The organism is Algoriphagus namhaensis (genome assembly GCF_042649705.1).
Taxonomy (GTDB): Bacteria; Bacteroidota; Bacteroidia; order Cytophagales; family Cyclobacteriaceae; genus Algoriphagus; species Algoriphagus namhaensis.
In genome coordinates, this window is the sequence record NZ_JBHRZS010000007.1 from 1 (window position 1) to 112,490 (window position 112,490).

115 protein-coding genes, 2 tRNA genes and 1 rRNA gene (1 of these 118 running past the window's edge) are annotated in these 112,490 nt (G+C 42.2%); 70 read left to right on the plus strand and 48 right to left on the minus strand.

Features of this window, described 5'->3' with window-relative positions:
- From rrf to ACFOSV_RS08295, 6 genes are all read left to right on the plus strand, one after another.
- Positions 1 to 89, plus strand: a 5S ribosomal RNA gene (gene rrf / locus ACFOSV_RS08270); the annotation flags it as partial.
- Between the two features lie 160 nt (positions 90 to 249).
- Complete coding sequence (locus ACFOSV_RS08275) at positions 250 to 1,488, plus strand: dihydroorotase (protein WP_377905323.1); 1,239 nt, start codon at positions 250 to 252, stop codon at positions 1,486 to 1,488.
- Entirely contained in the window at positions 1,488 to 2,000 is a 513-nt protein-coding gene (locus tag ACFOSV_RS08280; protein WP_377905325.1) for a DUF4199 domain-containing protein, read from the plus strand. Before ACFOSV_RS08275 ends, ACFOSV_RS08280 begins: the two co-directional genes overlap by 1 nt.
- A 7-nt stretch (positions 2,001 to 2,007) precedes the next feature.
- A complete protein-coding gene (locus tag ACFOSV_RS08285; RefSeq protein WP_377905327.1) occupies positions 2,008 to 2,556 on the plus strand; it encodes a DUF4199 domain-containing protein in 549 nt (182 codons plus the stop codon).
- A 1-nt stretch (position 2,557) separates the two neighbouring features.
- Entirely contained in the window at positions 2,558 to 3,514 is a 957-nt protein-coding gene (locus ACFOSV_RS08290) for a glycosyltransferase family 2 protein (RefSeq protein WP_377905329.1), read from the plus strand.
- A gap of 2 nt (positions 3,515 to 3,516) precedes the next feature.
- Positions 3,517 to 4,479: a glycosyltransferase gene (locus ACFOSV_RS08295; RefSeq protein ID WP_377905331.1), complete on the plus strand. Its 963-nt coding sequence runs from the start codon at positions 3,517 to 3,519 to the stop codon at positions 4,477 to 4,479.
- On the opposite strand, the gene ACFOSV_RS08300 is transcribed toward ACFOSV_RS08295, so the two are convergent.
- The gene (locus ACFOSV_RS08300) at positions 4,476 to 5,237 is read right to left on the minus strand and encodes a class I SAM-dependent methyltransferase (protein ID WP_377905333.1); all 762 of its coding nucleotides are present in this window, start codon (positions 5,235 to 5,237) and stop codon (positions 4,476 to 4,478) included. The genes ACFOSV_RS08295 and ACFOSV_RS08300 overlap by 4 nt on opposite strands.
- Before the next feature lie 161 nt (positions 5,238 to 5,398).
- On the opposite strand from ACFOSV_RS08300, the gene ACFOSV_RS08305 reads away from it, so the two are divergent.
- The gene (locus ACFOSV_RS08305) at positions 5,399 to 6,883 is read left to right on the plus strand and encodes a TolC family protein (RefSeq protein WP_377905335.1); all 1,485 of its coding nucleotides are present in this window, start codon (positions 5,399 to 5,401) and stop codon (positions 6,881 to 6,883) included.
- 30 nt (positions 6,884 to 6,913) lie between these two features.
- On the opposite strand, the gene ACFOSV_RS08310 is transcribed toward ACFOSV_RS08305, so the two are convergent.
- From ACFOSV_RS08310 to ACFOSV_RS08350, 9 genes are all read right to left on the minus strand, one after another.
- Positions 6,914 to 7,273, minus strand: a complete 360-nt coding sequence (locus ACFOSV_RS08310; protein WP_377905337.1) for a hypothetical protein — start codon at positions 7,271 to 7,273, stop codon at positions 6,914 to 6,916.
- A gap of 70 nt (positions 7,274 to 7,343) precedes the next feature.
- Positions 7,344 to 7,517, minus strand: coding sequence for an Arc family DNA-binding protein (locus ACFOSV_RS08315; RefSeq protein ID WP_377905339.1), 174 nt, complete (start codon positions 7,515 to 7,517; stop codon positions 7,344 to 7,346).
- Positions 7,507 to 8,007: a hypothetical protein gene (locus ACFOSV_RS08320; protein WP_377905341.1), complete on the minus strand. Its 501-nt coding sequence runs from the start codon at positions 8,005 to 8,007 to the stop codon at positions 7,507 to 7,509. Before ACFOSV_RS08320 ends, ACFOSV_RS08315 begins: the two co-directional genes overlap by 11 nt.
- 2 nt (positions 8,008 to 8,009) lie before the next feature.
- Positions 8,010 to 8,858 carry an SPFH domain-containing protein gene (locus tag ACFOSV_RS08325; protein ID WP_377905343.1) on the minus strand — a complete coding sequence of 283 codons (849 nt, stop codon included), beginning with the start codon at positions 8,856 to 8,858 and terminating at the stop codon, positions 8,010 to 8,012.
- Between the two features lie 118 nt (positions 8,859 to 8,976).
- Positions 8,977 to 9,933 (minus strand): signal recognition particle-docking protein FtsY, encoded by a 957-nt coding sequence (gene ftsY, locus ACFOSV_RS08330; protein WP_377905345.1) that lies wholly within the window; start codon positions 9,931 to 9,933, stop codon positions 8,977 to 8,979.
- An 88-nt stretch (positions 9,934 to 10,021) separates the two neighbouring features.
- On the minus strand, positions 10,022 to 10,174 hold the full coding sequence (locus ACFOSV_RS08335; protein ID WP_377905347.1) for a DUF4295 domain-containing protein: 153 nt from the start codon (positions 10,172 to 10,174) through the stop codon (positions 10,022 to 10,024).
- A 37-nt stretch (positions 10,175 to 10,211) separates the two neighbouring features.
- Positions 10,212 to 10,394 (minus strand): 50S ribosomal protein L33, encoded by a 183-nt coding sequence (gene rpmG, locus ACFOSV_RS08340; RefSeq protein WP_087938519.1) that lies wholly within the window; start codon positions 10,392 to 10,394, stop codon positions 10,212 to 10,214.
- 30 nt (positions 10,395 to 10,424) lie between these two features.
- A complete protein-coding gene (gene rpmB / locus ACFOSV_RS08345; protein WP_377905349.1) occupies positions 10,425 to 10,667 on the minus strand; it encodes a 50S ribosomal protein L28 in 243 nt (80 codons plus the stop codon).
- A gap of 97 nt (positions 10,668 to 10,764) precedes the next feature.
- The gene (locus ACFOSV_RS08350; protein WP_377905351.1) at positions 10,765 to 10,926 is read right to left on the minus strand and encodes a DUF5522 domain-containing protein; all 162 of its coding nucleotides are present in this window, start codon (positions 10,924 to 10,926) and stop codon (positions 10,765 to 10,767) included.
- A 71-nt stretch (positions 10,927 to 10,997) separates the two neighbouring features.
- On the opposite strand from ACFOSV_RS08350, the gene rocD reads away from it, so the two are divergent.
- The 6 genes from rocD (at position 10,998) to ACFOSV_RS08380 (ending at position 17,655) form a co-directional block, all read left to right on the plus strand.
- Complete coding sequence (gene rocD / locus ACFOSV_RS08355) at positions 10,998 to 12,266, plus strand: ornithine--oxo-acid transaminase (RefSeq protein ID WP_377905353.1); 1,269 nt, start codon at positions 10,998 to 11,000, stop codon at positions 12,264 to 12,266.
- Positions 12,267 to 12,316: 50 nt separating this feature from the next.
- Positions 12,317 to 12,967, plus strand: coding sequence for an HAD family hydrolase (locus ACFOSV_RS08360; protein WP_377905355.1), 651 nt, complete (start codon positions 12,317 to 12,319; stop codon positions 12,965 to 12,967).
- A gap of 2 nt (positions 12,968 to 12,969) precedes the next feature.
- A complete protein-coding gene (gene hemB / locus ACFOSV_RS08365) occupies positions 12,970 to 13,941 on the plus strand; it encodes a porphobilinogen synthase (RefSeq protein ID WP_377905357.1) in 972 nt (323 codons plus the stop codon).
- Positions 13,942 to 14,554: 613 nt separating this feature from the next.
- Positions 14,555 to 15,754, plus strand: a complete 1,200-nt coding sequence (locus ACFOSV_RS08370; protein ID WP_377907288.1) for an ammonium transporter — start codon at positions 14,555 to 14,557, stop codon at positions 15,752 to 15,754.
- 99 nt (positions 15,755 to 15,853) lie between these two features.
- Positions 15,854 to 17,023: a porin gene (locus tag ACFOSV_RS08375; RefSeq protein WP_377905359.1), complete on the plus strand. Its 1,170-nt coding sequence runs from the start codon at positions 15,854 to 15,856 to the stop codon at positions 17,021 to 17,023.
- A gap of 272 nt (positions 17,024 to 17,295) precedes the next feature.
- The gene (locus ACFOSV_RS08380; RefSeq protein WP_377905361.1) at positions 17,296 to 17,655 is read left to right on the plus strand and encodes a hypothetical protein; all 360 of its coding nucleotides are present in this window, start codon (positions 17,296 to 17,298) and stop codon (positions 17,653 to 17,655) included.
- Positions 17,656 to 17,688: 33 nt separating this feature from the next.
- Here ACFOSV_RS08380 and ACFOSV_RS08385 read toward each other — a convergent pair whose 3' ends face one another.
- Positions 17,689 to 18,063 carry a co-chaperone GroES gene (locus ACFOSV_RS08385; protein ID WP_377905363.1) on the minus strand — a complete coding sequence of 125 codons (375 nt, stop codon included), beginning with the start codon at positions 18,061 to 18,063 and terminating at the stop codon, positions 17,689 to 17,691.
- Between the two features lie 87 nt (positions 18,064 to 18,150).
- Positions 18,151 to 20,070, minus strand: a complete 1,920-nt coding sequence (gene dnaK, locus ACFOSV_RS08390; protein WP_377905365.1) for a molecular chaperone DnaK — start codon at positions 20,068 to 20,070, stop codon at positions 18,151 to 18,153.
- Between the two features lie 435 nt (positions 20,071 to 20,505).
- Here dnaK and ACFOSV_RS08395 point away from each other — a divergent pair, with 435 nt between their 5' ends.
- The 3 genes from ACFOSV_RS08395 to ACFOSV_RS08405 are packed head-to-tail and all read left to right on the plus strand — an operon-like array spanning position 20,506 to position 22,684.
- Complete coding sequence (locus tag ACFOSV_RS08395) at positions 20,506 to 21,312, plus strand: MOSC domain-containing protein (RefSeq protein WP_377905367.1); 807 nt, start codon at positions 20,506 to 20,508, stop codon at positions 21,310 to 21,312.
- Positions 21,309 to 22,247 (plus strand): hypothetical protein, encoded by a 939-nt coding sequence (locus ACFOSV_RS08400; protein WP_377905369.1) that lies wholly within the window; start codon positions 21,309 to 21,311, stop codon positions 22,245 to 22,247. The genes ACFOSV_RS08395 and ACFOSV_RS08400 overlap by 4 nt, the downstream gene beginning before the upstream one ends.
- Entirely contained in the window at positions 22,226 to 22,684 is a 459-nt protein-coding gene (locus ACFOSV_RS08405; RefSeq protein WP_377905371.1) for a nucleoside-triphosphatase, read from the plus strand. Before ACFOSV_RS08400 ends, ACFOSV_RS08405 begins: the two co-directional genes overlap by 22 nt.
- Before the next feature lie 20 nt (positions 22,685 to 22,704).
- On the opposite strand, the gene hemE is transcribed toward ACFOSV_RS08405, so the two are convergent.
- The 6 genes from hemE to truA form a co-directional block, all read right to left on the minus strand.
- Positions 22,705 to 23,730 (minus strand): uroporphyrinogen decarboxylase, encoded by a 1,026-nt coding sequence (hemE, locus tag ACFOSV_RS08410; RefSeq protein ID WP_377905373.1) that lies wholly within the window; start codon positions 23,728 to 23,730, stop codon positions 22,705 to 22,707.
- 117 nt (positions 23,731 to 23,847) lie between these two features.
- Positions 23,848 to 24,399 carry a collagen-like triple helix repeat-containing protein gene (locus ACFOSV_RS08415; RefSeq protein ID WP_377905375.1) on the minus strand — a complete coding sequence of 184 codons (552 nt, stop codon included), beginning with the start codon at positions 24,397 to 24,399 and terminating at the stop codon, positions 23,848 to 23,850.
- A gap of 99 nt (positions 24,400 to 24,498) precedes the next feature.
- Complete coding sequence (locus ACFOSV_RS08420) at positions 24,499 to 25,020, minus strand: hypothetical protein (protein ID WP_377905377.1); 522 nt, start codon at positions 25,018 to 25,020, stop codon at positions 24,499 to 24,501.
- Between the two features lie 2 nt (positions 25,021 to 25,022).
- Positions 25,023 to 25,610: a hypothetical protein gene (locus tag ACFOSV_RS08425; protein WP_377905379.1), complete on the minus strand. Its 588-nt coding sequence runs from the start codon at positions 25,608 to 25,610 to the stop codon at positions 25,023 to 25,025.
- Between the two features lie 39 nt (positions 25,611 to 25,649).
- Entirely contained in the window at positions 25,650 to 27,422 is a 1,773-nt protein-coding gene (locus ACFOSV_RS08430) for an ABC transporter ATP-binding protein (RefSeq protein ID WP_377905381.1), read from the minus strand.
- Positions 27,423 to 27,428: 6 nt separating this feature from the next.
- A complete protein-coding gene (gene truA, locus ACFOSV_RS08435; RefSeq protein ID WP_377905383.1) occupies positions 27,429 to 28,190 on the minus strand; it encodes a tRNA pseudouridine(38-40) synthase TruA in 762 nt (253 codons plus the stop codon).
- Positions 28,191 to 28,287: 97 nt separating this feature from the next.
- Here truA and ACFOSV_RS08440 point away from each other — a divergent pair, with 97 nt between their 5' ends.
- The gene (locus tag ACFOSV_RS08440; RefSeq protein WP_377905385.1) at positions 28,288 to 28,767 is read left to right on the plus strand and encodes a DUF4293 domain-containing protein; all 480 of its coding nucleotides are present in this window, start codon (positions 28,288 to 28,290) and stop codon (positions 28,765 to 28,767) included.
- A gap of 45 nt (positions 28,768 to 28,812) precedes the next feature.
- Here ACFOSV_RS08440 and ACFOSV_RS08445 read toward each other — a convergent pair whose 3' ends face one another.
- The 3 genes from ACFOSV_RS08445 to ACFOSV_RS08455 are packed head-to-tail and all read right to left on the minus strand — an operon-like array spanning position 28,813 to position 30,781.
- Complete coding sequence (locus tag ACFOSV_RS08445; RefSeq protein ID WP_377905387.1) at positions 28,813 to 29,571, minus strand: hypothetical protein; 759 nt, start codon at positions 29,569 to 29,571, stop codon at positions 28,813 to 28,815.
- Positions 29,568 to 30,257 (minus strand): hypothetical protein, encoded by a 690-nt coding sequence (locus tag ACFOSV_RS08450; RefSeq protein ID WP_377905389.1) that lies wholly within the window; start codon positions 30,255 to 30,257, stop codon positions 29,568 to 29,570. Before ACFOSV_RS08450 ends, ACFOSV_RS08445 begins: the two co-directional genes overlap by 4 nt.
- Positions 30,254 to 30,781, minus strand: coding sequence for an RNA polymerase sigma factor (locus tag ACFOSV_RS08455; RefSeq protein ID WP_377905391.1), 528 nt, complete (start codon positions 30,779 to 30,781; stop codon positions 30,254 to 30,256). Before ACFOSV_RS08455 ends, ACFOSV_RS08450 begins: the two co-directional genes overlap by 4 nt.
- Before the next feature lie 227 nt (positions 30,782 to 31,008).
- Here ACFOSV_RS08455 and ACFOSV_RS08460 point away from each other — a divergent pair, with 227 nt between their 5' ends.
- Positions 31,009 to 32,112, plus strand: coding sequence for a trans-sulfuration enzyme family protein (locus tag ACFOSV_RS08460; protein ID WP_377905393.1), 1,104 nt, complete (start codon positions 31,009 to 31,011; stop codon positions 32,110 to 32,112).
- Between the two features lie 10 nt (positions 32,113 to 32,122).
- Here ACFOSV_RS08460 and ACFOSV_RS08465 read toward each other — a convergent pair whose 3' ends face one another.
- Positions 32,123 to 32,548: a rhodanese-like domain-containing protein gene (locus tag ACFOSV_RS08465; protein ID WP_377905395.1), complete on the minus strand. Its 426-nt coding sequence runs from the start codon at positions 32,546 to 32,548 to the stop codon at positions 32,123 to 32,125.
- A 339-nt stretch (positions 32,549 to 32,887) separates the two neighbouring features.
- On the opposite strand from ACFOSV_RS08465, the gene ACFOSV_RS08470 reads away from it, so the two are divergent.
- The gene (locus ACFOSV_RS08470; protein ID WP_377905397.1) at positions 32,888 to 33,340 is read left to right on the plus strand and encodes a hypothetical protein; all 453 of its coding nucleotides are present in this window, start codon (positions 32,888 to 32,890) and stop codon (positions 33,338 to 33,340) included.
- Positions 33,341 to 33,495: 155 nt separating this feature from the next.
- Here the strand turns inward: ACFOSV_RS08470 and ACFOSV_RS08475 are convergent, their stop codons facing one another.
- A complete protein-coding gene (locus tag ACFOSV_RS08475; protein ID WP_377905399.1) occupies positions 33,496 to 34,236 on the minus strand; it encodes an MBL fold metallo-hydrolase in 741 nt (246 codons plus the stop codon).
- A 157-nt stretch (positions 34,237 to 34,393) separates the two neighbouring features.
- Between ACFOSV_RS08475 and ACFOSV_RS08480 the strand changes: the two genes are divergently transcribed.
- On the plus strand, positions 34,394 to 34,789 hold the full coding sequence (locus ACFOSV_RS08480; RefSeq protein WP_377905401.1) for a hypothetical protein: 396 nt from the start codon (positions 34,394 to 34,396) through the stop codon (positions 34,787 to 34,789).
- Positions 34,786 to 35,622 (plus strand): MBL fold metallo-hydrolase, encoded by an 837-nt coding sequence (locus tag ACFOSV_RS08485; protein WP_377905403.1) that lies wholly within the window; start codon positions 34,786 to 34,788, stop codon positions 35,620 to 35,622. The genes ACFOSV_RS08480 and ACFOSV_RS08485 overlap by 4 nt, the downstream gene beginning before the upstream one ends.
- Before the next feature lie 53 nt (positions 35,623 to 35,675).
- On the opposite strand, the gene ACFOSV_RS08490 is transcribed toward ACFOSV_RS08485, so the two are convergent.
- From ACFOSV_RS08490 to ACFOSV_RS08505, 4 genes are all read right to left on the minus strand, one after another.
- Positions 35,676 to 37,214: a YifB family Mg chelatase-like AAA ATPase gene (locus tag ACFOSV_RS08490; protein ID WP_377905405.1), complete on the minus strand. Its 1,539-nt coding sequence runs from the start codon at positions 37,212 to 37,214 to the stop codon at positions 35,676 to 35,678.
- Between the two features lie 78 nt (positions 37,215 to 37,292).
- Entirely contained in the window at positions 37,293 to 37,643 is a 351-nt protein-coding gene (locus ACFOSV_RS08495; RefSeq protein ID WP_377905407.1) for a hypothetical protein, read from the minus strand.
- 27 nt (positions 37,644 to 37,670) lie between these two features.
- A complete protein-coding gene (locus ACFOSV_RS08500) occupies positions 37,671 to 39,503 on the minus strand; it encodes an ABC transporter ATP-binding protein (RefSeq protein WP_377905409.1) in 1,833 nt (610 codons plus the stop codon).
- A gap of 55 nt (positions 39,504 to 39,558) precedes the next feature.
- Positions 39,559 to 41,250, minus strand: coding sequence for a hypothetical protein (locus ACFOSV_RS08505; protein ID WP_377905411.1), 1,692 nt, complete (start codon positions 41,248 to 41,250; stop codon positions 39,559 to 39,561).
- A gap of 179 nt (positions 41,251 to 41,429) precedes the next feature.
- Between ACFOSV_RS08505 and ACFOSV_RS08510 the strand changes: the two genes are divergently transcribed.
- The 11 genes from ACFOSV_RS08510 (at position 41,430) to ACFOSV_RS08560 (ending at position 50,712) form a co-directional block, all read left to right on the plus strand.
- Complete coding sequence (locus ACFOSV_RS08510) at positions 41,430 to 41,675, plus strand: type B 50S ribosomal protein L31 (RefSeq protein ID WP_377905413.1); 246 nt, start codon at positions 41,430 to 41,432, stop codon at positions 41,673 to 41,675.
- Between the two features lie 68 nt (positions 41,676 to 41,743).
- Entirely contained in the window at positions 41,744 to 42,940 is a 1,197-nt protein-coding gene (locus tag ACFOSV_RS08515; RefSeq protein ID WP_377905415.1) for a GlmU family protein, read from the plus strand.
- A gap of 8 nt (positions 42,941 to 42,948) precedes the next feature.
- Positions 42,949 to 44,085, plus strand: a complete 1,137-nt coding sequence (locus ACFOSV_RS08520; protein ID WP_377905417.1) for a DNA polymerase III subunit — start codon at positions 42,949 to 42,951, stop codon at positions 44,083 to 44,085.
- On the plus strand, positions 44,078 to 44,527 hold the full coding sequence (locus tag ACFOSV_RS08525) for an ATP-dependent zinc protease family protein (protein WP_377905419.1): 450 nt from the start codon (positions 44,078 to 44,080) through the stop codon (positions 44,525 to 44,527). The genes ACFOSV_RS08520 and ACFOSV_RS08525 overlap by 8 nt, the downstream gene beginning before the upstream one ends.
- A 40-nt stretch (positions 44,528 to 44,567) precedes the next feature.
- Positions 44,568 to 45,476 (plus strand): 30S ribosomal protein S6--L-glutamate ligase, encoded by a 909-nt coding sequence (gene rimK, locus ACFOSV_RS08530; RefSeq protein WP_377905421.1) that lies wholly within the window; start codon positions 44,568 to 44,570, stop codon positions 45,474 to 45,476.
- Complete coding sequence (hemC, locus tag ACFOSV_RS08535; RefSeq protein WP_377905423.1) at positions 45,473 to 46,411, plus strand: hydroxymethylbilane synthase; 939 nt, start codon at positions 45,473 to 45,475, stop codon at positions 46,409 to 46,411. The genes rimK and hemC overlap by 4 nt, the downstream gene beginning before the upstream one ends.
- On the plus strand, positions 46,408 to 47,253 hold the full coding sequence (locus ACFOSV_RS08540; RefSeq protein WP_377905425.1) for a peptidylprolyl isomerase: 846 nt from the start codon (positions 46,408 to 46,410) through the stop codon (positions 47,251 to 47,253). The genes hemC and ACFOSV_RS08540 overlap by 4 nt, the downstream gene beginning before the upstream one ends.
- Positions 47,243 to 48,157: an SDR family oxidoreductase gene (locus ACFOSV_RS08545; RefSeq protein WP_377905427.1), complete on the plus strand. Its 915-nt coding sequence runs from the start codon at positions 47,243 to 47,245 to the stop codon at positions 48,155 to 48,157. Before ACFOSV_RS08540 ends, ACFOSV_RS08545 begins: the two co-directional genes overlap by 11 nt.
- 43 nt (positions 48,158 to 48,200) lie before the next feature.
- Positions 48,201 to 49,586, plus strand: a complete 1,386-nt coding sequence (locus ACFOSV_RS08550; RefSeq protein WP_377905429.1) for a sodium-dependent transporter — start codon at positions 48,201 to 48,203, stop codon at positions 49,584 to 49,586.
- Positions 49,587 to 49,686: 100 nt separating this feature from the next.
- Positions 49,687 to 50,058, plus strand: a complete 372-nt coding sequence (locus ACFOSV_RS08555; protein ID WP_377905431.1) for a response regulator — start codon at positions 49,687 to 49,689, stop codon at positions 50,056 to 50,058.
- A gap of 60 nt (positions 50,059 to 50,118) precedes the next feature.
- Entirely contained in the window at positions 50,119 to 50,712 is a 594-nt protein-coding gene (locus ACFOSV_RS08560) for a porin family protein (protein WP_377905432.1), read from the plus strand.
- A 47-nt stretch (positions 50,713 to 50,759) separates the two neighbouring features.
- Here ACFOSV_RS08560 and ACFOSV_RS08565 read toward each other — a convergent pair whose 3' ends face one another.
- The 7 genes from ACFOSV_RS08565 to ACFOSV_RS08595 form a co-directional block, all read right to left on the minus strand.
- Positions 50,760 to 53,267, minus strand: a complete 2,508-nt coding sequence (locus tag ACFOSV_RS08565) for a WD40/YVTN/BNR-like repeat-containing protein (RefSeq protein WP_377905434.1) — start codon at positions 53,265 to 53,267, stop codon at positions 50,760 to 50,762.
- Positions 53,268 to 53,412: 145 nt separating this feature from the next.
- On the minus strand, positions 53,413 to 54,579 hold the full coding sequence (locus tag ACFOSV_RS08570) for a hypothetical protein (protein ID WP_377905436.1): 1,167 nt from the start codon (positions 54,577 to 54,579) through the stop codon (positions 53,413 to 53,415).
- Positions 54,576 to 55,712: a hypothetical protein gene (locus ACFOSV_RS08575; RefSeq protein ID WP_377905438.1), complete on the minus strand. Its 1,137-nt coding sequence runs from the start codon at positions 55,710 to 55,712 to the stop codon at positions 54,576 to 54,578. The genes ACFOSV_RS08570 and ACFOSV_RS08575 overlap by 4 nt, the downstream gene beginning before the upstream one ends.
- The gene (locus ACFOSV_RS08580) at positions 55,709 to 56,902 is read right to left on the minus strand and encodes a hypothetical protein (protein WP_377905440.1); all 1,194 of its coding nucleotides are present in this window, start codon (positions 56,900 to 56,902) and stop codon (positions 55,709 to 55,711) included. Before ACFOSV_RS08580 ends, ACFOSV_RS08575 begins: the two co-directional genes overlap by 4 nt.
- Positions 56,903 to 56,991: 89 nt before the next feature.
- Complete coding sequence (locus ACFOSV_RS08585) at positions 56,992 to 57,699, minus strand: gluconate 2-dehydrogenase subunit 3 family protein (protein WP_377905442.1); 708 nt, start codon at positions 57,697 to 57,699, stop codon at positions 56,992 to 56,994.
- A gap of 3 nt (positions 57,700 to 57,702) precedes the next feature.
- A complete protein-coding gene (locus tag ACFOSV_RS08590; protein ID WP_377905444.1) occupies positions 57,703 to 59,445 on the minus strand; it encodes a GMC family oxidoreductase in 1,743 nt (580 codons plus the stop codon).
- A 122-nt stretch (positions 59,446 to 59,567) separates the two neighbouring features.
- The gene (locus ACFOSV_RS08595; RefSeq protein WP_377905446.1) at positions 59,568 to 60,263 is read right to left on the minus strand and encodes an arylesterase; all 696 of its coding nucleotides are present in this window, start codon (positions 60,261 to 60,263) and stop codon (positions 59,568 to 59,570) included.
- Positions 60,264 to 60,483: 220 nt separating this feature from the next.
- Here ACFOSV_RS08595 and ACFOSV_RS08600 point away from each other — a divergent pair, with 220 nt between their 5' ends.
- Positions 60,484 to 61,161: an ABC transporter ATP-binding protein gene (locus ACFOSV_RS08600; RefSeq protein ID WP_377905448.1), complete on the plus strand. Its 678-nt coding sequence runs from the start codon at positions 60,484 to 60,486 to the stop codon at positions 61,159 to 61,161.
- Positions 61,154 to 63,676 (plus strand): ABC transporter permease, encoded by a 2,523-nt coding sequence (locus tag ACFOSV_RS08605; protein WP_377905450.1) that lies wholly within the window; start codon positions 61,154 to 61,156, stop codon positions 63,674 to 63,676. The genes ACFOSV_RS08600 and ACFOSV_RS08605 overlap by 8 nt, the downstream gene beginning before the upstream one ends.
- A 110-nt stretch (positions 63,677 to 63,786) precedes the next feature.
- Here ACFOSV_RS08605 and ACFOSV_RS08610 read toward each other — a convergent pair.
- The 3 genes from ACFOSV_RS08610 to ACFOSV_RS08620 all read right to left on the minus strand — a co-directional run bounded on the left by ACFOSV_RS08610 (position 63,787) and on the right by ACFOSV_RS08620 (position 65,017).
- Positions 63,787 to 63,868 (minus strand) — tRNA-Leu (locus ACFOSV_RS08610).
- Positions 63,869 to 63,943: 75 nt separating this feature from the next.
- Positions 63,944 to 64,243 (minus strand): putative quinol monooxygenase, encoded by a 300-nt coding sequence (locus ACFOSV_RS08615; protein WP_377905452.1) that lies wholly within the window; start codon positions 64,241 to 64,243, stop codon positions 63,944 to 63,946.
- A 3-nt stretch (positions 64,244 to 64,246) separates the two neighbouring features.
- Positions 64,247 to 65,017, minus strand: coding sequence for an SAM hydrolase/SAM-dependent halogenase family protein (locus tag ACFOSV_RS08620; protein WP_377905454.1), 771 nt, complete (start codon positions 65,015 to 65,017; stop codon positions 64,247 to 64,249).
- Between the two features lie 104 nt (positions 65,018 to 65,121).
- Here ACFOSV_RS08620 and ACFOSV_RS08625 point away from each other — a divergent pair, with 104 nt between their 5' ends.
- From ACFOSV_RS08625 to ACFOSV_RS08680, 12 genes are all read left to right on the plus strand, one after another.
- Entirely contained in the window at positions 65,122 to 66,096 is a 975-nt protein-coding gene (locus ACFOSV_RS08625) for a PhoH family protein (RefSeq protein WP_377905456.1), read from the plus strand.
- Positions 66,077 to 66,517 (plus strand): GNAT family N-acetyltransferase, encoded by a 441-nt coding sequence (locus ACFOSV_RS08630; RefSeq protein ID WP_377905458.1) that lies wholly within the window; start codon positions 66,077 to 66,079, stop codon positions 66,515 to 66,517. Before ACFOSV_RS08625 ends, ACFOSV_RS08630 begins: the two co-directional genes overlap by 20 nt.
- A gap of 10 nt (positions 66,518 to 66,527) precedes the next feature.
- A complete protein-coding gene (locus ACFOSV_RS08635) occupies positions 66,528 to 67,094 on the plus strand; it encodes a DUF3575 domain-containing protein (RefSeq protein ID WP_377905460.1) in 567 nt (188 codons plus the stop codon).
- A gap of 83 nt (positions 67,095 to 67,177) precedes the next feature.
- Positions 67,178 to 69,121, plus strand: a complete 1,944-nt coding sequence (locus ACFOSV_RS08640) for a ComEC/Rec2 family competence protein (RefSeq protein ID WP_377905462.1) — start codon at positions 67,178 to 67,180, stop codon at positions 69,119 to 69,121.
- Between the two features lie 57 nt (positions 69,122 to 69,178).
- Complete coding sequence (locus ACFOSV_RS08645) at positions 69,179 to 69,946, plus strand: enoyl-CoA hydratase/isomerase family protein (RefSeq protein WP_377905464.1); 768 nt, start codon at positions 69,179 to 69,181, stop codon at positions 69,944 to 69,946.
- Positions 69,947 to 71,863, plus strand: a complete 1,917-nt coding sequence (locus ACFOSV_RS08650; RefSeq protein WP_377905466.1) for a RecQ family ATP-dependent DNA helicase — start codon at positions 69,947 to 69,949, stop codon at positions 71,861 to 71,863.
- Positions 71,856 to 72,446 carry a hypothetical protein gene (locus ACFOSV_RS08655; protein ID WP_377905468.1) on the plus strand — a complete coding sequence of 197 codons (591 nt, stop codon included), beginning with the start codon at positions 71,856 to 71,858 and terminating at the stop codon, positions 72,444 to 72,446. The genes ACFOSV_RS08650 and ACFOSV_RS08655 overlap by 8 nt, the downstream gene beginning before the upstream one ends.
- Before the next feature lies 1 nt (position 72,447).
- A complete protein-coding gene (locus tag ACFOSV_RS08660; protein WP_377905470.1) occupies positions 72,448 to 73,002 on the plus strand; it encodes an NUDIX hydrolase in 555 nt (184 codons plus the stop codon).
- A complete protein-coding gene (locus tag ACFOSV_RS08665) occupies positions 73,002 to 73,436 on the plus strand; it encodes an acyl-CoA thioesterase (RefSeq protein WP_377905472.1) in 435 nt (144 codons plus the stop codon). The genes ACFOSV_RS08660 and ACFOSV_RS08665 overlap by 1 nt, the downstream gene beginning before the upstream one ends.
- Positions 73,437 to 73,479: 43 nt before the next feature.
- Positions 73,480 to 74,184 (plus strand): tetratricopeptide repeat protein, encoded by a 705-nt coding sequence (locus tag ACFOSV_RS08670; protein WP_377905474.1) that lies wholly within the window; start codon positions 73,480 to 73,482, stop codon positions 74,182 to 74,184.
- Positions 74,185 to 75,150, plus strand: a complete 966-nt coding sequence (locus ACFOSV_RS08675) for an L-threonylcarbamoyladenylate synthase (protein WP_377905476.1) — start codon at positions 74,185 to 74,187, stop codon at positions 75,148 to 75,150.
- Positions 75,151 to 75,247: 97 nt separating this feature from the next.
- Complete coding sequence (locus ACFOSV_RS08680) at positions 75,248 to 76,447, plus strand: phosphoglycerate kinase (RefSeq protein WP_377905478.1); 1,200 nt, start codon at positions 75,248 to 75,250, stop codon at positions 76,445 to 76,447.
- Between the two features lie 133 nt (positions 76,448 to 76,580).
- Here the strand turns inward: ACFOSV_RS08680 and ACFOSV_RS08685 are convergent, their stop codons facing one another.
- Complete coding sequence (locus ACFOSV_RS08685) at positions 76,581 to 77,459, minus strand: endonuclease/exonuclease/phosphatase family protein (RefSeq protein WP_377905480.1); 879 nt, start codon at positions 77,457 to 77,459, stop codon at positions 76,581 to 76,583.
- A gap of 60 nt (positions 77,460 to 77,519) precedes the next feature.
- Between ACFOSV_RS08685 and ACFOSV_RS08690 the strand changes: the two genes are divergently transcribed.
- Positions 77,520 to 78,410 (plus strand): flavin reductase family protein, encoded by an 891-nt coding sequence (locus tag ACFOSV_RS08690; protein ID WP_377905482.1) that lies wholly within the window; start codon positions 77,520 to 77,522, stop codon positions 78,408 to 78,410.
- Positions 78,411 to 78,441: 31 nt separating this feature from the next.
- Here ACFOSV_RS08690 and sppA read toward each other — a convergent pair whose 3' ends face one another.
- The gene (gene sppA / locus ACFOSV_RS08695) at positions 78,442 to 80,208 is read right to left on the minus strand and encodes a signal peptide peptidase SppA (protein ID WP_377905484.1); all 1,767 of its coding nucleotides are present in this window, start codon (positions 80,206 to 80,208) and stop codon (positions 78,442 to 78,444) included.
- 53 nt (positions 80,209 to 80,261) lie between these two features.
- Between sppA and folK the strand changes: the two genes are divergently transcribed.
- The gene (folK, locus tag ACFOSV_RS08700) at positions 80,262 to 80,777 is read left to right on the plus strand and encodes a 2-amino-4-hydroxy-6-hydroxymethyldihydropteridine diphosphokinase (protein WP_377905486.1); all 516 of its coding nucleotides are present in this window, start codon (positions 80,262 to 80,264) and stop codon (positions 80,775 to 80,777) included.
- Here folK and fabD read toward each other — a convergent pair.
- Positions 80,774 to 81,649, minus strand: coding sequence for an ACP S-malonyltransferase (gene fabD, locus ACFOSV_RS08705; RefSeq protein ID WP_377905488.1), 876 nt, complete (start codon positions 81,647 to 81,649; stop codon positions 80,774 to 80,776). The two genes, folK and fabD, sit on opposite strands and share 4 nt — an antisense overlap.
- Positions 81,650 to 81,705: 56 nt before the next feature.
- Complete coding sequence (locus ACFOSV_RS08710) at positions 81,706 to 82,626, minus strand: LysR family transcriptional regulator (protein ID WP_377905490.1); 921 nt, start codon at positions 82,624 to 82,626, stop codon at positions 81,706 to 81,708.
- An 88-nt stretch (positions 82,627 to 82,714) separates the two neighbouring features.
- Between ACFOSV_RS08710 and ACFOSV_RS08715 the strand changes: the two genes are divergently transcribed.
- Complete coding sequence (locus tag ACFOSV_RS08715) at positions 82,715 to 83,674, plus strand: sodium-dependent bicarbonate transport family permease (protein ID WP_377905492.1); 960 nt, start codon at positions 82,715 to 82,717, stop codon at positions 83,672 to 83,674.
- Here the strand turns inward: ACFOSV_RS08715 and ACFOSV_RS08720 are convergent.
- Positions 83,671 to 84,093: a thiol-disulfide oxidoreductase DCC family protein gene (locus tag ACFOSV_RS08720; RefSeq protein WP_377905494.1), complete on the minus strand. Its 423-nt coding sequence runs from the start codon at positions 84,091 to 84,093 to the stop codon at positions 83,671 to 83,673. The genes ACFOSV_RS08715 and ACFOSV_RS08720 overlap by 4 nt on opposite strands.
- Positions 84,090 to 86,873, minus strand: a complete 2,784-nt coding sequence (locus ACFOSV_RS08725; protein WP_377905496.1) for a T9SS type B sorting domain-containing protein — start codon at positions 86,871 to 86,873, stop codon at positions 84,090 to 84,092. Before ACFOSV_RS08725 ends, ACFOSV_RS08720 begins: the two co-directional genes overlap by 4 nt.
- A 297-nt stretch (positions 86,874 to 87,170) precedes the next feature.
- Between ACFOSV_RS08725 and ACFOSV_RS08730 the strand changes: the two genes are divergently transcribed.
- From ACFOSV_RS08730 to ACFOSV_RS08740, 3 genes are read left to right on the plus strand one after another with little or no spacing between them, the layout of a single operon-like run.
- Positions 87,171 to 87,857: a succinate dehydrogenase cytochrome b subunit gene (locus ACFOSV_RS08730; RefSeq protein ID WP_377905497.1), complete on the plus strand. Its 687-nt coding sequence runs from the start codon at positions 87,171 to 87,173 to the stop codon at positions 87,855 to 87,857.
- Between the two features lie 12 nt (positions 87,858 to 87,869).
- Positions 87,870 to 89,804: a fumarate reductase/succinate dehydrogenase flavoprotein subunit gene (locus tag ACFOSV_RS08735; RefSeq protein WP_377905499.1), complete on the plus strand. Its 1,935-nt coding sequence runs from the start codon at positions 87,870 to 87,872 to the stop codon at positions 89,802 to 89,804.
- A 21-nt stretch (positions 89,805 to 89,825) separates the two neighbouring features.
- Positions 89,826 to 90,575 (plus strand): succinate dehydrogenase/fumarate reductase iron-sulfur subunit, encoded by a 750-nt coding sequence (locus tag ACFOSV_RS08740; RefSeq protein WP_377905501.1) that lies wholly within the window; start codon positions 89,826 to 89,828, stop codon positions 90,573 to 90,575.
- 62 nt (positions 90,576 to 90,637) lie between these two features.
- Here ACFOSV_RS08740 and ACFOSV_RS08745 read toward each other — a convergent pair whose 3' ends face one another.
- The 3 genes from ACFOSV_RS08745 to ACFOSV_RS08755 form a co-directional block, all read right to left on the minus strand.
- On the minus strand, positions 90,638 to 91,738 hold the full coding sequence (locus ACFOSV_RS08745; protein ID WP_377905503.1) for an SO2930 family diheme c-type cytochrome: 1,101 nt from the start codon (positions 91,736 to 91,738) through the stop codon (positions 90,638 to 90,640).
- Between the two features lie 15 nt (positions 91,739 to 91,753).
- Positions 91,754 to 93,046 carry a parallel beta-helix domain-containing protein gene (locus tag ACFOSV_RS08750; protein WP_377905505.1) on the minus strand — a complete coding sequence of 431 codons (1,293 nt, stop codon included), beginning with the start codon at positions 93,044 to 93,046 and terminating at the stop codon, positions 91,754 to 91,756.
- Positions 93,047 to 93,122: 76 nt separating this feature from the next.
- Positions 93,123 to 93,686: a Crp/Fnr family transcriptional regulator gene (locus tag ACFOSV_RS08755; protein WP_377905507.1), complete on the minus strand. Its 564-nt coding sequence runs from the start codon at positions 93,684 to 93,686 to the stop codon at positions 93,123 to 93,125.
- An 84-nt stretch (positions 93,687 to 93,770) separates the two neighbouring features.
- Here ACFOSV_RS08755 and ACFOSV_RS08760 point away from each other — a divergent pair, with 84 nt between their 5' ends.
- Positions 93,771 to 94,322: a porin family protein gene (locus ACFOSV_RS08760; protein WP_377905509.1), complete on the plus strand. Its 552-nt coding sequence runs from the start codon at positions 93,771 to 93,773 to the stop codon at positions 94,320 to 94,322.
- Positions 94,323 to 94,344: 22 nt separating this feature from the next.
- On the opposite strand, the gene ruvC is transcribed toward ACFOSV_RS08760, so the two are convergent.
- The gene (ruvC, locus tag ACFOSV_RS08765; RefSeq protein ID WP_377905511.1) at positions 94,345 to 94,920 is read right to left on the minus strand and encodes a crossover junction endodeoxyribonuclease RuvC; all 576 of its coding nucleotides are present in this window, start codon (positions 94,918 to 94,920) and stop codon (positions 94,345 to 94,347) included.
- Positions 94,921 to 94,941: 21 nt separating this feature from the next.
- On the opposite strand from ruvC, the gene ACFOSV_RS08770 reads away from it, so the two are divergent.
- The 16 genes from ACFOSV_RS08770 (at position 94,942) to ACFOSV_RS08845 (ending at position 109,477) form a co-directional block, all read left to right on the plus strand.
- Complete coding sequence (locus tag ACFOSV_RS08770) at positions 94,942 to 96,063, plus strand: glycosyltransferase (RefSeq protein WP_377905513.1); 1,122 nt, start codon at positions 94,942 to 94,944, stop codon at positions 96,061 to 96,063.
- A gap of 3 nt (positions 96,064 to 96,066) precedes the next feature.
- Positions 96,067 to 96,321 carry a hypothetical protein gene (locus tag ACFOSV_RS08775; protein WP_377905515.1) on the plus strand — a complete coding sequence of 85 codons (255 nt, stop codon included), beginning with the start codon at positions 96,067 to 96,069 and terminating at the stop codon, positions 96,319 to 96,321.
- Between the two features lie 2 nt (positions 96,322 to 96,323).
- Entirely contained in the window at positions 96,324 to 97,532 is a 1,209-nt protein-coding gene (locus tag ACFOSV_RS08780) for a PP2C family protein-serine/threonine phosphatase (protein ID WP_377905517.1), read from the plus strand.
- On the plus strand, positions 97,532 to 98,158 hold the full coding sequence (locus ACFOSV_RS08785) for a polysaccharide deacetylase family protein (protein ID WP_377905519.1): 627 nt from the start codon (positions 97,532 to 97,534) through the stop codon (positions 98,156 to 98,158). Before ACFOSV_RS08780 ends, ACFOSV_RS08785 begins: the two co-directional genes overlap by 1 nt.
- Positions 98,155 to 99,258 (plus strand): glycosyltransferase, encoded by a 1,104-nt coding sequence (locus tag ACFOSV_RS08790; RefSeq protein ID WP_377905521.1) that lies wholly within the window; start codon positions 98,155 to 98,157, stop codon positions 99,256 to 99,258. Before ACFOSV_RS08785 ends, ACFOSV_RS08790 begins: the two co-directional genes overlap by 4 nt.
- Positions 99,255 to 100,037, plus strand: coding sequence for a TatD family hydrolase (locus ACFOSV_RS08795; protein ID WP_377905523.1), 783 nt, complete (start codon positions 99,255 to 99,257; stop codon positions 100,035 to 100,037). Before ACFOSV_RS08790 ends, ACFOSV_RS08795 begins: the two co-directional genes overlap by 4 nt.
- 39 nt (positions 100,038 to 100,076) lie before the next feature.
- Positions 100,077 to 101,144, plus strand: coding sequence for an asparaginase (locus ACFOSV_RS08800; protein ID WP_377905525.1), 1,068 nt, complete (start codon positions 100,077 to 100,079; stop codon positions 101,142 to 101,144).
- Between the two features lie 91 nt (positions 101,145 to 101,235).
- Positions 101,236 to 101,323: transfer RNA gene (locus tag ACFOSV_RS08805), tRNA-Ser, on the plus strand.
- Positions 101,324 to 102,193: 870 nt separating this feature from the next.
- A complete protein-coding gene (locus tag ACFOSV_RS08810; protein ID WP_377905527.1) occupies positions 102,194 to 103,003 on the plus strand; it encodes a MotA/TolQ/ExbB proton channel family protein in 810 nt (269 codons plus the stop codon).
- A 49-nt stretch (positions 103,004 to 103,052) separates the two neighbouring features.
- The gene (locus tag ACFOSV_RS08815; protein ID WP_377905529.1) at positions 103,053 to 103,382 is read left to right on the plus strand and encodes a hypothetical protein; all 330 of its coding nucleotides are present in this window, start codon (positions 103,053 to 103,055) and stop codon (positions 103,380 to 103,382) included.
- A gap of 1 nt (position 103,383) precedes the next feature.
- Positions 103,384 to 104,016: an ExbD/TolR family protein gene (locus tag ACFOSV_RS08820; protein ID WP_377905531.1), complete on the plus strand. Its 633-nt coding sequence runs from the start codon at positions 103,384 to 103,386 to the stop codon at positions 104,014 to 104,016.
- Position 104,017: 1 nt separating this feature from the next.
- Complete coding sequence (locus ACFOSV_RS08825) at positions 104,018 to 104,482, plus strand: ExbD/TolR family protein (RefSeq protein ID WP_377905533.1); 465 nt, start codon at positions 104,018 to 104,020, stop codon at positions 104,480 to 104,482.
- A 61-nt stretch (positions 104,483 to 104,543) separates the two neighbouring features.
- Positions 104,544 to 105,860, plus strand: a complete 1,317-nt coding sequence (locus ACFOSV_RS08830) for an MFS transporter (RefSeq protein ID WP_377905535.1) — start codon at positions 104,544 to 104,546, stop codon at positions 105,858 to 105,860.
- Positions 105,860 to 107,326 (plus strand): NAD(P)H-hydrate dehydratase, encoded by a 1,467-nt coding sequence (locus tag ACFOSV_RS08835; RefSeq protein WP_377905536.1) that lies wholly within the window; start codon positions 105,860 to 105,862, stop codon positions 107,324 to 107,326. Before ACFOSV_RS08830 ends, ACFOSV_RS08835 begins: the two co-directional genes overlap by 1 nt.
- 45 nt (positions 107,327 to 107,371) lie before the next feature.
- Complete coding sequence (locus tag ACFOSV_RS08840; protein WP_377905538.1) at positions 107,372 to 108,559, plus strand: MFS transporter; 1,188 nt, start codon at positions 107,372 to 107,374, stop codon at positions 108,557 to 108,559.
- Positions 108,560 to 108,634: 75 nt separating this feature from the next.
- Positions 108,635 to 109,477 (plus strand): DUF3667 domain-containing protein, encoded by an 843-nt coding sequence (locus ACFOSV_RS08845; RefSeq protein WP_377905540.1) that lies wholly within the window; start codon positions 108,635 to 108,637, stop codon positions 109,475 to 109,477.
- A gap of 31 nt (positions 109,478 to 109,508) precedes the next feature.
- Here ACFOSV_RS08845 and asnS read toward each other — a convergent pair whose 3' ends face one another.
- Entirely contained in the window at positions 109,509 to 110,960 is a 1,452-nt protein-coding gene (asnS, locus tag ACFOSV_RS08850; protein ID WP_377905542.1) for an asparagine--tRNA ligase, read from the minus strand.
- A 175-nt stretch (positions 110,961 to 111,135) separates the two neighbouring features.
- Between asnS and rpoN the strand changes: the two genes are divergently transcribed.
- Positions 111,136 to 112,490: the 5' portion of an RNA polymerase factor sigma-54 gene (rpoN, locus tag ACFOSV_RS08855; protein WP_377905544.1), read on the plus strand. The gene runs 94 nt beyond the window's last position; only the first 1,355 of its 1,449 coding nucleotides appear in the window; the start codon lies at positions 111,136 to 111,138; its stop codon lies beyond the right edge, outside the window.

Genomic DNA, 112,490 nt, shown 5'->3' on the forward strand with positions numbered 1-112,490 from the left:
CCACCTCTTCCCATCCCGAACAGAGAAGTTAAGCCCTGCAGCGCCGATGGTACTGGGGTTACACCTGGGAGAGTAGGTCGCCGCCACATTATTTAAAAGCCAGCTATCTAGCTGGCTTTTTTGCGTTCATAATATTTTTGTTTTCCTAATTATTAGCAAGGAATATCCTAATTATAGGATTGACCATATTTTGATCTGTACTTTCATTTTATTGAATATTATTGCAGTTTTACGACAAAATTTTCCTGCATGTCCACACTGTTCAAAAATCTGAGGCTAATTCAAAATTCAAAAATTCAAGCGCCTAAAGATTATTTGTTTCATAATGAAAATCTCACTGAAGTACCAAGCAATTGGAATGGGGAATATGATTCTGAAGTCGATGCCACGAATTTATTTTTGACCGAAGGCTGGCTCGATCTGAGATGTGGCTCAGGTGATCCCGGGTTGGAATATAAGGAGACTCTTGAAAGCTTGTCAAAAGCTCTTCAACTTAGTGGATTTAGTGGGGGTGTCCTTCTCCCAAATACTCAACCGGTAATTCAATCAAAAAATGATGTGGATTATATCCACAGAAAGGCTCAATCATTTTTGCCTGAAATCCATATTCAGGCTGCTGTCACTCGGGATACCCGGGGAGAAGATCTGACAGAGATTCTCGATATCCATTATCAGTCAGGTGTTTCAATTTTCGGAGATGGCACTGAGACTTTAGCTAATAGTGATCGTTTGATGAAAATCCTTCAATATTTGCAGCGCTTTAATGGGGTTCTGTTCGATCATTCTTATGATCCGTTATTGGCGCTCTTTGGCAAAATGCATGAGGGAGAAATCAGTACCCACCTTGGTATGAAGGGTATTCCAAACCTTGCTGAGGACTTGGCTGTTCATCGGAATCTCGAAATTTTGCGATATACAGGAGGGAGGATGCATTTTCAAACAATTAGTACTGCTAAAAGCGTGCAGCTAATTCGTGAAGCCAAGGCTGAAGGACTCCAAGTTTCCTGTGACATTTCTGTTTATCAATTAATTTTTTCAGATCAAGATTTGAAATCCTTCGATGCTAACTATAAGGTTTTACCACCTTTCAGGGGAGCAAAGGATAGAGAAGCTTTGATTCAAGGCATACAAGATGGGACGATTGATGCGATTGTGTCAAACCATCAACCTCAGGATTATGATTCAAAGTTCATGGAGTTTGATTTGGCTAGTTTTGGCATGGCTGGGTTAATCACTTTTCTTCCAGCTCTTGTTCATTTGGAAAAGGAGCTTTCCTGGCCACTCCTTATTGAAAAAATAACCCGTGGACCTAGAAGGGTGATTTTGGATGAAAAAGATCCAGGTTGGACTATTTTCGACCCACAAGAGGAGTGGGTCTATGACAGATCCGTCAATCTTTCTAAAGCTTCGAATAATCCGTGGTTTGGGGAAAAACTTCAAGGACGAGTAAAATATGTAGTGCAGAAAGGGCAACTAGTTCGCTTGTGATGGGAAAATATTTTCAGTCTGCATATAGGTTTGGCACCTTAGGTGGTGTCCTAAGTGTAGTCTCTTTCTTGGCTCTTGCCTGGTTTTACGGCGATCCTACGAACTTGAATTTGGTGTTTGGTTACATCATCGTGCCCATAGCCATATTTTTGACTATAAAATTCTACAAAGATTATAACAATGATGGCTACCTTTCATTTTCCGAAGGTATGACGGTTGGCTTCGTAGCGTATATGATCCTTGGACTTATCTCTGGTTTAGGTATCTGGCTGATCCTTAGTCTTTCTCCAGATCTTTTTGAATTGATTTTGGATACGAAACTCAAAGTACTGGCTGATAATAAAGAATTGATTTTGGGACAGGTTGGAGAAAAATCCTTTGAAACGACTTTGATGAGCGTCCAAGCAATGACTCCTTTTGATGTGGGCTTGAACGATACGCTGTGGAAAATCATCCCCGGCCTTTTTTTTAGTATTATTATTTCCATTATTTTACGTAGAAACTCTAACTAACTCCATTATGGAAGAACAACAATCTCCCCTGAAAGCGGCCATTCAACCTGGTCTCACCATAGGTCTCGTTTCACTTGCGATTACCTTTATTGTTTATTTTATTGATTCATCCATGCTGATCAGCGGTTGGTTTGGATTGATCGCAATTGTCATTTTCTTTACCCTAATCATTTATTTTGGTCGTCAGTATCGTTCTGAATTGGGTGGATTTATGGACTTTGGGACAGCTTTCCAGTTTAGTTTTATAGCAATTGTTATTTCTGGCCTTGTTGGCTTAGTTGGCCAAATTTTGCTGTATCAAGTAATTGATCCTACGCTAGGCCAAGTTTTAGCTGATCAGTCTGTAGAAAACACCCTAGCTATGATGGAGCGTTTTGGTGCTCCAGCGGATTCAATGGGTGCTGAGCAAATTGAGGAAATGAGACAGGCAACATTAGATGGATTTACTCTAGGTGGCCAATTGAAAGCCTTTGGGATTGCCCTAGTGGTTTATGCCATAATAGCCTTAATTTTGGGAGCAATCCTGAAGAAAAAAGACAAGTCTCTAGAATATTAATATGATTCAAATTTCTGTAGTAATTCCCGTTTTTAATGAAGACGAATCTATTACGGAATTGACCCAATGGATTAGCCGTGTGATGCAAACACACGGCTTTTCTTATGAGGTTATTTTGGTGAATGATGGAAGTACAGATCGCTCCTGGAGCGTCATGGAAGAACTCAGTGCAAACTTCAAGGAGATTAAGGGGCTGAATTTCACCCGAAATTTTGGTAAATCGGCTGCTTTGGATGCTGGATTTGTTAAGGCTACAGGAGAGGTGGTGATTACCATGGATGCGGATCTTCAAGATAGTCCCGAGGAGATTCCAGAGTTATATCGAATGATTACAGAAGAGGGATTCGATGTGGTTTCAGGCTGGAAAAAGGAAAGACATGATCCAATTACCAAGACCATTCCTTCCAGGTTTTTTAATGGGGTCACACGCTGGATTTCAGGTATTCCACTTCACGATTTCAATTGTGGGCTTAAGGCTTACAAAAAAAAGGTGGTCAAAAATATTCATATCTATGGGGAGATGCACCGCTATATCCCCTTATTGGCTAAGTGGAGCGGGTTTTCTAAGATAGGTGAAAAAGTGGTCCAACATCAAGCCCGTAAATATGGTGAGTCTAAGTTTGGGTTGGAGCGCTTCCTCAATGGATTTTTAGATCTAATTTCTGTTTCATTCGTCCATCGATATAAGAAAAAGCCGATGCATTTTTTTGGATTGCTTGGGACACTATCCTTTTTGACTGGGTTTTTCATCACATGTTGGTTGGTAGGAGAAAAGATTTATGGGTTGAGCAAAGGGCTTAAGGTTCGTGAGGTTGTGGATCAGCCCTTGTTTTTCTTGGCACTTGTTGCATTGATTGTGGGAGTTCAACTGTTTTTAACCGGTTTTATTGCGGAGCTGATGACTTCAAATCAATCGAAGGAACCTGAATATAAAGTGGATGAGGAGCTGAACTTTTGAAAATGAAGTTTTCCATCATTATCCCAGTATTCAATAGACCAGATGAAATTCAAGATTTATTAACAAGTCTGCTTAGCCAAACTTATCGAGACTTTGAGGTGATTATAGTGGAAGATGGTTCTGAAGTTACTTGCGAGGCTGTAGTTTCCAGATTTTCTAAAAATTTCTCTATTCGTTATTTTTTTCAGGAAAATTCTGGTCAGGGCTTTGCTAGAAATTTCGGTATGAGCCAGGCGAGTGGCGATTTTTTTGTGATTTTAGATTCAGATGTCGTATTACCACCCATGTATTTGGAGGTCTTGGCTCTGGAAATAAAAAATAGAAGCTTGGATGCCTTTGGAGGGCCAGATCGATCTGGAGAAGATTTTTCACCACTTCAAAAAGCTATGGATTTTGCAATGACTTCTTTTTGGACCACTGGAGGGATTCGTGGCAAGCTAAAAGACCCTTCGAAGTATCAGGCTAGAGGCTTCAATATGGGAGTAAGCAAGCAGGTGTTTGAGCAGACTAAGGGGTTTTTGGATCCTAACCGCGGTGAGGATATAGAATGGAGCTTACGGATTAAAAAATCTGGGTTTAGGCTTGAGCTAGTTGAAGAAGCTTATGTTTTTCACAAGCGAAAAAACACTCTCTTGAACTTTATGAAGCAATCCTTCTCTTTTGGACAAAACCGTGTGAATGTCTCAAGATTTCACCCGGGAGCCATACAACTGATTCACCTTTTGCCATTGTTTTTTTTACTTTTTTTAATTTCTATTGCCTTCGCTTTTTTCTTGTGGCCTCAGCTGTTTTATGCTCAACTCCTAATTTTTGGACTTTGGTCTTTAGGCGTTCTGGTTGGAGCTCTTATTCAATATCGTTCTTTGCTGGTGATGGGCTTGAGTTGGATTTGTGCAGTACTTCAGCTTTCAGGGTATGGTGCCGGATTACTCTATGAACTGAGTGTGAAAGCGATTAAAGGCTAGCCTTTCTTGCACATAAAGATGATCTCCTCTTTCGGCAGAGCATATTTTTCAACCTCTTCAGCAGCTAACTCTTTCACAAAGGAGTTTTCCTCGATCAAAATTCCGGACTTTCTCAATCGTGCTGCATAATCTAATCCATATTTTCGCACGTGATCTCTTTGACCAAAAACGCGCTCTCGTTCTGCAGCATCGGTGATCGAATCATCCTGTAACGTGGTAGGGATGTTGTACACAGGAGATTGCAAGATCCCCCACCCGTCTTGTCTCAGAACTCGATTGAACTCAGCACAGACTTTTAAATCGTCTGTGACATGCTCCAAAACATGATTACAAAAGATTACATCAAAAGAATTATCCGGAAATGGGATGTCGTGCACATCCATTTTCACCTTGGCGAGTGGCGACTCAATATCAGCCGTGACGTATTCTAGATTAGGTAATTTTTCAAATCGATCAATGAAACAATGTTCTGGTGCAATATGTAAAACCTTCAATTTTTTGCTAAAAAAAGTGGTCCTTTGTTTCAGAAAAAGCCACATCAGCCTATGACGTTCTAGTGCAAGACAGCTTGGACAAAGGGCGTTTGCTCGTGCCTTGCGACCATAGGGAAGAAATTTCGAATAACTGTTGCCGCATACTGGACAGCTCACAGCATCACCTTTATTCATTCTTGCAAAAAATGACATGACCAGAGGACTGATGGTCTGCAATAACGGTCTTGGAACGAACCTGATGACGAAACTGATGACTTTTTTCATGCAATTATTTTATGCTGCAAGTTAAAAAGGATCAGGGCTAATCCCTTTATTTTTTAGATTTTAGTCACTAGTAAGGGAATTTAACAATTCACTGTTTGTACAATTGGAATCAATAGTTACTTTAGTTATTCAGTGTGTCCACTAAACCAACTTATAGAAGGATGAAATTTTCATTTTACCCTAAAATCTTTATTTCGGGATTCTTCTCATTGATCCTTTCAGCTTCTCACGGGCAAGAAGTTACCACTTACACCCTTAGCGAGATGGTGAATCGAGCCAAGGAAATTTCTCCTGCCTCCTTGAGTGTCAAAACCAAAAAGGAAAATCGGTATTGGCAATACAGGTTATTTAGATCAAATTATAATCCTCAGCTACGTTTGAATGGTACTTTGCCGAGTTATTCTCAATCATTCAATAGTATCACCCAGCCAGATGGAAGTATTGAGTTTTTGCAAGTCCAGCAAAATTTACTTGATTTGGAGCTGGGGCTTCAGCAGGTAATTGCTCCTACTGGTGGAGTAATCTCCGTGAATTCATCAACCAATCGTTTTGATAACTTTCTCTCAGACGGGACGGATCCACAAACTCAATACTCAGGTGTTCCGGTGAACGTCAGACTTCAGCAGCCAATTTTCGCCTACAATCCTTTCAAGTGGGATAAAAAGATTCAGCCACTCATCTACGAAGAAAGCAAGCGGGAATTTGTTCAAGAAATGGAAATGGTGTCCATGCAAGTGACTTCTTTGTTTTTTGATTATCTCCTAGCTCAAGTCAATCATGATATCGCGACATATAACTTGGCGAATTCTCAGCAGATTTTTGAAATAGAGAAAAAGCGATACGAACTAGGGACCGCTTATGAGGATGCACTTTTACAGGTAGAACTTCAAGTTTTGCAGGCCCAACAAGACTTGGCTCAAGCCAAAATGGATTTAGAGGGAAGTACATTTGGAGTAAATGCATTTATAGGGTTGAGTCAATATGACGAAATCAGACTGATCTCCCCGACAGAAATCCCACAATTTGATGTTGACGTCAATCGTGCGATTGAATTGGCTTTTGAAAATAGGGCAGAAGCCTTAGGATTCGTTCGTCAGGAGTTAGAAGCAGAAGCTTTAATCGCCCAGGCGAAAGGAGAGCGAATTTCTATGCAACTCAATGCGAGTTATGGATATAATAACGCTGCTTTTACCTTTCCTGAGATTTATCAAAATCCCAATACCCAAGCCTTAGTCAATCTTGGCCTATCAGTTCCAATTTTAGATTGGGGAAGAAACAAAGCGCGGGTCTCTCAGGCTCAGGCAAATCAAAGACTAGTGGAGTATACAGTTGAGCAGGAACGGATCAATTTTGAGCAAGAAATATTTACTAAAGTGAAAAACTTTATCATGATGCGGGAGCGCCTAGGTGTCACTCGTGTATCAGACGAAGTAGCTCAAAAAAGATATGATATTGCACTCAAGCGATACCAAACAGGCAATGTGACAATCACGGATTTGAATATCGCACAGGGAGAAAAAGATTCGAATAAGCGGGCGTATTTTTCCTCACTCAAGGACTTCTGGATGGCTTATTATGAGCTCAGGGCCCTTACACTATATGACTTTGAAAATAATATCTTACTGTATACACCAGATGAGGAATAAAAAAAAAGGCGACCCTAGGTCGCCCATAAATTAACCGGCTTCAGCCAGTAGTTCTTCTAACTTCTCGATATCTTTTTCCAGTTTCTCGATAGCCTTGGCTTGTTTACCCAAGTCCTTTGTGATTTTGGCTACATCATTAGGAGTTAGTTTCCCGGAGGCATTTTTCTTTTGAAAATTATCTAAGTCCTTCTGGTATCGATTGTTGATTTTTTCTAATTTCTCTCTGTTTTTTTCGAGTTGAGCCTCAGCTTTTTCTAGCTTTGCAGCGGTTTTGGCTGCTTTTTTCTGCTCCTTGGTCATTTCAGTTGCGACTTCCTGAGCCAAGGTTTCTGCAGGATTGGCCAAGTAAAAAGCTCCAAAAAATAGAGCTATAGCTATTAGTTTTTTCATGACGATGTTAGGTTAACTACCTCAATATCATGATTTTTTCTAAGGGATCAAAAGGCTATGTCAGGAGTAATTAGTCTTTGTCGGTACTTGTCGATTTACCAAGACGTCCAGATTTTTTGAGTGCTTCACGTACGATCCATTCCAATTGTCCATTGGTACTACGGAATTCATCAGCGGCCCATTTTTCCACTTCTTTCATCATTTTTTCGTCTAAGCGTAATGCAAAAGGCTTCTTAGCTGCCATGATTACCCTCCCTCCAATTCTCTATAAATTCTTTGAGCTCTTTGGCCTTCATCGTGCCAATCATTATTTTTTTCTTTTCCCCTACGTCCAGAAGCAAGCCTTCATCTCCCAGAATACTATAGGCTTTGGTTGTTTTATTTCCTTTGAGCCCCCATCCACCATAATCCGTGATTGGACTATAGTTAATTACTTGAATAGATTGAATCTGCTCTGGTGTATATTTTCTCCACGAATTAATGAATGGGAAAAACCGAAAGGATACTCCAGCTTCGTCAATCCGGGTTTCCAGCTTTAGGTTGAAAATAAATAGGAAAATCCCCCCCATGACTACGATCATAACGCTAAGCGCTATTCCCATTTCAGATTTGTCCTCGGCGGTGAAAAAGAAGAACAAAAGCAAAAGGAGGGTGGGTAGCTCCACCAAAAGTAAAAAGTAAGCTACCCATGTTCCTCGATATGTCTGAGATTCATTAAATACTCGATAAGCCATGATTACTGATGCAATGTTCCGACATTTAATACAGGGCTAGCACTCTTATCAGAACAAAGAACGACCATCAAATTTGAAACCATTACCGCCTTTTTTTCATCGTCAAACTCAATGATATCTTTCATCTTCAGATCTTCCAACGCCATTTCCACCATACCCACAGCGCCTTCAACAATTTTTTGTCTGGCGGCTACAATAGCCGTGGCCTGCTGACGCTGAAGCATGGCTGATGCAATTTCTGAGGCGTAAGCCAGGTGGGAAATTCTTGCCTCGATTACTTTAATTCCAGCATGATTTAATCGATCTCTAATCTCTTTTTCTAAGGCGTCATTCACTTCTTCTACTCCCGAGCGAAGCGTTACTTCTTCGTCTTCATCTTCAAAATTGTCATAGGAGAATAATCCTGCCATTTTTCGAACCGCAGCATCAGCCTGGAGGTGGACAAAATTCTCATAGTCATTGACATCAAAAGAGGCTTTAAAAGTATCTTCTACTTGCCAAACCACAATTGTCCCGATCATGACGGGATTACCGATTTTGTCATTGACTTTTACAGGCTTGTTTTCAAAGTTCCTTACCCTCAAAGAGATTTTCTTTTTGGTCATAAAGGGATTTACCCAGAAAAACCCACTTTTCTTTACGGTACCTTTGTAATCACCAAAAAGTAAAAGTACCATCGCCTTATTTGGTTCTACAATAAAGAATCCAAAAATGGAGATTATGAATGCAAGCAATACAGGGATGGCAACCACGAACAGTCCAAGTACAATTGAGGAAACTGCACTGGCAATCAAAAGTAGTACGACCAGGAGAAAGGTATATCCTGATGCTGGTTTTGTTATTTTTTCCATGTCAATATGATGTTATAATGATATCATAATAAATTACGGAAATTTTTTTCAAAGGGTTGCGCATAAGGCAAAAAAAAATCCCGATTTCTCGGGATTATATGTGATCAAATCAGATGGATTATTTCTTTTTGAATAAGGAATCTACAAATTCCTTTCTGTTAAAAAGCTGAAGGTCAGTCATTTTTTCGCCAACACCTATGTATTTGACAGGGATTTTCATTTGGTCTGAAATTCCTATGACAACTCCGCCCTTTGCGGTTCCATCTAGTTTGGTGACGGCAAGTGCTGAAATTTCTGTGACCTTGGAAAATTCCTTTGCTTGAATAAATGCATTCTGGCCAGTCGAACCATCCAAAACAAGTAATATCTCGTGTGGCGCATCTGGGATAAATTTTTGCATCACTCGCTTTATCTTACCAAGCTCATTCATCAGGTTGACCTTTGTGTGCAAGCGGCCAGCAGTATCGATGATGACTACATCTACTTTTTGGTCCACTGCCTGTTTTACGGCATCAAATGCTACCGATGCGGGATCAGTATTCATTCCGTGTGAAACAACTGGGACATCCACTCTTTTGCCCCATAGAATCAACTGATCCACTGCAGCCGCTCGAAAGGTGTCCGCCGCTCCCAAAACCACAGACTTACCAGCATTTTTAAAGAGGCTAGCTAGTTTTCCAATGGTAGTGGTTTTCCCCACTCCATTGACTCCCACCACCATAATGACATATGGCTTTTTATCCGCTGGAAGTTCAAAGTCCAGAAGATCTTGTGTATTATTTTCAGCAAGAAGGTTAATAATTTCCTCTCGCAGGAGCTTATCTAGCTCTTGAGTATTGACGTATTTATCTCGAGCCACTCGATCTTCGATACGGTTGATAATTTTGATGGTGGTATCCACACCTACATCCGATGTGATTAGGATTTCTTCCAGTTCATCAAGAACCTCTTCATCCACGGTGGATTTACCGACAACTGCCTTGCTTAGCTTTGAAAAAATAGTTTCGCTGGACTTCTGAAGGCCCTGATCTAAGCTTTCTTTTTTGTCTTTAGAGAAAAAACCAAAAATTCCCATGTTGAATTGTTTATCGGCCAAAAATAACGAAAAAGTCCCTGCTGACCGAAATCAGAGGGACTTAAATAATTTGAATTGCGACTGCAATTTATTTTTTCAAGGTGTCCTGTACCAGAGTTGAAGGAACCATTTCTTCTCTAAAGGTGTAAGCACCAGTCTTGTCAGACTTAATAGCTCTGATAACTTTTGAATAGGTTACGCCACCTTCTTTCTTCAGGGTTGCTACTACTTTCTTAGCCATATCTTTTTTCTTTTAACAGAGCGAGCTCTGATTGAAATTATTTGATCTCTTTGTGAACAGTCACTTTCTTCAAGATAGGATTGAATTTTTTCAACTCCAATCTCTCAGTGGTGTTCTTTCTGTTTTTGGTCGTGATGTATCGAGACGTACCTGGCATGCCAGAAGCTTTGTGCTCTGTGCACTCCATGATTACCTGTACTCTATTTCCTTTCTTAGCCATCTTCGTATTGATTATAGGGTCGTGACTGAATTATTTGATCACAATCATCCCGGAATCCTGCGCTTTTTTCAAAACTGCTGAAATACCGTTCTTATTGATAGTTTTCAATGCCTTGGTAGACACTTTCAAAGTGATCCATGCGTCCTCTTCGGGTACGTAGAAAGTCTTCTTGTGAAGATTTGGGTAAAATCTACGCTTAGTCTTATTGTTTGCATGGGACACGTTGTTACCTACGCGAGGTCTTTTTCCGGTGATGTCACAAACTTTTGCCATGATATATTATCGTCTAATGAATGCGTTCCTGTAATGAGTTTGCAAATATCGCAACTTTTTATGAATTAACAACTGCTGCTCCAAAAATTTATACCCTTTATTCACTCAGTGGGTAAGGACAATGCTTGCAGCCACTGCCGCAGCAATAACCACGTTTCAGGTGGTACTTTTCTGTAAAGACCATGAGGCCTTGTTCATTGAAGTAATAATCCCCTGCACCTAACTCCACTGGTGTTTTATCCTTCTTCTTCGAATCCATAGATTGACGGGTGCGATTTCTTATATTTGTAACTTAATGTCCTGAGAAATAAATCCAAAATTACGAGAAAGATGCAATCTATTCAGTCCAGTCAAGAAGCAATTGCTTTAGAAAATAAATATGGTGCACATAACTACCATCCACTCCCAGTTGTTTTAGCAAAGGGTGAAGGAGTCTTCCTTTGGGATGTAGAGGGAAAAAGATACTATGATTTTTTATCTGCATATTCTGCAGTCAATCAAGGGCACTGTCATCCCCGAATCAAAAATGCACTGATCGAGCAAGCAGGTACTTTAACTTTGACCTCACGTGCTTTTTATAATGATGTCTTAGGCCCCTTTGAAAAATATCTGACGGAATATTTTGGCTTTGATAAGGTACTTCCAATGAATACCGGGGCTGAAGGAGTAGAGACTGCAATCAAAATAGCCCGAAAGTGGGGGTATGAGAAAAAAGGTATTCCAGAAAATAAGGCCAAAATCATTGTTGCAGAGAATAATTTCCACGGAAGAACAACCACCATTATCTCGTTTTCTAACGATGAAAATGCAAGGAAAAATTTCGGACCTTACACAGCTGGCTTTGCCAAAATCGCCTATGATGATATTTCTGCATTGAAGGAGGCGCTAAAGGACCCTGAAGTAGTAGCTTTCTTAGTGGAGCCAATTCAGGGAGAAGCCGGTGTTTATGTACCTTCGGAGGATTATATCCGAAAGGCCAAAGAAGCTTGTAGCGAAAAGGGTGTTCTCTTCATTGCAGATGAAATCCAAACAGGGATTGCTAGAACAGGATCTCTTTTGGCTGTTTGCGGTAATTGTACTTGCGCAGGGCATTGCGAGCGGCAGGCAAGCTATACCAAACCAGATATGCTTATTCTTGGTAAAGCCATTTCAGGTGGGTTTTATCCTGTTTCAGCTGTTTTAGCCGATGATGATATTATGAACGTGATCAAGCCTGGTCAACATGGATCTACTTTTGGAGGCAATCCGTTGGGTACCCAAGTGGCAATGACAGCTTTAGAGGTGGTGAGAGATGAGCACTTAGCCCAGAATGCCCGAAAGCTAGGAGCAATCTTCAGAGATCGAATGAATGTTTTGGTAGGAAAGTATGATATCATCAAACTGGTGCGAGGCAAAGGTTTGCTGAATGCCGTGGTGATTAATGACTCCGAGGAAAGCAGCACGGCATGGGACATCTGCGTAGCGTTAAAGGATAATGGACTTTTGGCTAAGCCCACTCACGGTAATATTATTCGTTTTGCACCCCCCTTGGTAATGACAGAAGAGCAACTTCACGAATGTTGCGATATAATAGAAAAAACCATCAAGGGTTTTAATTAAGATAAAAGAGCCATTTGGCTCTTTTTCTTTGGAATACTTAATTATTCAGGATGCTCAAAGCAGTTATTTTTGATATGGATGGTGTGATCAGTCATACCAATCCTTTCCACTCAGTGGCTTTCAAGGAGTTTTTCGCCAAGCGCAACATTTATCCCACCGAAGAAGAATTCAAGCTCCACATGTATGGCAAAAACAATGGGTACATACTTAGCCATTTTTTGGGAAGGAAGATAGAAGGCAAGGAATTGAAGAAATTGGAATTCGAGAAAGAAAGTCTATTCCGTGAGATTTATAGAGACCAGGTGGCTGATATTTCTGGATTCATAGGGTTTCTGAGTAAAATCATTCAGGCCAATCTGAAGGTAGGTGTAGCCACCTCTGCTCCTCGAGCTAATATGGATTTGATTTTGGGGCAATTAGGAATACTACAGAAATTCGAATCCTTGTTGGCCGAGGAGGATGTGCAAAAACATAAGCCTGATCCAGAGGTTTATAAGGAGTCGGCCCAGAACCTAGGAGTCGAGCCAAAAGATTGCTTGGTTTTCGAGGACTCCTTTTCAGGAGTCATGGCCGCAAAAAATGCCGGGATGAAAGTGGTCGGCGTATTGTCCACCCATACTATCGAGGAGCTTCCCCCATGTGATCTTTATTTACATAATTATTTAGATTTGGATCTCAAAAGGATTCAAGACCTCTTTTAACCATGCAAATCAGACCCAGAAGAAATCGTAAATCGGAGGCTATTCGTAGCCTTGTGGAGGAGACAAGTCTTTCGGTAAAGGATTTTATTTTCCCAATGTTTCTCATTGATGGGAGACAGCAGAAAGTGGAAGTCGCTTCGATGCCGGGTATCTACAGATACTCTGTGGACTTGATGCTGAAAGAAATTGAGGAATGCATGAAGCTTGGAATTATGGCTTTCGATGTATTTCCGGCTTACCCGGAGTCACTTAAGGATAAAATGGCAACGGAGAGTTACAACCCTGAGACTTTTTATCTCAAAGCACTGCGCGAGATCAAAAAGACTTTCCCTGAACTCTGTCTAATGTCGGATGTGGCTATGGATCCTTATAGCAGTGATGGTCATGATGGGATTGTGAAAGATGGCAAAATCATGAATGATGAAACCTTAGAGGTTTTGGCTAGAATGTCTTTAGCTCAGGCTGATGCTGGGGTGGATATTTTGGGGCCTTCAGATATGATGGACGGGCGTGTGGGTTTTATCCGAGCTGCCTTAGACGATCAAGGCTTTACAGAGACTTCGATCATGTCTTACACTGCCAAATATGCGAGTTCCTTTTATGGCCCTTTCCGAGATGCCTTAGATTCAGCTCCAAAGTTTGGGGATAAAAAAACTTACCAAATGAATCCGGCTAATTCAAAAGAAGCCCTGATCGAAGCCGAATTGGATTTGGCCGAGGGGGCAGACTTTTTGATGGTCAAGCCGGCATTAGCATACTTGGACATCATCAAGTTGTTGAATGACAATTTTGCACTTCCTATAGCTGCCTATAACGTCTCTGGAGAATACAGCATGATCAAAGCTTCGGCAGAGAGGGGCTGGCTTGACGGTGAACGAGCAATGCTAGAGTCTTTACTGAGCATTAAACGTGCTGGAGCCAAGGTGATTCTCACCTATTTTGCTAAAGAATTTGCCTTGATCAAGGGTCGATAATTTAGATGAACGAAATAATTTAGTGAAGGCCGGTGATCGGCCTTTTTTTGTGAATCACACTTAACTCACATGGATTTGGGTGATATTTTTTTATTTTTTTGGGGTAAAAAGAAAAAAAATACTGAATTCGATAAAATTTTTTTTGGCCAGAGTTAAATTTTCGGTATTTCCATTCATTCAAAATTTTTTAATCAGAATTAAATTCTGATAAATCTTTTTATTCCTTATAAACCTCACGTAAATGAATTTTCGGAATCGATTGAGAAAAATATTCAGTAGAATTTTAGATTTTTCAACTTTTCTCAAATCTGGTTTAAAATGAGCCTTATTGATTAGAAAAAAATGTAATTTTTAGCTAAATGGGTTTAAAAATGATAGTAAAACCTATAAAAAATTGCTTTAGTATCAATAAATGATTTGAATTATTGCAGAGAATATAATTAACTTCGGCAGAAGCATTTGCTGTCAGACCTATCAAAAATTCTGAAAACGTTCAAAATTTTAATCAAAACCTATGAAGTATTTCGTACCATTACTGGCTAATGAGCCTGTGACCGAACTAGAATTATCGGTTGGCTTAGCTGAAGGATTGTTCACCACTAATAACGTGTGGATGATGCTGTCTACCGCTCTGGTGTTTATTATGCACCTTGGGTTTGCTGGAGTTGAAACTGGCTTTGGACAAGCCAAAAACACAGTCAACATTTTATTTAAGAATACCATTACTCCAATTTTGGGCTTGCTGTCCTACGCGGTTGTAGGATTTTTTTTAATGTATCCTGGCTTTGAGACTCCAGGATGGTTTGCTTTTGACCTTTCTGGTTGGAAAATGTTTTGGTTCTCTCCTGCGGATGCAGACGTTTCGTCTGGTTATTCGGATGGAGGATATACCTATTGGACAGACTTCCTTTTCCAAGGCATGTTTGCTGCTACGGCTGCGACTATTGTGTCTGGCGCCATTGCGGAGCGGGTGAAATTATCAGCCTATCTGGTTTTCACACTGTTTTTTGTTGGATTGGTATATCCAATCATTGGCAGTTGGAAATGGGGAGGTGGAGCTTTGGATGATATGGGTTTTTATGACTTCGCTGGAAGTACCCTTGTACATTCTGTAGGTGGATGGGGGGCCTTGGCAGGAGTGATCCTTGTAGGCCCGAGAATAGGTAAATATGTCAATGGTAAAACTGTTGATAAGCCTGGAGCGAGTGTTCCACTTGCTGTAATTGGAGTATTCTTATTATGGTTGGGATGGTTTGGATTCAATGGCGGGTCGGTACTTTCTGCAGATCCTGCTCTAGTTTCTTATGTGTTGGTTATTACCTCACTCGGAGCTTGTGCAGGAGGACTTGGTGGATTTTTGGCCGGTAATTTTGTGTTCAAGCGCTTAGACTTGGGTATGATGTTGAATGGTATTCTTGCCGGTCTGGTCGGTGTCACTGCGGGTGCAGATGTTTTTACCCCAGCATCGGCATTATTTATAGGGCTTGTGGCTGGAATGCTTGTGGTTTTCTCTGCAGTTCTCCTAGATCGATTCAAACTCGATGATGTGGTAGGAGCAGTCTCTGTCCATTTAACATGTGGAATCTGGGGTACTTTGGCTGTAGGTATTTTCTCGACCAACCCGGAACACAGTTTCTTAACTCAACTTGCTGGAGTAGCAGTTTGTGGTGCTATGGCTTTTGCTTCCGCCTTTATCATTTTCTACGTACTGAAAATCACTGTTGGTGTCAGGGTTTCAGAAGAGCATGAACGAACAGGTTTGGATTCCCACGAACATGGAATCCGAGGCTATACAATCGTCTATGACGAATAGCCAATAAAAAAGGAATCCCCACCTAGGAAAAAAATGCGACTCTCTTTCCTGGTGAGGACTATTGATCAATTCTCTCATCAATCAACATTTAAAATTAAAATGAAATATCTATTCATAATAATCCTATGCCTATCTTTTTCTCTAATTTCTGATATAAAGGCTCAAGAAACCACCGAAGAAACATCTAAATTAACACTCTCAGGCTCGGTGGATGCTTATTTTCGAACAAATCTTAATGCTACGAATAGCGGAGAAAACTTTACAGCTCCTGCTACATCTTTTGGTAATCTTCCTGGATTTTCTTTAGGTATGGCTAATATAATTGCCACATATGAAGGCCAAAAAGTTGGCGCAGTGGTTGATTTGGTATTTGGTCCAAGGGGCGAAGATGCTGTATTCGGCTCTCCACTTTATGCAGGGGGCATGGCTGGCAGCTCTCAAATTTTAAATCAGCTGTATGTCTATTGGAATGTCAATGATGCGGTAACCTTGAGTATAGGTAATTTTAATACTTTCCTTGGCTATGAAGTGATTTCTCCAACTGGAAACTTCAATTACTCCACGTCCTATATGTTTTCCTATGGTCCATTTTCCCACACAGGAATCAAGGCCGATATCGCTCTTTCTGATAAATTCTCATTTATGGCCTCCTTAATGAATCCTACGGATATGACGGAATTTAACCTAATGGGGACTTATACACTTGGTGCACAACTCGGGTATGCCACCGATGCGGGAAGTACTTTTCTTAACTTCGTGTATGGTGACCAAGACGGCAAACTCCAAAATGACGGGTCTTTAATCCCAGAACAAAGCTCTGCTGGAAAGACTTTACAGGTCGATTTGACCACTGGTTTTAATCTGACCGAGTCACTTTATGTAGGTGTCAACACTACCTACAACACCACTTCTTCAGGAGAAATTTTCTCAGGATCTGATATTCAGGATTATGATGGTGATGGCTCAGGATTTTATGGATTCGCAGGGTATCTCCAGGCAACGACCTCTGAAAAATTTGCGCTGGGACTGAGAGGTGAGTACTTCAGCGTATTCAATGGAGGCCTGGAGGGAGTAGTGGGAATGAATGGAGAGGGTGATGGAAACGTATTTGCATTGACATTATCTGGAAATGCCAAAATCACGAAAAATCTCACCTTGATTCCTGAGTTTAGATTGGACTCAATGAGCGAAAATTTCTTTGTTGATAATGATCTCAATCCGAGTAAAAATCTTTCGTCATTCCTGCTTGCAGCAGTATTTGCCTTTTAATTCCAACAATCAATTCCATATCCATAGCCGGTGCGATTTTGCACCGGCTTTGTCATTTTTATACCTTTTGTAAAAAGATATTCTATTGAGAAAGGGGTATTTTTCCGATTTTTTAGTTTGGAAGGGATTTTGGGGTTTCAGTGATGGTGTGTTGGTATAAATGAAGCTAATGTCAGATTTTTCTATTCTTTATCTGAACTGAAAAAAAATTGAATCGTGGAAACATTTTTCAGTTTTTTGAGATTACTTTAACTGAACCCAAGTATAGCATCATGAAAAAACTGATTGGATTTCTTTTTGCATTTCTCGTCTTTCATTCCGGATTTTCTCAAGATTTTTTTAAAGGGCCAAAGGCGAAAAATGCAGTACTTACCAAGTCTCAAGTCACTGACTTTTCTTTCGTTTTTAACCCTAACCCTGAACACCCGAAAGGTGCTGCTGCTAAAAGCTATAAAGTATGGAATAAGGAGAGTTCGAAACTCCAAATTCGTACACGCAAGGAAATCAATAATCCAAAAGGGTTAAATGCCAAAAATCATAAGGTTTGGGAAAAAGAAGAACCTAAAGTGGACTCCAGGGCGGTCTACGAACTCCCGAAAAGTATGAAGAGACGCAAAAGTTGGTGGCATTAAAAAAACAGCTCGGAAAATTTTCGAGCTATTTTTTTATAAGTCTTGCTCACGTTCTAACATCAAAATCGAGTGTTGAGAAACAATAAAGTATTTTTCTCCTTCGTAAATCACTTCATGTGCTCCCGAAAGTAAGAAGATAGCGAGGTCTCCCTCTTTCGCTTGAAGAGGGACGTATTTTACTTTTTCGTCAGTGTCCATCCAAGGTTCTTGATCATCAGTGGGCATAGGAATGGGATAGCCCGGTCCTGCTTTGATAATGTAGCCTTGTTGTACCTTCTCTTTTTCTTGGACTCCTGGTGGAAGATAAAGACCTGATCCAGTTTTTTCATTAGGCTTTTTTAATCGGATGAGTACCCGATCTCCCACAACGATTAGTTTTTTCAATTTATTATCTGCCGTAAGCTGCATTTGATTTTGAATTTTAGCCTTAAAAGTGTTGCAAAACAACAACGGCATCTGGTATGCAGATGCCGTTGGTCTTATATAGACTTAGAATTACTTCTTGTCTTCGCTTACTTCTTCGTAATCCACGTCGGAAACTCCATCGTTTTCTTCAGCAGCTGAAGCTCCTGGATCAGGATTAGCTCCTGCGCCAGCCTCAGCACCTTGAGTTGCGTTGTAGATTTCTTGAGAAGCAGCTTCCCAAGCTTTATTCAATCCTTCCATACCAGCATCTACGCCAGCAAGGTCTTGTGATTGGTGAGCAGCTTTTAAAGTTTCTAGAGCAGCTGAGATCGCAGTTTTATTATCTTCAGAAAGCTTGTCTCCGTACTCTTTCAATTGCTTCTCTGTGGAGAAGATCAAACTGTCCGCTTGGTTAAGCTTGTCGATTTTCTCTTTTTCCACCTTATCTGCTTCAGCATTTGCTTCGGCTTCAGCTTTCATTCTTTTGATTTCCTCTTCAGTCAATCCAGAAGAAGCCTCAATCTTCACTTTTTGCTCTTTACCAGTTCCCTTATCCTTTGCAGACACGTTCATGATACCATTCGCATCAATGTCGAATGTCACTTCGATTTGAGGTACACCTCGTGGTGCTGGTGGGATATCAGAAAGCTGGAATCGTCCAATGGTTCTGTTGTCCTTAGCCAAAGATCTTTCACCTTGAAGTACGTGGATATCTACTGCAGGCTGGTTGTCAGCAGCTGTAGAGAATACCTCTGACTTCTTGGTTGGGATCGTGGTATTTGCTTCGATCAATTTGGTCATCACACCTCCCATTGTTTCGATACCAAGAGAAAGTGGAGTCACATCCAAAAGAAGTACATCTTTTACTTCTCCAGTCAATACACCACCTTGGATAGCAGCACCAATGGCCACAACTTCATCAGGATTTACACCCTTGGATGGCTTCTTTCCGAAGAATTTCTCAACCTCTTCCTGGATTTTTGGGATTCGAGTAGAACCACCCACCAAGATTACCTCATCAATGTCTGATGGAGAAAGCCCAGCGTCCTTGAGTGCTTTTTTGCAAGGCTCCATTGAGCGTTTTACCAAGTCTTCTGACAATTGCTCGAATTTCGCTCTGCTCAAAGTTCTAACCAAGTGCTTTGGTCCTGACTGAGTAGCGGTGATGTAAGGCAAGTTGATCTCTGTAGAATTAGAGCTTGAAAGCTCAATTTTAGCTTTTTCTGCTGCTTCTTTTAATCTCTGAAGAGCCATCGGATCTTGTCTCAAATCCATATTTTCTTCGGCATTAAACTCGTCAGCTAGCCAGTTGATGATTACTTGATCAAAGTCGTCTCCACCCAGATGAACGTCACCGTTGGTAGATAATACTTCAAAAACACCATCACCTAGTTCAAGAACTGAGATATCGAATGTACCACCACCAAGGTCATACACAGCAATCTTCATGTCTTGATTTTTCTTATCCATACCATAAGCCAAAGCAGCTGCAGTAGGCTCATTGATGATTCGCTTTACTTCAAGACCAGCGATCTGACCAGCTTCCTTTGTAGCTTGTCTTTCGGAGTCATTGAAATATGCTGGTACGGTAATTACGGCCTCTGTAACTTCCTGACCTAGGAAATCCTCGGCTGTGCTCTTCATTTTCTGAAGGATCATTGCTGAAAGTTCCTGTGGAGTGTAAGATCTGTCACCGATTTTCACAGCCACAGTGTCATTTGGACCTTTTTCTACTTTGTAAGAAGCATGCTTTTTCTCTTCAGAAACCTCAGAAAACTTCTTACCCATAAATCTTTTTACAGAAGAAATTGTGTTAGCAGGGTTTGTAATTGCCTGTCTTTTCGCAGGGTCTCCTACTTTTCTCTCTCCATTCCCATTGTCCAAAAAGGCAACAATGGATGGAGTGGTTCTTCTTCCTTCGCTATTTTGAATGACTACAGGTTCATTACCCTCCATTACGGCTACGCAGGAGTTGGTGGTACCCAAGTCTATCCCGATAATTTTTCCCATGATTATATCTGTTTATTTAAGTTTCGATTTTTTTACTACAACTCCCTTTCTTCAACTCATGTGCCATAGACGAATCACAGTTTTTTTGTGTCACAATGTCAGATGAATTGACAATTATCAAGCATTTGTAGTCCCAGATTGTCATTCAAGCCTTCAATTGATCTAAATATTTGTCAGGATTTTCATGTCATTGCAACCTTCTCCCGCAAGAATGCATCCTCTAATTGTGGGCAATTCAAGTTTAAAGCGTCTAAAAACCGAAAGGCTGAAATGGTTAATAATTTTAGTAGTCGGATTTCTTTTGATCCAAATGGAGGTCAATTTCCAACTTTTGCCAAAGTTGATGAACCTAGCTGAGGTTAAATTGACCCAGCTCAATAAACTTTTTGTACTCACTTTGCTGATATAACTTTTTATAAGTTTTACTTTTGATGCATGGCAAGTTTGCTGACGGTCCAAGCATTATACATTTACCCAATCAAGTCACTTGGAGGTATTTCTGTCTCAGAGGCTTTAGCGCAAGAGCGCGGTTTTCAGTTTGATCGACGATGGATGCTGGTGGATAAGGGGGGGCTATTTATGAGTCAGCGAAAACATCCAAAAATGGCTTTATTACAGGTAGCTCTTACAAGTGATGGTTTAGAAGTTTTCCCTAAAAATGATCCCACGGATCGACTCAAGATTCCTTTTGAAGCGGGTACTGGTCAATACGAGGAAGTTCAAATCTGGGATGATGAAGTAAGAGCGGAGCGAGTGGGCAAAATCTATGATTTGTGGTTTTCAAATGCCCTGAACGATCAAGTTACTTTGGTCAAAATGCCGGAATTCCCAAGCCGGCCTGTAGATCCGAGGTACGCTCATGCATCCGAAGAAGTGAGTTTTGCTGATGGAATGCCCTATCTCATCATTGGCAATGAGTCCTTAAACGACTTGAATTCTAAACTTGAAGAGTTGGTACCCATGGATCGATTCCGACCTAATATTGTTTTCGATGGAGGTATGGCCTTTGAAGAGGACACATGGGAGTTTTTGGAAATAGGAGAGGTGAGATTCAAAGGAGTTAAGCCTTGTGCACGATGCATATTGACGACGGTGGATCAGGAGACAGCCATCACAAGCGCAGAACCTTTGAAGACTCTTTCATCTTATCGAAAAGTGGGAAATAAAGTGCTTTTTGGTCAGAATGCTCTGGCGCTGGAGAGTGGAAAAGTGAGGGTAGGAGACTCCATTAGAAAAGGATGATTAGCAAACGATATTATAGGCTGATAGCCTTGTGGGTATTGGCCGAGACCTTCCTTGGTGGATTACTTCATGCATTCCGAATCCCGCTCACCGGAGTTTTTATCGCTTGTTTTTCAGCGCTGTTTATATCTCTGATCTATTCTACGACGCGCAGTTCAAAGAAACTGATCCATGCGACTCTTATTGTTTTGGTATTTAAAATGCTGCTTAGTCCTCATGCTCCCTTGGGTGCTTTTTTATCCGTTGCTTTGCAGGGTTCATTTGGGGCATTCATATTTGCTCTTGTTCCTTCCCAAAAGCTCGGAAGAACGCTCGTGACGGTTTTTGCTTATATGCAGTCCGCCACAATGAAACTACTTAGTCTTACCATCATTTTTGGGATTGGGTTCTGGGATGCTTTGGATGAATTTATGCTCTCCATTGTGGCTTATTTTCCTTTTTTGTCTACGGTTCTCAGTGCAAAAAACCTAGTGCTTAGCTATCTCGGAATCTATTTGATTACAGGGCTTATTGCCGGTTGGATGATCGGAAAAGTTTCCCTCGAGTCAAGGCGTGGCTCCTTGGATATAGAAGGTAATACGCCACAAGGAGAGAAGAAAAAATCATCCAAAATGAGTCTAGAATGGCCGGTCATTCTGCTACTTTTTCTGATTTATTTTCTACCCATTTTTCCAGATTCCTTTCGGGAAATGAGTTTGAGAGCAGCTATTATTCTTACGTTGTGGCAGCTTTTCCTTGGTCCTCTAGTGAAGAAGCTATTGTTTAAATTTTTAGGCTCAAAAAGATCTGGGATGATTAGAGAGATTAACTTGATCGAAGGGATTCTCCCCGAAATGAGGGATAATTTAAAAATTTCTTGGCGTGCGGCTTCTACTCAAAAAGGCCTGCTTCGAATTCCATTTTTTGTGAAAACATGGGTGCAAATCAGTCTTTAGAAATCACCTTACTCACAGGGCCGAAACGAGCCGGGAAGACTACCTGGCTTCATAAGAATAAATCTGCTTCGGCGGGATTTCTGAGTCCCATAGTTTCCGAAAAGCGTCAGTTTCTGCTGCTGCCTAGCTCAGAAACTTTCCCCATGGAAGAGCCGGCAGGTCAGCTTCAGGTCGGGAAATATTCATTTTCAGCCGGGGCCTTTGCACGAGTGGAGGCACATATTCACCAGCATTTCCACGATGAGGAATTGATTATCGATGAGATTGGTCCCTTGGAAATCCGCGGTGAGGGTTTTTCTGACTTGCTTCGCCTCATCCTTGAGCAGTATGGAGGGAAACTTCTGATCGTACTCCGTACCGAAATCGTTCAGGAAGCGATCGAGGCTTTTCAGCTCGATCGCTTTCCACTTACTCGAATTGAATTTAAAGACTTGTAGGAACCTACTGCCCCCGTGAATTATCGAAAGTTTTTCACCGTTTCGATGAAGACTTTCACTTTTTCGGGATCTATGTCAGGATATACTCCATGGCCAAGGTTAGCGATGTGTCGCGTACCCTTGAACTGTTCCATCATCTTTCTTGTGGCAGTTCTAACCTGATCCTCATTTCCATAAAGTGCAGCAGGGTCTAGATTCCCTTGCAGGGTTTTATTCATACCGATCAAGGACCTTGACGTCGAAATTTCCATATTCCAATCCAGCCCTATCGTTTCACAATTCAGATTAGCCATAGCTCCTAGTGCAAAGGAAGCCCCTTTGGCAAAAACCGTTTTTGGGACATCATCAATGGTATCACAGATCTGTCGAATATAGCTAAGTGAAAACTCTTCGTATTGCTCTGGACCTAGGATTCCGGCCCAGCTGTCGAATATTTGAACTAGATCTGCTCCAGCTTCTATTTGTGCTTTCAGATAGTTGATGGTACTATCGGTGATCATCTGGAGTAGTCGGTGGGAGAGCGCTGGCTCCGTGTAAAGCATAGCTCTCGCTTTGGAAAAAGTCTTACTACCGCTGCCTTCGATCATATAAGCAAAAATAGTCCAAGGTGCACCTGCAAACCCAATTAGCGGTACACGACCTGCGAGATTTTTCTTGGTGATTTTGATCGCATCAATGACATAGCTGAGATCATTGACACCATCAGCGATTCGAAGTTTTTTAAGGTCTGATTCTGATTTTACAGTTTCTGGAAACCATGGCCCCCGCTTTTCAACCATCTCATAAGGAAGTCCCATTGCTTCTGGGATCACCAAAATATCGGAAAAAATGATCGCAGCATCCACTTCCAAAATATCTACAGGTTGGATAGTCACTTCTGCGGCTAGCTCAGGAGTCTGTGCCAATTCGATAAACCCTGAAACTGAGGCACGAACTGCTCGGTATTCAGGCAAAATACGCCCAGCTTGTCTCATGAGCCATACTGGGGTTCGCTCTACTTTTTCTCCTTTGGCTGCTCGTAGCAACAAATCATTTTCCAATTGCATGGCACAAAGATAGTAGCCAAATTTTATTTGCTTCGAAAAATCAAAACATAAAAAAACAGGAATTGAAACATGCTCAATTCCTGTGGGGGGGTAGTTAGTTGGTTTAGTAATATGTATTTATTTCGAGGTGATCTTGACGAAGTCCTCTTCTTTGATATTTAGCCAAGTGGTCACTGCTTCATAGTCTGAGAAATCTATTCTTCCTGAAGGGAAGTCGGATGGGACCACTACTATCCTAAAAATTTGCTCGTCCGTCCATTCTGGTCCAAGAAGCGAGAAATCTGTTGTTCCATCTAGAAAAACTGCGAAATCCAAAACCGTAAAATCGAAATTGTACATAAGAATGCCATCCTCTAAAAAGACGGTTTGGGGCAATTGCCTCCAGATAGGCCTATCTTCAAAAACTCCAACAAGCCTGTAAACCAGAACTACATCCCCTTCGAAGAGCTCTTCTGGAAAGTCAAAAACTTCTCCATATTCGTTTTCAGCACTGAAATTAGCCTCCGCTTCATAAGTTGTCCCGACTATATTGACACCATCCTGGCCAGGTGTACCTTGAATCCCTTGAGGACCCTGTGGTCCAATTGGGCCTTCTGGACCTACGGGTCCTTCACATGCTTGGAAGACAACTAAAGCTAGCAAGCTGAAAATTGAGAGTAATCTTTTCATAGAATAAAATTTGGTGATTTTTTTAGAAAACGATAAAAGCTTCAAATAGGTTGGCTAAATAAAATATTGTATTCAATAGTCAATTAAACCTCTGATAGGCTATTTTGATCGGGCAATTGGTGCGATTACTTGCACCTTATCTTCTGAAAGAATCTTATCGATAAATACCCCGGTCAAGGCTATGTTATTGGCTTCAGCATACTCTTTCAGCTTTTGCTGAACCTTCGCAGGACCTGGCATTACCCATCGGTTTGCCTCCAAGGAGGCGATCAAAAACGAATCTTCCGTAAATCTTCTGACTTCCAAAGAGTCCACCTGAATACCTTCCAATCCCACAAAAACACGCATGGTGTCTAGTTTTCCAGCAGGCTCCACTTCGTAAATGGTGTGGAGTTTTTTACCGGGTTGGGTACTCAAGATGGCTTCTATTTTTGCAAATGTTTCTCCTAATCCTTCATCCTGTGGAGTCCCTTCGTAGGTCATGCCAATTAAAGTAGGTGGATTTGTATTTACCACGGATATCTGGATCGGATTTGTACCGCCTAGCCTATCGTAAAGCCAGTAGCCAAGCCCCGCTAGGATTGCTAGAGCAATCGCAATGACAGTCAGTCTTTTTTTCATAATCAGAAAATATAGCGCACTCCGATGCCGCCTTGTCCCTTCAAATGCCCTACACGATCCAATAACTCCAGAAAAATTCCCCCCTCGACAAAAACATTGAGAGGTACATCGTCAAAATAGTATTCTAGGCCTGCAAATACTTCCGGTCCGAAATCAACATTGGTTCGGTCCTCTTGCTTGGGTACGGCTCCGGTATTCACCGTTTGTACAGTGTATAGATAGGTGACTCTATTCGACCGGAATTGTGCGCCAGCTCCTCCATACACCAAAAGATAACCCTGAGTAATACCAAAGGCATCGGTAAAGTCTTCATGATAAGCCATCCGGGCATTGATTGAAAGCCCTTTTTTTGCGGAATTGCTTTGATGAAAAGAGTTGGCTTCAGGCGGATTGTTTTCAAAATCTCGAAGATAATACGAGCTGCTATTCACTCCGGCGCTACCGATCATCGCCTCAAAAGAAACATAGTCACTAATGAAATCCTTATAGGTAACAGAAAAAGGTTCTCCTAATCGGAGACCAATTCCTCTTTCTTGAGCGAAGGATACAAGGGGGAATACTAAAAAAAATATGATACTAATTCTTTTCACAATATGTATTTTTTGAGGGGTACAAAAGCAAGAATCAGGCTAGATTGCCAAACTCTTGAGTTGCATTTGATGGAGCTGGGTGTAATAGCCACCTAAATCGAGTAAATCTTCATGAGTGCCAGATTCTACGATTTCACCCTTGTGCAGCACAATGATTTTGTCTGCTTTTTGAATAGTGGAAAGCCTGTGAGCAATTACAATTGAGGTACGGCCTTTCATCATTTTTTCAATAGACTCTTGGATTAGCTCCTCGGTCTCAGTGTCCACCGAGCTAGTAGCCTCATCCAGAATGATTATTTCAGGATTGTAAACCATTGCTCGAACAAAGGAGACAAGTTGCCTCTGGCCTACTGAAAGCGTTGCGCCTCTTTCCATCACATTGTAATCCAAACCTCCTGGCAGTCGCTCAATGAATTTCTTGGCTCCGACCATTTCAGCAGCCTGCATCACTTGTTCCCGTGTGATAGACGGATTACCCAAGGTGATATTGTAGTAAATTGTATTTGAGAAAAGAAAAACGTCTTGAAGTACTACTCCAATGTGCTTTCTCAATACTTCCAACTCATACTTTCGGATGTCCACCCCGTCCATAAGTATGGATCCTTTATTGATCTCATAAAACCTCGAGAGCAAATTGATAATGGATGATTTTCCAGCTCCTGTTGCGCCAACCAGTGCAACGGTCTCTCCGGGTTTTACCTCGAAGTTGATATTCCGCAGGACGTATTGATCATCCACGTAAGCGAACCAAACATTCTCTAGCTTGATAGAGCCTGAAATCTTTTCTGGATTATGATGTCCATTGTCTGCAATGTGTTCATTACTATCCAGTAGCTTAAAAATTCTTGAAGAACTCACCACACCCATTTGTAGGGTATTAAACCTGTCAGCGATCATCCGGATAGGTCTGAAAAAAAGCTGCAGATACATGATAAAGGAAATCAATACTCCGATCTGAAGCTCCATTCTTAAAACCTCAACGGCTCCATACCACACTACTAATCCGATTCCAATGGCCTGGATGATTTCTGCTACGGGGAAATAGATTGAATAATAGAGTACTGATTTGATGTGAGCGTTCCGGTGCTCTCGATTTATTTCTTGGAATTTTTCATATTCCCGTTGTTCGCGGTTGAAGATCTGAACGATATTCATTCCGGTAATATGCTCTTGCAAAAAGGAGTTTAGATTGGAAACCGCATTTCGCACGTCGTTAAAGGTGACCTTAATTTTCTCCTTAAAGACATATGTGGATATGACCATAAGAGGTAAGGTGCAAAGGCTGACCAAGGTTAACTTCCAATCGATGTAGAACATCACTCCCAAAATCGTGACTAACTGCAGCAAATCGCCGATAATGGCGGCTAAACCTTCACTAAATACATCAGCAAGCGTTTCTATATCTGAAATATTCCGGGTTACGAGTCTGCCAATCGGCGTATTGTCAAAAAACTGGAGCTTTAACTTAAGTAGGTGACGATATAACATCGTCCGAATATCTCGAATGATTACCTGGCCAATCCACCCTGAATAGAAGGTATGCGCCCACTGCACAAATGCCTGCAAAATCATCAGTCCAACCAGCACTAGCATAATCTGATAGAGCCCAGCGGTGTCGCCCACTGCTACGTAGTCATCAATTGCGACTTGGATGAAATAGGGGCGTGTTGGAGCTAGAATAGCGAGAAACACCGTCAAAAAAATCAAAGAATAGAATTGAAACTGATAGGGCTTTACAAAGGAGTAGAGCTTCTTCAGTACTTGGGTGTCGACTATCTCGCCGGTGGATGTTTTTTCTTTTTCTAAACTCAAAGTGTTCTAATCTAGATAGATTTCGTCTGGGTATGTCACATTACTTAAAAAAAGTCCTGAAGCGGGTGCGGCTTTACCGGCTTGGCTTCGACTTTTTGATTCGATGATTTTTGGCATTTCTTCCAGGGATCGTTTCCCTTGGCCAATTTCCAACAATGTCCCGACTATTGCACGAACCATTCCACGAAGGAATCGATTGGCAGTTATATGAAATAACAATTCGCCCTCCTTTTGTTCCCAAAATGCAGAGAATATTTGACAACGGAAATGCTTCACCTCGGTGTGTACTTTGCTAAAGCACTCAAAGTCATCGTATTCCAAAAGATACGCTGCAGCCTGATTCATCAGCTCTACATTTGGAGGAGCGGTGAAGTTGAGCCATGCTTGATTTTCCAAAAATGGATTTTTACGGAAAATAATTCGATACGTATAAGACCGCTTTATAGCATCAAAACGGGCATGCGCATCAGGCTTGACCTGTCGTATCGCGTGAATGGCTATTTCTTTGGGCAAAATACCATTCAAGCCTCGGATGAGTCTTTCTTTTTCAAACTCAACGTGAGTCTCGAAGTGACAAACTTGAAAACTTGCATTTACCCCAGTATCCGTACGCCCACTGCCTTGGATAGTAGTTTTTTCCTTGAGGTAGGTCGTCAATGCCTCCTCAATAAAACCCTGAATGGACACGGCATTTTCCTGAACTTGCCATCCATGAAAGGGCTTCCCCAAGTAGCTTAATTCTAAGAAATACCTTTTGTGTGTGGACATCGGCCACAAAGATACACTTCATCTTCAATTGTGAGTGGCATTCCCTTCACTTGGTATTGATGGAATTAGGTCTTTTCTTTGCAAAAAAAATATCCCTATGCTTCAGCGAATTCAATCTGTATTTCTCTTTCTAGTGGGTGTAGCCATGGTGCTTACACTAATTTTACCTCTTTGGACTTTACCAGTCATTCCAGGAGTGGAGGGATCTTATGAACTGACCGCCTTTACCATGGATCGCTATTCTGTGGATGGTGAAATCACTGAAACTACCGTAAAATGGTACATCGGCGCCATTGCGGCGATAGTAATGACTTTGGCTTTTGTTTCTATTTTTCAGTATAAAAACAGAGGTAAACAGATGATGATCAATATGATCAATTCCCTTTTGATGGTAGGTCTGGTTGCCGCCATTTTTATTACTACCAATGGAATGGTCACTGCGCTTGGAGTACAGGAGTCTGGTAGTTATGGAGTAGGCTTTTGGGCTATTTTGGGAGCGATGGTGATGAATATGCTGGCTAATCGATTTATCCGAAAGGATGAAGCTCTGGTCCGATCAGTCGATAGAATCAGATAAAAAAGAAAAAGGCTGGATTTCTAAAAAAGATCCAGCCTCTTTTTATTACCAGAATCGAACTCCAATAGTAGGATAGAAAGTTTTGAAATTTTCTGTTGCGATGACACCTACTTGAATGGAGATATTTTTACTAAGCTTTCGATTGTAAAAAGCTCGCATTGTAGTGCCAGAGAATAATTGACTGTTTCCTTCATTGAGTAGATACCCGACTCCAATTGTGTTTCTTCGGTCCTTTTGCACATTGCCAAACTCCCAAGCGAACTCGGCATCAACAAACCAGTTGCTATTCACCTTCACATTGCCATCAATTCGTTCCGGGAAAAACACCGTATTGCTGATGGCTCCTCCAATGGAAAATTGGCGCAAATTGAGATGCGTTCGCAATCCCACTGTAGGTGTGAAATCACCGCCCGTAAAGTCTATGCCCACGGGAAAAGTCAGCTCAATACTTTCCAGATAGGGTACATAATTTGCCTCAATGTCGTAAGTCACGTTTTTTAAGCTTGTTCCAGCATAGTTTTCATTTAGTCGATAGGCCAGTGATTTGAATTCAGGGAAGTCGGTTGCTTTTTCTAAAATAGGCCCGATCACCTTCGTCAAAGACTCATCTGAATGTTCCTCATTGTTGTAATAAAGGACAAGAGAGCCCTCATTTGGCAAATCGAAAACCAGGGTATCGGTGATTGGATAATAGGTGTCAGCCCAGATTAGATCATTTCCTTTTAAGGGGTTTTTTAAGTCCTGTGCGAAAGAATTCATTGCTAAGGCGAGGAATAAAATAAAGGTGGTGGTTAGATTTTTCATTTGATAATGAATTTAAGTGGGTTTTTAGTTGGTTTAGTTTTCTCTTGTGCTGTTAGTGCTTTATCGTCGTTCAGCCATTCACCGGATTGCGACCCTAATTTGAGTTTGGTTTTTTCTTTGAGTCCCCATGAGATTGCCACGCGATGGTAGGTTTCTCTTGGATCTGATTCACTTGGGATATACTGATTTCGCGGTTCGAGATGTAGTGGTGTGGGAGTTAGTTTTCGGCTGATCGTTAAATCAGCGTTTGGTACTTGAATGGGTTTCACGGGCTCACGATTCAATGATTTTTTCACCTGCTGTACCGGTTTGGATTCATTCACAAAAGACTGTACCTCTTTCAGCTCGTCTTGGACCCTTGGCTCCTTCTGCTCTATCATCGGGCCTTCAGCCAAAATCTCCCGGGGAATTTGCTCTGAGTCCAAGACTACAGCTCCTTGCCGGATTAGATAGAAAGCCAAAAGAAACAATCCAGTCAGGGAGGCTGCAATCAAGAAAGGTGGCCAGATTAGACCGCGTTTTTTCTTTTCAAGCGTTTGCTCGATTCTGCCCCAAACAAAATCTGAAGGATTATGCTTCGGGAGCTTTTTTAAGTTTTGCTCCAGTTGGGCGTCAAAGTCCTGCTTTTGCATGATTTTCTCCCAAGCATTGTCTTTAGGGCTATATTCTTTCCAGTTCTTTTTCATGCCTGCAAGAGTTTAGTAATTCTTGTTCGAAGCAAACCTTTTGCATAGCTATATTGAGACTTGGAAGTGCTTTCGCTGATTCCAAGAATTTCCCCACATTCTTTATGTGCATAGCCTTCCACGGCTACTAGTACAAAGACGGCTCGTGCTCCATCTGGGAGACTAAGTATGGCTTGCTCGAGTATCTCGGCATCAAACCAAGACTCAAAATCGTCGGATGAATTTTCGGCCTGATCTAAAGTCTCGAAGTTCAATCGCCTTTTATTTCGCTGAATGGCCTTCCTCGCTGTGATCGTTTTCATCCATGAGACCAATGCCTCCGGATGGGATAGTTTTTGAATATTCTGAAAAACCTCGACATACGTATCTTGCAATACATCGTGCGCTTCGTCTTCATCATTCAATACTCGATAGGCCAGTGAGTAAACCATTTTTTTGGTGAGTTCAAACAACTGAAACTGGGCTTGTCGATCGTTAAGAATCACTTGGCTAATCAGTTTTGAGTTGAGTGGAGTTTGTTTCATTTTTCTGGCTATCTATTCAAAAGAGTAGACTCAAGGTGTAAAAGTTGGAAAGGGAATAAAAAAAACCGGAAATAACTCCGGTTTTAACTTTACTTCACAATTCAATCTCGGCCACAATTCTCTCTGGTTGTATTAAAACAATGGAAATTAGCAATTCTATCTCATTTTAATCTGCGAGAAAATAGTGGTATTTTTCCTACACAAGAAAAAAGAAATCAGCAAATAATATGCGATTAGAAACCCTCGCGATTCATGGTGGCAATGTAGTAACCGACTCAGAGAAGCCGGCGATTCAACCCATCACTTTAAGTACCACTTTTGTTCATCAGGAGGATTCTATGATCTATTCCAGAGCGAATAATCCCAATCGTGCCGCGCTGGAAGGCTTACTGGCTAAACTTGAAGGAGGTGAGGATGCGGCGGCTTTTTCTTCGGGCAACGCTGCTGGGGTTTCTGTTTTTCAGGCTTTGGAGCCGGGCTCGCATCTGATCGCCCCGGATGACATGTACCATGGTCTGCGCAATGCCATCACCCAGCTTTTTGCCGGAGTCTTGGAGGTCACTTTTGTGGATATGACCAACCTTGATGAAGTAGAGTCAGCCTTTCGGTCAAACACAAGACTAGTTTGGATAGAAACTCCTTCTAATCCTCTGCTCAAAATTTCTGATATCGCAGAAATTGCCCGTTTGGCACATGATAAAAAAGCAATGGTGGCTTGTGACAATACATTTGCCACACCAGTGTTTCAGAATCCTCTTCGATTGGGGGCTGACCTAGTGATGCACAGCAGTACCAAATATTTTGGAGGACATAGTGATATTTTGGGCGGAGCCCTAATCACCAAAACCAAAAATGCTTTTTGGGAAAAAATCCGTAATGTCCAAAAAGTAGGAGGGGCAGTGCCATCTCCAATGGATTGCTATTATTTGTGCCGGAGTATCAAGACTTTGCCCTATCGAATGAAAGGCCATGCGGACCATGCGGGTCAGTTGGCGACCTATCTTGCTCAGCACCCCGCTGTAGAGGGCGTATATTATCCAGGTCTAATCGCTCATCCCGGACATCATATCGCGGCAAAGCAAATGAGTGGCTTTGGAGGGATTTTATCTTTTTTGGTGAAAGATGGTGCAGAGGCTGCCGATCGAGTAATTTCCAAACTCCACTATTTCACTAATGCCACAAGCCTCGGTGGTGTGGAGAGCTTGATAGAACGTCGTGCAGCTTCTGAGGGTCCAGATACCAAAACCCCACCAAACCTCATTCGGGTATCGGTGGGACTGGAACATTTGGAGGATCTATTGGAGGACCTAGATCAAGCTTTAAAGGATTAGGATCAATCTCTTATTTCACGAGTTCGTATCCTGAAGCGGTCCAGCTGCCTATACCCTTTTCTAGATTGTAGACTTTGGTAAAACCAAGCTCTTCCATAATTTGGGCAGCGCTTTGACTGCGCATTCCTGCTGCACAATAGACCAAAACTGGTTGCTTAGGGTCTAGGGAACTGAGTTTATCCTTGAAATCAGGGCTTTGTAAATCAATGTTTACAGCACCCTCGATATAGCCTTGATCTACTTCTGGGCCAGTTCGCACATCGAGTAAGATGACAGTATTTTGGTCCAGAAGTGCTTTAAATTGCTCCGGATTTACATTTTCGATTACACCCGCTGGAGCGGTGCTTTCGGTCTGAACTTCTGTCTGGTTTGAAGTTTTTGAGTTGCAGGCTACAGCAAAAACGAGGACCAAGGAAAATAGAATCAGCTTTTTCATAGTTTTCAGTTTAAGTCGAAGATATGCTTCAATTTCCCGAAACTTTGTGATTTATGTCTCATAGGGATCAATTTATTTTGAAATCAACTTAAACAATTCCATGATTGTGCTGGGAATGGACTCGTCTTCATCGTAGAAGATGGGCCCATTTGCCAAAAGTGAAATAACATGTTGGCCATCAGGCTAGTAAATTAACTAAGTTTCTTCACAATCTTTCCGATCGGGCAAAATGCCTAATAATGAAGATGGTCATAGCTCAATACTCTTTTTGGTGACTGATAATTGTCATATTTTAAATGGCCATCAAATTGTATCCTTGCATGACTAAAATTTAGAAAAATGCCAAAACGACCCGAAAAATCCAGCATTATTCATGCTTGCATAATTAAGCAGCAATTGGAAATTGAAGATTTTGAGAAAGAAATCTCTGCACTCAAAAAAGAAATCTATTCTCACAATGAGACACCAAGTCAAGGAGATTCAAGTGCTGCTGAGCGGACAGAAGTACTTCAGCGATATGAGAGTGAAGTGGGATTTTTGAAGGAAGAGCTTGAGATTTTACAAGGGATAGACCCAAACTCAGAGATTTCGCAGGTAGCTCCAGGAGCAGTGGTGGTTACCAATCAGCGGACTTTTTTCATCAGCGTTTCGATTGAGCAGGTTGAGGTGAATGGTCAAGACATTTTTGGATTATCCACCAAGGCGCCCATTTTTCAGAGCCTAAGAGGAAAAAAGGTTGGGGATAAGTTTGATTTTAACGGAATTCACTACGAGATTCAAGACGTATATTAAGCCTTGATAAAAAAAAGAGGTCGTCCCATAAATAGTTTTTTTGTCAGCCTGAGCGAAGTAGAAGCCGGTTTCCATCTTTCTGGATAACATGTCGACTTCGTACCACCGTCGGGATCAATATGACAAACCTTACTTTTGAGACAACCTCTTTAATCTTAGTTTTCTGGATACCAATTACGAAGTCGCACCTCGGTTGCTTGTGCCTCAGAGTTCACGAGGCTCTCAAATTTGCTCACATCACTTAAGCCGTCAGTACCACGGTAATGATACGGGTAAACGATAGATGGTTGAAATTCAGCTACCGCATTTGCTGCCTGCTCCACACTCATCGTATAAGGCAGATTCATACACACAAAGGCAACGTCTATATTTTTTAAGGCTCTCATTTCCGGAATATCTTCCGTATCTCCAGAAATGTAAAGTGTGCGGTCTGCCATCTTCAACACATAGCCATTTCCTCGGCCTTTTGGATGACGGCTGTCGTCGGTTTCTGGGAGATTGTACATGGGTATGGCTTGCACAGCAAAAGATTTAAGATTCCTTTCTTCACCGTTTCCTAAAGTGATGATTGTAGAGTACCTATCTTTCGGAAGTTTATCCACTACAGCCTGAGGCGCAATAATGGTTGCATTAGACAGATCTAGGGCATCCAACGTATTCTGATTGTGATGATCTCCATGGATATCCGTGATTAAGACAAAATCTGGTTTTTTTTGTCCTTCGAAAACTTCAGCCCCTCCATAAGGGTCCACATAGATGACACTCCCATTAAACTCCAGCACTAAAGTACCATGTAGAATAGGATGAATCACAATATCTCCTGATGATGTAGGGATTTTATCTTGTGAGAAAACGGTCATAGGAATTAGAAACAAGAGCATTAAAAGGTATTTCATAGCTAATATTTTGTAGTTTAATATGATTAATTGAAAGTTAGTTTTTTCAAATGAGTAAACTTTTCTTTGGCTATAACATTCAAAAACCAAATAGTGATTATGAATTAATTAAATAATTACTAACTTCTCATACTTTTCAATCAAATCCGTGTAAATAATGGCAGTACAGCCCATAGAGTTAATTCTTGCGAGGCAATTTGGGGATTCGATGAGTCTCCCCGTTTTTTTGGTCGATCCAGAAGGGAATTTGTTGTATTACAATGAACCAGCAGAAAACATTCTTGGTGTTAGATTCAGTGAAACTGGAGCAATGAGCCAAGATGAATGGACCACCATGTTTAAGCCCAAAGATGAGCAAGGCAATGTATTGAGCGCTCATGACTTGCCTTTGGTAAAAACTCTAACCGACCACATGCCCGCGCATGGGTCCTTTTTTATCGAAAGTTTCAAGGGTGAGAGTCATCTCATTCATGTGACATCGATACCAGTGGAGGGTAGACCCAAGCGCTTTTTAGGGGCAATGGCATTATTTTGGAACTCAATGCCATTATGAAAGTAAAAGTTTGGGGTTGTAGAGGATCATTGCCTTCCCCAGGGCCTGAAAATATTGTATATGGTGGCAACACATCTTGTGTTCAGATCATCAAAGATGACTTGTGTGTTATTTTGGATGGGGGCTCTGGAATCCAACGATTAGGAAAGATTATTGGACCAGAGGTCAAGGAGATTCATATTCTCCTGACGCATTTGCACATCGATCATACCATGGGTTTGGGTTTTTTTCAGCCACTCTATAATCCAAATGTGAAGGTTCATTTTTGGGGTCCGGCTGGAAGTGTCGAACCACTTTTGTTTCGATTGCGTCGATACTTTTCTCCACCGCTTTTTCCGGTACGTTTAAACGAGCTAGCGAACCATCCCGAAATTCATGAAATTGGTAATTCCGAATTCTCGATTGGAAGCCTGAATTTTAAAAGTGGATACATCTGTCACGCAGGTCCTACTTTGGGTTTTAGAGTGATGGATGAACATGGGACCTTTGTGTACATGCCGGATCATGAACCAGCTTTAGGCTCTGTGGATTTCCCAAATTCACCCGAGTGGACCAGTGGCTTTGACCTCGCTCAGGGTGCAGATCTTCTTTTTCATGACGGAGAATATACTCAAGAAGAGTATAGGACGAAGGTAGGCTGGGGACATAGTTCTATGGAAGATGCGATCAGTTTTGGTCAAATATGCCATGTGAAAAAATTGGCAGTTTTTCATCATGACCCACTCAATTCAGACGCCAAGCTGGAGCAAATTTTTTCAGAAACAATAGAAAAAGTACAACCCAACTATAAAGTCATCCTCTGTAAAGAAGGAGACATTTATAATGTCGGATAAGCCATCCAAATTGGAATCTCTAGATCCGATAGTCACACTTACCCATTAAATTTTCACCCCGCCCATCCTTCGCGATCGAGGCTTCTATATTGAATAGCTTCGGCTAGATGCTCCACCTTGATGTCCTCAGATCCAGAGATGTCTGCGATCGTCCGAGCCACTTTCAATATTCTGTCATAAGCTCGAGCAGAAAGTCCAAGTCGCTCCATGGCAGTTTTTAAAAGTGTCTTGCCAGCATCATTGATTTCGCAGACTTGCTTGACCATGTGAGAGGGCATCATGGCATTGCAGAAGACCTCTGGGTTGTTTTTGAACCGTTCGGCTTGCCGTTTTCTACCTTGTTCTACGCGCTCTCGAATAGCCTTGCTGGATTCCGTTTTACGGGTGGAAGTCATCTCGTCAAACTTCACAGGTGTCACTTCCACATGAAGATCGATCCGATCAAGAAGTGGGCCTGATACTTTGTTTAAATAGCGCTGGACGATTCCTGGGCCACAAACACACTCTTTTTCCGGGTGATTGTAGTAGCCGCATGGACAAGGGTTCATACTTGCGATCAGCATAAAATTCGCCGGATAATCTACGGACACTTTGGCCCGAGAAATCGTGACTTTTCGCTCTTCCAGAGGCTGTCTCATGACTTCTAAAACCGTCCGCTTAAATTCTGGTAGTTCGTCTAGAAATAACACACCGTTGTGAGCCAAAGAGATTTCTCCGGGCTGAGGATTTCCTCCTCCACCTACTAATGCGACATCGCTGATCGTGTGATGAGGAGAGCGAAATGGCCTGCGTGCAAGAAGGGAACTATCTCCTCCTAGCTTTCCAGCCACGGAATGAATTTTTGTCGATTCCAATGCCTCTTGAAGGGTAAGCGCGGGTAAGATAGATGGCAGACGCTTCGCAAGCATGGTTTTTCCTGCCCCCGGAGGACCTATCATGATCACATTATGTCCGCCAGCAGCCGCGATCTCCATGGCACGCTTGATGTTTTCTTGTCCTTGAACATCGGCAAAGTCAAAGGCTGGGTCTTCCTGAGAATGATAGAAAATATCTCGAGTATCGGTCACTAGCGGTTCGATGGCGAGCTCGCCTAAAAGAAACAGAACTGCTTCCTGAATGGTAGTCACCCCAATGATATCTAGATTATTGACTATGGAGGCTTCTTTGGCATTTTCTTGAGGAAGAATAAAGCCTTTGAATCCTTTAGTACGTGCTTCGATCGCAATCGGCAAGACTCCTTTGATGGGTCTGAGTTTTCCGTCTAGTGCGAGTTCTCCCATGATAACATACTGCTCGAGCTCCGGAAAAAAAACCTGCTCAGATGCTTGCAGGATCCCCATGGCAATGGGTAAATCGTAGGCCGACCCTTCTTTACGAATGTCTGCGGGTGCCAAATTGACCACAACCTTTTGCCTTGGCATGCGGTAGTTATAATATTTCAGGGCACTCTCTACCCTTTGCTGACTTTCTTTGACAGCACTATCTGGCAAACCCACCATGAAAAAACTGGTGCCTTGGCCCACATTTACCTCTACTGTGATCAAATTGGCATTCACACCTGAGACGGCACTGCCAAAAGTTTTTGCTACCATAATCAAAAAAAAAGGAAACCTAAGGTCTCCTTGAATATACTAAACTTGAAAATTAATTCTTTATCTCGCTCCGATAAATTATTCTGAAGGGCTTGGATTTGCTGTAGGTTCGGAACCTTCTTTCTTTTGTTCGGGCTTCTTTTGGGGAATATCTGGATGCTCGAGGTCATAGAGTTTGGCCTTCAGTTTATTCATTTCAATTTCCTTTTTTGTTAAGCTGTCTGACAGTCCTTTGATCGTCAAATAGGCTGAAAGCCAGGTGATCAAAAATATAATAAGACCCGTAAGCATGATTTTGACCATCTGATCAGAGCTGATTTCGGCAGTACCGAAAAGCCCACCCAAAGTGTCAAACGCAACGAAAAAGATCGTCATTGCGGCAAAGAAAACCAGTAAAACGATCTGTAGAACTTGAGTGAATTTTTTCATCTATTTGCGATTCAATGTTCGAATATACTAAACCGACTGAATACTAGAAAGCTTCTGATAAAGCCCCTCAGTTTTTATCAAATCAGCGTGGGTTCCTCGCTGGATGATTCGACCTTTTTCGATGACTAGGATTTCGTCTGCATGCTGAATAGTGCTCAGTCTATGAGCAATCACTAGCGTGGTGCGGTTTTGCATGAGTTTGGTTAAGGCCTCTTGTACTAGGAGCTCAGATTCGCTATCCAAGGCAGAGGTGGCCTCGTCCAGAATAAGAATGGCAGGGTTTTTCAACACTGCCCGGGCAATACTCAGTCGCTGTCTCTGCCCACCAGAAAGTTTGGTACCACGCTCGCCAATATTGGTCTGATAGCCATTCTCCATTTCTGATATGAATTGATGGGCATTCGCGATTTTAGCTGCGGCGATCACCTGCTCTTCAGTTACTCCTTTGGATCCAAAAACGATGTTGTTGTAAACTGTGTCATTAAAGAGGATAGACTCTTGGGTGACTATACCCATTTGACTGCGGAGGTCTGCTAGATCCAAGTCCTTTAGATTTTTTCCATCGATCAGCAAATCTCCACTTGTAGGGTCATAAAATCGTGGAACGAGATCTGCCAAGGTGGATTTTCCTCCTCCAGAGGGACCTACCAGTGCGATGGTTTTTCCTTTGAATAAAGTGAAACTGACGTCTCGGATCACTAACTCTTCCCCATATCCAAAGCTAACATTCTTAAATTCGATCTCCTTTTCAAATGAGCTAAACTCCAATGGTGAAACAGCGGATTTGATTTCCGAAGGCGTGTCGATCACTTCAAAAATTCGCTCTGCCGAGGCAATACCTCTCTGAATGCTGCTCACAGCTCTACTGATTTCTTTTGCTGGATTCAAGACCTGAGTGAAGATGATGATGTATGTAATGAAATCACTTGCACTCAAATTAGATTCGCCGGAGAGAACTAGACTTCCCCCGTAGACCAAGATCCCCGCAACCACGCTTACACCTAAAAATTGGGAAATGGGTGAAGCTAGCTCGTTTTTACGAGCCATGTTCACATTGACTTCTGCGTATTGATTGGTCTCTTGGTCAAACTTTTTGCCCATAAACCATTCGGCATTAAAGGCCTTGATCACCCGCATTCCGCCAAGAGTTTCATCTAGAATATTGACTATCCTTCCCAAGGACTGCTGGCTTTCTACGGCCTTTTTCTTCAATCTTCGTGTAATTCCCCCGATAATCGCTCCAGAGATAGGAATGATCATAATAGTAAAGATTGTAAGCTTTACAGACATGAAGAATAACACCGAGAAATAAAGGATAATCGTGACGGGTTCTCGAAAGACCACGCGAAGTGACTGTACAATGGTGTTTTCCACCTCCTGTACATCATTAGTCATTTTGGACATCAGATCACCTTTGCGTTCATTGGAAAAATACCCAATATGTAACAAACTGACTTGGTCAAAAATATCTGTTCGCATGCCTTTGATCACTACTGCTCTCACTTTGGCAAGAACAACTCCAGATAGGTAGGTAAATAAATTAGCCAAAAAGACGGATATGACGATAATGATACAGACATAAAACAATGTTCCCAGTTTGCCATATTCATCAGCAACTTGTAGAAAGTAGTAATTGAAAAGATGCGTGAAATACCCAATAGAGAAGGAAAAATCAGGCTTTTCCTGAAAGGAAGCAATCAGCCCGGCATCAGCCTGATCAAAGATAACATCGAAAAGGGGCTTGAGTAATGTAAAATTAAGTAAGCCAAAAATGATGGCTAGTAGGGCGTAAAGTATGTACACCGGAACAAATCGCCTGTACGGTTTGGCGTAAGATAAAATCCGGAGGTAAGTCTTCATTCTGGGGTAAAATCAATGGATGCGCAAGGTACGCAAAAATTGTTCTTTAGGTTTTTTAGAAATTGTAATCTGGACGTACAAAATTCCAACGTAAAGCCAGCTGGATATAGTTGCTCGATGCAGGCGAGTCTAAATCTTCGGCCGTTCTACGGCGGTAGGTAAAACCGCCGTCGATAAAGAAGTTGTGCTTCAACATGTACGAAGCATTCAGATTTGCCTGCACCAGTTGGTTTTCAATTCCCTGCCCGATTACATTATCAAAAAGACCCGTTGGGCTTCCAACCAATCTGTTTTTCAGCACGTCGCCACCCCAGTTGGTTTCCGCATCAGGATCTGCACCATAAAGTTGGTACATCGCCAGTAATGTCATGTTTAGTCTTGGGAGTGGTTGATATCTGATGACAGATAGGAATTCCCTGAAATTCGCACCTCGAGGATGTGTGAGTGGGTTTCTCCAGTTGCTGTAGGATTGGAAATCTTGCTTTTCTTGGAAAGTATAGGGTCTAGCAGCGTTGAATTCCAGTTGTAAGTCTAGATTAGAAATCTTGAACATGTCAATGTATTTAAACCCAGCTTGGACACCGTATTTATTGCGTTTGGAGTTTTTGCCATCGATCCCAAAAAACTCATTAAATACAAATTCGTCCAACGCAAACTGTCCATAGAGCTGCATCCCAGGATAAAAATTCCATTTGGCATCCGTTCCAAGCATCACCTTATCCGGAGTGCCTAAGGATTGCTCCACCCATCGAAAAAAGATGATTGGATTGAAATAGTTGAAATTAGCCTGGTCGGTCATGACGGATTCAAAAAAGCCAATATTCAATTTTTTACCCACGTCCAGTCCAAGGCGGTGCATGGAAAACCACTTTTGGGGGTATCGTCCATCCGTGGGTCGGCCTCGATCGTAAAAGACGTCAGCTGTCATTTGAGTCCAGAGGTTCGTGAGCTGAAACTTCCAGACTTTGGTGTTTAGCTTCACAAACATGTAAGGAGTAGAGAAATCCGAGAGCAAAAAAGATCGATAGCCTTCTCCTATGAAATTCCGATCGTGTCCGATTTGGGCTTGGATATTTTTGGTGAAATGGAAATTCACATGGCCCTGAGCGGAAAAGTAGCTATATCCGTCGGTTTGGTATTCTTTCCAGAATGCCTCTCCAGGGACAGCTCCATTATATTCGGCAAAGTCCTTGACCCATGAAGGGAAAAAGGCTTCCGATGAAGTGAATTGGGTATAAAAGCTCACTTTCCTGTCGATGGCTCCTCTCACTACCACGCCACGCGTCAAGCGATTGGGATTTTGATCATTGTCTGATTCAAATCCCCCATTGAGATAAAAAACTGGGCTAAGGTGAATATCAAACTCATCCGAGTAATAATGCGCAAAATCTCCAGGGCGTCTATATAAAGTGTTGAAAAGGGGTTTCTTTGACTCGGGAGTTTCTTGAGTGACAAATTCCCAATTGTCTTGGCTCAGGTACTCGATATTATATCGATCTGATCTGGATTTAATCACCGGACTGGTAGAAAGACTATCCAGGTATTTTGCTAAAATATCTCTACGCACAGGCTTGAATCCCGTCATGAAAAAAGGATTGTTGCCGCCCTGCAGAATCTCATACCGCTCAAATCTGTGATAATAATCTCGATCAAAAGGGACGTAGCTTCCTTGAGCCGAAGCTAAAAATGGGGTGAAAAGTAGGAGAACTAGTCCCCAAGCCTTCATAAAGCTGAAGTTGTGTTGCATCGTGGAAAACTAAATAAAGGATACAAGAAAGAAAATACTGTGCCTGATTTAGCTATTTTGCGAGACTTTTTATTCTCAGAAAGTTATCTGAAGAAATAGCGAACAAACATTTGGTCATTTTTAGGAAAAAGAATAACTTTGCACTCTCATTTTACAAAAGGGATTAAACACATAGCCATATGAAAAGCGATATTCACCCAAACTACAGAGACGTAATATTTTACGATACTTCTAGCGAGTTTAAGTTTTTGACTAGATCAACTATCGAGACTTCTGAGACCATGGAGTGGGAAGACGGTAAAGAATACCCAGTGTATAAGATCGAAGTTAGCTCTCAGTCTCACCCGTTCTACACAGGTAAGAAAATGTTGCTCGATACTGCAGGTAGAGTGGAGAAATTCAACAGACGATACGCAAAGAAATAATTCTTTACTATTTGGTCATAAAAGTCTTCTGGAGCATAGATTCCGGAAGACTTTTTTATTTTTACCCCATGGAGGAATTTGTACTGTTTGACGATCCGGCAATTAGAGGATCCTTGCTCCCTTTCACCTTTACTAGACCGGTGGCGGATATACGTGTGGGCATTTTAAAAATTTCGGAGAAATGGGAAAAAGTCCTCGAGAAACAGGCTCGTTTTCATACCCAGAATTATTTGCAGGCCAAATTCCCTGGCACTGATTCTTCCGCTTTATGGATCAATGGGGCCTGGCTTCCAGATGAGCAGTCTACTAAAGCTCTTGCGGCGCTGAGGGGAACTGAAGCGCTTTACTTTGGCAAGACCCTGATGGCCTGCTACATCGGCGAGACTGAGAAGAACTTGTCTGAGGTAAGTAAGAAAATTCCAGTGGAGCTCGGTTTTGAGCCGGTTTTGGTTCAGAAGGTTTGGAATATTTTCCAATTTAATGGATCCCAAATCCGTCAGGATTTTAAGCTTTTGACAAAAGGGAGAAAATCTGCTGAAATTTCTGATCCATTTACTAAGGTCTATGCACCCGAAAATATATTTATCGAAGAGGGAGTGAAAATCCGTGCTGCAATTTTGAATGCTGAAGATGGGCCAATCTATATCGGTGCCAATGCTGAAATTCAGGAAGGTGCTGTGATCCGGGGCCCTTTTTCATTGGGTGAAAGCTCAGTGGTAAATATGGGGGCAAAAATCAGAGGCGATACGACAGTAGGACCACATTCTAAAGTAGGAGGAGAGGTCGGGAACTCAGTGATTTTTGGGTATAGCAACAAAGGCCATGAAGGATACTTAGGGAATTCAGTTTTGGGAGAGTGGTGCAATCTCGGAGCAGATACTAACACAAGTAATTTGAAGAATAATTACGCGCCTGTGAAGGTTTGGGAATATACCAAGGGCGGCTTTGCAAATACAGGATTGCAATTTTGTGGACTGATGATGGGGGATCACTCGAAGTGTGGGATCAATACCATGTTCAATACGGGGACGGTTGTAGGAGTGGGAGCTAATATTTTTGGCCCAGGTTTTCCCAGGAATTTCGTCCCTTCATTCTCTTGGGGTGGGGCTGCTGGATTTACGACTTTCCAGTTTCCGAAATTTGCCCAAACCGCCCAGGCCGTAATGGGTAGACGATCAATTGAGTGGACCGATGTCGAGAAGGAAATGCTAGAGACGGTTTACGATTACACTAAAATTTACAGGATTTGGGAGAAAAACTCCTAATCGATACTATGCGCTTTTCTACGATCCCAGGTCTTGAGGAGACCAAACAGAAGCTTGTCAATTCGGTTAAAAACAACCATTTGGCACATGCTTTACTTTTTCATGGCCCAGAAGGTTCTGCCACACTACCCATGGCACTTGGCCTAGCTAGTTACATGTATTGTGAAAATCCTGAAGAGTTTGATTCTTGTGGAACCTGCGCCTCATGCCAGCGTATGGCCAAACTTATTTTGCCGGATTTAAATTTTGCATTTCCCCAGATCACCCGAACGAAGGAGGAGCTGAAAGATGATAAAATAGATGATTTAGCCGGTTGGAGGAAATTTGCTACGCTGCATCCTTACGGAAATATTCACGACTACATCGTGCATAATTCTATGCAAAAAAAGCAATTGAATATTTCTAAAGATGCCGCAAGACAGATAATTCAGACTCTTTCGCTCAAATCATTTGAAGGAGGATTTAAGACCATGATGATCTGGGGAGTGGAATACATGAATGCGGCTGCTGCAAACGCTCTTTTGAAAATCATCGAAGAACCGCCGGAAAAGACACTTTTTCTTTTAATTACCTCTGACCCAGAGAAGCTTTTGACCACTATCCTTTCGAGGACTCAAAAAGTTTTCGTGAGGGGTTTTACAGATCAGGAGATATCTAAGCACATGCAGCAGACCTTTCAGATGGACCCCGAAAAGGCAAATGAGCTTGCGGTGCTATCGGATGGAAGCATGCGTGAGGCATACAAGTTACGAGACGAAGTCGAGGACAAGCAGGTCTTAACTATCCGTGACTGGTTTAGAAAATGCGCTACTAGAGATTTGAAAGGGGTTTTTGACCTCGTGAATGATTTGTCAAAATCGGATATCGAAACGCAAAAGTCACTTTTACTCACCGGCATGTTCGTGTTACGCGAAATCTTACTCAAAAATCTATCCCTTGAATCCCTTCTCAGGACACAGGATGAGGAGCGAGATTTTATTGATAAAATTAGTGGAGCAGTTCTTTCAGAGGAAGATGTCAGTGTGATTTATGAGAAATTTAATGAGGCATATTATCACCTCGAGCGAAACATCAATGCCAAGATGGTCTTCACGGTTTTATTGATGGATATTCTTAAACTTATTTGGAGGAAAAGAAATGGGTAAAATAATAATTGGACGGCGGGAAAAGATATCCTTTCCGTCCTTTGGGCCCGATCTGATTTGGGCCAAAATCGATACCGGTGCCTATACCAGTACGCTCCATGCTGAAGATGTTCGTGTGGAGATGGAGAATGACAAAGAAGTGCTTAAGTTTGTTCCGTTCAAAAGCTCAGATAAAACCTACACTGGCAAAACCCAAAAAGCTGAGAATTTTAGAAAAAAGATTGTCAAAAATTCGTTTGGGGATGATGAAGAACGATTTTTGATCACCATTCGAGTAATGATAGCTGGAGAGGTATTCGATACCGAGTTTACCCTTTCCAACAGATCCAAGATGAGGAATTCTATTCTTCTAGGGAGGCAAACCATACGAGGAAAATACCTGATCGACGTAGAGCGGGTAAATCTTTCCAAATCATATAGAAAAAATCAAGCAATTCGCTGAGCTTGTACTTATTGAAGTATCAAAAAATTTATCCATCACCATGAGAATTGCAGTATTATCCAGAAACCCTAGTTTGTATTCCACTCGAAGACTAATGGAGGCCATAAACCAGGCTGGACACGAAGGACTGATCGTCGATCATAGCATTTGTGACTTGGTCATCGAGCAAGACGGCCCTTCTATTATTTACAAGGGAAAAACGCTCGAAAATATTGATGCGATTATCCCAAGAATTGGTGCTTCAGTTACCTTTTATGGAACGGCGGTAGTTCGTCAGTTTGAGCTAATGGGCACTTTTTCCGCGGTTAATTCTCAAGCTATTGTAAGGAGCCGAGACAAATTGCGCAGTTTGCAAATTCTCTCAAGCGCTGGATTGGGTATGCCAAAGACGGCATTTACTAATTTTTCCAAAGGAGGAGAAAAACAGATTATAGAGCATGTGGGTGGCGCACCTCTGATTATCAAATTACTTGAAGGTACCCAAGGTCTAGGTGTGGTGCTAGCTGAAACCAAAAAAGCCGGACAGTCAGTGATTGAAGCTTTCAATGGTCTTAAGGCTCGAGTGATTATCCAAGAATTCATCAAAGAGGCGAAGGGTGCAGATATTCGAGCATTTGTGGTGAATGGCAAAGTGGTAGGTGCCATGAAGCGACAGGGAGCCGAAGGTGAATTCCGTTCCAACCTTCACCGTGGAGGGAGAGCCACCTTGATCAAACTTAGCCGGGCTGAAAAGTCAGCCGCACTTGGTGCAGCAAAGGCAATGGGGCTTGAAATTGCAGGGGTGGATATGCTTCAATCTTCTCGTGGCCCCTTGATTTTGGAAGTGAATAGCTCTCCAGGACTAGAAGGGATCGAGAAGGCCACAGGAGTGGATGTAGCCATGGCCATTGTCGAATACATTGAAAGTAATGCAAACAAAGTAAAAAGGACACGGAAAATAGAGCAGTGAGTAGAATTATAAAAATCGGTACACGAGGGAGTAAATTAGCACTGTGGCAAGCTTATCATGTGGAGGATTTGCTGGCAGCCGCTGATATTAAATCTGAAATCGTAATTATCGATACCAAGGGAGATCAAATTCTTGATGTTTCCATTTCAAAAATTGGGAGCAAGGGTGTATTTACACAAGAGCTCGAGGATCAATTGGCTGATGGGAGAATAGATATTGCGGTGCACAGTGCTAAGGACATGCAATCTATTTTGCCTGAAGGTTTTGAAATCATTGCATTTACCCAGCGCGAGCAGGTGAATGATGTGATCCTTTCTCATAAGCAAGGAATAGACCTTTCGGATTCATCCAAACCATTGATTTTGGGTACATCTTCAACACGTCGTGTAGCTACTTTAAAGCATTTTTACCCAAATGTTCAGACGGTGGAAGTTCGAGGAAATTTGCAGACTCGAATTCGTAAAATGGAAGAAGGACTTTGTGATGGTTTGCTTTTGGCTTATGCTGGTGTTCATCGAATGGGCTATGACCAACAGGTACAATCCATGCTTTCTCTAGAGGAATTTACCCCAGCGGTGGGTCAAGGTTCAGTAGCCATCGAGGTGTCCACTGGACTGGATTCGGCCATGAAAAACGCCATTTATTCTGCCTGTAATCATACGTCGACATCTCAGGAATTACGGGCAGAGCGAGCTTATTTGAGAGTTTTAGAGGGTGGGTGTAGTATTCCTGTTTTTGCTTTAGCGAGAGAAAATGAGGGGCATTTGACCTTAACCGGAGGGATTGTAAGTCTAGATGGGAGCGAGCGCATCAGTATAGAGGTACAAGGAAAGGCGGATGAACCAGAAAAATTGGGAGGGCTTTTATCAGAGAAGGTTTTTGCCGCAGGCGGAAAGAGAATTCTAGACGAAATCAAATCGAATCTAGGATCATGAAAAGGTATTTGATTTTTCTTTTCATTCTGTCTGGCATGGCTCTCGGAGGATGTGATTCGGATCAGGATTACCTCATTCGAATTGAGACCAGGCATGGAGAGATGGTGGGTATTTTGTACGACGATACACCCATACATAAGAAGAATTTTATAGAATTGGCACAATCAGGACGATTTGATTCTACCGAATTTCAGCGAGTGATGAAAGGCTTTATGATCCAAGGGGGTGATGTGTTTACCAAAGAAAACCTACCTCCTCAAGAATGGCCAACGCTAGAACAAGAAATCCGCACCAATCACATTCATAAAAGGGGGGCAATGGGCGCTCCTCGACAACCGGATCCAGTGAATCCCCGAAAGGAATCGAATGGCTCGCAATTTTATATTGTGGATGGGAGGGACTACACTGAATTAGAGGTGACCACCGATACGCAGGCGCTCCAAAAGGCTATCTTAAAATATATGGAGCTAGGCAGTCAGGCCCAACTGCGATCAGAATATTCTCGACTTTATGAAGAAGGTAAGTTTGATAGCCTCACTGCTTTGGTGGTGTCAAAAAGAGAAGAAATCGAGTCCTTTCTGAATGTGAATCTCTCGAAAGATTACACAAAAGAACAGATCAAAGATTACACGACTATGGGCGGCTCAGCTCATCTTGATCGAGAGTATACCGTTTTTGGAGAGATTTTGAGTGGATTTGAAGTGATCGATCAAATCGCATCTGAGTCGGTAAATTCAAATAATCGGCCTTTTGATCCAGTTTACATGAAAGTGAGTGTGGAAAAAGTGAGTAAGAAAAAGATCCAACAAGACTATAATTACACCTATCCAGATGGCAACTAAAGAGAAAATATTTATCACTGGAGCAAATGGGCTTTTGGGTCAAAAGCTCGTTGCCCAACTAGTGGAGGAAGGAAAGTTTGAAGTTTTAGCCAGTGGAAGAGGGGAGTGTAGACTTCCTGGAGATGGATTCACCTATGTGTCTTTGGATATCACTGATCGGGAGTCGGTAGAGGAGGTGTTTCAAAAATATCAACCGAATACGGTCATTCACGGAGCAGCAATGACTCAGGTGGATGATTGTGAAAAAGACCGAGAAGCTTGTTATCTGGCTAATGTGACAGCTACAGAAAATTTGATCGGGGCAGCTGAGAGGGTTAAATCGCATTTTATTTTCGTTTCGACGGATTTTATTTTTTCGGGAGAAAAAGGGCCTCTTACCGAAGATGAAGAGCCAAATCCTGTGAATTATTATGGCGAGTCAAAATTGATTGCGGAGCAAAAGCTCATAGCTTCATCCTTAAAATGGGCCATAGCGAGGACTGTTTTGGTTTATGGAATTGCGCATGACATGTCTCGAACGAATATCATTCTTTGGGTGAAGAAGTCCCTAGAGGAGGGAAAGACTATCCAAGTAGTGGATGATCAATTTCGTACGCCTACACTAGCCGAGGATCTGGCGGCTGGCTGTATTTTGATTGCAAATCAGAAAGCTGAGGGAGTATACAATATTTCTGGAGAGGATTTTCTGACTCCACTGGACATGGCCTTGATGACTGCAGATTATTTTGGGCTGGACAAAAGCCTGATCAAAAAAGCGGACTCCAGTACCTTTACACAGCCAGCTAAGCGACCAGCAAAAACTGGCTTTATTATCGAAAAAGCGAAGAATGAGTTAGGCTTTCAGCCCAAAACTTTTCGAGCGGGGATTGCTATATTGGCAAAACAAATTATCTTAGCCCGCTAATAAATTTGAGTTAAATCACCACCTAAATCATAACACATCAATAATGGCAGCAAGTGCAAATACTGAAGGTAGAGGCCAATGGGGCTCGAGTCTAGGATTTATTATGGCAGCCGCAGGTTCGGCTGTGGGTCTTGGAAATATCTGGAGATTCCCCTACTTGGTAGGAGAAAATGGAGGCGGAGCTTTCGTCTTCGTTTACATCATCTGCGTCCTTTTTATCGGGATACCTTTGCTTTTCAATGAAATTGCACTCGGTCGACGATCGGGGAAAAATCCGATTGGAGCAATCCGAGATACCGGAGGAAATAAGTTTTGGCAGTTAGCAGGCGTACTTTGTGTGATGGTCTGCTTTTTTGTTTTTAGCTACTACTCTGTGATCGCAGGCTGGACCGTGGGCTATATTTTTACTGAGATTATCAATATACCAGTGGATTTTGAGGAGTTTGTTCAGACGCCATTGTATGTGATTCCATTGACTTTCTCCTTTATATTATTCACCATCCTCATCGTTTTGGGAGGTGTATCAGGAGGTATTGAGAAGGCAGCGAAGTTTTTGATGCCTATTCTCTTTATCATTATCATCTTTATTGCTGGTCGTTCTGTGACACTCGAAGGAGCTGAAGCTGGTATTCAATACTATCTCAATCCGGATTTCTCTAAAATCAATGGTACAGTAATCCTACAAGCTTTAGGACAAGCGTTTTTCTCCATGTCAGTAGGTTGGGGATTGATGATCACCTTCGGTTCTTACCTTCCGAAAAGCTCTAACATCATCCAGTCATCAGGCTGGATTGCTACCATGGATACTGCGGTAGCACTATTGGGAGGATTGATGGTGTTTCCAGCCTTGTTTGCCCTTTTGCCAGGCAAAGATCCAGCAGCAGGGCCAGCATTGGTTTTTGACGTTCTTCCAAGAGTTTTTGACGTGATGCCAGGTGGTTCGATCATCGGGGCACTTTTCTTCTTGTTGCTAATGGTTGCAGCTTTGACTTCGACTATTTCTATGTTGGAGGTTCCGGTTGCATACTTGATTGACGATAGAAAATGGAATAGAAAGAAGGCTACGTGGATAGTAGGTATTGCGGCGATGTTGATGTCCGTTCCATCAGCTCTTTCCTCGATCGAGGGTAATTTCTTTGCCAATATCGAGTTCACCTTCTTGAGTAATCCGATCCAAGGTTTCTTCGGGGCAATGGACTTTATCTTTGGAACATTCGCAGTGATTGTGATTTGTTTGATGCTGGCACTTTATACCGGCTGGGCATCTAAAATCTCCGATTATGCAGACGAACTAGCCTCAGGGGCACCTATGTTTAAGGGTCCATTTAGAACTGGTTGGATCTTCTTTATTAAGTGGGTTTGTCCAATTGTGATCATCCTTTTGATATTGAACATGGTCGGTATCTTCGGAGCTCCTCAAGCGGCCTAAATAGGAATGAAAGAAAAGAAAAGGGATCAGAAATGATCCCTTTTTTTATGGTATGGTTATTGGATTAGTTCAAATTGGACTGTTTTAAATTCATTAAATTATGAGGGTACTAGTTGTAGAAGATGATTCGGTTCATCGATTTATTCTCAAGACGATTTTTGAGAAATCCTCTGATCAAGTTACTGCTGTCTGCAACGGCAGAGAGGCTATGGAGGTGTTGGATATAGATCAATCTTTTAATGTTATCCTTACTGATATCCAAATGCCTGAAATGAACGGTTTGGAATTACTCAGCAGAATAAAGCAAAACCACTGTACTCAAACCATTCCCGTAATTGGCTTTACAGCCGGAGATGTCAATCACTACCGAGGAATTTCCCAAACTCCCTTCGATGCTCTCGTTGCTAAACCTATGGATTTTTGGGACCTCTATTCCCTCGCAAAAAAATATGTAGACACGCCCTTGAATTAAAGCGTTCTATACTTATTCCGCCTTCATGAGCGTTGAAAAAAGTGAACTAAACTAATTACCATGAAACAGTTTCTTATCCTCACTTTACTTGTTTTATCCATTGGGGTAGCGAGCGCCCAGAATTTTGCCATAGGTCCACGCGCCGGAATCAGTCAAACCAAACTTAGTCTTGAAAAAGGAAACTTTACACCGGGTGATGCCGAGGTAGGCTATCACTTGGGACTTTTTGCTCGATTCGGAGGAGCAGGATTTTACGTACAGCCCGAATTTCTTTATTCTCAAACTAGCGGAACGTTTACTTTTGACGGGCCTACTCCTGGGGGAAACAGCAAGTTTACCGCAGAATTTAATCGGCTAGATATTCCTGTGATGGTTGGCTTCAAATTATTTAAGCTATTTAGGATACAGGCAGGTCCAATAGCGAGTATTGATATCAATTCGGAATTGAAAGACGCAGTGAGCGTGGTAGAGGAAGTGGATTTCAAACAAGCGAGTATTGGCTATCAGGCAGGTATAGGCTTGGATATTGGAAACCTATATTTAGACGCAAAATATGAAGGAGGTCTAGGACCCATCACGGATAATATTGGCGAATTTCAAACAGATCAAAGGATGAACCAATGGGTGTTTTCCGTAGGATTTAAACTCTTCTAATAGACATAAAAAAGCCCGATTGAAATTTCAATCGGGCTTTTTGTTGTTTACTGCATTACTTTTTTATCCGGTTTGGCCAATTCATGTATTGGACCTAATTCCACCACATACACACTTCGGCCGTGGGTACCTACTACTAGGTGGTTTTCTCTTTTTTGGATTACCATATCATAGATAGCGACATTTGGAATGGAGCCTTGGAAAAGATTCCAATTATTTCCTCCATCCATGGTTACATACAATCCGTGATCGGTTCCCAAGTACAAAATGCCAGGATTGACATGGTCTTCAATAATGATATTGGACGATTCATTTGGTAGGTTGCCCTTGATGGATGTCCAGGTATTACCATAGTCGCTGCTTTTATATACCATGGTGGTAAATTCATCATAGCGATATCCATTCAGGGTCACATATACCACGCCTTCTGTATACTGAGAGGGGCTGATACTGCTCACCCAGCGATTTTGTGGAAGCCCCGTGTCTATTCTTTTCCAGGAGGACCCTCCATTTCTAGTCACCCATATATTTCCATCATCTGAGCCTGCATAGAGTGTTCCAAATTCCAATGGAGACTCCTCTACTACGGAAAGTGTAGCGTAAGGAACATTTCCACTTTTCTCGTTTTTCGTGAGGTCATCTGAGATTCGCTTCCAAGTACTTCCTTGGTCCATGCTTTGATAGACATACTGCGAACCCATATACACGATATCCTGATTGTGATAGCTTAATTCTGCAGGAGTTCTCCAATTCCATCTATTTGGGGTAGTCCCAATTTCATGCCCAGGAGTGATCATTTTTCGCTCTCCTGTCTCTTTGTTGATTCTAAAGTAGGCGCCAAATTGAAATCCGGTATAAACGATATTATTATCACGAGTATCCACTGCCACTACCATTCCATCTCCACCCATAAGCGACTGCCAAGGCTTGTCCGGTGTGTCTGTGGACTTTCCAAACCATACTCCGTTGTCCTGCATGCCTCCGTAGATATTGTAGGGTTGTGCATTGTCCACCATGATGGAGTAGAATTGCGAGATTGGCATTTGAGTATTCAAGTGATCCCAACGTGCGCCGCCACCATAGCTTCTATATAGACCGCCGTCATTTCCAAGAAGGATGTGCTTTGAGTCATTCGGATTGATCCACATAGATTGATGATCTGAATGAGGTCGACCTATAGAGTCGGTCCGGTCAAAGTTTTTGCCTCCATCTCTCGATACCATTAAAGGAACTCCAAGAATAAAAACTTCATTCTCATCTTCGGTACTTACCCGGATTTCTCCAAAGTAGTATCCATAAGAATTGTAGACCCTACGGATATCTGACTCACTTACTTTACTCCAGCTTTTACCAGTATCTGTGGATCTATACACTTCAGCTCCAATGACAGGGGCATCAAATAGCGCAGCATTGGCATCGACTTGCTCGCCGTTGTAGTTCTTGATTTGAGTTGTGGTGATCTTACCGGTCTTGAGCTGTCTTTTGACTTCTTTGGCAGAATAAATACTAGCAAATCTATTTCTACGAAGAAATGTCTCTAGCCTTTTGTCATCAAGAGCCAATGCTTCATCTAGGCTCATTCCGTCAAAATCCTCAAATTTCAACGCGTCCTTATCTTCCTGCTGATTTCCGCGTCTTCGGGTTTCGGGTTCCTGATCAGACTTCGCTTGATTATCGAGCAACGCATAGACCACGTCTGGATTACTCATCGCAAAATCAAAACCAATTCTTCCTACAAATTCGTCCTGAGGAAAGCCATCAACAGCTTTTTTCCAAGTATCGCCGCCATCCTCAGATCTCCAAATTGCAGAACCTTTTCCCTGTCCAATGAAGTCATGCGCCTGCCGAAATCGCTCCCAGCTTGCTGCCAAAAGCACATCTGGATTGCTGGGATGAACTTTGATATCGATGATGCCGGTATTGTCATCAATAAAAAGTGTTTTTTTCCAGGTTTTACCTCCGTCAGTGGTTTTGTAAAGACCCCGGTCTTTATTTTGGGAATAAAGTGAGCCCATACTTCCTACCCATACGATGTCTGGATTTGTAGGATGAATCTGAATCTGTCCGATGTGTTGTGAGTGTAAAAGCCCCATCATCTCGAAGGTCTTACCTCCATCCACAGATTTATAAACGCCCGCACCTGCGTAAGTCGATCTACTGGAGTTGTTTTCACCAGTACCCACCCAGAGTATGTTATTGTCAGAAGGAGAAAGCGCCATATCTCCAATACCTAGAGCAGCGTGATTGTCAAAAATAGGCGTGAAAGACTGTCCGTTGTCTTCTGTCTTCCAAACTCCTCCCGAAGCTGCCGCGATATAGTAGGTTTTCCGATCTTGGGCTACTTCTATATCCACGATACGCCCAGACATATTTGTTGGGCCAACGTTTCTGGCTTCAAAATCTTTTAAGGGGGATTGAGCGAATAGGGCTGCATGCTGCTCAATGGAGGACTTCAGGTCCTTTTCCGAAGTAGGATTGATTTTTTGGGCAGTAACTTCACTGAGGCTCATCATGCCGAGTGCTATCGCTGCGATACTAAGTTGAATTTTTTTCATGCTTTAAGGATGAGTGGGTTGGGTAAATACGTCCATTCTCAGGCTATGTCGATCATAGAATGCCTAGGAAGGTTGGAATATACTAAGAAGCGGGTAAATTCATTCAAAATTGCCCTCCAAAGGAAGCTCTGCTCGATAAGTGGTTTTACTTTTCTATCAAGCGGGTTTTGTAAATTACGCTGTAGTCATTTTCGGCTTCTGAAAAATTTAAAGCAAACCATATTTCTTCCTGAGAAACAAATTTGGTTAAAGAACCCAATAGCTTTGGTTTGTGGATGATTGGACTGATAGATTTGCCATCAAATATCACTCGTCCCGCAGTATTGATCTTGTTTGCTTCTTCAAATATTTTGCTGAAATCCCCACTCATTTCACTCAAAATGGGATTGATCTCTTCATCCTTTAGTCCCGATAAATAGTCAATCATATACTGTCCATCACCAATAGGAATGACTGAATTTATTGTACCCACGAATAGATCTCTCATCCTGAAACCAGACTGATCCTCATCCTCAGCTGGCTCGGAAAGGATAAAATTTCCGAAAGGAACATCCATCACACGAGCGGGTGAATCCAATTGAGTATAATGATAGCTGTAAATCGTGGGTTCATTCCTAAAGCTGATAAAAACTGAATCTCCATTCACCGCCACATTTGCATAATATGCCAGGCTTGTATGACTCTCCGTTTCTGAACTAAATCTTGACATCCTCGGAAAAGGAGTTGTGGGGGTATATTCCCCTGTTTCCAAATCCAAAATCTCTAAAACATTTGCCACCTTTTGGTACTCAATACCCATTTTTCCTTCCTCCATGGCCCTTCCAGACATGGTCGTGTAAACTTTATTTTCTCTCAGGCCCAGATTATCACCATTGCTGACGATAAGCATAATATTTGGGCTAAACCCGAGCTCATATTTTTCACCTAATTTGCCGTCAAGATTGTAGCGGTAAATCGCCGTTGACGTAGGCAAGAGATATTCCTCTGGAGAAATGAATTTCGCAAGTCCGGATCGACTTTCGGTATAGTTTTCAGGTCCATCTCCTGCTAGTTTGTATTTGTTGAGGATATTTCCTTCAGGATTAGTGACAAAAATGCTATCCGTATTTTGATCAATGAGCAAGAAGCTCTCACCATCAGGACTTATGTCCATCAGAATCAAATTGCCCAAATAATCGACCACCAGAGAATCGTAAATTTCAAATTCTAGATTTCGATCTGATAGGGGAGTTTGGGGTATCTCTTCAGGTTCTGATGTACAGGCCAGCAGAAAGAATGCTAGGCTCCATACAGGTAATAGTTGGTTTTTCATTTTTGGATCAGTTGGAGTTTGTACAAAGTCAAATAGTCCTGCTCTTCTTCTAGATATTCATCATTTCTTAGAGCGAAAAATGGCTGATCTATGCTAGGAAGGGCAAAAACTTTATCCACTTTTTTCGGGATAAGAATTGGATTGGACCAACCTGACTCTGAATCATAAATCTGAAAATAGTGATCATCTAATTTTATGATCTTCGGGAAATTTTCGGGATTGTCAAATTCGTAGGAAGTAAAAACCTCCTCATTTACACCATTGGAATAATGCACGACCAGGTGGCCTTTATCGGCAAAAACACCCATTATACGTCCACTGATCATGGTACTGAAATCATACCATTCGGTTTCGTCCTTTAATTCTGGTGTTTGAAGGAAATCACTACTCGGAATCTCTAAGCTTTTGATAAATTCCCCTCCTTGGTTCAGCTCATAGATATGTACCATGGGCTCATTGTCAAAATAAAGATACAGGCTATCGCCCGAAAGGCTAAAAGAAGGAGTAGGTCTTTCGTACAAGAGGTCCGAGGCGAATTTCGAACTAGCAGGAGTGCGAATCATTGCCATGCTTTCACCTGTTCGAGGATTTAGTTTTTCGACCAAGGGATTATCCCGAAAATAAAACTGAGTGTAGGGACTAACTTCGTCTCTCCCGGCATAAATCATCAAGATATCGTCCTTCCAAAATTCTAGATCTCTTGAATCCATCCGTCCATCGTATGAGAGCGAAGGAAAGGGAGGTTCAATTTTTTCTTTGATACTCAAGTCGGGATTCAAGTTGTAAAACTGCCCCCGATAGTTCATGATATGTGGTGTTCCTGTGGGGTCGATTTTGACCGTGGTGATAAACTGCATGGGGTTCACCCCATCTGCCGAGTAGCTCTGACTGGCTAAAACATGGCCTGTCTCATCGATTTTATACAAAGTATTACTGGTGTAGTCGAACAAAAGACCTACTCCATTTTGGAAATCTCCCGTAGAGATATCTCCGAGAATATCCACCTGAACAGAATCTAAAATCACTAAATCCCAATCATTAATGGAAAGGGTTTTTGCGTTTTCCTCGGTCGTTTTTCCGCAGGAAAGGAGAAGCAGTGTGAAAGCTCCAATTAGAAGATTTTGTTTATTCATTTCTGTACGAGTTTCACCTGATAGATACGGACGAAATCTTCCTCCACTTCCTCTGAAGCGGGTTTTTCCATCCATAAAAAATTACCTGAGGAAGCAAAAGCAGGTGAAGGTGCTTTTACTGGCATATCTAACCTTCCTAAATAAGCAAGGGTTTCTAGATCAAAAATCAAGGCTCCTTTTGGAATTTCTCTTTCAGCTTCTGCATAGGCAAGCTCGGCCTCTTCTTCAGCTCCCGACATCCATAGTTCTTCAAGCTCTTGCGATTTTTGAGCTTCCATACCTGCATAGTAAGGGAGCACTAGTTTATCCTCGACGATGTGAATATTCCGGATGCTGGCAACACCACCTTCTATGGTAATGCTTCCTTCTTGGAAAGAGGAGAGGTCATTTCCTTCAATGGGTTGGAAATTTGGAATGGTGAGTTGGATGGCGGTATCCAATACAGCCCTGCCATTTTCCATGTCATAAACTCGTAAGACTCCCTCACCACCCATTGCGATGTAAATCTTTTCATCCTTTGCCTCAAAAGCAGGCATGTAATCACTTTCCCAATAGCCCAGTCCGTTTTTGAATAGACTTCCTTCCTCGAATGGGATCATTTCGGCGCTTTCGCCTGACTCAATGTCAATGAGTTCTAGCGTTCGGTACAGGTCATAAAATCTAGGTTCGCCTGGGAAAGTTTCTCGACCTCTTACGGATTTGGAAAGAATGTAGTCCTTACCACCAAGGTTGATTTTTTCCATGGATTTGCCTGCCAAAGCCATAAAAGCCGCGCCTCCTATCGATTCGGGGTGTTTGATTCGGGTGATCATATTCCCTTCCAAGTCATAGAGGAAGATGCCAGCCATACCCATTACGCTAATCTGATTTTGATCAAAAAATCCAGGCAAGTTCATCATAAATCCATAGCTGTCGGGAGTGTCTTCTGTCTTATTGAATTCGCTAACTAGGTTCCCTTCTAGATCTGTGATCAGGATATTGGAACTCGCAAAATCATAAAACACGGCCTTATCTCCAACCATATGGATGTCTGCTAGGATTGGGTTACCGAGATATTCGAAATCCAAGGAATCCACAAACTCCCATTCAAAAGTAAGTTCTTCGGTCTGCTCTACTTTTTCTTCGGATGAGCAGGAAATAATCAAAGAGGCAAGGAGCGAAACAAATAGATAATGAACTGTTTTTTTCATAGCTGTTGGTTTAGTAGGTGAAATATACTAGGCTTCAGCAAAAGAAAAAACCCTTGAAATTGATCTTCAAGGGTTTAATGAAAGTTTTTTTAGGCGATGAGATTTCCATCGTCATCCCATTCGGCTACTTTGCCGCGATCTTCCGGCTTGAGGTATACGCTCAAGTATTTTTCAGGAAGGCTTACTCCGTGTTTGCGCATGACTTCTTCAGGCACTCCATCCCAAGCATTGGGCTTATTGCCCTGATAGTCCATGTATTTCCATCCGGCTTCTGTAGAGAAAAAGGCCGTAGCCGCGAAGTTTCTAACCATATTAAACCACTTGACGCCGCCTTCATATTCTGGTTTGGCTGTATCTGGCCAAGCAACTTCATCTACGATCTGCATGATTTCGTCTTGGGAAAGATCTAAAAACGCTTTACCAAATTTTTCATCGGCTTCGTAGTCTAGCCACATTAGTCCACCTCTCATAGGAGTTTGATTGTATGGCTGATCAATCATCATAAAATCTATAAAATCAATCGCTCCAACTTCTGATGCGGATGGACTTTCCTCGTCTGCTGGCATCACGATGTCAACCATGATTTTCAATTTCTTTTTTTCTTCTTCAGTGAAAAAAGTCTCGGCCATCAGCTTTTGATCCCGAAGCTTTTCTTCTTCTGTTCGTCCGCCGATCGTCCCACTACGGGCAACAGGGGCTGGTGGGATTTTCTGAGCATCTGGTGCACAGTTGGTCAAAAGCAATCCCGTACCGATAGAGCCTGTAAAGAGCAGTTTTAGGTTTTCTCGTCTATTCATGGCTTAGATATTTTTCTTTTTCAACTCGGAAATAATGAAGTCTGATGCTCTCCAGCTCAGAGCCAAAATGGTCCAAGTTGGATTCTTATCCGCTTGAGATACGAACGTGCCGGCATCTACTACAAAGACATTTTTGCAGTCATGAACTTGAGAATTGGAGTTACAGACCGAGGTTCTGGGATCATTTCCCATTCGGCTAGTTCCTACTTCGTGAATAATTCTACCTGGTGCTGCAAGGCCATATTTAGTTTCTGGTCCTGGCTTACTGCCAAGCAAGGTGGCGCCTGCATTCGTCAGGATTTCTTCAAATGTGTCTTGCATGTGCTTGGCCTGAAGGATTTCCTGATCAGTCCAATTATAATTGAATCTCAAGACAGGAATACCATACTTGTCTACCGTATTCGGGTCGATTTCGCAATAGTTATCATATCTAGGAATACTTTCTCCACGTCCAGACATTCCGAGAGTCGATCCATAAAGGGTACGAATATCTTTCTTCAATCCTGTGCCATATCCGCCATTTGGACTTGGTTTACCAAATTCATCAATAATGTATTTCCGCATGGAATCCATTCCCATTCCTGTTCCATAGGATGGCTGACCCATACCTCCCCAATATTCGATGTGATAACCTCGGGCAAAATCAAGTTTCTTGTTGTCTAGCCACCATGGAGTGTACATGTGCATTCCGCCTACTCCATCTTCATTGTATCGCTCCCGATTCATCAGATCTGGGATAATTCCCATGCGATCTGCTCCTGTGGAGTCATGTAGGTATCTACCAAGTGTACCCGAACTGGCTCCGATACCATCAGGAAAAGCCTGAGATTTGGAGTTCATTAGGATTCGTGAAGATTCACAGGCTGAGGCGCCGAGTACAACTACTCGAGATTTTAGCTTGTACTCTTTCATGTCCATTTTGGAAACAAAAGAAACTCCGGTGGCCTTGCCGCTGGCATCCGTAGTGACCTTTCGAACCATAGAATGGGTATAAAGGTCCACTTTCCCCTTTTTCATAGCAGGATGCACCAGACAAGTCCCTGCCGAAAAATCGGCATAAGCCTGACAGGCGCGGTTACATTGATTACAGAAAAAGCAAACTCCTCGCTCATTATTGATTGGACGAGTGAGCATGGAAAGGCGAGAAGGAATCATGGGGATCGCCGCCTTGTCTGCACCTTTTTTGATATATAATTCGTGAAGTCGTGGTTTTGGGGGAGGAAGAAAAAAACCATCTGGTTCGTTGTAGATTCCCTCTTTGGAGCCAAAAACCCCTATCAGTTTATCCACCTTATCATAGTATGGCTTTACGTCCTCGTATCCAATGGGCCAATCATCACCCATTCCATCTATACTGGCTCGCTTGAAATCGTTAGGTCCAAATCTTAAAGAAATTCTGCCCCAGTGGTTGGTTCGGCCGCCCACCATTCTGGATCTAAACCAGTCGAATTGGGTTCCGTTTTTTCGAGTGTAAGGCTCACCTTCTATATCCCAGCCACCGATAGCGGCATCAAAATCTCCAAAAGGTCTGATTCTGGTCCCAGCACCCCTTCTGATGGATTCCCATGGTGGCCTCAATTGAGTTCGATCTTCTTCTTTGGCAGGATCAAAATCCCCACCTGCTTCCACTACTGCTACAGACAATCCTGCCTCTGACAGTACCTTTGAAGCCATTCCTCCCCCTGCACCTGAGCCCACGATAATGACGTCATAGGCTTCTCCAGAATTTTTTATTTGAAAGCTCATTCTTTAAAATTTTTAATAATGATTTTAAGATAGAACAAAAATTTTAATCAAGGAAGGGCAAAAAAATAAATCCAATCAGAAATGACTGGATTTATTATAAATGGTTTGAAATGGGTTTTTGACTAGGCCCCGATCTTCTCCTTTATGTAAGGCCAAATCGTCTCAAAAACAATCTGATGTCCCTCCTCAGTAGGGTGGATTCCGTCGGGCAGATTCAACTCAGGAATACCCCCGACATTTTCTAAAAGAAATGGAATGAGCGTCACACCAGTCTCTTCAGCAACGGAGGGATAAATTTTGGTAAACCCGCTGGCATATTCCTGACCCATATTTGGTGGGATCTGCATTCCAGCAAGTATAATCTTTGTCTCGGGGTATTTGGTTTGGACCTTATCGATTATGTCGAGTAGATTACTCTTGGTTTCAGTGATTTCGATTCCCCGTAGTCCGTCATTTCCTCCAAGTTCTAGAATGAAAATCTCAGGCTGATCCTCTAAAAACCAGTCTAGTCTACTCAATCCTCCTGCCGTGGTCTCTCCAGAAAGGCCTCCATTGATCACCCGGTAATCTAGCCCAAGTGAATCCAGTCTCTTTTGGGTGAGACCTGCAAAGGAGTCATCGGCATCGATGCCGTAGCCTGCAGTGAGACTATTGCCAAAGAATAGAATGGTTTTCTGCTTTTCTTCTTCTTTTGGGGCTTCTTCAGAGACTGTCTCAGTTTCCACTGCAGTCTCCGTCGGAGCTGAGCAAAAGCTTAAAGAAACCACCAGAAAGGAAAACAGGAAGAGGTGTATGCTATTTTTGATGTATTCTTGCATAGGGTCAAAGTTAAACAGGAATATTTCCGAACGTATAAAAGAATTTAATATCTCCTTTGATTTGGTTTACTTGGGATTTGATTAGCGGATTGAGATAATCAAATTCACCAATGTAAAGTTAATTGGTGAGCTCAATTCTTATCCTTAGAAACTGATGTACTTCAACAAAGTTGGGTTCAGGTCGTTTCATTTATCATGTTTTTGCAAATAACACCACATAATGAACATATTATCAATTAAAAATCTCACCAAGACTTATTCCAGCGGAAGTCGGAAACTCACTGTACTCGACGACGTGACTTTTGATATTTCCGAGGGAGAAATCATCTCCATAGTGGGTCCATCTGGTTCTGGAAAGACCACGCTTCTCGGCCTTTGCGCCGGATTGGATTCTGGAAGTACGGGTAGTGTGACTTTGGCGGGTAAAGATCTTCAAAACCTATCGGAAGACCAGCGTGCCGCGATTCGAAATCAAAGTGTTGGATTTATTTTTCAAAATTTCCAATTGCTACCTACTTTGACAGCCTTGGAAAATGTGATGGTTCCTTTGGAATTGAAAAAACGAAAAGACGCTAGAGCCAAGGCCCAAGAGCTTTTGGATAAAGTGGGACTTGGAGATCGGGCGACGCATTACCCTACTCAACTCTCAGGTGGAGAGCAGCAAAGAGTTTCTATTGCAAGGGCTTTTGCCAATGAACCAAAAATTCTTTTTGCCGATGAGCCGACGGGTAATCTGGATACCGAGACCGGAGAGATGATTGAGAAATTGATTTTTGATCTCAACAAAGAAGAAGGAACCACCTTGGTACTCGTTACTCACGACCTAGACTTGGCCGCCAAAACACAACGCATCATCCACATTAAAGGTGGCAAAATACAGGAGGATGCTCATGCCTGATTTTTCATGGATTATTAAAATGGCTTTTCGGGATTTCCGGAAAAACATTTCAAGGCTGCTTCTTTTTGTTTCGTCAATCGTGGTGGGTATTGCTGCGCTGGTGGCGATCAGTAGTTTCGGTGAAAATTTAACTGCAGATATTGATAGCCAGGCCAAAGAATTGCTAGGAGCCGACTTAGTGCTGGAAAACAACCAGCCTCTAGGAGACCAGCCTTTGGATAGCTTGGCTTCCAAACAGGCCGCAGAGGTGAATTTCGCCAGTATGGTGGCATTTCCAGAGACCGGAGCCAGCAGACTGACCCAAGTAAGAGCACTATCTGGAGAATTTCCGTTTTATGGTAGTCTCGAGACTATACCCGTTGAGGGAGATGCTTCTTTTCGGCAAGGAGGAAAAAAAGCCCTGGTAGAAGGTGCTTTGCTTGCGCAATTTGAGGCGCAAGTCGGGGACTATATTAAGGTCGGTGAAGTAGAATTTGAAGTGGTGGGAGAACTTCAGCAGGTACCAGGACAAACAGGGATCACTGCCACCGTGGCTCCCACGGTTTACATTCCGATGGAATACCTCGAAGAAACGGGTTTAGTTCAATATGGTAGTAGAGTAAACTATAGCCAATACTACCTCTTTGATGAGGGAACTGACGTGGAGCTTCTTATAGAGCCTTTCAAAGATCAATGGGAAATTGATCGCGTAGATGCTGATACGGTAGAAGATAAAAAGAGACAAACCGGTAGATCCTTTGCCAATCTTTCCAACTTCCTGAGCTTAGTGGCCTTTATCGCGCTACTTTTGGGATGTGTTGGTGTGGCAAGCGCTGTGAATGTTTTTGTGAAAGAAAAACTTGCTTCAGTCGCTGTGCTTAGATGCCTTGGCGTTTCATCCCGAGATGTTTTGCTGATTTATCTTACAGAGATCAAAATCATGGGGATGGCTGGTGCGATTTTAGGCGCTTTCTTCGGTACCATTCTCCAATATATTCTGCCTTTGGTATTTGAGGACTTCCTGCCCGTGGAGGTGAACTTAGGAGTATCTTGGATCTCGGTGGGTTTTGGTCTGGTGACTGGACTTTTGGTGTCGGTTCTTTTTGCGCTTCTGCCCCTTTTAAAAGTGAGAAACGTATCTCCCATGGCGACCTTAAGGCCAGAAACGGCAGATACAAGCCTACTCAAAGATCCACTCCGCTGGGCAGTGATCGCAGGGATTCTTCTCTTTATTTGGGGATTTAGCTTCTATTTATTGAATTCTTGGCAGTTGGCGCTCGGGTTTACTGGGTTCGTGGTATTTGCTTTTGGAATACTATGGTTGGTTGGCCAGCTGATCATGTGGGCAGTTCGAAGATTTTTGCCGATTTCGCTTCGATATACCTTGAGGCAGTCTCTGGCCAATTTGTATAGACCAAACAACCAAACCATCTCGCTGATTGCTACAATAGGGCTAGGCACGGCAATGATCAGTACGCTCTTTTTTCTCCAAAATTTACTTCTCGACGAGGTTCGATTTGCGGACAAAGACGATCAGCCCAATCTCCTGATGTTTGATATTCAGACAGCTCAGCTTGAAGATGTGAAGCAGCGGGTTTTGGACAAAGGCCTACCCATCATGCAGGAAGTACCTATTGTCACCATGCAAATCAATGAGATCAATGGCGTGGATAAGCAAGAAAATAGTGAGCTTCCTGATGAGGAACGAATGGGTCGTTGGTTGTACAATCGGGAGTTTCGTGTGACCTATCGTGACAGCTTGATTGATACAGAAACCCTAGTAGAAGGTGAGCTTCGCAAATTTGAAAATCCCGGAGACTCGATTTTTGTGTCTTTTTCAAGGGATTTTGCCGAAGGACAAGACATCAAACTGGGTGACGAAATCGAATTCAATGTGCAAGGCCGTCCTTTGAAAACCTACGTTGGAAGCTTTAGAAATGTGGATTTTGGGCAGGTGAGTACCAATTTTATTGTACTGTTTCCTGACGGCGTTTTGGATGCAGCTCCCAAATTTCACGTGCTGATCACCAAAACCCAAACAGATCAAGAGTCTGCAGCGGTACAGGCGGAGATTGTCCGAGTCTTTCCAAATATTTCCATTATCAATTTGGGAACTATCGTGAAGACTTTAGAAGAAATCCTAGACAAGATCAGCTTTGTGATTCAATTTATGGCCTTGTTTTCTATTGCGACAGGTATTTTGGTTTTGATAAGTTCTTTGATCATTAGCAAGTATCAACGAATGCGAGAAAGTATTTTACTCCGTACGCTAGGAGCAAGCTCTGCGACCGTTGGCAAAATCAATACCTTAGAATATTTCTTTTTGGGAAGTCTGGCCTCGCTTTCGGGAATCATTCTTTCATTTGCTGCCACTTGGTTGCTCTGTGAGTTTGTCTTTGAGATACAATTCCGAGGTGCATGGTTGGAGGGACTTGTGCTTTACCTAGGAATAACGGGGATCACCATTTTGCTAGGTTGGCTGAATGGGCGAAAAATTATCAATCAGCCTCCAATGGATATTCTGAGAGGAAATTAATTAAAAGATGAAGGCTGAATTTTGAAGTCTGAAAGACCTGCAGATATGCGGGTCTTTTTTCTTGTACCCCAGAAACAAAAAAAGCTCCTTCTTTTCAGAAAGAGCTTTTGTACCCAGAGCCGGAGTCGAACCGGCACGCCCGAAGGCATTGGTGTTTGAGACCAACGCGTCTACCAATTCCGCCATCTGGGCTTGGTGAGATTAGATCTCGTCCGCTACTGCTGTAACGGGTTGCAAATATGAGTAAAGATTTTTTTTCCTACAACATCAACCTTCCACTTCTTGGATTTTTTTTGAGCTGAAAGCAATGGGCTTCGCAGCAAAGAGAGTTTTGGTATAAGCCCAAACTGATTTAAAAAGCTCAGAGTCACGATATTGATTCAGTGCCGCTTCATCTGTCCAATGGCTGTAAGTGAGGAAAATATTTTTGTCATTTTCATCCTGCCAAAGCTCCAAATGTAGGCAGCCCGGAAAACTTCGAATCGCTTCTTTATTTTTCTCGAAATTTTCTAAAAATGCTCCAACCTTTTCAGTTTGGAAAGTCATTCTTACAGTTCGGATCAGCATGGCTTACGTTTCAAAGTTTATATATACAATACTGTCCATTTTCATTCCGAGCAAACCAGCACCATCTCCATGGTAAATCCCAATCTCTAGCAATCCGAGGCTATTGAAAAAAGCAAAGCAATCTCCGGGTTCTACTTCATCGTACCCATGATTCAACCTATTGAGTTGTTCACGATTGAAATCTATGGTGTACTTGCCCGGATTGAGCTTGTCAAAGTCCGCCTTCCGAATATTGGTGATCAGATTGCCATAAACATCCACATGCACCACATGACCTAAGATTTGGTCCTTGGTCACTTTGGACTGGCGAGATATCATCTTTTTAAATCCTTGAAGTGGTCCGCCAAAATCATGGATCGCTGCTCCACTCGCTACTTTGGCAGCAATGGGCGCCAAAATATCCTTGGCAGGAAAGGTGGTCTCCTTCAAGTGGAGGTCAGCAAACTTGACCATGATTCCCGGCTCGTGATCCGCGAGTAGGCTCAAAATCCCATTATTTGGACCAATAAAAATATGCTCTTCTAATTTTACCCCGATATATCCCTCCGCCATTCCACCGGTGGTATTAATAGCCACCAAATGCACAGTGCCTTTTGGGAAATCCCGAAAAGTGGACCTAAGGATAAAGGCTGCCTGAGCAATATCGAAGGATCGAATCTGATTGGAAATATCGATGATATTCAATTGTGGATTGATCGACAACATGCTGGCTTTCACCGCGGGTAAGTAATAATCATTATCCCCAAAATCTGAGAGGATTGTCACTAATGCCATAGAAAAGGGTAATTTTATTTGTGTACTTTTGTACTAGGGGTTTGAACAAAAATAGAAATTTTATTCTTTAGCCTTCAAGGATATTTTAAATCAACAGAACAAGTTTGGTCGAAAAAGTAATCACCTTAGAAAACGTACCACTTGCCGAATTTTTAGGGACGGCAAATGAGAATATTAAGCAGCTATCTGTGGCCTTTCCTCAGAGCAAAATTGTCTCAAGGGGAAATGAAGTCAGAATTCAAGGAGGAGCACCAGAAATACTTCGTATAAACGAAGTATTCAACCAGTTGCTTAATCATTTTGATCGCTATGGGAAAATAACTCCGGAAATCGTCAAAGATTATATTGATGTGGATGGCACTGCTCAGGAGGAAATCCTCCGAAACCAGGTCATCGTCTTTGGAAACAAGGGTCTTGTAATCAAACCCAAATCCCCAAATCAGCGCAAGCTCGTAGAAGCCATGACCAAGAATGACTTGGTTTTTGCCCTAGGCCCTGCTGGTACCGGAAAAACCTACATTGCGGTGGCTTTGGCAGTGAAAGCTCTGAAAAATCGGGAGGTGAAGCGGATCATTATTACAAGACCGGCAGTGGAAGCAGGTGAAAATCTTGGCTTTCTTCCGGGTGATTTGCAAGAGAAGCTAGATCCATACCTTCGGCCTATCTACGATGCACTTCAAGATATGGTTCCCCCGGAAAAACTCAAGTATTATCAGGAAACCCGAGTAATTGAAATAGCTCCACTTGCATATATGCGAGGACGAACGCTTCACGATGCGTTCGTGATTTTGGATGAAGCACAAAACACCACCAGCGAGCAAATCAAGATGTTTTTGACCCGAATGGGACCTAATTCTAAAGTGATGATCACAGGTGATCAGACTCAGGTGGATTTGCCCGTTAGGCAAAAATCCGGTTTGATCGAAGCCCTTCGAATATTGAAGGGAGTGAAAGGGATCAGCATGATTAATCTGAGTGGAAAAGATGTAATCCGTCACAAGTTGGTAAAAAGCATTATTGAGGCTTACGAAAAAAACCAACTCCCAAAAGATTCATCCAATGGGAATCGAGGTCAATAAAATTACGTCAAAGGAAGATTTTGAGGCTGCTTTTGCCATTCGAAGAGAAGTCTTTGTAGATGAGCAGGGAGTGGACGCGAATATGGAGTACGATCAATTTGAATCGAGTGCTTCTCATTTTCTAGCCAGACTAGATGGAGTGCCGGTGGGTGCTGCCCGATGGAGGGTTACTTCCTCAGGAGTGAAGCTGGAGCGATTTGCCGTTACAAAAGAAAATAGGGGGAAGGGAATAGGGCAGAAATTGGTCAAAGCAGTGTTGGAGGATATCGATTCTGACCCAAAGATGTCCAAAATGAAGAAATACTTACATGCTCAGATCAAGGCAGTCTCTCTTTATACCAATTTTGGCTTCGAAAAGGTTGGCAATATCTTTGAAGAATGTAATATCTTGCATTATCAAATGGAAATGAACAATTCTTAATCTAACAGATATGAAAAAAATTTTTAGTGTCGTAATCCTGATCGTAGCAATGAGCTTCGGGGCAAATGCTCAAGACGTGATCTCCAGTAGTGGGAGTGGAGGACCCGGAGCCGGCTCCAATGAAGTAAAAATAAACTTCCTAAATCTGATTTTATTGGGTTCTGTAGAAGTGGGGTATGAGAAATTTTTGAGTGAGAATCACTCTCTTGATCTTCAGGTTCACTTGAATGATCGATTCGGATTTAATTCACAAAAAGATGGTAAAACCTATAAGACCAACTCGGTTCAGGCATCGATGAATTTCTATTTTGGGGATAATACCAATGGAAGATTTTATCTTTATCCACTTGCTAAATTGAGATTTGGAGACTTCGAAGAAACGATTGATGGCGATGTGGTAACTACGAATATGAACGCTTTCATCTTCGGTGCAGGTGTGGGATATAAGTGGGAAGTCTCCGAAAATTTTGCCTTTGGTCCCTATGCAAGCGTGGTCCGTGGCTTTAGCCAAGAAGTATCTGACCGTTTTGCTACGATTGAAGTCAACGGGGGATTTAGTCTAGGTTATCGCTTTTAAGTCAAGTAATTAAAAATTTTAAAGGAGCCTTTTGGCTCTTTTTTTTTGCTTTTTTTGTATTTTGAGGAGTATGATTTTTTAATATGCAATTCTCCAACTTTCCCTTTCTCAGGTATTTACCTTTTTTTGTTGGCGGTGTTCTGTTATCCGAAGCCCTAGCAGATCGCTCGTGGATCATCTTGCTTCTTTGTTCAGCCTCGGCATGGTTGATCTATCTCGTTTTCCTCTACAAATCCAATCGCAAGTCAACCTTCAAACTCAGTCTCTGGGCCTATCTACTTTTATTTTTAATCGGAGCTGGCCTAGCTCTGCATCAGCAAGAATATCAATCCAAACGTCTTTCAGTGGAATTTCTAAATAATCCAAAGGGATATCTGGGTGAGGTGCAGGAATATGATTTGGAAAAACCCAATTCATGGGAAAATCTGATTCATGTTACTCATGTCTTTCAAGAAGATGATTGGATTCCTACAGACAGAAAGATCTTAATCTATCATACACTTGGCGATTCCCTGATCCCAGGTAATGTGGTTTTGGTTCAGGGTGAATTTGATCCGATTCCACCGACAAATGGACCTAAGCAATTTGACTACAAAGGATGGTTAGGTCGACAAGGAGTCTCGGGTCGTCATTTTGCCCGTCAAGACGTGAAAGTCTTGGCAAAAGGAGGCGAAGACCATCTAGCCTTTTTTGTAAAAAGGGTAAGGCATGATCTAGCATCCGAGATCGAGGAAGTCTTTACTAAACCTGAAACGATAGCCATTGCCAAGGCCTTGCTTTTGGGTGAGAAGAGGTCGCTGGATCCCGAAACTCGCAGCGCTTATGGGCAAGCTGGAGTGATGCATATTTTGGCTGTTTCGGGTCTTCACGTGGGGATTGTATATGCCTTATTTCTCTTTCTCGCTAATTCAGTCAAACTCAAAGGGATGGTAAGAAAATTCTACTTTTTTGGGGTGGTCTTGTTCCTATGGTTTTATGCGGCGCTGACCGGATTTTCTCCTTCCGTAATCCGGGCGAGCTGTATGTTCAGCTTATTGATTTTTGGACAAATCCAAAACCGAAAGCCACCGACTTTTAATATCCTTGCTTTCTCTGCAATGCTGATGATCGCCGTGAATCCAAGCGTAATTTTTGATGTTGGCTTTCAGCTTTCATATTTAGCTGTAGGTGGAATCGTCTTGCTTCAGCCTTTGATTCTGGATTTTTGTTTACCAAAAAATCGAGTATTAGAATATATATGGCAATTGATGACCGTAAGCATTGCCGCTCAGCTGGCGACTTTCCCACTTTCAGTGTACTATTTCCATTATTTTCCAACCTATTTTCTTTTGGGAAATCTGATCGTTTTGCCTTTGGCATTTGTAATTATGCAGATTGGCGTTCCTTGGCTGATCCTGATGAAAATCCCCTTTTTGGGAAAAGCAATGGCTTGGTTTCTCAATTTGCTGATAGACATGCAAAATGGTGTCATCGAGTACTTGACTATGATTCCTGGTGGTAAGCTTGACAGATTGACGATCTCTCCACCTTTGATGCTTTTGATCTGGATTTTATTGCTCCTGTGGGCAGGGTGGAAGGAATTGCCGAAACGAGCCCTTATACGAACAGGACTTTATTCCTCTACCCTCTTACTCAGTTGGTATTTGTTAATGACTGGGCTTGAACCTAAAGAAGAAATCTTGATTTATCCAGATGCTAAAGGTGTGTTGGTGGATCATTACCACTCGGGTGGCTTAAATTCTTTCAACGCAGGATTCGCAGAAGAACAGATTAGCTTTGTGGCTGATCCGTATCGGCTGGCGAAAGGTGTGGGACTTGTCCCAGAGACCATGAAAGCTTTAAAAAATGGGAATGGAGAATTATATTTTCATGATTTGGATCTTTTGATTCTCAACGATTCTTCGCAAAGTCAGATTGTGATTAACCCATCTCATAGAACTGAGGCTTGGGAAAATGGAGAATGGTCACCAAATCTTTCGGACCAAGAGATCACTTTGGGCAGCAGAGCCATCCGGATTCTGCCTTGATCTATTTTGGCGTTCACCGCCGAAAGTATAAATTCAACTCTTGTTAACTCATCACCCATGGTACTTACTGAAATCCTAAATAAAATCGGCTACATCACACTCAATAGACCTGAAAAGCGTAATGCACTCGGACCTGACTTGATTCGAGCCTTGGATGAGGCTTTCCAGCAATTTGAAAGTGATGATCAGGTAAAAGTTATCGTGCTTCGAGCCAATGGCAAAGCATTTTGTGCTGGAGCAGATTTGGCTTATTTGCAAGATCTTCAAGGATTTTCCTATGAAGAAAATCTTGAGGATAGCCTTCGGCTAAAGCAGCTATTTGCAAGGATTTATGCCCTGCCAAAGGTCGTGATTGCCGAGGTTCAGGGACATGCCATTGCTGGAGGTTGCGGTTTGATGAGCGTTTGCGATTTTGCTTTTACCGTTCCTGAGGCACTTTTTGGTTATACGGAAGTTCGAATTGGCTTTATCCCAGCATTGGTATCGGTTTTTTTGCAGGAGCAAATCGGCGGGGCTAAAACCCAGGAGTTACTTCTTTCAGGAGAGTTGGTAAGTGCGGAGAAAGCCAAGGAGCTTGGACTTGTGAATGAGATAGTTTCACCTGAAGAATTGACTGATCGAGTAGCCGAATTTGCTGGCAACTTAATTCAAAATAATTCCTCAAACTCCATGGCCCAAACCAAAACTCTACTGAGGAAATTGGATGAAGAAAATCGAGAGAAAAATCTGCTACTCGCAGCAGAAATGAATGCTAGAGGAAGAGCGCACCACGACTGCGTTCATGGCATTTCTTCTTTTCTCAACAAGCAAAAACCCCAGTGGTAAGTGGGCGCTTCCCCACGACATATTCTCAAACAAGTCTTTGGATTTGACGGTTTTCGCCCGCTTCAGGAAGAGATCATCGCAAGTGTGCTTTCCGGAAATGATACTCTGGCCCTTTTACCCACAGGCGCTGGAAAATCTCTTTGCTACCAAATCCCAGGATTGGCAATGGAGGGGATTTGCTTGGTAGTCAGTCCTTTGATTGCCTTGATGAAGGATCAGGTCGATGGACTTCATGCCAAGGGGATTAAAGCTCATGCAGTCTATTCAGGGATGCATAAGCGAGAGGTAGACCGAACTTTGGATAATTCCATTTATGGAGATTATAAGTTTTTGTTCGTTTCACCTGAGCGGCTGAAAAGCGAACTTTTTATCGAGCGCTTTAAGCAAATGAACGTGGCAATGATTGTCGTTGATGAGGCTCATTGTATCTCCCAGTGGGGCTATGATTTTCGCCCGCAGTATCTCGAGATAGCATCGATTCGGGAGTTTCATCCCAAAGTTCCTGTCTTGGCTTTGACAGCTACGGCTACGCCCAAAGTGGCAGAGGATATCCAAGTCAAGTTGGAAATGAAAAATCAAGCGGTTTTCACTTCGACTTTCGCGCGAGCAAATCTCAGTTTCAGTGTACGCCTGGTAGAAAACATGCTAGAAAAAGGTGTGGAAGTACTTTCTCGGATTCCAGGATCGGCGATTTGGTATGTGCGAAGTAGGCAGATGACACATCAAATCAGTAAATCTCTGGCTCAATTGGGATTTACGGCTGGAGCGTATCATGCCGGAATTCCTGTCAAGGAAAGGGATCTCGTACAAAAAAAGTGGATGGATGGCCTCGTACGCGTGATGGTTTGCACCAATGCCTTTGGCATGGGAATAGACAAGTCGGATGTTCGAATTGTGCTGCATAGTGACTTACCTGAAAACTTAGAAAGCTATTATCAGGAAGCGGGTAGAGCGGGTAGAGATGGAAAGAAATCCTTTGCTGTACTGATGAGCAATGAGCAGGATTTTGAAAAGCTGATGAACCGTGCGGCATTGGTCTATCCGCCGATTGACTTTGTAAAAAGAGTCTACCAGTGCTTGGCAAACCATTTTCAATTGGCAGTGGGGAGTAAGGTGAATGAAAGCTTGGATTTCGATTGGGGAAATTTCGCGAGAATCTACAATTTGGGGGTTTTGGAGGCCTTTTATGGATTAAAGGTATTGGAAGAGGAGGGCTTTATTGCCATGAGTGAAAGCTATTATTCTCCCTCTCGGGTTCATTTTTTGGTAGAGTCTCACGCACTTTACCAAATTCAGATCGCCTATGTCAAACTTGATCCAGTGATTAAAATTCTGCTTCGCACCTATGGCGGAAATCTTTTCGCAGAGTACATCAAAATCAATGAGGCAGCATTGGCAAAGGCACTTTCTATTTCTGAGGAAGAACTGATTAGACGTCTCAATCAACTGGACGAAATGGACTTGCTGGACTATGACAAACGAAAAGACAAACCGCAGATATTTTTTCTCACACCCAGATACGATGCGGGCAGGCTTCCTTTGAATATTAGCCGAATCAACGAAAGAAGGGCTCAGACCCTCGAAAATGCCCAAGTCATCCTGAAGTATGCTCATCAGCAGGAGCTGTGCCGTATGGAGTTTGTGCAACAATACTTTGGAGAGAAGGAAACCCAGCCTTGTGGCTTTTGTGATATTTGCTTGAAGCGAAAGAAAAATGAAAACCCCATTCGTTCGGAAAACAAATTCAAATCCAGGATTTTGAAAACTTTAGAAGAATCAGGGGAGTTAACCAAAGAGGAATTGCTTGCCAAGATTAATTCCCCTAACTCTACCGAAGCCTTTGACATCATCCGAGAGATGATTGATTTGGCCGAGCTCATTGAACTCCCAGGAGGCAAAATTAAAATTAATGGCTAACTACTTTGACGGTCTTCTTAATAAGGTTTTTGGAAACGCATCCAAGCTAGGGGTGAGTCATAAGGAAAACTTTGCCTTGACTTCTGAGCGGATTCAGGAAGTTAACGAATGGCTTGATGAGTCAGAAGGAGAGGATTTGCTGAACCGGTTGTATAATAATTATTACTTCAAAAAGAATCAGATCAATGAGCGTCCTCAGGTGCATCTTTTTTCTACCAAATATGCCAATGGCTTTGCTATCACCTTTGAGGATCCACTGACTCCGGAAAGCTTCAATAATGTCTTTCACGCATTTTCAGCTCGGATTTTGGACATGGGGTATAAGCAAGTGAGTTTGGATCGGAAGATTGAGGAAAAAGTGGGTAAGGTCCTTGAGGTAGAAAAATTTTACTTCAAACCACCTTTGCAAATGCCTGAGGAAGGCCAATTAATTTCTCAGCTTTTTGGAAATGTGGCTTTGGAAAAAGTAATTACAGATAATCAACCCAGCTATCTTAAATTGCTGGCCACGGTGTACTCTGATCGGTTGTATCAGGATGCGTGGCCGTTTGATGATTTTATGGATCGCCTTTTCAAAAAATAAAATGAAGGACAGAGAAAGCTTAAAAGACCAATTAAAGAAATACAGAACTCCCTATGAGGAGGAGTCGCAGTATGTTGAAGATTTTCTGAACCTTCTGGAAGATGAGGATGCTTTTCTCCGTTCTAGATTGGAGGGGCACTTTACGGCTTCGGCTTGGATAGTCAATAAACGGCGAACCCATACCTTGCTCACTTTGCATCGAAAATTGAATCGATGGCTCCAGCTTGGTGGTCATGCCGATGGAGTAGAAAATCTCGCTGAAGTGGCGATGAAAGAGGCTTTTGAAGAGAGCGGTTTGAAGACGTTGGAATTAGTGGACTCCTCTATTTTTGATATTGATAAGCACATTATTCCTGCGCATAATGGAATCCCAGAACATCATCATTACGATGTCCGCTATTTGATTCAAGGTGATATCCAAGAGCCTTTGGTGCTGAGTAATGAAAGTATTTCGCTTGCATGGATTACCTTTGACTCCGTACAAGATATGATCGGCTACAACCCTTCGATTCTTCGAATGCTTGAAAAGACCAGTCGATCGGAAATATTGAATTAATGACCCCAAAACTCACCCCTCCTAATCTAGATTTATTCTCTTTTTCCTGCGATCTCCAAATTCGATTTTCAGATATCGATGGATATATGCATGTGAATAATGGCGTGTATTATAGCTATTTTGAACACGCTCGCGCACTTTACCTGTATCAAACCTGCGGATGGAATGTGATGGAAATCGGTACGGTTGTAGGTAAAACTACCATTGAGTATATCAAACCCATACATCTGGATGATGAACTCTCCTGTATGGTGCGTTGTACTCGATTGGGTAATTCATCCTTTGACTTAGAGCAGCTCATTATGAGTAAAAAGGGAGATGGAACCACCATCTTGTCCAAGTGCAATACCGTGATGGTTTCGGTAGATATGAAAACCATGAAGCCCACTCCGATTCCGGAGGCTTATCGATCAAAGCTTCTGCCACAAGGCTGAAAAAAGGATTGAAGCCCTATCTTTGCCAAAAAATTACTTACTCGTGAAAAAAATCTGGATTTTCATTGCCCTTTTAGGCCTTGTCGCCTGTGGTCCTAGTGAAGAAGAACTCGTGTCCGAAGGCATCTCAAATATGGATAGCCAAAACTGGGATAAAGCGATCACTTACCTAGACCGGGCCCTGGATAAAAACCCTGCCAATGCCAGAGCGCTTAATGCCAAAGGTGTAGCACTTTTTCAATTGGAGAAGTACAAGGAGGCTATTCCAGTATTTACCCTTTCGATTCAGGCTGACTCGATTAGTTATAAACCTTGGTTTAATAGAGCGAATGCGAATCTAGAGTTGGGAAATTTCAAAGAGGCTGTTTCAGATTATAATCTGGCCAATGGACTAGATCCATCACAGACGGATATTTATTACAATAGGGGCTTAGCACTTTTGGGACTAGAGGAATATGAAGATGCTTTGCTGGATTTCGATGCGGCTCTTCAGGTAAATCCAAACCAAGCTTTGGTTCATTTCAATCGAGGAAAGGCACTTTTGGGTAATAATAATCCCGTGGCGGCTATTGAATCTTTGACCCAGTCGGTGAATTTGGATAATAACAATGGCCCTGCGTACTACCTTTTGGGTGTGACACGTATGAGCGCTCTGGGTCAAAAGGAAGAGGGCTGTGTTGACTTGAAGATGGCTTTGAGCCTCGGGTATGAGGAAGCACAATCTTGGCTGAATGATTTCTGTGAATAGATGGCAGTTATTTCTCCGGATATTTTTAGCGCAGCCGAATTTCTAAAGAAAGGCGATCTGGTGGGTATTCCTACCGAGACGGTCTATGGGCTGGCGGGAAATGCGCTGGATGGCTCTGCTGTCGCAAAGATCTTCGAAGTAAAAAATCGACCTTCATTTGATCCTTTGATCATGCATATCTCAGGGATCGACCAAGTTGAAAACTATGCGAGTAATTTTCCTGAAAAGCTAAAAAAACTGGCTGAAGAGTTTTGGCCAGGTCCATTGACCTTGCTTTTGCCAAAGAAGGAGATTGTGCCTGATATTGTCACTTCAGGCTTATCTAGGGTAGCCTTACGGGTTCCTGCTCATCCGCTTACGCATTCACTATTGGGCCTGCTTGATTTTCCTTTGGCGGCTCCCAGTGCCAACCCTTTTGGATACATCAGTCCCACTCGAGCCAGTCATGTATCCGAGCAATTGGGAGAGAAGATCCCTTTGATCCTTGATGGCGGACCCTGTACGGTGGGTTTGGAAAGTACCATAGTCGGGATGGAAGATGGTGAAGTTGTCATTTACCGAATGGGTGGACTGTCTATTGATGCTGTCGAAGAAGTGGTTGGAAAGGTGACAGTTCGTACGCAGAGTAGCTCAAGACCAGATGCGCCTGGTCTTTTACTCAGCCATTATGCTCCTCGAGTTCCTTTTTTGGTTGGTAATCTGTATGAATTGATTGCTGAAGCTTCCAAAAGCAAAAAAGACTTTGCGGTTTTGAGTCTGTCTCGACAATTTGAAGAAATTGATGCTTCTCGTAAATACATTTTGAGCAAGGATGAAAACCTGAATGAGGCGGCTCAAAATCTTTTTGCGGCCATGCGCCAACTGGATTCCTCCGGTGCAGAAGTGATTTTAGCCGAATATATGCCGGAAGTCGGATTGGGTCGCGCGATGAACGATAGGCTGCGCCGTGCCGCAGCAAAAGGTTAAGCACTGGCTAGATTTACTTTTGCTTTCTCCTTATCTTGGGCGAAACTTTATACATTCACTTTTTATTTAACGCTAAATTATCATTTAAGCCAATCCTATGAATCCTAGAATTAAACACGTAGACAATCTTAGTTTTGTTAATAAAAAAGCTTTGATCCGAGTGGATTTCAATGTTCCGCTTGACGATCACTTCAATGTAACCGATGACACCCGAATTCAGGCGGCTGTTCCGACCATTCAGAAGATATTGAAGGATGGAGGATCTGCTATTTTAATGTCACACTTGGGAAGACCAAAAGGAGGGCCTGAAGATAGATTTTCCTTGAAACATATAGTCTTAGATCTAGAAAAAGCCCTTGGAGTACCGGTAAAGTTTTCTCCGGATTGTATTGGTCAGGAGGCTGAATTACTTTCTGCCGGCTTAAAGCCAGGTGAAGTTCTTTTGCTCGAAAATCTTCGGTTTTACAAGGAAGAAACGGCTGGAGATAAGGACTTTGCACAGAAACTTTCTCGTCTTGGTGACATTTATGTAAATGATGCCTTCGGTACAGCCCATAGAGCCCATGCCTCTACGGCAGTGATCGCAGACTTTTTTATAGATAAAGTTTGTGGCTATCTCATGCTCTCTGAGCTGAAAAATGCAGATATGGTTTTGGGTAATCCGAATAAGCCTTACACTGCTATCATGGGTGGAGCGAAAATCGCGGATAAAATTTTGATCATTGAGCGTCTGCTTGATAAGGTCGATAACCTCATCATTGGCGGGGGAATGTCTTATACTTTCGCGAAAGCGCTAGGAGGGACTATTGGAGACTCTTTGCTGGAAGAAGATAAACTGGACTTTGTGCTGGAATTGATGGCTAAGGCCAAAGCCAAAGGAGTAAACCTTGTGCTGCCTGTGGATACGGTGATTTCTAAGGCTTTTGCCAATGATGCGGAGCAAGGAATGGCTAACAAAGGTGAAATTCCTGATGGCTGGATGGGTTTGGATATTGGTCCAAAAACCAGAGAGCTTTTTGCAGGCGTGATCGCGGAATCTAAAACCATCCTTTGGAATGGTCCCATGGGTGTTTTTGAAATGGAGTCTTTTGACAAAGGAACCAAAGCAGTGGCTGAAGCCGTGGTCGCCGCAACTAAAAATGGGGCATTTTCACTGATCGGTGGAGGTGATTCCGCTGCTGCCGTGAATAAATTCGGATTGGGAGATGAAGTTTCATTCGTGTCTACAGGTGGCGGTGCCCTTTTGGAATATATGGAAGGTAAAGTGCTTCCTGGAGTTGCAGCTTTAGAACCGTAAGATAAAGTACTTTAATTTTGAAAGCCTTCGAAAATTCAATTTCGAAGGCTTTTTGCTTTGGGGGAATTATAGGGATAATGTCATAAATATATTTTTCTCAGAGATTTTTCCCTTCGTTCAAATTGACGATACCCTACTTAAGTGAATTCGTAAACTCCACTTCAGCCATTACTGGAAAATGATCGGACGGATATTTTTGGCCATAATGATCATCCAAAATCACATGTCGAGATACTTGCACACCAGAATTGACGAAAATATGATCGATGATTCGATTTGTTTTTACTTTCCATTCGAAGCCCGTAAAGGTACCTCTTGGTCCTTTGGAAGGTCTTTGACTCACTAGTCTCGCATCTTTCCAGTTGGAGTCCTGCAGGATCACCGTATACGCCTCATCTTCAGGAGCAACATTGAAATCCCCCATCCAAACTGCCGGTAATTGTGAAGGGTTGATTTTTTTTATTTGCTGGAGAACCAACTTACTGCTTTCGATGCGTGCTTGCTCGCCTATATGGTCGTAGTGAATGTTGAACACGAAAAATGCCATACCGGAATTGTCCTGAAACTTGGCCCAAGTGCAAACACGATTTAATGCGGCATCCCAGCCTTTACTAGGTGTCTCAGGGGTGGGGGAAAGCCAAAATGTGCCTTCATCGAGCAATTCGTATTCGTCTGCCTCGTACAAAATAGCAGAGAATTCTCCTGCCTTTTTTCCGTCATCTCTTCCTACTCCTACAAAATCATAGCCTAGACCTTCTGAAAGTTGATTCAGCTGATGTTCTAGCGCTTCCTGAACTCCAACGATTTTTAGCTCGTGCTTCTGGATCAAAGCGATGACGTGAGGGAGTCTATCCTTCCAGAGATTACCGACATCGTTTGGGTTATCCCAACGGATATTGAAAGTAGCCAGTTTATGGGACTGGGCATGGATGGGGCTTCCAAAGGACAGAATCAGAAAACTTGCGAATGTAAAGAGCGCAACACGGAGTATTTTTGGAGCAAATTGTGTCATGGATAAGAACCTTTTTCGATAAAAAGTATTTTGATTAAAACTGAATCGTAATTTCAAGATATGAAAACCTTTTATCCCGAATCGCTAAAAACCGCAGAATTTCACGCCCTTCTCCAAGGAAGTGTGGCCCCAAGGCCTATAGCCTTTGCCAGCACTATCGATAAAGAAGGTAAGGTAAACCTGAGTCCATTCAGTTTTTTCAATCTTTTCAGTACCAATCCACCTATTGTGATTTTTTCTCCATCTAGGCGTGTTCGCGATAATACCACGAAGCATACGCTGGAGAATGTTCTGGAAGTACCGGAAGTGGTTATTCATGTGGTGAGTTTTGATTTGGTGGAGCAAATGTCTCTTGCCAGCACCGAATATCCCAAAGGTGTGAATGAGTTTGAAAAAGCGGGATTAACTTCAATTCCATCAGAGAAAGTAAAGCCCCCAAGGGTGAAAGAAGCTCAGATTGCGATGGAATGTAGAGTGAATGAAGTTAAGGCTCTAGGGGATAAAGGAGGAGCTGGGAATCTCGTTATTTGCGAAGTATTGGCCTTGCATGTGAGTGAAACGGTGCTGGATGAGGATGGAACCATAGATCCCAACAAGCTTGATGCCGTTGCTCGATTGGGAGGTAATTGGTACAGCCGTGCAAGTGGAGATGCACTATTTCAAATCCCAAAACCGCTCCGTACCATGGGCATAGGTGTGGATCAGTTGCCTGATACAGTGAGAAACAGCACGGTGCTAACTGGGAATAATTTAGGTCGTTTGGGGAATGTGGAAGAACTGCCCAGTGCTGCAGAAATTCAAGAAATGTCGCATCATCCGGAGGTAGCAGAGATCAAGCGTCGCTTTGTAAATGATCCCGAATCACTGGTCAATCATCTCCACGAGTTAGCGAAAAGCTATTTAGAAAAAGGGGAGTTGGAGATGGCTTGGCGGGTCTTACTTCAGGAATGAGAATAAAAAAACCGGCCTAGGCCGGTTTTTTTTATTTGATAATGATCTCCTGAGGCATTCGAGCTTGAATACCCTGCAGATACTCCAGGTCTTGCGTTTGCTTAAAGTAGGGATAGGCATCACCCAGTTGAGACTTGATGATTCGAGTACTTACATTGTTTTCCAAGTCACTCATCAGCATCTCAAACCATGGCTTCTGAGCTGGGTAATAGATCACGCGATAGTCATCACCGGCATCTACTTTAGCAGCAGCAATAGCGACGGCATCTTCAAGTCCACCGAGCACATCCACTAGTCCGCGCTCTTTGGCTTGTGTTCCAGTCCATACCCGGCCGGAGGCCACTTCCTTCACTTGTTCAGGAGTCATATTTCTTCCTTCTGCCACGCGTGAGATAAAAGTTTCATACCCCTCCTCTATGCTTGCCTGTACAATAGATCGCTCCACTTCTGTTAGGGCTCTTCCAGGATTCATAAAGTCAGATAGCTCACCTGTCTCCACCACATCAGTGGTGATTCCCAGCTTGTCATTGATCAATTCCTCTACTGTGAAAAATAATCCGAAAATACCGATGGATCCGGTGATTGTATTTGGCTGTGCCACGATAGTATCTGCAGGAGCTGCGATGTAATATCCACCAGATGCAGCTACCTCGCCCATGGAAACGATGAGGGGTTTGGCTTTTTTGGCTTCCATCATTTCTCTCCAGATTACTTCTGAGGCAAGCACGGATCCCCCGGGGGAATTCACCCGAAGCACAATAGCTTTGATATCATCGTTTTTTCTCGCCTTTCGGATTTCAGCAGCAAACTTGTCTGAACTGATCATCCCTTCAGCGTTGCCGCTTACGATTTGTCCTTCAGCTAGGATTACAGCGATTCGATTCTTTGCGGATAGATTTTTGGTAGAAACAGTTTTATTGTATTCGGTGACTTTGATGGTTGAGATTTTGGCATCCTCATCGAGTCCCAATTTTTCTCTAAGCTTCGCATCCACCTCGTCTTCATAAGCCAAACTGGTCATCAATCCATAATTTACTGCATCCTTTGGATTGCGGACGAGCATCTCATTATTGATTCGGGTCAGGCTATCCAAAGGAATTCCCCGGCTTTCTGCTATTCCAGCAAGAGCCTGAGAATTGATTTCATTCAGGAAGGAAGTGGTTTGGAGCCTATTTTCAGGGCTCATTTTATCCAGGATAAATGGCTCAACGGCACTTTTGAAATCCCCGACTCTAAAGATTTCTGGTTTGATTCCGACTTTTTCGAAGAAACCTTTCATGAAGATGGTTTCAGAAGCGAAGCCATTGAAATCCATCCCACCCAGTGGATTGATGTATAATTCATCCGCTACAGAAGCGAGATAATAGCCACCTTCAGAGTATGCCTCATCATAGGCAAGGATAAACTTCCCGGACTCTTTGAAGTCTAAAAGTGTATTTCGAAGTTCGAGTAAATTGGCCTGACCGGCAAAAACGAAGCCGACGTTTAGATAGATTCCTTTGATATTTTCATCATCAGCAGCGGCATTGATGGCTTTTTTCAAATTCACCATTCCGGCTGTCATCGGAGTGCTAAATACGCTGCCAAATCCACCCAGACTGAGGTCATCATCATTAGTCCGCTCCACGATCGTCCGACCGTTTAGATTAATGTGCAGAACTGTATTTTCTTTGACGGTCACTTCTTTGTCTCCAGAGGCCACTAGCGCTCCGAGTATGGCAAATGAAATGAGAATAGAAAGAATACTAAATGCAAATAGACCCACAATTACGGCCAGTACATTACCTAGAAATTTCATAGTCTTTGATTAAATGGAAGGCAAATTAACTTAATTTGAACCTCGAATACAAAATGAATTCCACACATCAATTGTTTAAGGAGGCGGTTCTTTTAATAGGAGGAAATAAGGGAGATAGAGAATTCCTAATCAATTCCGCCAAAACGGAGCTTTCCAAAAAGATGACCCTGCTCGCAGAGTCCTCGATTTATGAAAGTGAGGCTTGGGGTCATGTGGCGAAAGGTGACTTTTTGAATCAGGTCTTACTTGTTTCCACAACGCTGTCCGCTCTAGAATTGCTTCAATACAATCAATCTGTAGAGTCCAAGCTCGGTAGAAAGCGAAGCGATCACTGGGGTGACCGGACCATGGACATAGATATTCTGTATTTCGGCGAAGAAATTATTCAAACAGATGAGTTGAAAATTCCGCATCCATTCATTGCCGAGCGTAGATTTACCTTGATGCCTTTGGTTGAACTACTTCCGGATAAATTGCATCCAAATGGGCTTACCCATCTTGAGATGCTTTCTAAATGCGAGGATAAAGGAAGGGTTTGGAAGTATGCTCCCAAACCCGAAAACCTTTAAATACTTGAAGTTGCCGCTTCTGGGCTGATCTTCTTGACCAGACCTTGCAAGACTTTTCCAGGTCCACATTCCACAAATTCTGTTGCTCCATCCGCTACCATATTTTGAACGGATTGAGTCCATTTTACAGGGGCAGTGAGCTGGGCGATGAGGTTGTTTTTTATTTCTTCCACATCAGTGACTGCAGTGGTGCTTACATTCTGATAAACTGGACAGGAAGGTTGGGAAAATGGTGTGGCAAGGATTGCGTCCTGAAGCTTCTGTCGAGCTGGCTCCATCAGGGGAGAATGAAATGCTCCACCCACAGGTAATGGTAAAGCTCTTTTGGCGCCAGCCTCCTTCATTTTTTCACAAGCGATTTCTATTCCTGCATTCGAGCCTGAAATCACCAATTGACCTGGACAATTATAATTTGCTGGCACCACCACTTCCTCAGAGATGGATTCGCAAATTTCTTCTACTTTTTCATCCGCCAGGCCAAGGATAGCGGCCATGGTTGAAGGATTGATTTCGCAGGCTTCTTGCATCGCAAGTGCTCTTTGGGATACCAGTCGTAGACCATCTTCAAAAGTCAAAACTCCATTGGCTACTAAGCCGGAAAACTCTCCCAAAGAATGACCAGCCACCATGTCTGGCTTGAAATTTTCAGAAGTGAGTGCAAGAATTACTGAATGTAAAAAGATAGCTGGTTGGGTAACTTTGGTTTCCTTCAGTTCTTCGGCTGTGCCGTCAAACATGATGTCCGTAATTCGAAACCCAAGCACCTCATTCGCTTTTTCAAAGAGTTCTTTTGCTTTTGGGTTTTGCTCGTACAGGTCTTTTCCCATTCCAGGGAATTGGGCTCCTTGGCCCGGAAAAACAATTGCCTTCATTTGGATTTATCTTTTGAGAGGCCAAATATAGTTTTTTCCCTCCTTTGGAGAAAACGCTACTCTTTTTCGGGGAAGTGCTTTGCAAACAATCTTTCTTTGTTTTCAGCGATCCAGCGGATAAAGGCTAATACAGCCGGAGAGTGTTTCTTTTGCTTTAACCAAACCAAATCCCAATTGCCTAAAATCGGTAATCCAGGGTATTTCAAAACAACAATTCTTCCATCTTCTATTTCCTGATGCATGGAGAAGTTGGATAAAATTGATGCGCCCAACCCCGCCATAATTGCCTGCTTCACCGCTTCGTTGGTTGCAAATTCCATTTTACTTTTTACCGAAATATTTCTGGATTTAAAAAATTTCTCCATCATGACTCGGGTGCCAGATCCTGCTTCTCTTAGCACAAAAGGCACCTTGTCCCAATGACCATTTTTGATTTGACTTTCGTAATAAGCGGCATTTTCAGGCGAGGTGGCGAGTTGCCATTTATTTGTAGCCAAGGTTACTTTTTCCAGATCAAACTCCTCAGGCATCACTGAGACTAGTGCAAGATCGGTGGCGTTTTCCTGAAGGTGCGCCAAAACAGTTCGGCGATTGGATACTTCTAGACTGATTTCCACCTGTGGGTGGAGTTTCATAAAATCAGACATCAAATAGGGGACAATATACTTTCCTGTGGACACCGCAGAAATACGGATTTTACCTGCCAAAAGCCCTTTCATTTCCTGCATTCTTTGCTCGATCTGTTCGAGTTCTGCAAAGATTCGTTCGGCGGTTTCTACTAATTCCTGACCGAATTCGGTAACATAGATTTTCTTCCCCACCACCTCTGTCAAGGGCACGTCAAAAAGCTCCTGAAGATTTTTGAGCTGAATCGAAATGGCCGGCTGAGTCATTCCAATGGATTTTGCTGCTTTGGTGATGCTGTTGTATTCAGCCACCAACTGCAGTGCTCGGAGGTGTTGGATGGATATATTCATAAGGAAATTATATATAAAAATCCTTACGGATAAAGAATTGTTATGTTTAAAATTTTTTTATTCGTGATTATCGAAGAATATTTGCCCCATGGATTTTCAATTACTGATCAATAACCTGGGTAATCCCAGTCTTTTATTCTTCGTGCTTGGAGTATTGGCAGTGAAGTTGAAAAGCGATCTTCAGATTCCAAGTTCAAGTTCAAAATTCATCGCGCTCTATCTGATGCTTTCCATTGGATTTAAAGGCGGGCAAGAGTTGTCACACTCGAGTTTTGACCTGACCATACTTTGGGCCTTACTTTTTGGTGTGTTTCTATCCGCAGCTGTTCCTTTTTATACTTTTTACATCCTAAAGCGAAAGCTTGGGACAGCTGATTCGGCTGCGATTGCGGCGGCTTATGGATCCATATCAGCAGTAACTTTTGTGACGGCGGTTTCCTACCTCGAGCTTCAAGGCGTAACCTTCGGAGGGCATATGGTCGCTGTGATGGCCTTGATGGAGGCACCGGCGATTATTTCAGGCGTGATCCTTTTGGACAAATACAGTGAGAGAAAATCCGAAGGAAGTCTGAAAAGTATTATTGTTCATGCCTTTACCAATGGCAGCGTTCTTTTGATTCTCGGTAGTTTGTTGATCGGCTTGATAGCAGATGAAAAACAAGCGGAGGGGATTAAGCCTTTTGTTACTGATATTTTCAAAGGCTTTCTGGCTGTATTCCTTTTGGATATGGGGATCAGTTCGGGAAGAAAGCTCAAGACTTTTTTCAAGTATGGAAGCTTTGCATTCTTCTTTGCTATTTTGATTCCATTGATCAATGGCTGCGTCGTAGCTTTGGTAAGCGCTTGGATTGCCCCTGAATTTGGAGATCGTTTTATATTTTCAATCCTGGCAGCTAGTGCCTCTTATATCGCCGTACCAGCCGCTATGAAATTGGCCAATCCCGAGGCCGATGAAGGGCTTTATATTCCTATGGCTTTGGCCATTACTTTTCCATTCAACATCACGCTAGGCTTTCCGATTTACTGGATGATCATCCAAAGCACCTAATAGGGGTAGTTTTCGGGTGAAAGAAATTTAGAAGCTTCCTTTGGGCTGGGAAGTCTGCATGTATTTTTTTTTCCAAACCATTTGTATCGGTTTCTGGCAATCCAATCATACACCGAGTCTCTCAATCCTTTCGGGAAATAAATGAGGGGGTAAAATACCGGCCAAAGTCCTGAGAGATCTTTGGCTATGCGTAAGGCTGCGGTACTTTTGTAATACACTTGATCATTTTGGACCAAAACCAAAGAGTCTAGATATTTGGGGTCTACGTCGAATAAGGTCATCAGCTTTTTACCTTCATTTTCCTGCAAAGGACCAACCAAAAACTTGTCCTTGTGGTCTCTTTTGATAATGAAGTCGATGGAAGAATTACAAAGGTTGCAAACTCCATCAAAGAGAATGATGGAGGGTTTTTGTGTCATCGTAAAACTTGGATAGTACCTTTTAAACTTTGCTCCCTTTTAGTCTCATCGAGCACGTCAAATCGAACCGTTCCAGAGTAGAAGTATGTCCCTGCGGGCAAATCATTTCCGTTTTTGTCCTTCCCATCCCAGCGAATATAAATGTCATTTTCAGCAGATTCTAGGCTGTTGTAGGAAAATACTTCCACACCCCAACGGTTGACGATAAAGATTTCAACAGCTGTTACAAATCTTGGACATTGAGAGAATGGGTTGTCGAAAGCCTGGAAAGTGTCATTGACGCTATCACCATTTGGAGTGAATGCATTGGGCAAATTATAGGCAGGACAATTCTCTACACAAACCACATTACTTGGTTCACTTTCATTACCAGATCGATCCACCGCAGTGATGTAATAGCAACCTCTGTAGGTGGGTAGATTATTAATGGTAGCCTCAAACTCAATAGCACTGAATTCGCGGATCATCTCAAATTCACTATTCTCACCTTCATTGGTATAATATAGTCTAAACGCGCTCAGCTCATCGTCGCAGACACCAGATACATCCGGAGTCCAGCTCAGGTCATGCTCGTAGATGTTCACGTTACAAGGTTGCTCTGAAAGATATGCTTCGCAAGTAGGGCCTTCAAAAACCAATACTGGTGGACAAGGCAATCTATCGTCATCCGGCTTCGCACAGATGATTTGCGATTTATTTTCAAGAGGATAATCAAGCCCATCGACATTGTATGCACCCTTGGTGATTACATAATAGCAGTATTCAACTTCTCGCTCCAATGGAATTCCATTAAAGGTACCATCGTCAAGGAAGGTGAAGCCATTTTGCGTCACATTAACATCTGCAATTTTGACGAAATTGTCTTCATCTGCAGCGTTTGCATCCGTGCGATTTCGGTATACTTCATGTTCGAATTGGCTGATCGAATTATTCCATGGCACATCAAAGGTCCAATTCAGCTCGATAGCTTCATTGATAATGGTGGGCTCGAGACGAACGGATGATGCGGAAGAAGAGGTGTCAACTTTGGTGTCTCCATCGTACAAAATGACACGGTAATTATGAACCAGATCTTCAGTGTTGATGCCCGTGTCTGTGAAAACAGTATCCGAAGTTATGATCAATGAGGTTCTTCCTTCCGTTCCGGAAAAACCATCATTTCTCAGAAGTTCATATTGATAAGGACCGGGAAATTGGGTTTGGTCGATATCATAGGGAGGAGTCCACTTGATAAAAATTTCTCCCTGTTCCGTATCAGTATTTTCAATGCTGACATTGGTGATAATCGGCACGTCAACATCAATCGTGATACAAATCTCATCGGAAACTACACTTTCTCCTGCTCTTGGCTCAGGGAAACCTGCTACGAGTCTGTAGCAATAAGTGTTTCCTGGCGCTAAGCCAGTCCCTCCATTGAGATCTTCAAAGGAGAATGTTTCCATGTCAGTGGTGCCGACAAGTTCGTATCCTGCTCGTATTCCAGTTTCGCAACTGTCTGGTTCGTAGGGATCCGAATTGATTCTTCTCCAAATCTGCATTTCGCTTGCCGAATTGGCACAGACGTATGGATCCCAGCTTACTTCTACTTTTCGACCCGTTTGCTGCTCGAGCTGATCAAAGACTGGAGGCGGACCGATGACCTTGATTCTCCAGGTTTTGACATCTACTAGTGCAGGTCCTGAACGTGGCTGATCTGTGATCCGCACTCGTACGTCGTATTCTCTGGCTCGGACGTGATTACAAACCGTCTGCCACTCGAAATTAACTACAGTAGGAGAAGCCTGAAATTCACTTTCTGGAAAATAGGTGGCCGGTGAGGTGGTGATTTCGATAGGTTCGCCGAAGACTTCAATTTTCACCGGGTCTCCATCTGGATCCGAACCTTGGATAATTTCTTCAATCAGTGTACCGGCTTCCACACATAGGTCTGGTGGTAAAATCAATTCAGGTCTTCGATTATTGGAGTTCTCGATAATGATCTGCATATCCCGGACTACATAGCCGATTTGCTCCCATTTCCCATCGAGCTTTCTATATTCCTTTATTCGGAAGGCCACGTTAAACTGCCCCACGGTACCAGGAGCGTCCCAAACGAGATCGCCAAAAATAGGATCCAGCGTCAAGAAAGGTGGAGTACTTCCATCCTCTCGGTTGAAGCTGAATTCTGAAGTTGCAGGACTTCTATAATTATTTACTGGTCTTTGGAAAGCCTGCTTAGGTATGTCCATTTCATAGGCGAGGCTATCTCCATCTGGATCAAAAGCTCCTGGATTATGAATGTATCGTACATTAACCGCTCCATTATCCACCGGTGGAATGGTTAACACAGGCGAATTATTTACACCAATGAAAGGATCAATCGTAATTTGAGTCTCTACATAGAAGGGAGTGTCCACCGAATTATCCATATTCAGAGTCCGATCATTTCTATTGAATTCCTGAAAGCGGATGGTGTAGGTGCCTGGACCTTGGAAAGTATGGGTAATTACAAAAGTGTTTTTTTCGATTTGATTCCCGAGAGGTTCTACGAGTGAGAAATCGCTTTCTGTGTTGAGTTGCTCTTCTCTTCCGTCTCCAAAGTTGATCGTACCTGGGCCAAATACTACACTAGATCTTGTGTCCGTATAACCAACCACAGTAATTCTATAGGTCAGGGCCTGAACTGAGATTCGTTCAGCAATAATTTCACCTGCTCTAATGTGGGTAGCATATGCGTTTGAAATCCCTGCTAGAAAAAGAATTAAAAAAAATCCCCAGGAATATTTCAGAAGAGTACTCATTCTTGATTGATGTTTGGTTTAGAAACGGAATGCCAAATAAATAGTTAAGTAAACAGCGGGTCAAATTTTGTTCAGCACATGACTAATAAGGAAAGTAAGCGCAAAATCCCCATAATGTCAAACAATAAAATTCAACAGAAGGTTGACAAGATGTGAATTAAGCACGAAAGACAAGAAATTATTTAGAACCTTTTAAAATAACAAAGAGACCAAACTTCAAATTGTTTGCTAGTCAATGCCAACGTAAATTTGACTACAAATTATTGAATTTATCGTTCTCATTTAATCTTATAATTTATGAGCTGGGTTACTAAAACCTTGAGTAGTACACTAGGAAGAAAACTAATTATGGCCTTAACTGGTCTGTTTTTGATCCTGTTTTTGACCGGACATGTTTCCGGTAATTTGCTCCTATTTAAAGGAGATGGAGGTGAGGCATTTAATATCTATGCCAAATTCATGACTACCAATCCTGCAGTGAAGTTGCTGTCGTACCTCACTTACATTTCGGTGATTGGCCACGTGATTTACTCGATCTGGCTTTCTCGTCAAAATAAGGCAGCCAGACCTGTAGGTTATGCGCTTTCCAAAGAGGGTGCCAGTAGTTCCGTTGCCTCTCGAAATATGGGGGTTTTAGGAACTATCATCCTTATTTTCTTGGTGGTACATATGCAGTCCTTTTGGTATCAGATGCATTGGGGCGACGTTCCTTTTGTGACTTACGAAGGGGAGCAATTCAAAGATCTGTTCAGCATTGTCACCTTTGCATTTCAAAATGAACTGATGGTTCTTGGGTACGTAGTGGCGATGGGCTTCTTAGGCTTCCATTTGTCGCACGGGTTTGCTAGCGCATTTCAGACCCTAGGATTAAATCACAAAAAATATTCTCCGGCAATAGAGACGTTGGGTAAGTTGTATAGTGTTGTTGTACCTCTACTATTCGCCAGCATGCCGATTTATATCTATTTCACTTATCAGAGCTAATCAATAGTCAATATGATTCTAGATTCAAAAATACCCGCTGGTTCGATTGAGGAAAAGTGGACCAAGCACAAATTCAGTAGCAAGCTGGTGAATCCAGCAAACAAGAGGAAGTACGAGGTTATCGTGGTGGGGACAGGTTTAGCTGGAGCTTCAGCTGCGGCATCTCTTGCTGAACTTGGGTACAATGTGAAGGCTTTTTGTTTTCAAGATAGTCCAAGAAGGGCGCACTCGATTGCGGCTCAAGGTGGAATTAATGCTGCCAAAAACTATCAAAACGACGGAGATTCTGTTTTTAGACTCTTCTACGATACTGTAAAAGGAGGGGATTATCGCGCCAGGGAGGCCAATGTGTACCGACTTGCAGAAGTATCTGTAAATATAATTGACCAGTGTGTGGCCCAAGGTGTTCCTTTTGCTAGAGAGTACGGAGGGCTTTTGGCCAATCGTTCCTTTGGTGGTGCGCAAGTTTCTCGGACTTTCTATGCTCGTGGCCAAACAGGACAGCAATTGCTTCTGGGTGCCTACTCAGCATTGAGTAGACAAGTGGCTAATGGTAAAGTGAAGCTTTATCCACGTACTGAGATGATGGATCTTGTGAAGATCGATGGCGAAGCCAAAGGTATTGTCACTCGAAATCTAATCACCGGAGCTATTGAAACTCATGCAGCCCATGCGGTATTGCTTTGTACTGGTGGATATGGAAACGTGTTCTTCCTTTCTACCAATGCGATGGGATCAAACGTGACGGCAGCATGGAGAGCTCATAAGCGAGGAGCTTTTTTTGCAAATCCATGTTACACACAGATTCACCCGACTTGTATCCCGGTGTCAGGAGATCATCAGTCCAAGTTGACTTTGATGTCTGAGTCTTTGAGAAATGATGGGCGTGTATGGGTACCACGAACTGTGGAGATGGCTGAGAAACTCAGAAAGGGTCAAATCAAAGCCAATGACATCCCAGAGGAGGAAAGAGATTATTACTTGGAGAGAAAGTATCCATCTTTTGGAAACTTGGTACCAAGAGACGTTGCATCCAGAAATGCGAAATACGTTTGTGATGAAGGCAGAGGAGTGAACGAAACTGGTGAGGCTGTATTCTTGGACTTTAGAGACGCCATCAACAGAGATTCTGAAGATACCATCAGAGCTCGATATGGTAACCTTTTCGACATGTATGCCCAAATCACCGGAGAAAATCCTTACAAAACTCCGATGATGATTTATCCGGCGGTTCACTATACCATGGGTGGACTTTGGGTAGATTATAACTTAATGACGACTGTTCCCGGACTTTACGCTCTTGGAGAAGCTAACTTCTCCGACCATGGAGCGAATAGACTCGGAGCCTCAGCTTTGATGCAAGGGCTAGCAGATGGTTACTTCGTAATTCCATATACTTTGGGAGACTATCTTGCGAAAATCGGTCCTGCGCCAGTTGATGAAAATCATCCTGAATTTGCTAAGGTTACCAAAGAAGTGAAGGAGCGAATTCAAAAGCTCTTGAGTATCAATGGTAGCAAGACAGTAGATCATTTCCACAAGAGACTAGGTAAGATCATGTGGAATGAGTGTGGAATGGCTCGTACAGGCGAAGGACTCAGAAAGGCGAAAGCTGAAATTAAAGCTCTAAAGAAAGAGTTTTGGGAGAATGTGAAAGTCGTGGGATCGAACGAAGAATTGAATCAATCTCTTGAAAAAGCTAATCGTGTGGCCGATTTCATTGAACTCGGTGAGCTAATGGTAGATGATGCACTCAATAGAGAAGAGTCTTGTGGAGGTCACTTCCGAGAGGAATATCAAACACCAGAAGGAGAGGCTTTGAGAGACGATGAGAATTTTGCTTACGTAGCAGCTTGGAAATACATGGGAGAGGGTGAAGAAGAAGCGCTTGAGAAAGAGCCTTTGGTATTTGAAAATGTGAAGTTGACCCAGCGCTCGTACAAATAAAAGCTTGAAAAATCACAGATTATGAAATTAACATTAAAAGTTTGGAGACAGAAAAACGCATCCGATAAGGGTGGTTTTGTAAGCTATCCAGTAGACGGTATTTCTAAAGATATGTCCTTCCTAGAAATGATGGACGTGATGAACGAAGAGTTATCTGAAAAGGGTGAAGATCCTGTTCACTTCGATCATGATTGTAGAGAGGGAATCTGCGGTATGTGCTCCTTATATATCAACGGAAAACCACATGGTCCGCAGCAGACTACTACCTGTCAGTTGCACATGCGATCTTTCTCAGATGGAGACACCATCACAATTGAACCTTGGAGAGCTAAGGCCTTCCCTGTAGTCAAAGATTTGGTGGTAGATCGTTCTGCTTTTGATCGAATTATTCAAGCAGGTGGATATGTATCTGTAAATACAGGCGGAGTACCCGATGCCAATGAAATTCCAATCCCGAAAGTGGTGGCAGACGAAGCATTTGATGCTGCGACTTGTATCGGATGTGGTGCATGTGTAGCTGCTTGTAAAAATGCGTCCGCTATGCTCTTCACATCTGCAAAAGTCTCTCAGTTGGCCATGCTGCCACAAGGACAAGTGGAGCGTAAAAATCGAGTTGAGAAAATGATTGCTCAGATGGATGCTGAAGGTTTCGGTGCGTGTACCAATACAGGAGCTTGTTCGGCAGAATGTCCTAAAGGAATCAGTTTGACCAACATTGCTCGAATGAACCGAGAGTACTTCTCAGCGGTGGTGAGTAGCGAAAACGTTTAAACTAGCCTAGTATAAAAAAAGGGGATCGAATTCAATCGATCCCCTTTTTTATGCTTTAATTTTTATTCACTAGGCATGGAGTCAATCCACTTGCGAATCAGTTCTACCCCTTCTTTGTGGATGGAGGTTCTCCCAATTTCTGGCATAGCTATTCCGACCTCTGTACTATTCATCCGATACGTCATAATTGACTCTGAACCTTTCCCAGGATGGACATCAAACATATATGACCCGGCTCCATTACCAGCAGCCACCGGAGTTTTGTTGATTCCGAGTTTCATTGGGTCTTTCTGATCAAATGTCAAAAACAAACCTGAGGTACTTGCAGGGCCTTCTGCACTATGGCAATGAGAGCAATTGATGTCCAAATATGCCATGGCTCTTTGATCCAGCGGGAAAGATTGCGTTTCGTAGTTGATCATTTTTGGATGGGCTTCTGCTCCTTCAAATCCAGAGAGATACTTATTTTCAGTCCAGTATTCAAGCTGGTTCTTCTTCGAAGTGCCGTAGTCCAATTCATTATTTAAGTGCTTCACCTGCACACCAATTGGAGCCAACACTTCATTTTTGTTATGGCAGCTCTTACATTGATTTTTGTTGGGCACGATGTAGTCAATTAATTGCTCCTCACCGGAATAGTCGATAAAACTCACTTCAGTAGTTCCGCCGACGACCTTGAGAACTGCGTCAGTTTGTTCCTCATTCCAGATGTAGGGCCAGGCTTCCCAGCCTTTTGCACCATTGATCATCAAACGAGTTTCGATTATTCGCTTACCTTTTTCAGGATTTCTGAAATCTGAGGGATAGTAGAAGTTCTTGATGATTACCGTTCCTTCCGGGAAATCAATTCGCTGATCATCTTGAATTTCGGCAACTTCTCCATCCGGAAAGTAGACGAATCTACTTTTCCATGCATAATCTGTAAATAGGGAGGAGGCTGGTTGGTACAATATCACATTTTCGACCGCCTCAAGATTTTGAACATCTCCATTAAAAAAGCCGTAGGTCGACAATCTTTTATAAGGGAATTGACCATCTGCTACCTCGTCAGCTAGCGGGGCACTTACTTTTTTTGATTCTACAGGGGTTTGTTCGCAGGCGAAAATCAAAATGCTCGCCAGCAAAATTGTATTGGCTCCCCAAAACCATCTCTGCTTCTTCATTGCTCCTTCAATTAATTACATACTAGCCAAGCTTTCCACCGAGGTTTTTACCTGTACTTGACAATTCTGAAAGGGGGTGTGATCGCTTGATGATTTGATGTTGTCTTCGCCTTCAGAAAGGTCAAAAAGGGTAAAGTGCATGTCGGTCATGTCGCCTTCTGAAATACAAACACGCATTGGATTGCTGGCGATATTGGAGCCTAGCTGCTCATCGAAGATCCCGTCGTAGATAATGTCTTGGGTTTTGGCTTTGCCATGCGCATTATGCACACTGATGAGCTGTCCCAATTCTCTGGTCAAATCAGGAAAAGCCAGCGTACGCTCGTACTCATTGTCATGCAGATAAACATCTGTGGTGTATGGAGACCAGTTTGGTGCCTCGCTCGGATATCCCGTGATTTGATAGCTGGCGATTGATACGCCTGAGGTTTTATTTCTCAGTATTTTGTTATTGTACACTTCGACTTCTTTTGCGGCTAGCAAGACCACGCCTGATCCAGGAGGGATCATAGTAACTGTGTTTCCATTTGGTCCCTCACCAATAGGTGTTGCAAAATTCTCGTGATTGTTTTCGATGATCTCGTTGTTGTAAATTTTGGTTCCTTTCCCATCAGATTTCGGAAGCCCAGGCAGATTAAACACCAAAATTCCAGCAGCGTTATTTCTTGCGACATTATCAAATACTTCGGCGTTATCACAATTCTCGATTTCTATTCCAGCCACATTTCCGAAGGCAAGAGAATTTTTAACCACGATATTTTCCGACTGGCCCACGTAAATTCCTGCATCTCGAGAATGTGAAGCAATCACTCCATCTATCATTACATTTTTGCATTGAACTGGATAGATGGCATAGGTTCCATTTTTGGACTTGTCACCATTTGTCCAAGTCACATTGATGTTTCTGAAGGTAATTCCATCGGTGTGTTGAGCTTTTACTCCATCTCCTGGCGCATCCTCTACAGATAGATCTTCTAGAATGATATTATTACCCACGATTTTGATTCCTTCACCACCTGCTTTCAAATTTCTAAAAGACAGAACAGTTTGCTCCATACCTTGGCCTTTGATGGTGATATTGCTTTTGTTATCAATGATAAGCTGGGTATTGAAAGCATAGAAACCACCTGGGATTTCTATGGTTGCTCCATCCTCGGCCATGATAAATGCCTCAATGATTTGCTCGACTTCCGCCTCTGAGGCTCTTGGAAGGTTCGATGAGTCGAAAGTTTGTTCATTAGAGCTGGAGTTGCAGGAAGCCATAAATTGTAGGCCTGCAAGTGCTGGGATAATCCAAAATTTCTTCATTAGTATGCTTGGGGATATGATCTTCTGCAAAAGTACCGACTGGCCATATCAAAGCCATTGACTAAAATCAAATTAACTAAATTTTAGCTCTCACCCTTGAGAGGGTCTCGATACTCATGTCAAGATAGGAGGCGATTTGTCCCACTGAGGCTTTTTGAATGATTCTAGGTCGGTTTTCGATCAACTCTAGGTATCGATCTTTTGCAGATTTGAATTTAGTAAAGACGAGTTGATCCTCCAAGGCGATATAATACCGCTCTAAAATTAGCCTGTACACATGTTCAATTTCTGGATAGCTAAGAAATAATTTTTGTAAATCCTCGTGAGAAATCTTCAAGCAGGAACATTTCTCAATACATTCAATATTTTCATAAGAACCTTTGCGAGTCACGAATGAATACATCGAAGTTACAAATTCTCCGTCAAGGCTGAACGAAATAGTGATGTCCCTTTTGTCTCGGACATAAAAGCTTCTGGCGGCCCCTTCTTGAATGAAATAAAGATAATTAGCTACTTGTCCTTCTTTTTCTAGGAGGTCGCCACGTTGAAAGGTTGCTGATTCAAACTTACTTTTGAAAGCTTCAATAGCCTCTAGGCTTACATTAGGATATGCGCCTAAGATCTCTTCAAATTTTTTCATTCTCTCACAAAAAATAAAGCCTCAATCACGAAATTTCAAAAACCTTCCACTAGATTTAATCTTCAATTTAAATAATTGCCTCAGATGAAAAAAATTTTCTTTTTGCTTCTATCAGTTCTTTTTATTCAAGGTGCTCAAGCTCAGTTTGGTGTTAGAGCAGGTTATAGTTCCGGTAATTTCGAACAAACGAATTATAGAAATAAGTCTGGTTTTCATATAGGAGCCTATTATCGAGCTGATGCTGATTTTTTTTCAGTGGAGCCTGGAATTCAATTTTCCCAAAAAGGATATGAAACCAATAATGGGCAAACAGGTGCTAAAATAGATGAGTCCTTGAGCTATGTTGATGTTCCTTTGCTTTTTAGATTGAATTTTTTGCCAAGGCTGAATGTTTTTGCTGGTCCGCAGGGCTCTGTATTAATTTCGAGAAAATATTCAGATGGGACTGATACGGTGACTAGTACAGATATAATTCGAGGCTATGATATTGCTGGTGTGGTGGGTTTAGGTGTCAATCTGCCCTTAGGTATTAATGCACAAGTGAGTTATGATTTTGGCTTGACTAGTCTCAATTATTTTGATACAGATGTTAAGTCTAGAGTCTTTAAATTATCGGTAGGCTACGATTTTTATTGATCATTTTAGCGGGCAATGTCCGCTATTTTTTTACCCGTTCAGGGTTTTCCTCAATAAATGATTTCCAGCCCTTGCTTCTTCCTCTGGACTGTACTCGTCCCTCATGGAAGTGATGGCACAGTGCGACGGCCAAGGCATCCGTAGCGTCTAATTGTTTGGGTAATTCTTTGAGATTAAAGAGGGTTTGCAGCATAGCCGCCACTTGCTCTTTGGATGCATTTCCATTTCCAGTGACGGATTGCTTTACTTTTTTGGGAGAATACTCAGTAATTGGGATTTCTCTGGAAAGTGCGGCAGCCATGGCCACCCCCTGAGCACGACCGAGTTTTAGCATGGATTGGACATTTGCGCCATAAAATGGTGCTTCTAATGCCACGGAGTCCGGGACAAACTCCTCAATGATTCCGGATACTCGTTCAAAAATCTTCTTCAATTTCAGCTCATGGGTCTCGTATTTTTTGAGCTGAATTACACCATATTGGATTATTTCATAGGCCTTACCTGTCGTGTGAATGAGCCCATATCCCATAATATTGGTACCTGGATCGATCCCAAGAATAATTTTTTCCTTTGGCGCTTTTTTAGGTTCTTTACTCACCCTCGCAAGATAGCCTAAAAGATGCTAAGTTTTTATTTGATCTGTACGGTCTGCTACATTCTAGCATTGATTTTCTTGGCTAAACCTTGGCCGAAAGAATCGAAGCCAAATCCTGTAAAACTACCTCAGGAGTCAGTTTCGTTAATCATTTCTTGTAGAAACGAATCAGAAAATATTCCAACTCTGCTTCAAGAATTGACCGCACAATTACCCTATTTAAGAGAGGTTATTTTGGTAGATGATGGAAGCGAGGATGATACTTATGCTTTGCTTGCGGCAGGTGGTGCAGGCCATCCCAAAATCGTTGTACTCAAGAATCCTGGCATTGGTAAAAAGCCTGCGATTAGTGCTGCAGTTCTTCAGGCAAAAGGAGAATTAATTATTACCTCGGATGCTGATTGCATCTGGCAGAACGGCTGGATCAAAGAGCTGGTTGCAGAATTTTCAAACCCAAAAATCCAACTGGTCGCAGGGCCTGTTATTCCATTTCGACCCGCATCGAAAAAGCCGTTTTTCGAGTTGATTGATTGGGCAAGCATTCTGTTGGTCACCCAGTTTTCCTTCGCCCAAAAAAAACCGCTGATGTGTAGTGGGGCGAATTTGGCCTATAGAAAATCTGCGTTTGAAAAAGTGGAGGGATATAAGGGGAATCAGGAGTTTCTTTCTGGGGATGATGAGTTTTTACTTAAAAAGGTCTTAAAGAAATTCTCTGCCGAGGCAGTTTCTTATCGCAATAACACCACTAGTTTGGTTCTCACTTTGGCACAGCCGAGTATCAAAGCGCTAGTAAATCAAAGGATTCGCTGGTCTGGAAAATGGCGGCTTCATGAGGAATGGGCTCATTCCATTTCGGCCCTAGGAGCATTTTTTGTCCAGATTTTTTGGATTTCTTCCTTCCTTTTGCTCTTGCAAGGATTGAATGGTGTTTTAGTATTTGTTTTCATTTGGCTTCTGAAAATCGGTATAGAAGCCACCGTCCTCGGGCGAGTTCTTCGTTTTTATAGGGTCAATAGCCACTTGCCCACTTTCGTTTTCACTTCATTTTTTCATCCCGTTTTTGTTATCCGGGTTGCCCTTGGATCCTTGGGAGGAAAGTTTGTATGGAAGGGGAGGAGTATGGTAAGAAATAGTATTTTTGCCTGACTTATGATGACAGATGAAGAATTTGATTTGATCGATGAGCTGTACTTTGTTCAGCCCTTCAGCTACTTAGTGGATTCACTAGGTTGGGAAGAAGTTCAAATTTTGAAACTATTAGAAAGCCTTCATAAAAAAGGCTGGGTGAAATGTTTGAGGGGTCCCGATGAGGAGATTTTTGACGAGCCCGCTATTTTGGAAAGAGGTCAGAGTTACTTTTTTTTGGCGACCAAAGAAGGGTTGATGAAACATAATTTGGGATAATCTTGAACTCGGACAATTTCAAATATCAGCGGAAGGAATTAGAGCTTAAAGCTCTTTTAGAAATCACGCAAGCCATCAATGAAAACCAATCGGAATCGGTTTTATGTGAGATTTTTAAGTTTACCTGCCTCGTCCACCTCAATATCAAAAGCCTTCTTTTGTATGTGGCTAAAGACGGTGATTTCGAGAAAAGGATTCAGCATGGAGTTAAGGCTTCCATCCCAACGATCATTCCTGCATCACAGGTCAAGGATGAGAAATCGAACGGAAAATTAAGATTAGAACTAGCCGAAGGTTTTTCTTTTGAAGAGCTGGAAACGTATCTGCCGGTTTATCACAAAGAGAGAATTCTTGCCATTCTATTGCTGAAGCGGAAAGATACTAGTGAGGAGTTGGATCTTAATTTCACACAGGCGCTTTCCAATATTTTGGTTGTGGCATTGGAGAACAAGCGCTTTGCCAGAAAGCAGCTCGAGCAGGAGGTACTTAATCGAGAAGTGGCTATTGCGAGCAATGTGCAGCAAATGCTTTTTCCTGCTTCCTTGCCCTATACAGAGCATTTGAAGGCAAAGGTGACTTATTTTCCATTCCGACAGGTAGGCGGGGATTATTACGATCTCATTATCAAAAATGATAAAACCTACTTTTGTATTGCTGATGTATCGGGAAAGGGTATTTCTGCTTCGCTCTTGATGTCCAATTTCCAAGCAGCCTTACGTACGCTACTTCGGAGCAATGCCTCAATGGAGACAGTCATTCACCAGTTGAATTCGACCCTTTATGAAAATACAAAAGGGGACAGATTTATAACCTTTTTCCTAGGTTGTTACCGAGCATCTACCGGTACCCTGACTTATGCCAATGCTGGGCATAATCCTCCATTACTTTGTCTTCCTAATACAAAAGATTGTCAAGAGCTCAACGCAGGTACCACGATTTTAGGCGGATTCGAAAAGCTACCCTTTTTGGAAATTGAGACCTTAGAAAATGTAGATGATTTTTACCTTCATATGTATACTGATGGCCTGACCGAGGCGCTCGATGCAGATGACCAAGAGTATGGAGAGGAGCGATTAAAAGCATTTGTCACTCAAAATCGTGAGCTCGACCCAAAAGAATTTCATACGAAATTTATGAAAGAGGTGAAGTCATTTACAGGAAATATTCCTCTTAGAGATGATCTCACGATGCTAAGCTTAAAAATCCAATAATGGTCTGGCATGCCGTTCCTTGGTGGGTACAAAATCTTTTTCCAGAGAGAGTTTGGAAAAATAATGAGACTGAGAATTCAGTTCATCTCACATTTGATGATGGACCGGTACCTGGGGCTACGGACTATGTGTTGAAGGAGCTAGAAGTGAGAAAAATGAAAGCCACTTTTTTCATGGTGGGTGACAACGTCCGAAAATATCCGAACCTCGCGAAGGAGGTATTAGCCAATGGGCACGCTATAGGAAATCACACCTTTCATCATCTGAATGGCTGGAAAACGGCTAAAGATATTTACATGGAAGATATCACTGAATGTGATAGAATTATCCAAGGTATTTTGGGTATCACGCCGCGACTCTTTCGTCCTCCATATGGTTTGATGAGTCCTAATCAGGCCAGATTAGTCTTGAAACAAAAGAAAGTCATCATGTGGGATGTGCTAAGCGGAGATTATGATTCATCTCTTTCTTCTGACCTGATTCTCAAGGAAACGATGAAATTGACCAAACCAGGTTCTGTTATCCTTTTTCATGATCAGGAGAAAACGAAGAAGATGTTACGGGATATTTTGCCTCCGTTTTTGGATCATGTATTGGAAATGAATTGGAGAACTAAATCATTATGATTTGGATGTTAGTGGTACTTTCAGTTTATGCTATACTCCAATTTTTGGTATTGACCTTTTGTATCCAATTTAAATGGAAGAATTGGGGAAGGCAGGGAATAAACGAGTGTACCGCCTCTATTCTTATTCCATGCAGAAATGAATCACGAGATTTACCCTATTTGTTGGCTTCTCTTGAAAAATTGGATTTTCCGTCTGAAAAATTAGATGTCTGGCTGGCGGATGATCAGAGTTCTGATAATACCGCTAAGATTCTTTCTGAATGGTGTAGCAAAGCTGAAAATCGACACTTTATCCAAATCAGTGCAGATGAGGAAGCTAAATATCATATCAACGGGAAGGCGAATGCTCTGGCTATTCTCAGTCGAAAATGTGAAGGAGAGATACTCTTTTTCACCGATGCAGACTGTGAAGTTCCAAGCAAATGGTTACAAGAGGGGGTGCGATCTTTTCCATCAGATGCTGGGATGTTGCTTGGAGTCACCCAAGTGAAGAGTAAAGGGCTATTCGGCAAAATGCAAGAGGTGGAATGGTGGCATACATTGGCAATCGTGAAAGTCACCAGCGATCTTGGAATGGGCCTGACCGGGCTTGGAAACAACATGATGGTGAGGAAGGCAGCATTAATTCAAAGTGGAGGGTTTGAAAGTCTTCCAGACTCCCTCACTGAAGATTTAGCCCTCAGCAGACAGCTTGTAAGTCAGGGTTATAAAGTTGTGCAGCAAGTGAGTCCGGAGATTTTGGCCAAAACCAAGGCCGAAAGAGGGATCAAAAATTTCCTAGAACAACGAAAAAGGTGGATTTCGGGAGTGGTTTCTCTTCCTTGGTATTTCCAGCTTTTGCTGGCCTTAGAACTATCCTTTTATCCAGCAATCATAAGTTTGACTATTTTGAAATTGTCACTTGGGCTTAGTATTTGGGGGTTAAAATTGCTGGTTCAGAGTATATTTATCCAAGTATTTGCCTCCAAAGCAGGTCAAAAAGTGAGATTGTATCAGCTTTACTTATTCGACTTTCATCAAATTGTCACTGCTCCCCTCAGTATCCTTTACTATTTTTGGCCCAGCAAAATCTCCTGGAAATCCAGAACCTATCCATGACCTATATCGATACCCACGCTCATATTTACTCCCGAAAGTTTCAGCATGACATTGAAGATGTGATGAAGAGGATTGAAGAGTCAGGTGTATCTCGGGTCTACATGCCAAATATAGACGTAGAGTCTATTGAGAGCATGCTCGATATGGAAAGAGACTACCCTGGAATTTGTATTCCGATGATGGGGCTTCACCCATGTGATGTAAAAGAAGATTTCAAAGAGCAGCTGAAAATAATGGAAGCCTGGTTCGAAAAAAGAGCCTTTGCCGCCGTGGGAGAGATTGGTTTGGATTTGTATTGGGACAAAACACGTTTAGCAGAGCAAACAGAAGCACTTCGAATCCAAATTAATTGGGCGAAAAGGCTACAATTACCTATCGTTTTGCATTGTAGAGAATCCATGGACGAGACCATTGAGGTGGTATTGGATGAATTGGACTCCGGGCTTTCCGGTATTTTTCACTGCTTCACAGGAAACTTAGAACAAGCCAAAAGAATCATTGATATGGGCTTTTACCTTGGTATAGGAGGTGTAGCTACCTTTAAGAATGGTGGTTTGGATCAGGTTTTGCCCCATTTGTCTTTGGATCATATAGTGTTGGAAACAGACGCACCATATTTGGCCCCAGTACCACATAGAGGAAAAAGAAACTCTCCGGAGTATCTTGATATCATAGCTGAAAAAGTTGGAGATTTCTTTGGGGTATCAAAAGAAATCGTCGCTAAAAAAACGACCGAAAATGCGCTTAAAGTGTTTGCTGCTTACGAAAGTCAACTGTAATTTACAGCGTATTATTGGTACTGAGGATTGAACAGAAGAATGAATTATAAAATCGTAAGGCTCAAAACGGGGCAAGACTCTACACATACTTCCTCGGTCTTAATCATCTATACTGGAGGAACGCTCGGTATGGCATATGACGATACAGGAGCTTTGGTGCCCTTTAACTTTGGGAAGATTCTGGAAAAGATTCCGATCCTCTACACCATGAATATTGCCATAACGGTGATTTCATTCCCCGAGCCTATAGACTCTTCTAATGTCACCACGGTCCAATGGGCAGACATGGCCTATATTATTCAAGAAAACTACGATAGTTATGATGGTTTTGTAGTGCTGCATGGTACGGATACTATGGCCTACTCAGCATCTATGCTGAGCTATATGCTCCATGATCTTAATAAACCGGTGATTTTTACAGGAGCTCAATTGCCTATTTCAGCCATGCGATCTGATGCCCGAGAAAATCTCGTAACCTCCTTAGAAATTGCCACAGCAAAGCTGAACAATCAACCCATAATCCCAGAAGTATGCGTATTTTTTAATCATATGCTGCTGAGAGGCAATCGAGCCAAAAAAGTACAGAGCCTTCACTTTGATGCTTTTGAATCGGAAAACTACCCGCCTTTGGCAGAAGCAGGAATTGTAATCGACTACAATACTGCCTATATCCGACCAGTGGAAATGGGTAAAAAATTACAAACCCGGAATACACTTGATAATCATGTGATGATTTTAAAGCTATTTCCAGGCATTACTGAGGATATTCTGGATGCTTGCTTCTCTATTAAAGGGCTACGTGGCGTGGTGATGGAAACGTATGGATCGGGTAATTCTCCGAGTGACGATTGGTTTATGAACTCTCTCGAAAGGGGATTAAAGAAGGGATTGATCATTCTCAATGTTTCTCAATGTAACGGGGGCCGTGTGATCCAAGGAAGATATGAAACAAGCAAAGAGCTACTCAATCTGGGCGTGATCAGCGGTGCCGACATGACCACTGAAGCGGCAGTGACCAAACTAATGTTCTTATTAGGCCAAGAAAAAGATCCAGAAATCGTTAGAAAAAGGCTGAAAATCCCACTTGCGGGAGAAATGACAGCTTGACATCAGGTTATTTTTCTATAGCACTTGGAAAGGGGAGGATTAATTTTTTTCTTTGCACTCCGATTTGGCAGAAGTCGGAAAAATCAAACATAGAGAGGTGTCCGAGTGGTTGAAGGAGCACGCCTGGAAAGCGTGTATACCCCTAAAGGGTATCGAGGGTTCGAATCCCTTCCTCTCTGCAACAACCGACTTTAGAAATAGAGTCGGTTTTTTTGTTTAATACTCAATAATTAAAAATATGGGATGAGAATCCTCGGGTTCGCAATCGACCAAAGGGAGATTCACGAGGGGCTGTGTGGCATGCATGCGCGTACGAGCAATCCCTTCCTCTCTGCAAAACAAGCCTTTTCGCAAAGCGAAAAGACTTGTTGCTTTTTAGCCGCCAAACTCGCTTGAGTGGCCAATAATCAAAAAGACCAAAACACACAAAGTTAGTAGGCTAATAGGCTTGGTTTTCAACTTTCCCTAAAGCGAAAGGGCATGTTTTACTATACAAGTAGGTCAACTGAAGGGGAAATCTTCTTGATTAAGGGATGCTAAACTCAGGATTATCCTTGCTTTTAGTTTACCTTATTTTGCGAAAAGCCATACCAATTGCTTCGTATTTAAGAAGTTTATACGGTAAACGATAAATGACCAATTCTTTTTCTTTTGGGTTGAAGAATTTTTTTTGAAAAACTTTTTTGAGAAAAAATCACATGTTTCAAAAGTTTTAAAAATCCATGTAAAAAGTCCAAATGGACAGGGAAGTGGCTAAGCAAATCCTCTAACATGCTGACTGAAGTAACCTTAGAAGAAATACTGATTTATAAATAGTGTGATTATTCAAGCCTGAAACGCCAAGTATGGCTATTAAAAGCTTCGGCAAAAGCTCAAGAAATAACCCCGTTCGTGTAAAAACTGCCGAATTTCGATTTTTAATCCCTCATTTTTCACAAAAATCTAAAGAGGGTAATTGTTTTTTGAATTTAAAAAATGATAACTTTAAAGCTCGATTTTATTGTAGAAACCATTTAACCTTTATCTAAAGTCTATTTAAATTTCACATTATGAGAAAGTTTATCGCTTTGTTCATGCTTGCAGGAATCCTATTCGTACCTGCTTTCGCTAACGCACAAGAAGCAGCAGCTGATTCCGCAGCGCAAGAAGAAACCACACCTGTAGCAGAGGAGCCTGCTGCGTCTCCCACAATTGTTGACGATGAGATCGTTGCAGAGGAGCAAAGCTTCCACCAAGTAGTAAAAGAGAAATTCATCGAAGGTGATCCAGTGTACATGACACCAGTATTGATCTGTTTGATCTTGGGTCTTGCTGTAGCTTTGGAGAGAATCATCACTTTGAACCTTTCTACTACCAACACCAAAAAACTTCTTCTTAAAGTTGAAGATGCTTTGGCTTCAGGTGGTGTAGAGGCTGCTAAGGATGTTACTAAAGGAACTAAGGGTCCTGTAGCTTCTATCTTTACTCAAGGTCTAATGAGATACTCTGAGGGTATTGAAATGGTAGAAAAATCTATCATCGCTTACGGATCTGTGGAAATGGGACGTTTGGAAAAAGGTCTTGTCTGGATCTCTCTATTCATCTCTCTTGCACCGATGCTTGGTTTCATGGGTACGGTAATTGGTATGATTGGTGCATTCGACTCGATCGAGGCAGCTGGTGATATCTCTCCATCTCTTGTAGCAGGTGGTATCAAAATCGCCCTTTTGACAACAGTAGCAGGTTTGATCGTTGCGATTATCCTTCAGTTGTTCTACAACTACTGCGTAGCTAAAATTGATTCTTTGGTTAATGACATGGAAGATGCTTCTATCACATTGGTAGACATCTTGGTGAAGCACAAGTTGACTGGTAAGTAATCCAGGATTCCTGTTTCATTTCAATTTATTAACCCCAAAGAAAAATATTATGGATACTTATGACATTTTATTATACGGCTCTTACATACTGATTATCGTAGGTGCGGCAGTTGGTATCTTAATGCCACTGATCAAGTCTTTGGATAATCCAAAAAGCTTGCTTAAGACGGCAGTAGGAATCATCGGTGTTGCGGTACTTTTCTTTATTGCTTACTCTATGTCTAGCAATGAGGTACTACCAAAATTCGAGGCCGAGCCATTCAATTTGACTCCTGAGCTTTCTCAAGCTGTAGGAGGTGTATTGATCACTACATATGTGTTGGCTATCATAGCACTAGTAGGAATTGTATTTACAGAACTCAACAAAGCGATAAAGTAATATGGCTAGAAAGAAAAATAGAATGAGTCAGGAGGTCAACGCAGGATCTATGGCAGATATTGCTTTCCTGCTCCTGATCTTCTTTCTCGTCACCACGACCATCGCGTCTGATAAGGGTATCTTGAATATCCTTCCGCCAAAGATTGATCCAAATCAACCACCACCGGAAATTGACAAAAACGAGCGTAACATTTTCAACATTTTGATCAACGCTAATGATGATCTTCTTGTAGAAGGTGACTACCGTGAGTCTTCCGATGGATTGGATGAGGATGTTAAAGCCTTCGTATTGAACTTTGCCATCCCTGATGAGGAGACCCTTCCTTTGTATAATAGCCTACCAGCTTCACTCAAGGCACTTAGTGCCAAGGATCCAGCTTCGTCTGACAATCCGAAAGAGGCTGTAGTTTCTATCAAGACGAACAGAGGAACAAGTTATGAAACCTATCTTGAAGTGTTTGACCAAGTTAAAAAGGCATACTTCGATATCTACGCAGCGCGAGTTAATCTGACAACAGATGAGTACAGAGCGCTTACAGGTAAAGATGATGCTGAGAAGGCATTGCAAGATCGTGGAAAAGAAGGAATCCCTATGGCGATTTCAATTGCAGAACCAGATAAAATAGGAAGCTGATATGGGAAAGTTTGGAAAGAAAAACAAGGTTTCGGAAAATATTCCAACCTCCGCACTGCCTGATATTATCTTCATGCTTCTATTCTTCTTTATGGTGACCACCGTATTGAGAGATCAGGAGATCTTGGTAGAGCAGAAGCTTCCACAAGCTACACAGCTTCAGAAGCTTCAGAAAAAATCTCTTATTTCTTACATTTTCATTGGAAAGCCTAAGAACACAGCCCTATACGGTACTGAGCCAAGAGTGCAAGCAAACGATGCCCTTTTGAATACTGATGATATCGTGCAGTGGGTGAATAGAGAGCGTGATGCCTTGGCCGAAGCAGATAGAGGCTTAATCACTATCTCTATGAAGGCAGACCGTGAAGTGAAAATGGGTCCAATTTCTGATGTGCAAACAGAACTTCGAGAGGCAGATGCTAGAAGGGTTCTTTATGCTTCGGTTGGAAAATTGGTGAAAAACTAAATAAAACAATTCTGTATATTGAAAGCTATTCCGATTATCGGGATAGCTTTTTTTATTGCCTATGTTTCAATCTTCCCTTCAAAAGCGTCGAGTCCAAAATGGATGGGCTATGTACGATTGGGCCAATTCTGTTTACAGTCTAGTTATTACCTCAACCATTTTTCCAGTCTATTATAACAGTGTGACGAAGTCTGCTGAAGGTTCTGATTTGGTAGACTTTTTTGGTTTTGAGATGATCAATACAGTCTTGTATTCGTATTCCATTTCTTTTTCCTTTTTATTGATAGCCTTAATTTCTCCTTTACTTTCCGGGATAGCGGATACTGGAGGTAAAAAACTCGAGTTTATGAAGTTTTTCTGCTATCTGGGCTCTATTTCATGTATTGGACTTTTCTTTTTTGAGGGGGATAATCTGGAATGGGGAATTCTTTGCAGTGTAATGGCCTCCGTTGGCTATGCTGGCAGTATCGTATTTTATAATGCCTATTTGCCTGAAATATCAGAAGAAAATGAGTACGATTTATTGAGTGCGAAAGGCTTCTCATTAGGGTATATTGGTTCTGTCATATTACTTGTTGTGAATCTAATGATGATTCAAAAACCGGAATGGTTTTTCATTGCAGATGACGGCGTGGCTGCTCGTCTATCCTTTTTGGTGACTGGTCTTTGGTGGGCGGGATTTGCACAAATCACATTCAGGGTACTTCCTAAGAATCCTTTTGGAAAGAGAATTACTACTCAAATTCTTTATAAAGGCTATAATGAAATCAGGTCTGTGTGGAATGAAGTGAAGAAGATGAAAGTGATGAATAAATTTCTTCCTGCTTTTTTCTTTTATTCTATGGGAGTACAAACCGTGATGTACCTTGCTGCATCATTTGGAGACAAGGAGTTGGGCTTACCTGGTGATCAATTGATCTTGACCGTGCTGATTATTCAATTTGTCGCCATAGGTGGGAGTTACTTTTTTGCTTATTTATCTAAAAAATTCGGAAATAAAGTCAGTTTGATGATTATGGTATTCATCTGGATCGTGATCTGTGGTGCTGCCTATTTCGTCTATTCGCTTTATGAGTTTTATGCTTTAGCCTTCGTCGTTGGGCTTGTGATGGGAGGGATCCAATCCCTTTCTAGATCTACGTTTTCCAAGCTTATTCCAAAGACTACAACCGATCATGCTTCCTATTTCAGTTTCTATGATGTCACAGAAAAATTAGCTATTGTAATTGGGACTTTTTCTTATGGAGTGATTGAGCAGCTTACGGGTAGTATGAGAAATAGCTCCTTGTCTTTAGGTATTTTCTTTATTGTTGGGTTAGGGTTTTTGACTTTAGTTACCATTCCCAAGAGTGACTTGTCGACAAAGAATGCCAACTAATGATGATTAAGATTGTAAAAGGGGACCAGATAAAAGCCCTAGATCGACTGCATCTCAGTCTTTCTGGTCAGTCCAGTATAGAGTTGATGGAAAGAGCTGCGCAGTCATTTTGCGATTGGTTTATTCCCAATCATGCGCAGACCGAGGTAGTTTCAATTTGGTGTGGGGCAGGGAATAATGGTGGGGATGGATTCGCCATTGCAAGGATTTTATCTCGTAAAGGGTTCACTGTGGAGGTAAAATGCTGTTTTGAAAACTCTACAAAACTAAGTGATGATGCACAGCGCAATTTTGAAAGACTTCCTGAAATCATCCGGGTAAGGCCTTTGGATGACCATGTCAATAAATCAACTGTATTAATTGATGCCTTTCTTGGTGTTGGATTCAGAGGGGCTCTTAAAGAATCAGCTGTTGAAATCATTGAGAAAATGAATCGGCATTCTGCCAAAAAAATAAGCGTGGATATCCCTAGCGGGCTCCCTTCGGAAGAACTTCCTTCGGGTGCTGTTTTTCTAGCGGATGTCACGGTTAGTTTTGCTCAGCCAAAATTATCACTCTTGCTGCCAGAGAATGAAGCAGTAGTTGGTGAATTGGTGGTTTTAGATATTGGGGTTTTCTTAGAGGTCTATGAAGGATTTGATACAGACTTTTATTATATCACTCGGAAGGATATTCCTGAAAAACACCATCGTTTCGGGAGGTTTAGCCATAAAGGAGACTTCGGGAAAGTGATGCTTATGGGGGGTAGCCTTGGGAAAATGGGGGCAATTCTCCTCACTGGTAAAAGTGCACTGCGGACAGGTTCTGGTTTACTTCAACTAAATATCGATAAGGATCAAAATTTGATTGCTCAAGTCGGGCTTACAGAAGCCATGACCACCGTTGATGAAAAACCTGATCTAAGTGGAATCGATGCTTTGGGAATAGGCCCAGGATGGGGTACTGAAAACCGCTTGGAGAAACTTGAATATGTTCTTGAGAATTTTTCGCGTGGAATTGTACTCGATGCTGATGCGCTTAATTTGATTTCGAAAAATGAGAAACTTCTTCTAAAGCTCCCAGCCAACACAATCCTTACCCCACATTTGAAGGAATTTGATCGCTTAGTGGGGTCTAGTGAAAATCAACTCGAACGATGGCAAAAGGCCAAGGAGTTAGCTATGGAATTAAGAATAATTATCGTTTTGAAGGGTGCAAATACTTTGATCAATTTGCCTGATGGCAGGCAGCTATTTAATTCTACTGGGAACCATTATATGGCTACGGCTGGTTCGGGTGATGTTCTGACAGGAATGATTACTTCCTTTCTTGGGCAGGGGTATTCGCCTGAAAATGCCGCAATTTGTGGTGTTTATCATCACGGTCTTGCCGGAGAAATAGCCTCTAAAAGTAAAAGAAGAGGATTGATCGCTGGAGATTTAATACAGACCATTCCAGATACATATATTGAGCTTGGGATCAAATAGTCTTTCTCAAGTAGTATTTTTAATTCTGATTGCAGTGTTGCACTAATGAAAAACGAAAAACTTTTACTCTGGACCCTTGCTGCAATCAATTTCATCCACATTGTGGATTTTATGATTTTAATGCCATTGGGGCCGCAATTGATGCGAATATTCGATATTTCGCCGCGTGAATTTGGGCTTTTGGTTTCATCATACACCTTCAGTGCAGGGACGTCGAGTTTTTTTGGAGCGTTCTTTTTAGATCGATTTGATCGCAAAAAAATTCTTCTCTGGGTATATGTAGGTTTTTCTATTGCAACACTTGGTTGTGCTTTGTCACCTAGTTATCCCATTCTATTGGCAGCTCGCGTACTTTCGGGAGTTTTTGGCGGCCTTACATCTGCTTTGATCTTGGCTATAATAGGAGATGTGATACCTGACGCTAGACGAGGAAGGGCAATGGGGCTGGTCATGGCAGCTTTTTCTGTAGCATCGGTTTTAGGAGTGCCAATGGGGCTGTTTTTAGCAAGCCTTTCGGATTGGCATAGCCCATTCTATGTGCTCACCGGCTTGTCTGTTTTGAGTTTAGGAATGATCATTCGCTACATCCCGTCGATCAGTGCGCATTTGAAAAATGAAATTGTAAGGCCAAATCCACTGGTAGTAATCAGACGAGTCACGAGTAACTCCAACCAGATGCGAGCAATTGCTCTCTCTGTGATGATGATGTTTGGGCAATTCATGATTATTCCCTTTTTGAGTCCTTATACGGTTGCCAATGTGGGCTTTACTGAGATGCAGCTAGCTTACATCTATATGGCAGGTGGAGCATTCACGATCTTTACATCTCCATGGGTAGGTAAAATGGCCGACAAATATGGGAAGCTGAAAGTGTTCACCATTTTTATGTTTTTAAATATTATCCCAATTGCTGTGATTACTAACCTGGGAGTGACTCCAATTTACTTCGTTTTGATGATTTCAACGATGTTTTTTGTGACTTCCAATGGTCGCTATGTGCCGGCAGCTGCGATCATTACTGGTACCGCTAAGCCTGAAAATCGAGGAAGTTTTCTCAGTTTTAATTCCGCTGTGCAGCAAATTGCTACAGGGGTGGCTTCACTTATCGCAGGAATTATCATTGGAGAAAATGCTGCTGGGGAATTAACCAATTTCAATCTGGTAGGGTACATCGCAATATTCTTCAGTCTCCTTTGTATTCCCTTAGCCAGACGTGTGAAAATTGTGAGCTGATTAAGTTTCGTAATGTGCTAATTATTTGCCATTCGGTGTTTAGGGCTTAACTTATGACAGAAAGTTAAGAGGCTTGTGAAGAACCAAACATACTATTGTGCCAATTGTAATGCTGAGCTAAAAGGTCTTTATTGTTCGGAATGTGGGGAAAAGCGAATAGAAAATAAGGACAAAAGGGTTCAGCATTTTTTAGAAGAGGCTATTTCATCTGTATTTGTAGCCGATGGTAAGTTTTTTAAAACCATTAAGCTTTTGGTCACTCAGCCAGGTGAGTTGACGAGAAGTTTTGTACTGGGGATTCGTAAAAAATATCTCACCCCGCTCCAGCTTTTCTTCTTTGCCAACCTAGTTTATTTCATTTTTCCCTTCATCTCCGCCTTCAATACCACGCTTGAGATACAATTGACTCAGCTTCCGTACAGTGACTATATAGAGCCTATGGTCACTGAATATTTAGAAGCTAATGAGCTAACGATGGAAACTTTCAAGATTGATTATGAGCGGGTATCAAATTCCAATGGGAAGCTCTTATTGATTATACTAGTCATTTTGCAAGGGCTTTTCTTAAAGGCCTTATTCTTAAAGAGGAAGGATTTATTCCTCTTGGATTTTCTTGCTGGGTCAGCATACTTCTACGGCTTTTATATTTTGTTTCTATTGGTACTTCTTCCAGCCCTTTTCACATTCCTGATTGAGTCTTTGGGTGGTTCGCTTTACGGAGTAATGAACGAAGGCGTTATAACGGTTATCCTACTTTTCGGGATTGTTATTTACATGTATTTTTTGATCAAAAGGGCATATGATACAAGTCCAAAGGGCGCTATTTGGCGAAGTGTACTTTTGGGTTTATTTATTGTTCCGACGTTTATTATTTATCGTTTTATTCTTTTCTGGATCACTTTCTGGATGGTGACTTAAAAAAATCCCCGACGAAAGACCGGGGATTAGTTTAGAATTCTGCGTTTCCTGGTGTCCTTGGGAATGCAATCACATCCCGGATATTTCCCATCCCTGTAACGAATTGGACCATGCGCTCAAAGCCAAGTCCAAATCCAGCATGTGGGGTACTTCCGAATCTTCGCGTATCCAGAAACCACCACATTTCCTCTTTAGGGATGTTCATTTCGTCCATTCTGGCGGTCAATACATCTAATCGCTCTTCACGCTGAGATCCACCGACTATTTCACCAATACCCGGAAAGAGGATATCCATTGCTGCCACGGTTCTGCCGTCTTCATTTTGGCGCATGTAGAAGGATTTGATTTCCTTCGGATAATCTGTTAGGATCACAGGTTTGTTAAAATGTTTTTCGACCAAATAGCGCTCGTGCTCTGATTGAAGGTCTGCTCCCCATTCATCAATAAGAAATTGGAATTTCTTCTTCTTGTTAGGCTTAGAATTTCTTAAAATCTCGATGGACTCGGTATAGGTAATTCGTACAAACTCATTTTCTGCTACAAATCGAAGTTTTTCCAAAAGTGCCATTTCAGATCTCTGATCTGCAGGTTTTACCTTTTCCTCTTCGAGAAGTCTATTTTCCAAAAAAGCCAAGTCATCTTGACAATGCTCCAAAACGTAGCGGATCAAGTATTTCAGAAAATCTTCAGCAAGGTCAGCATTATCCTCTGCGTCGTAAAATGCCATTTCAGGCTCGATCATCCAAAACTCCGCCAAATGGCGTGTAGTGTTGGAATTCTCAGCTCTAAATGTTGGACCAAATGTATAAATCTCTGAAAGAGCCATAGCGGCAAGTTCACCTTCAAGTTGTCCGGAAACGGTTAGATTTGCCTCTCTTTCGAAGAAATCTTCATTGAAATTAATACTGCCATCCTCGTTTTTGGGAGGGTTTTGGAGGTCCAAAGTGGTCACTTTGAACGTTTCTCCAGCACCTTCTGCATCTGAAGCGGTAATTATGGGCGTGTGGATGTAGAAAAAACCTTTGTCATTGAAATACTTGTTTACCGCAAAGGCTAGCGCATGTCGCACACGAAATACCGCGCTGAAAGTATTAGTGCGCATTCTGAGATGGGCGATTTCACGAAGAAATTCAAGCGAATGCTTTTTAGGCTGAAGTGGGTACTTTTCAGGATCAGCTTCACCCAGCACTTCAATTTTCTCTGCATTTAATTCAGAGCTTTGACCTGAGCCTTGGGACTCGACCACCTTGCCCGTGACTTTGATACAGGATCCAGTCGTACATTTCTTTAGGATGTCGTCAGGAATAAGGTTTGGATCAGCCACAATTTGATAATTGGTGATCGTCGATCCATCATTCAATGCAATAAAACTTACATTTTTATTTCCTCTTTTGGTTCGAACCCAGCCCATTAAGGTCGCTGTTTCTCCAATTGGACTTTGCGCAAGCAAAGCCTTGATTTTTACCCTTTTGTTGAATGCCATCTTGGAATTTTTGTTTGCCGAGAATGTAGGTCGTCCACATTGTTATCGGTTTGCAAAAAAACGATTAAATAAGCTTTTTATCAAAAAATTGCTTGTTTTTCCTAACTTTGATCAGAGTCCTTTGGGCCGAAAAAAACTCTTTCTTTTAGCGCTACATGGTGTTATATTGATCTGAATGCAAAAGCTTAATTTAAGTCAGTCTCTTTCCCAAAAGTTATCTCCACAGCAGATACAGTTTATCAAGTTATTGCAGGTGCCCACCGCAGAATTAGATACTCGAATCGAAGAAGAGTTAGAAATTAATCCTGCCCTCGAAGAAGGTAAAGATGAGGATCCTGCCAAGGATGATTTGGATGATAACTACGATGAGGAGCCTATAGCTGAGGATCGAGACGTAAATCTAGATGACTACCTGGGAGATGATTACGGAGGTTATAAAATGCAAGGGGATGGAAATTATAGTCCAGATGAAGAAAATCGTGAGATTCCCATCTCAAGTCAGGCTTCACTCCATGAACTTTTAATGGGCCAATTGAACTTTTTAAAGCTTGATGAAAGACAAAAATTAATTGGGACTCAGTTAATTGGCAGTATAGAAAATGACGGGTACATCAGGCGTGACTTAGATGCCATTATTAACGATTTAGCTTTTAGCCAAAATATAGAAACTGACCTGGATGAACTGGAAGAGATTCTGCGGAAAATCCAAAACTTTGATCCGGCAGGTATAGCATCTCGCAATCTTCAGGAGTGTCTTTTACTCCAGCTGGAGCGGAAGGAGCACCCAGATGATCCGACAGTCCAAAATGCGATCATGATCATTCAGGATTGTTTTGAGGAGTTCACTAAAAAGCATTACTCCAAAATTCAAAAGAAATGTGATCTCACGGATGAAGAAACCAAAGATGCAGTTCATCTGATTACTAAATTGAACCCTAAGCCGGGGGGAGTTTCTGATGGGCTTGTCAAGACACAATACATAATCCCGGACTTTATTCTTAACTCTAGCGGAGGGAAGATGGAAGTGACTTTGAATTCGAGGAATGCTCCAGAGCTGCGTATATCCAGGTCTTATTCTGAGATGTTTGATGCCTATGACAAGAGTGATAAAAAGGACAAAAAACTAAAGGAAACCGTCACTTTTGTGAAGCAGAAACTAGACGCAGCCAAGTGGTTTATTGATGCCATTAAGCAGCGCCAAAATACGCTTTTGAGGACTATGGAAGCTATTTTGAGTTATCAGAAAGAGTTTTTTGTGGATGGAGATGAAACACGCCTTCGTCCGATGATTTTGAAAGATATCGCAGAGAAGATCGATATGGATATTTCCACCGTATCCAGAGTGGCTAATAGCAAAGCAATTCAAACAGAATTCGGAGTGTATCCACTTAAGTATTTCTTTTCTGAGGGGATTTCAACAGATAGTGGAGAAGATGTTAGTAACCGAGAGGTGAAATCTGTACTTCAGAGTATGGTAGATGAGGAAGATAAGCGCCGACCACTTTCAGATGATAAATTGGTAAAGCTTTT

What these genes read in the sequence shown, in the direction of transcription:
- ACFOSV_RS08590 (WP_377905444.1), bottom strand. Translation starts at nt 59,445, where the DNA reads ATGAGCTTTCAAATAAAAAATTCTGGAGAAGCCTATGACGTCATTATC.
- rpmB (WP_377905349.1), bottom strand. Translation starts at nt 10,667, where the DNA reads ATGGCAAAAGTTTGTGACATCACCGGAAAAAGACCTCGCGTAGGTAAC.
- ACFOSV_RS08680 (WP_377905478.1), top strand. Translation starts at nt 75,248, where the DNA reads ATGAATCCTAGAATTAAACACGTAGACAATCTTAGTTTTGTTAATAAA.
- ACFOSV_RS08275 (WP_377905323.1), top strand. Translation starts at nt 250, where the DNA reads ATGTCCACACTGTTCAAAAATCTGAGGCTAATTCAAAATTCAAAAATT.
- sppA (WP_377905484.1), bottom strand. Translation starts at nt 80,208, where the DNA reads ATGAAATTTCTAGGTAATGTACTGGCCGTAATTGTGGGTCTATTTGCA.
- ACFOSV_RS08640 (WP_377905462.1), top strand. Translation starts at nt 67,178, where the DNA reads ATGCAATTCTCCAACTTTCCCTTTCTCAGGTATTTACCTTTTTTTGTT.
- ACFOSV_RS08825 (WP_377905533.1), top strand. Translation starts at nt 104,018, where the DNA reads ATGGGAAAGTTTGGAAAGAAAAACAAGGTTTCGGAAAATATTCCAACC.
- ACFOSV_RS08285 (WP_377905327.1), top strand. Translation starts at nt 2,008, where the DNA reads ATGGAAGAACAACAATCTCCCCTGAAAGCGGCCATTCAACCTGGTCTC.
- ACFOSV_RS08665 (WP_377905472.1), top strand. Translation starts at nt 73,002, where the DNA reads ATGACCCCAAAACTCACCCCTCCTAATCTAGATTTATTCTCTTTTTCC.
- ACFOSV_RS08685 (WP_377905480.1), bottom strand. Translation starts at nt 77,459, where the DNA reads ATGACACAATTTGCTCCAAAAATACTCCGTGTTGCGCTCTTTACATTC.
- ACFOSV_RS08545 (WP_377905427.1), top strand. Translation starts at nt 47,243, where the DNA reads ATGGCAACTAAAGAGAAAATATTTATCACTGGAGCAAATGGGCTTTTG.
- ACFOSV_RS08830 (WP_377905535.1), top strand. Translation starts at nt 104,544, where the DNA reads ATGTTTCAATCTTCCCTTCAAAAGCGTCGAGTCCAAAATGGATGGGCT.
- hemB (WP_377905357.1), top strand. Translation starts at nt 12,970, where the DNA reads ATGCAAATCAGACCCAGAAGAAATCGTAAATCGGAGGCTATTCGTAGC.
- ACFOSV_RS08350 (WP_377905351.1), bottom strand. Translation starts at nt 10,926, where the DNA reads ATGGATTCGAAGAAGAAGGATAAAACACCAGTGGAGTTAGGTGCAGGG.
- ACFOSV_RS08500 (WP_377905409.1), bottom strand. Translation starts at nt 39,503, where the DNA reads ATGAAGACTTACCTCCGGATTTTATCTTACGCCAAACCGTACAGGCGA.
- ACFOSV_RS08715 (WP_377905492.1), top strand. Translation starts at nt 82,715, where the DNA reads ATGGATTTTCAATTACTGATCAATAACCTGGGTAATCCCAGTCTTTTA.
- ACFOSV_RS08690 (WP_377905482.1), top strand. Translation starts at nt 77,520, where the DNA reads ATGAAAACCTTTTATCCCGAATCGCTAAAAACCGCAGAATTTCACGCC.
- ACFOSV_RS08450 (WP_377905389.1), bottom strand. Translation starts at nt 30,257, where the DNA reads ATGAAAAAGAACTGGAAAGAATATAGCCCTAAAGACAATGCTTGGGAG.
- ACFOSV_RS08385 (WP_377905363.1), bottom strand. Translation starts at nt 18,063, where the DNA reads ATGCAGCTTACGGCAGATAATAAATTGAAAAAACTAATCGTTGTGGGA.
- ACFOSV_RS08280 (WP_377905325.1), top strand. Translation starts at nt 1,488, where the DNA reads ATGGGAAAATATTTTCAGTCTGCATATAGGTTTGGCACCTTAGGTGGT.
- ACFOSV_RS08420 (WP_377905377.1), bottom strand. Translation starts at nt 25,020, where the DNA reads ATGAAAAAAAGACTGACTGTCATTGCGATTGCTCTAGCAATCCTAGCG.
- ACFOSV_RS08565 (WP_377905434.1), bottom strand. Translation starts at nt 53,267, where the DNA reads ATGAAAAAAATTCAACTTAGTATCGCAGCGATAGCACTCGGCATGATG.
- ACFOSV_RS08605 (WP_377905450.1), top strand. Translation starts at nt 61,154, where the DNA reads ATGCCTGATTTTTCATGGATTATTAAAATGGCTTTTCGGGATTTCCGG.
- ACFOSV_RS08815 (WP_377905529.1), top strand. Translation starts at nt 103,053, where the DNA reads ATGGATACTTATGACATTTTATTATACGGCTCTTACATACTGATTATC.
- ACFOSV_RS08560 (WP_377905432.1), top strand. Translation starts at nt 50,119, where the DNA reads ATGAAACAGTTTCTTATCCTCACTTTACTTGTTTTATCCATTGGGGTA.
- ACFOSV_RS08800 (WP_377905525.1), top strand. Translation starts at nt 100,077, where the DNA reads ATGAATTATAAAATCGTAAGGCTCAAAACGGGGCAAGACTCTACACAT.
- truA (WP_377905383.1), bottom strand. Translation starts at nt 28,190, where the DNA reads ATGTCCACACACAAAAGGTATTTCTTAGAATTAAGCTACTTGGGGAAG.
- ACFOSV_RS08810 (WP_377905527.1), top strand. Translation starts at nt 102,194, where the DNA reads ATGAGAAAGTTTATCGCTTTGTTCATGCTTGCAGGAATCCTATTCGTA.
- ACFOSV_RS08645 (WP_377905464.1), top strand. Translation starts at nt 69,179, where the DNA reads ATGGTACTTACTGAAATCCTAAATAAAATCGGCTACATCACACTCAAT.
- asnS (WP_377905542.1), bottom strand. Translation starts at nt 110,960, where the DNA reads ATGGCATTCAACAAAAGGGTAAAAATCAAGGCTTTGCTTGCGCAAAGT.
- ACFOSV_RS08495 (WP_377905407.1), bottom strand. Translation starts at nt 37,643, where the DNA reads ATGAAAAAATTCACTCAAGTTCTACAGATCGTTTTACTGGTTTTCTTT.
- ACFOSV_RS08290 (WP_377905329.1), top strand. Translation starts at nt 2,558, where the DNA reads ATGATTCAAATTTCTGTAGTAATTCCCGTTTTTAATGAAGACGAATCT.
- ACFOSV_RS08455 (WP_377905391.1), bottom strand. Translation starts at nt 30,781, where the DNA reads ATGAAACAAACTCCACTCAACTCAAAACTGATTAGCCAAGTGATTCTT.
- ACFOSV_RS08375 (WP_377905359.1), top strand. Translation starts at nt 15,854, where the DNA reads ATGAAATATCTATTCATAATAATCCTATGCCTATCTTTTTCTCTAATT.
- ACFOSV_RS08785 (WP_377905519.1), top strand. Translation starts at nt 97,532, where the DNA reads ATGGTCTGGCATGCCGTTCCTTGGTGGGTACAAAATCTTTTTCCAGAG.
- rocD (WP_377905353.1), top strand. Translation starts at nt 10,998, where the DNA reads ATGCAATCTATTCAGTCCAGTCAAGAAGCAATTGCTTTAGAAAATAAA.
- ACFOSV_RS08820 (WP_377905531.1), top strand. Translation starts at nt 103,384, where the DNA reads ATGGCTAGAAAGAAAAATAGAATGAGTCAGGAGGTCAACGCAGGATCT.
- ACFOSV_RS08520 (WP_377905417.1), top strand. Translation starts at nt 42,949, where the DNA reads ATGCGCTTTTCTACGATCCCAGGTCTTGAGGAGACCAAACAGAAGCTT.
- rpmG (WP_087938519.1), bottom strand. Translation starts at nt 10,394, where the DNA reads ATGGCTAAGAAAGGAAATAGAGTACAGGTAATCATGGAGTGCACAGAG.
- folK (WP_377905486.1), top strand. Translation starts at nt 80,262, where the DNA reads ATGAATTCCACACATCAATTGTTTAAGGAGGCGGTTCTTTTAATAGGA.
- ACFOSV_RS08595 (WP_377905446.1), bottom strand. Translation starts at nt 60,263, where the DNA reads ATGCAAGAATACATCAAAAATAGCATACACCTCTTCCTGTTTTCCTTT.
- ACFOSV_RS08735 (WP_377905499.1), top strand. Translation starts at nt 87,870, where the DNA reads ATGATTCTAGATTCAAAAATACCCGCTGGTTCGATTGAGGAAAAGTGG.
- ACFOSV_RS08775 (WP_377905515.1), top strand. Translation starts at nt 96,067, where the DNA reads ATGATGACAGATGAAGAATTTGATTTGATCGATGAGCTGTACTTTGTT.
- ACFOSV_RS08505 (WP_377905411.1), bottom strand. Translation starts at nt 41,250, where the DNA reads ATGCAACACAACTTCAGCTTTATGAAGGCTTGGGGACTAGTTCTCCTA.
- ACFOSV_RS08745 (WP_377905503.1), bottom strand. Translation starts at nt 91,738, where the DNA reads ATGAAGAAGCAGAGATGGTTTTGGGGAGCCAATACAATTTTGCTGGCG.
- ACFOSV_RS08440 (WP_377905385.1), top strand. Translation starts at nt 28,288, where the DNA reads ATGCTTCAGCGAATTCAATCTGTATTTCTCTTTCTAGTGGGTGTAGCC.
- ACFOSV_RS08475 (WP_377905399.1), bottom strand. Translation starts at nt 34,236, where the DNA reads ATGAAATACCTTTTAATGCTCTTGTTTCTAATTCCTATGACCGTTTTC.
- ACFOSV_RS08465 (WP_377905395.1), bottom strand. Translation starts at nt 32,548, where the DNA reads ATGAAAAAGCTGATTCTATTTTCCTTGGTCCTCGTTTTTGCTGTAGCC.
- ACFOSV_RS08400 (WP_377905369.1), top strand. Translation starts at nt 21,309, where the DNA reads ATGATTAGCAAACGATATTATAGGCTGATAGCCTTGTGGGTATTGGCC.
- ACFOSV_RS08675 (WP_377905476.1), top strand. Translation starts at nt 74,185, where the DNA reads ATGGCAGTTATTTCTCCGGATATTTTTAGCGCAGCCGAATTTCTAAAG.
- ACFOSV_RS08470 (WP_377905397.1), top strand. Translation starts at nt 32,888, where the DNA reads ATGCCAAAACGACCCGAAAAATCCAGCATTATTCATGCTTGCATAATT.
- ACFOSV_RS08615 (WP_377905452.1), bottom strand. Translation starts at nt 64,243, where the DNA reads ATGCTGATCCGAACTGTAAGAATGACTTTCCAAACTGAAAAGGTTGGA.
- ACFOSV_RS08710 (WP_377905490.1), bottom strand. Translation starts at nt 82,626, where the DNA reads ATGAATATATCCATCCAACACCTCCGAGCACTGCAGTTGGTGGCTGAA.
- ACFOSV_RS08725 (WP_377905496.1), bottom strand. Translation starts at nt 86,873, where the DNA reads ATGAGTACTCTTCTGAAATATTCCTGGGGATTTTTTTTAATTCTTTTT.
- ACFOSV_RS08790 (WP_377905521.1), top strand. Translation starts at nt 98,155, where the DNA reads ATGATTTGGATGTTAGTGGTACTTTCAGTTTATGCTATACTCCAATTT.
- ACFOSV_RS08315 (WP_377905339.1), bottom strand. Translation starts at nt 7,517, where the DNA reads ATGGCAGCTAAGAAGCCTTTTGCATTACGCTTAGACGAAAAAATGATG.
- ACFOSV_RS08575 (WP_377905438.1), bottom strand. Translation starts at nt 55,712, where the DNA reads ATGAATAAACAAAATCTTCTAATTGGAGCTTTCACACTGCTTCTCCTT.
- ACFOSV_RS08320 (WP_377905341.1), bottom strand. Translation starts at nt 8,007, where the DNA reads ATGGCTTATCGAGTATTTAATGAATCTCAGACATATCGAGGAACATGG.
- ACFOSV_RS08480 (WP_377905401.1), top strand. Translation starts at nt 34,394, where the DNA reads ATGGCAGTACAGCCCATAGAGTTAATTCTTGCGAGGCAATTTGGGGAT.
- ACFOSV_RS08445 (WP_377905387.1), bottom strand. Translation starts at nt 29,571, where the DNA reads ATGAAAAATCTAACCACCACCTTTATTTTATTCCTCGCCTTAGCAATG.
- dnaK (WP_377905365.1), bottom strand. Translation starts at nt 20,070, where the DNA reads ATGGGAAAAATTATCGGGATAGACTTGGGTACCACCAACTCCTGCGTA.
- ACFOSV_RS08515 (WP_377905415.1), top strand. Translation starts at nt 41,744, where the DNA reads ATGGAGGAATTTGTACTGTTTGACGATCCGGCAATTAGAGGATCCTTG.
- ACFOSV_RS08655 (WP_377905468.1), top strand. Translation starts at nt 71,856, where the DNA reads ATGGCTAACTACTTTGACGGTCTTCTTAATAAGGTTTTTGGAAACGCA.
- ACFOSV_RS08740 (WP_377905501.1), top strand. Translation starts at nt 89,826, where the DNA reads ATGAAATTAACATTAAAAGTTTGGAGACAGAAAAACGCATCCGATAAG.
- rimK (WP_377905421.1), top strand. Translation starts at nt 44,568, where the DNA reads ATGAGAATTGCAGTATTATCCAGAAACCCTAGTTTGTATTCCACTCGA.
- ACFOSV_RS08750 (WP_377905505.1), bottom strand. Translation starts at nt 93,046, where the DNA reads ATGAAGAAATTTTGGATTATCCCAGCACTTGCAGGCCTACAATTTATG.
- ACFOSV_RS08310 (WP_377905337.1), bottom strand. Translation starts at nt 7,273, where the DNA reads ATGAAAAAACTAATAGCTATAGCTCTATTTTTTGGAGCTTTTTACTTG.
- ACFOSV_RS08295 (WP_377905331.1), top strand. Translation starts at nt 3,517, where the DNA reads ATGAAGTTTTCCATCATTATCCCAGTATTCAATAGACCAGATGAAATT.
- ACFOSV_RS08635 (WP_377905460.1), top strand. Translation starts at nt 66,528, where the DNA reads ATGAAAAAAATTTTTAGTGTCGTAATCCTGATCGTAGCAATGAGCTTC.
- ACFOSV_RS08630 (WP_377905458.1), top strand. Translation starts at nt 66,077, where the DNA reads ATGGGAATCGAGGTCAATAAAATTACGTCAAAGGAAGATTTTGAGGCT.
- ftsY (WP_377905345.1), bottom strand. Translation starts at nt 9,933, where the DNA reads ATGGGAATTTTTGGTTTTTTCTCTAAAGACAAAAAAGAAAGCTTAGAT.
- ACFOSV_RS08540 (WP_377905425.1), top strand. Translation starts at nt 46,408, where the DNA reads ATGAAAAGGTATTTGATTTTTCTTTTCATTCTGTCTGGCATGGCTCTC.
- ACFOSV_RS08620 (WP_377905454.1), bottom strand. Translation starts at nt 65,017, where the DNA reads ATGGCATTAGTGACAATCCTCTCAGATTTTGGGGATAATGATTATTAC.
- ACFOSV_RS08580 (WP_377905440.1), bottom strand. Translation starts at nt 56,902, where the DNA reads ATGAAAAAAACAGTTCATTATCTATTTGTTTCGCTCCTTGCCTCTTTG.
- ACFOSV_RS08770 (WP_377905513.1), top strand. Translation starts at nt 94,942, where the DNA reads ATGCTAAGTTTTTATTTGATCTGTACGGTCTGCTACATTCTAGCATTG.
- ACFOSV_RS08380 (WP_377905361.1), top strand. Translation starts at nt 17,296, where the DNA reads ATGAAAAAACTGATTGGATTTCTTTTTGCATTTCTCGTCTTTCATTCC.
- ACFOSV_RS08795 (WP_377905523.1), top strand. Translation starts at nt 99,255, where the DNA reads ATGACCTATATCGATACCCACGCTCATATTTACTCCCGAAAGTTTCAG.
- hemE (WP_377905373.1), bottom strand. Translation starts at nt 23,730, where the DNA reads ATGCAATTGGAAAATGATTTGTTGCTACGAGCAGCCAAAGGAGAAAAA.
- ACFOSV_RS08550 (WP_377905429.1), top strand. Translation starts at nt 48,201, where the DNA reads ATGGCAGCAAGTGCAAATACTGAAGGTAGAGGCCAATGGGGCTCGAGT.
- ACFOSV_RS08335 (WP_377905347.1), bottom strand. Translation starts at nt 10,174, where the DNA reads ATGGCTAAGAAAGTAGTAGCAACCCTGAAGAAAGAAGGTGGCGTAACC.
- ACFOSV_RS08730 (WP_377905497.1), top strand. Translation starts at nt 87,171, where the DNA reads ATGAGCTGGGTTACTAAAACCTTGAGTAGTACACTAGGAAGAAAACTA.
- ACFOSV_RS08490 (WP_377905405.1), bottom strand. Translation starts at nt 37,214, where the DNA reads ATGGTAGCAAAAACTTTTGGCAGTGCCGTCTCAGGTGTGAATGCCAAT.
- ACFOSV_RS08840 (WP_377905538.1), top strand. Translation starts at nt 107,372, where the DNA reads ATGAAAAACGAAAAACTTTTACTCTGGACCCTTGCTGCAATCAATTTC.
- ACFOSV_RS08525 (WP_377905419.1), top strand. Translation starts at nt 44,078, where the DNA reads ATGGGTAAAATAATAATTGGACGGCGGGAAAAGATATCCTTTCCGTCC.
- ACFOSV_RS08510 (WP_377905413.1), top strand. Translation starts at nt 41,430, where the DNA reads ATGAAAAGCGATATTCACCCAAACTACAGAGACGTAATATTTTACGAT.
- ACFOSV_RS08835 (WP_377905536.1), top strand. Translation starts at nt 105,860, where the DNA reads ATGATGATTAAGATTGTAAAAGGGGACCAGATAAAAGCCCTAGATCGA.
- fabD (WP_377905488.1), bottom strand. Translation starts at nt 81,649, where the DNA reads ATGAAGGCAATTGTTTTTCCGGGCCAAGGAGCCCAATTCCCTGGAATG.
- ACFOSV_RS08360 (WP_377905355.1), top strand. Translation starts at nt 12,317, where the DNA reads ATGCTCAAAGCAGTTATTTTTGATATGGATGGTGTGATCAGTCATACC.
- ACFOSV_RS08600 (WP_377905448.1), top strand. Translation starts at nt 60,484, where the DNA reads ATGAACATATTATCAATTAAAAATCTCACCAAGACTTATTCCAGCGGA.
- ACFOSV_RS08760 (WP_377905509.1), top strand. Translation starts at nt 93,771, where the DNA reads ATGAAAAAAATTTTCTTTTTGCTTCTATCAGTTCTTTTTATTCAAGGT.
- ACFOSV_RS08300 (WP_377905333.1), bottom strand. Translation starts at nt 5,237, where the DNA reads ATGAAAAAAGTCATCAGTTTCGTCATCAGGTTCGTTCCAAGACCGTTA.
- ACFOSV_RS08585 (WP_377905442.1), bottom strand. Translation starts at nt 57,699, where the DNA reads ATGAATAGACGAGAAAACCTAAAACTGCTCTTTACAGGCTCTATCGGT.
- ACFOSV_RS08555 (WP_377905431.1), top strand. Translation starts at nt 49,687, where the DNA reads ATGAGGGTACTAGTTGTAGAAGATGATTCGGTTCATCGATTTATTCTC.
- ACFOSV_RS08415 (WP_377905375.1), bottom strand. Translation starts at nt 24,399, where the DNA reads ATGAAAAGATTACTCTCAATTTTCAGCTTGCTAGCTTTAGTTGTCTTC.
- ACFOSV_RS08305 (WP_377905335.1), top strand. Translation starts at nt 5,399, where the DNA reads ATGAAATTTTCATTTTACCCTAAAATCTTTATTTCGGGATTCTTCTCA.
- ACFOSV_RS08720 (WP_377905494.1), bottom strand. Translation starts at nt 84,093, where the DNA reads ATGACACAAAAACCCTCCATCATTCTCTTTGATGGAGTTTGCAACCTT.
- ACFOSV_RS08660 (WP_377905470.1), top strand. Translation starts at nt 72,448, where the DNA reads ATGAAGGACAGAGAAAGCTTAAAAGACCAATTAAAGAAATACAGAACT.
- ACFOSV_RS08570 (WP_377905436.1), bottom strand. Translation starts at nt 54,579, where the DNA reads ATGAAAAACCAACTATTACCTGTATGGAGCCTAGCATTCTTTCTGCTG.
- ACFOSV_RS08395 (WP_377905367.1), top strand. Translation starts at nt 20,506, where the DNA reads ATGGCAAGTTTGCTGACGGTCCAAGCATTATACATTTACCCAATCAAG.
- ACFOSV_RS08405 (WP_377905371.1), top strand. Translation starts at nt 22,226, where the DNA reads ATGGGTGCAAATCAGTCTTTAGAAATCACCTTACTCACAGGGCCGAAA.
- ACFOSV_RS08755 (WP_377905507.1), bottom strand. Translation starts at nt 93,686, where the DNA reads ATGAAAAAATTTGAAGAGATCTTAGGCGCATATCCTAATGTAAGCCTA.
- ACFOSV_RS08370 (WP_377907288.1), top strand. Translation starts at nt 14,555, where the DNA reads ATGATGCTGTCTACCGCTCTGGTGTTTATTATGCACCTTGGGTTTGCT.
- ACFOSV_RS08325 (WP_377905343.1), bottom strand. Translation starts at nt 8,858, where the DNA reads ATGGAAAAAATAACAAAACCAGCATCAGGATATACCTTTCTCCTGGTC.
- ACFOSV_RS08460 (WP_377905393.1), top strand. Translation starts at nt 31,009, where the DNA reads ATGCGATTAGAAACCCTCGCGATTCATGGTGGCAATGTAGTAACCGAC.
- ACFOSV_RS08485 (WP_377905403.1), top strand. Translation starts at nt 34,786, where the DNA reads ATGAAAGTAAAAGTTTGGGGTTGTAGAGGATCATTGCCTTCCCCAGGG.